The sequence below is a fragment of the Clostridium sp. CM037 genome, from assembly GCF_055081095.1.
In genome coordinates, this window is sequence record NZ_CM143650.1 from 525,515 (window position 1) to 640,857 (window position 115,343).

Annotated in this window: 117 protein-coding genes and 4 pseudogenes (2 of these 121 running past the window's edge); 92 read left to right on the top strand and 29 right to left on the bottom strand. The window is 30.5% G+C overall.

Going from position 1 to position 115,343, the window contains the following annotated elements:
- The 8 genes from ACWJKP_RS02685 to ACWJKP_RS02720 form a co-directional block, all read left to right on the top strand.
- On the top strand, positions 1-818 hold the 3' portion of the coding sequence (locus tag ACWJKP_RS02685; RefSeq protein ID WP_462961225.1) for an ABC transporter ATP-binding protein. The gene continues 109 nt to the left of window position 1, outside the view; the window shows 818 of its 927 coding nt (coding positions 110-927); its start codon lies off the left edge, out of view; it ends in the stop codon at positions 816-818.
- Positions 811-1,539, top strand: coding sequence for a hypothetical protein (locus ACWJKP_RS02690; protein ID WP_462961396.1), 729 nt, complete (start codon positions 811-813; stop codon positions 1,537-1,539). Before ACWJKP_RS02685 ends, ACWJKP_RS02690 begins: the two co-directional genes overlap by 8 nt.
- Positions 1,540-1,724: 185 nt before the next feature.
- On the top strand, positions 1,725-2,306 hold the full coding sequence (locus ACWJKP_RS02695; RefSeq protein WP_165414422.1) for a reverse transcriptase domain-containing protein: 582 nt from the start codon (positions 1,725-1,727) through the stop codon (positions 2,304-2,306).
- 46 nt (positions 2,307-2,352) lie between these two features.
- Positions 2,353-3,420, top strand: a complete 1,068-nt coding sequence (locus tag ACWJKP_RS02700; protein ID WP_318038338.1) for a sensor histidine kinase — start codon at positions 2,353-2,355, stop codon at positions 3,418-3,420.
- Positions 3,421-3,505: 85 nt separating this feature from the next.
- Positions 3,506-3,817, top strand: a complete 312-nt coding sequence (locus ACWJKP_RS02705) for a hypothetical protein (RefSeq protein ID WP_165414424.1) — start codon at positions 3,506-3,508, stop codon at positions 3,815-3,817.
- A gap of 484 nt (positions 3,818-4,301) precedes the next feature.
- Positions 4,302-5,645 carry an MATE family efflux transporter gene (locus ACWJKP_RS02710; RefSeq protein ID WP_165414425.1) on the top strand — a complete coding sequence of 448 codons (1,344 nt, stop codon included), beginning with the start codon at positions 4,302-4,304 and terminating at the stop codon, positions 5,643-5,645.
- The gene (locus ACWJKP_RS02715) at positions 5,629-6,081 is read left to right on the top strand and encodes a MarR family winged helix-turn-helix transcriptional regulator (RefSeq protein WP_462961397.1); all 453 of its coding nucleotides are present in this window, start codon (positions 5,629-5,631) and stop codon (positions 6,079-6,081) included. The genes ACWJKP_RS02710 and ACWJKP_RS02715 overlap by 17 nt, the downstream gene beginning before the upstream one ends.
- 68 nt (positions 6,082-6,149) lie before the next feature.
- Positions 6,150-6,335 carry a cysteine-rich CWC family protein gene (locus tag ACWJKP_RS02720; protein ID WP_165414427.1) on the top strand — a complete coding sequence of 62 codons (186 nt, stop codon included), beginning with the start codon at positions 6,150-6,152 and terminating at the stop codon, positions 6,333-6,335.
- Positions 6,336-6,559: 224 nt separating this feature from the next.
- On the opposite strand, the gene ACWJKP_RS02725 is transcribed toward ACWJKP_RS02720, so the two are convergent.
- The gene (locus tag ACWJKP_RS02725; protein WP_165414428.1) at positions 6,560-7,234 is read right to left on the bottom strand and encodes a DUF1129 domain-containing protein; all 675 of its coding nucleotides are present in this window, start codon (positions 7,232-7,234) and stop codon (positions 6,560-6,562) included.
- Positions 7,235-7,568: 334 nt separating this feature from the next.
- Here ACWJKP_RS02725 and ACWJKP_RS02730 point away from each other — a divergent pair, with 334 nt between their 5' ends.
- From ACWJKP_RS02730 to ACWJKP_RS02740, 3 genes are all read left to right on the top strand, one after another.
- Positions 7,569-7,748, top strand: a complete 180-nt coding sequence (locus ACWJKP_RS02730; protein WP_165414429.1) for a hypothetical protein — start codon at positions 7,569-7,571, stop codon at positions 7,746-7,748.
- A gap of 287 nt (positions 7,749-8,035) precedes the next feature.
- The gene (locus tag ACWJKP_RS02735; protein WP_165414430.1) at positions 8,036-8,569 is read left to right on the top strand and encodes a GNAT family N-acetyltransferase; all 534 of its coding nucleotides are present in this window, start codon (positions 8,036-8,038) and stop codon (positions 8,567-8,569) included.
- Positions 8,570-8,762: 193 nt separating this feature from the next.
- On the top strand, positions 8,763-8,948 hold the full coding sequence (locus tag ACWJKP_RS02740; RefSeq protein WP_165414431.1) for a cysteine-rich CWC family protein: 186 nt from the start codon (positions 8,763-8,765) through the stop codon (positions 8,946-8,948).
- 210 nt (positions 8,949-9,158) lie between these two features.
- Here ACWJKP_RS02740 and lepB read toward each other — a convergent pair whose 3' ends face one another.
- The 4 genes from lepB to ACWJKP_RS02760 form a co-directional block, all read right to left on the bottom strand.
- Positions 9,159-9,698, bottom strand: a complete 540-nt coding sequence (gene lepB, locus ACWJKP_RS02745) for a signal peptidase I (protein WP_165414432.1) — start codon at positions 9,696-9,698, stop codon at positions 9,159-9,161.
- 22 nt (positions 9,699-9,720) lie between these two features.
- On the bottom strand, positions 9,721-9,960 hold the full coding sequence (locus ACWJKP_RS02750; protein ID WP_165414433.1) for a hypothetical protein: 240 nt from the start codon (positions 9,958-9,960) through the stop codon (positions 9,721-9,723).
- Positions 9,944-10,495: an RNA polymerase sigma factor gene (locus ACWJKP_RS02755; protein ID WP_165414434.1), complete on the bottom strand. Its 552-nt coding sequence runs from the start codon at positions 10,493-10,495 to the stop codon at positions 9,944-9,946. Before ACWJKP_RS02755 ends, ACWJKP_RS02750 begins: the two co-directional genes overlap by 17 nt.
- 161 nt (positions 10,496-10,656) lie before the next feature.
- The gene (locus ACWJKP_RS02760; RefSeq protein ID WP_165414435.1) at positions 10,657-12,885 is read right to left on the bottom strand and encodes a HelD family protein; all 2,229 of its coding nucleotides are present in this window, start codon (positions 12,883-12,885) and stop codon (positions 10,657-10,659) included.
- 635 nt (positions 12,886-13,520) lie between these two features.
- On the opposite strand from ACWJKP_RS02760, the gene ACWJKP_RS02765 reads away from it, so the two are divergent.
- The 8 genes from ACWJKP_RS02765 (at position 13,521) to ACWJKP_RS02800 (ending at position 19,094) form a co-directional block, all read left to right on the top strand.
- Positions 13,521-14,240: a lantibiotic protection ABC transporter ATP-binding protein gene (locus tag ACWJKP_RS02765; protein ID WP_165414436.1), complete on the top strand. Its 720-nt coding sequence runs from the start codon at positions 13,521-13,523 to the stop codon at positions 14,238-14,240.
- Positions 14,233-14,979 carry a lantibiotic immunity ABC transporter MutE/EpiE family permease subunit gene (locus ACWJKP_RS02770; protein WP_165414437.1) on the top strand — a complete coding sequence of 249 codons (747 nt, stop codon included), beginning with the start codon at positions 14,233-14,235 and terminating at the stop codon, positions 14,977-14,979. Before ACWJKP_RS02765 ends, ACWJKP_RS02770 begins: the two co-directional genes overlap by 8 nt.
- Positions 14,973-15,758, top strand: coding sequence for a lantibiotic immunity ABC transporter MutG family permease subunit (locus ACWJKP_RS02775; protein WP_462961399.1), 786 nt, complete (start codon positions 14,973-14,975; stop codon positions 15,756-15,758). Before ACWJKP_RS02770 ends, ACWJKP_RS02775 begins: the two co-directional genes overlap by 7 nt.
- Positions 15,751-15,897 (top strand): hypothetical protein, encoded by a 147-nt coding sequence (locus tag ACWJKP_RS02780; RefSeq protein WP_165414439.1) that lies wholly within the window; start codon positions 15,751-15,753, stop codon positions 15,895-15,897. Before ACWJKP_RS02775 ends, ACWJKP_RS02780 begins: the two co-directional genes overlap by 8 nt.
- Before the next feature lie 112 nt (positions 15,898-16,009).
- Positions 16,010-16,711, top strand: a complete 702-nt coding sequence (locus tag ACWJKP_RS02785) for a response regulator transcription factor (protein WP_462961400.1) — start codon at positions 16,010-16,012, stop codon at positions 16,709-16,711.
- The gene (locus tag ACWJKP_RS02790) at positions 16,701-18,128 is read left to right on the top strand and encodes a HAMP domain-containing sensor histidine kinase (protein WP_165413795.1); all 1,428 of its coding nucleotides are present in this window, start codon (positions 16,701-16,703) and stop codon (positions 18,126-18,128) included. Before ACWJKP_RS02785 ends, ACWJKP_RS02790 begins: the two co-directional genes overlap by 11 nt.
- Positions 18,129-18,369: 241 nt before the next feature.
- Positions 18,370-18,681, top strand: a complete 312-nt coding sequence (locus ACWJKP_RS02795) for a PadR family transcriptional regulator (RefSeq protein ID WP_165413794.1) — start codon at positions 18,370-18,372, stop codon at positions 18,679-18,681.
- Between the two features lie 71 nt (positions 18,682-18,752).
- Entirely contained in the window at positions 18,753-19,094 is a 342-nt protein-coding gene (locus ACWJKP_RS02800; RefSeq protein ID WP_263492502.1) for a DUF2812 domain-containing protein, read from the top strand.
- Here ACWJKP_RS02800 and ACWJKP_RS02805 read toward each other — a convergent pair.
- Positions 19,072-19,443, bottom strand: a pseudogene (locus ACWJKP_RS02805) (pyridoxamine 5'-phosphate oxidase family protein); the annotation flags it as partial. The gene ACWJKP_RS02800 and the pseudogene ACWJKP_RS02805 sit on opposite strands and share 23 nt — an antisense overlap.
- Positions 19,444-19,668: 225 nt before the next feature.
- Here ACWJKP_RS02805 and ACWJKP_RS02810 point away from each other — a divergent pair.
- Positions 19,669-20,172: an RrF2 family transcriptional regulator gene (locus ACWJKP_RS02810; RefSeq protein WP_165413791.1), complete on the top strand. Its 504-nt coding sequence runs from the start codon at positions 19,669-19,671 to the stop codon at positions 20,170-20,172.
- Positions 20,141-20,473 (top strand): hypothetical protein, encoded by a 333-nt coding sequence (locus ACWJKP_RS02815; protein ID WP_165413768.1) that lies wholly within the window; start codon positions 20,141-20,143, stop codon positions 20,471-20,473. The genes ACWJKP_RS02810 and ACWJKP_RS02815 overlap by 32 nt, the downstream gene beginning before the upstream one ends.
- Positions 20,474-20,581: 108 nt before the next feature.
- Here the strand turns inward: ACWJKP_RS02815 and ACWJKP_RS02820 are convergent, their stop codons facing one another.
- From ACWJKP_RS02820 to ACWJKP_RS02830, 3 genes are all read right to left on the bottom strand, one after another.
- Complete coding sequence (locus ACWJKP_RS02820; RefSeq protein ID WP_165413790.1) at positions 20,582-21,403, bottom strand: FtsX-like permease family protein; 822 nt, start codon at positions 21,401-21,403, stop codon at positions 20,582-20,584.
- Positions 21,404-21,561: 158 nt separating this feature from the next.
- Positions 21,562-21,957, bottom strand: coding sequence for a hypothetical protein (locus tag ACWJKP_RS02825; protein WP_462961401.1), 396 nt, complete (start codon positions 21,955-21,957; stop codon positions 21,562-21,564).
- Positions 21,958-21,961: 4 nt separating this feature from the next.
- Positions 21,962-22,159, bottom strand: a complete 198-nt coding sequence (locus ACWJKP_RS02830; RefSeq protein ID WP_165413788.1) for a helix-turn-helix transcriptional regulator — start codon at positions 22,157-22,159, stop codon at positions 21,962-21,964.
- Positions 22,160-22,495: 336 nt separating this feature from the next.
- On the opposite strand from ACWJKP_RS02830, the gene ACWJKP_RS02835 reads away from it, so the two are divergent.
- Complete coding sequence (locus ACWJKP_RS02835) at positions 22,496-22,765, top strand: DUF1294 domain-containing protein (protein WP_462961403.1); 270 nt, start codon at positions 22,496-22,498, stop codon at positions 22,763-22,765.
- A gap of 699 nt (positions 22,766-23,464) precedes the next feature.
- Here the strand turns inward: ACWJKP_RS02835 and ACWJKP_RS02840 are convergent.
- Positions 23,465-24,295, bottom strand: coding sequence for a nitrilase-related carbon-nitrogen hydrolase (locus ACWJKP_RS02840; RefSeq protein WP_165413786.1), 831 nt, complete (start codon positions 24,293-24,295; stop codon positions 23,465-23,467).
- 146 nt (positions 24,296-24,441) lie between these two features.
- On the opposite strand from ACWJKP_RS02840, the gene ACWJKP_RS02845 reads away from it, so the two are divergent.
- The 17 genes from ACWJKP_RS02845 (at position 24,442) to ACWJKP_RS02925 (ending at position 45,233) form a co-directional block, all read left to right on the top strand.
- On the top strand, positions 24,442-25,278 hold the full coding sequence (locus tag ACWJKP_RS02845) for a YihY/virulence factor BrkB family protein (protein WP_165413785.1): 837 nt from the start codon (positions 24,442-24,444) through the stop codon (positions 25,276-25,278).
- A gap of 307 nt (positions 25,279-25,585) precedes the next feature.
- Entirely contained in the window at positions 25,586-27,457 is a 1,872-nt protein-coding gene (locus ACWJKP_RS02850) for a polysaccharide biosynthesis protein (protein ID WP_165413784.1), read from the top strand.
- Between the two features lie 40 nt (positions 27,458-27,497).
- Entirely contained in the window at positions 27,498-28,082 is a 585-nt protein-coding gene (locus tag ACWJKP_RS02855) for a sugar transferase (protein ID WP_165413783.1), read from the top strand.
- Positions 28,083-28,323: 241 nt separating this feature from the next.
- A complete protein-coding gene (locus ACWJKP_RS02860) occupies positions 28,324-29,256 on the top strand; it encodes an NAD-dependent epimerase/dehydratase family protein (protein ID WP_165413782.1) in 933 nt (310 codons plus the stop codon).
- 41 nt (positions 29,257-29,297) lie between these two features.
- Positions 29,298-30,542 carry a glycosyltransferase family 4 protein gene (locus ACWJKP_RS02865; RefSeq protein WP_165413781.1) on the top strand — a complete coding sequence of 415 codons (1,245 nt, stop codon included), beginning with the start codon at positions 29,298-29,300 and terminating at the stop codon, positions 30,540-30,542.
- The gene (locus ACWJKP_RS02870) at positions 30,535-31,551 is read left to right on the top strand and encodes a polysaccharide biosynthesis protein (protein ID WP_165413780.1); all 1,017 of its coding nucleotides are present in this window, start codon (positions 30,535-30,537) and stop codon (positions 31,549-31,551) included. The genes ACWJKP_RS02865 and ACWJKP_RS02870 overlap by 8 nt, the downstream gene beginning before the upstream one ends.
- 82 nt (positions 31,552-31,633) lie before the next feature.
- Positions 31,634-32,743, top strand: coding sequence for a polysaccharide biosynthesis C-terminal domain-containing protein (locus ACWJKP_RS02875; protein WP_165413779.1), 1,110 nt, complete (start codon positions 31,634-31,636; stop codon positions 32,741-32,743).
- A gap of 5 nt (positions 32,744-32,748) precedes the next feature.
- Positions 32,749-33,873, top strand: a complete 1,125-nt coding sequence (gene wecB, locus ACWJKP_RS02880; RefSeq protein ID WP_165413778.1) for a non-hydrolyzing UDP-N-acetylglucosamine 2-epimerase — start codon at positions 32,749-32,751, stop codon at positions 33,871-33,873.
- A gap of 2 nt (positions 33,874-33,875) precedes the next feature.
- Positions 33,876-35,018: a glycosyltransferase family 4 protein gene (locus ACWJKP_RS02885; RefSeq protein ID WP_165413777.1), complete on the top strand. Its 1,143-nt coding sequence runs from the start codon at positions 33,876-33,878 to the stop codon at positions 35,016-35,018.
- Between the two features lie 16 nt (positions 35,019-35,034).
- Complete coding sequence (locus ACWJKP_RS02890) at positions 35,035-36,450, top strand: O-antigen ligase family protein (RefSeq protein WP_165413776.1); 1,416 nt, start codon at positions 35,035-35,037, stop codon at positions 36,448-36,450.
- Between the two features lie 75 nt (positions 36,451-36,525).
- Positions 36,526-37,605 carry a CDP-glycerol glycerophosphotransferase family protein gene (locus ACWJKP_RS02895; protein WP_165413775.1) on the top strand — a complete coding sequence of 360 codons (1,080 nt, stop codon included), beginning with the start codon at positions 36,526-36,528 and terminating at the stop codon, positions 37,603-37,605.
- A gap of 12 nt (positions 37,606-37,617) precedes the next feature.
- On the top strand, positions 37,618-38,328 hold the full coding sequence (gene ispD / locus ACWJKP_RS02900) for a 2-C-methyl-D-erythritol 4-phosphate cytidylyltransferase (RefSeq protein WP_165413774.1): 711 nt from the start codon (positions 37,618-37,620) through the stop codon (positions 38,326-38,328).
- A complete protein-coding gene (locus tag ACWJKP_RS02905; RefSeq protein WP_165413773.1) occupies positions 38,328-39,377 on the top strand; it encodes an alcohol dehydrogenase catalytic domain-containing protein in 1,050 nt (349 codons plus the stop codon). The genes ispD and ACWJKP_RS02905 overlap by 1 nt, the downstream gene beginning before the upstream one ends.
- A gap of 35 nt (positions 39,378-39,412) precedes the next feature.
- Entirely contained in the window at positions 39,413-40,774 is a 1,362-nt protein-coding gene (locus ACWJKP_RS02910) for an oligosaccharide flippase family protein (protein WP_165413772.1), read from the top strand.
- A gap of 109 nt (positions 40,775-40,883) precedes the next feature.
- Complete coding sequence (locus ACWJKP_RS02915) at positions 40,884-41,975, top strand: glycosyltransferase (protein ID WP_165413771.1); 1,092 nt, start codon at positions 40,884-40,886, stop codon at positions 41,973-41,975.
- Position 41,976: 1 nt separating this feature from the next.
- Positions 41,977-43,881 carry a hypothetical protein gene (locus ACWJKP_RS02920; RefSeq protein ID WP_165413770.1) on the top strand — a complete coding sequence of 635 codons (1,905 nt, stop codon included), beginning with the start codon at positions 41,977-41,979 and terminating at the stop codon, positions 43,879-43,881.
- A 209-nt stretch (positions 43,882-44,090) separates the two neighbouring features.
- Positions 44,091-45,233: a Fic family protein gene (locus tag ACWJKP_RS02925; RefSeq protein ID WP_165413769.1), complete on the top strand. Its 1,143-nt coding sequence runs from the start codon at positions 44,091-44,093 to the stop codon at positions 45,231-45,233.
- 576 nt (positions 45,234-45,809) lie between these two features.
- Here ACWJKP_RS02925 and ACWJKP_RS02930 read toward each other — a convergent pair.
- A complete protein-coding gene (locus ACWJKP_RS02930; RefSeq protein WP_224578683.1) occupies positions 45,810-47,345 on the bottom strand; it encodes a transposase in 1,536 nt (511 codons plus the stop codon).
- Positions 47,346-47,615: 270 nt separating this feature from the next.
- On the opposite strand from ACWJKP_RS02930, the gene ACWJKP_RS02935 reads away from it, so the two are divergent.
- The 4 genes from ACWJKP_RS02935 (at position 47,616) to ACWJKP_RS02950 (ending at position 49,475) form a co-directional block, all read left to right on the top strand.
- Positions 47,616-48,071 (top strand): DUF3990 domain-containing protein, encoded by a 456-nt coding sequence (locus tag ACWJKP_RS02935; RefSeq protein ID WP_165413845.1) that lies wholly within the window; start codon positions 47,616-47,618, stop codon positions 48,069-48,071.
- Positions 48,064-48,510 carry a hypothetical protein gene (locus tag ACWJKP_RS02940; RefSeq protein WP_165413846.1) on the top strand — a complete coding sequence of 149 codons (447 nt, stop codon included), beginning with the start codon at positions 48,064-48,066 and terminating at the stop codon, positions 48,508-48,510. Before ACWJKP_RS02935 ends, ACWJKP_RS02940 begins: the two co-directional genes overlap by 8 nt.
- Positions 48,511-48,733: 223 nt before the next feature.
- A complete protein-coding gene (locus ACWJKP_RS02945) occupies positions 48,734-48,874 on the top strand; it encodes a sugar nucleotide-binding protein (RefSeq protein WP_165413847.1) in 141 nt (46 codons plus the stop codon).
- A gap of 100 nt (positions 48,875-48,974) precedes the next feature.
- Positions 48,975-49,475, top strand: coding sequence for a VanZ family protein (locus ACWJKP_RS02950; protein WP_165413848.1), 501 nt, complete (start codon positions 48,975-48,977; stop codon positions 49,473-49,475).
- Positions 49,476-49,613: 138 nt separating this feature from the next.
- On the opposite strand, the gene ACWJKP_RS02955 is transcribed toward ACWJKP_RS02950, so the two are convergent.
- The 5 genes from ACWJKP_RS02955 to ACWJKP_RS02975 all read right to left on the bottom strand — a co-directional run bounded on the left by ACWJKP_RS02955 (position 49,614) and on the right by ACWJKP_RS02975 (position 51,275).
- Positions 49,614-49,850, bottom strand: coding sequence for a DUF2922 domain-containing protein (locus ACWJKP_RS02955; protein ID WP_165413849.1), 237 nt, complete (start codon positions 49,848-49,850; stop codon positions 49,614-49,616).
- A 62-nt stretch (positions 49,851-49,912) separates the two neighbouring features.
- The gene (locus ACWJKP_RS02960; RefSeq protein ID WP_165413850.1) at positions 49,913-50,137 is read right to left on the bottom strand and encodes a DUF1659 domain-containing protein; all 225 of its coding nucleotides are present in this window, start codon (positions 50,135-50,137) and stop codon (positions 49,913-49,915) included.
- A 196-nt stretch (positions 50,138-50,333) separates the two neighbouring features.
- Positions 50,334-50,495: a YvrJ family protein gene (locus tag ACWJKP_RS02965; protein WP_165413851.1), complete on the bottom strand. Its 162-nt coding sequence runs from the start codon at positions 50,493-50,495 to the stop codon at positions 50,334-50,336.
- Positions 50,496-50,753: 258 nt separating this feature from the next.
- The gene (locus ACWJKP_RS02970; RefSeq protein WP_165413852.1) at positions 50,754-50,990 is read right to left on the bottom strand and encodes a DUF2922 domain-containing protein; all 237 of its coding nucleotides are present in this window, start codon (positions 50,988-50,990) and stop codon (positions 50,754-50,756) included.
- Between the two features lie 60 nt (positions 50,991-51,050).
- Entirely contained in the window at positions 51,051-51,275 is a 225-nt protein-coding gene (locus tag ACWJKP_RS02975; protein WP_165413853.1) for a DUF1659 domain-containing protein, read from the bottom strand.
- A gap of 209 nt (positions 51,276-51,484) precedes the next feature.
- Between ACWJKP_RS02975 and ACWJKP_RS02980 the strand changes: the two genes are divergently transcribed.
- Together ACWJKP_RS02980 and ACWJKP_RS02985 are read left to right on the top strand one after the other, a co-directional pair.
- On the top strand, positions 51,485-51,964 hold the full coding sequence (locus tag ACWJKP_RS02980; RefSeq protein WP_165413854.1) for a DUF3990 domain-containing protein: 480 nt from the start codon (positions 51,485-51,487) through the stop codon (positions 51,962-51,964).
- A complete protein-coding gene (locus ACWJKP_RS02985; RefSeq protein WP_165413855.1) occupies positions 51,961-52,401 on the top strand; it encodes a hypothetical protein in 441 nt (146 codons plus the stop codon). The genes ACWJKP_RS02980 and ACWJKP_RS02985 overlap by 4 nt, the downstream gene beginning before the upstream one ends.
- Before the next feature lie 72 nt (positions 52,402-52,473).
- On the opposite strand, the pseudogene ACWJKP_RS02990 reads toward ACWJKP_RS02985, so the two are convergent.
- The 3 genes and pseudogenes from ACWJKP_RS02990 to ACWJKP_RS03000 all read right to left on the bottom strand — a co-directional run.
- A pseudogene (locus tag ACWJKP_RS02990) lies at positions 52,474-52,605 on the bottom strand (IS3 family transposase); the annotation flags it as partial.
- A gap of 151 nt (positions 52,606-52,756) precedes the next feature.
- Positions 52,757-52,993, bottom strand: coding sequence for a DUF2922 domain-containing protein (locus tag ACWJKP_RS02995; RefSeq protein WP_165413856.1), 237 nt, complete (start codon positions 52,991-52,993; stop codon positions 52,757-52,759).
- 55 nt (positions 52,994-53,048) lie between these two features.
- The gene (locus tag ACWJKP_RS03000) at positions 53,049-53,273 is read right to left on the bottom strand and encodes a DUF1659 domain-containing protein (protein ID WP_165413853.1); all 225 of its coding nucleotides are present in this window, start codon (positions 53,271-53,273) and stop codon (positions 53,049-53,051) included.
- A 644-nt stretch (positions 53,274-53,917) separates the two neighbouring features.
- Here ACWJKP_RS03000 and ACWJKP_RS03005 point away from each other — a divergent pair.
- From ACWJKP_RS03005 to ACWJKP_RS03050, 10 genes are all read left to right on the top strand, one after another.
- The gene (locus tag ACWJKP_RS03005; RefSeq protein WP_165413857.1) at positions 53,918-54,586 is read left to right on the top strand and encodes a sugar transferase; all 669 of its coding nucleotides are present in this window, start codon (positions 53,918-53,920) and stop codon (positions 54,584-54,586) included.
- Positions 54,587-54,636: 50 nt separating this feature from the next.
- Positions 54,637-55,551, top strand: coding sequence for a glucose-1-phosphate thymidylyltransferase RfbA (gene rfbA / locus ACWJKP_RS03010; RefSeq protein ID WP_165413858.1), 915 nt, complete (start codon positions 54,637-54,639; stop codon positions 55,549-55,551).
- 4 nt (positions 55,552-55,555) lie between these two features.
- Positions 55,556-56,611, top strand: a complete 1,056-nt coding sequence (gene rfbB / locus ACWJKP_RS03015; protein WP_165413859.1) for a dTDP-glucose 4,6-dehydratase — start codon at positions 55,556-55,558, stop codon at positions 56,609-56,611.
- Positions 56,612-56,627: 16 nt separating this feature from the next.
- Positions 56,628-56,774: a dTDP-4-dehydrorhamnose 3,5-epimerase family protein gene (locus ACWJKP_RS03020; protein ID WP_165413874.1), complete on the top strand. Its 147-nt coding sequence runs from the start codon at positions 56,628-56,630 to the stop codon at positions 56,772-56,774.
- Positions 56,775-56,799: 25 nt separating this feature from the next.
- Positions 56,800-58,152, top strand: coding sequence for a UDP-glucose dehydrogenase family protein (locus ACWJKP_RS03025; RefSeq protein ID WP_165413860.1), 1,353 nt, complete (start codon positions 56,800-56,802; stop codon positions 58,150-58,152).
- 16 nt (positions 58,153-58,168) lie between these two features.
- Entirely contained in the window at positions 58,169-58,627 is a 459-nt protein-coding gene (gene pssD, locus ACWJKP_RS03030; protein ID WP_165413861.1) for a PssD/Cps14F family polysaccharide biosynthesis glycosyltransferase, read from the top strand.
- Positions 58,624-59,106: a PssE/Cps14G family polysaccharide biosynthesis glycosyltransferase gene (pssE, locus tag ACWJKP_RS03035; RefSeq protein WP_165413862.1), complete on the top strand. Its 483-nt coding sequence runs from the start codon at positions 58,624-58,626 to the stop codon at positions 59,104-59,106. The genes pssD and pssE overlap by 4 nt, the downstream gene beginning before the upstream one ends.
- Positions 59,107-59,384: 278 nt before the next feature.
- Positions 59,385-60,473, top strand: coding sequence for a glycosyltransferase family 1 protein (locus ACWJKP_RS03040; RefSeq protein ID WP_165413863.1), 1,089 nt, complete (start codon positions 59,385-59,387; stop codon positions 60,471-60,473).
- Positions 60,474-60,497: 24 nt separating this feature from the next.
- Positions 60,498-61,055: a serine O-acetyltransferase gene (locus tag ACWJKP_RS03045; protein ID WP_165413864.1), complete on the top strand. Its 558-nt coding sequence runs from the start codon at positions 60,498-60,500 to the stop codon at positions 61,053-61,055.
- 51 nt (positions 61,056-61,106) lie between these two features.
- Complete coding sequence (locus ACWJKP_RS03050; protein WP_165413865.1) at positions 61,107-62,018, top strand: glycosyltransferase family 2 protein; 912 nt, start codon at positions 61,107-61,109, stop codon at positions 62,016-62,018.
- A 72-nt stretch (positions 62,019-62,090) separates the two neighbouring features.
- Here the strand turns inward: ACWJKP_RS03050 and ACWJKP_RS03055 are convergent.
- Positions 62,091-62,324, bottom strand: a pseudogene (locus tag ACWJKP_RS03055) (transposase); the annotation flags it as partial.
- Between the two features lie 611 nt (positions 62,325-62,935).
- Here ACWJKP_RS03055 and ACWJKP_RS03060 point away from each other — a divergent pair.
- From ACWJKP_RS03060 to ACWJKP_RS03105, 10 genes and pseudogenes are all read left to right on the top strand, one after another.
- Entirely contained in the window at positions 62,936-64,219 is a 1,284-nt protein-coding gene (locus ACWJKP_RS03060) for a glycosyltransferase family 4 protein (RefSeq protein ID WP_165413866.1), read from the top strand.
- A 264-nt stretch (positions 64,220-64,483) separates the two neighbouring features.
- Complete coding sequence (locus tag ACWJKP_RS03065) at positions 64,484-65,845, top strand: hypothetical protein (RefSeq protein ID WP_165413867.1); 1,362 nt, start codon at positions 64,484-64,486, stop codon at positions 65,843-65,845.
- Between the two features lie 440 nt (positions 65,846-66,285).
- Positions 66,286-67,407: a polysaccharide pyruvyl transferase family protein gene (locus ACWJKP_RS03070; RefSeq protein WP_165413868.1), complete on the top strand. Its 1,122-nt coding sequence runs from the start codon at positions 66,286-66,288 to the stop codon at positions 67,405-67,407.
- 196 nt (positions 67,408-67,603) lie between these two features.
- Positions 67,604-69,115: a polysaccharide biosynthesis protein gene (locus ACWJKP_RS03075; RefSeq protein ID WP_224579058.1), complete on the top strand. Its 1,512-nt coding sequence runs from the start codon at positions 67,604-67,606 to the stop codon at positions 69,113-69,115.
- Entirely contained in the window at positions 69,115-69,204 is a 90-nt protein-coding gene (locus tag ACWJKP_RS03080) for a 4Fe-4S binding protein (RefSeq protein ID WP_165413869.1), read from the top strand. Before ACWJKP_RS03075 ends, ACWJKP_RS03080 begins: the two co-directional genes overlap by 1 nt.
- A gap of 230 nt (positions 69,205-69,434) precedes the next feature.
- Positions 69,435-69,779: a polysaccharide pyruvyl transferase family protein gene (locus tag ACWJKP_RS03085; RefSeq protein ID WP_165413870.1), complete on the top strand. Its 345-nt coding sequence runs from the start codon at positions 69,435-69,437 to the stop codon at positions 69,777-69,779.
- 854 nt (positions 69,780-70,633) lie between these two features.
- Complete coding sequence (locus ACWJKP_RS03090; RefSeq protein ID WP_165413871.1) at positions 70,634-71,896, top strand: Coenzyme F420 hydrogenase/dehydrogenase, beta subunit C-terminal domain; 1,263 nt, start codon at positions 70,634-70,636, stop codon at positions 71,894-71,896.
- Positions 71,897-72,436: 540 nt separating this feature from the next.
- Positions 72,437-73,351: a UTP--glucose-1-phosphate uridylyltransferase GalU gene (gene galU / locus ACWJKP_RS03095; protein WP_165413872.1), complete on the top strand. Its 915-nt coding sequence runs from the start codon at positions 72,437-72,439 to the stop codon at positions 73,349-73,351.
- A gap of 311 nt (positions 73,352-73,662) precedes the next feature.
- Positions 73,663-73,794: a VanZ family protein gene (locus ACWJKP_RS03100; RefSeq protein WP_224579055.1), complete on the top strand. Its 132-nt coding sequence runs from the start codon at positions 73,663-73,665 to the stop codon at positions 73,792-73,794.
- 272 nt (positions 73,795-74,066) lie between these two features.
- Positions 74,067-74,174 (top strand): annotated as a pseudogene (locus ACWJKP_RS03105) (UTP--glucose-1-phosphate uridylyltransferase); the annotation flags it as partial.
- 41 nt (positions 74,175-74,215) lie between these two features.
- On the opposite strand, the gene ACWJKP_RS03110 reads toward ACWJKP_RS03105, so the two are convergent.
- The 5 genes from ACWJKP_RS03110 to ACWJKP_RS03130 all read right to left on the bottom strand — a co-directional run bounded on the left by ACWJKP_RS03110 (position 74,216) and on the right by ACWJKP_RS03130 (position 79,536).
- Positions 74,216-74,353: a hypothetical protein gene (locus tag ACWJKP_RS03110; RefSeq protein ID WP_165413873.1), complete on the bottom strand. Its 138-nt coding sequence runs from the start codon at positions 74,351-74,353 to the stop codon at positions 74,216-74,218.
- 712 nt (positions 74,354-75,065) lie between these two features.
- Positions 75,066-76,271: an IS701 family transposase gene (locus ACWJKP_RS03115; protein WP_165414941.1), complete on the bottom strand. Its 1,206-nt coding sequence runs from the start codon at positions 76,269-76,271 to the stop codon at positions 75,066-75,068.
- Positions 76,272-76,382: 111 nt separating this feature from the next.
- On the bottom strand, positions 76,383-76,820 hold the full coding sequence (locus ACWJKP_RS03120) for a hypothetical protein (RefSeq protein WP_165415051.1): 438 nt from the start codon (positions 76,818-76,820) through the stop codon (positions 76,383-76,385).
- A gap of 181 nt (positions 76,821-77,001) precedes the next feature.
- A complete protein-coding gene (locus ACWJKP_RS03125) occupies positions 77,002-77,526 on the bottom strand; it encodes a hypothetical protein (RefSeq protein WP_165415050.1) in 525 nt (174 codons plus the stop codon).
- Between the two features lie 474 nt (positions 77,527-78,000).
- On the bottom strand, positions 78,001-79,536 hold the full coding sequence (locus ACWJKP_RS03130) for a transposase (RefSeq protein ID WP_224578683.1): 1,536 nt from the start codon (positions 79,534-79,536) through the stop codon (positions 78,001-78,003).
- A gap of 353 nt (positions 79,537-79,889) precedes the next feature.
- Between ACWJKP_RS03130 and ACWJKP_RS03135 the strand changes: the two genes are divergently transcribed.
- From ACWJKP_RS03135 to ACWJKP_RS03230, 20 genes are all read left to right on the top strand, one after another.
- Complete coding sequence (locus ACWJKP_RS03135) at positions 79,890-80,063, top strand: hypothetical protein (RefSeq protein ID WP_165415023.1); 174 nt, start codon at positions 79,890-79,892, stop codon at positions 80,061-80,063.
- A 183-nt stretch (positions 80,064-80,246) separates the two neighbouring features.
- On the top strand, positions 80,247-80,636 hold the full coding sequence (locus tag ACWJKP_RS03140; RefSeq protein ID WP_165415022.1) for an RNA polymerase sigma factor: 390 nt from the start codon (positions 80,247-80,249) through the stop codon (positions 80,634-80,636).
- 117 nt (positions 80,637-80,753) lie between these two features.
- A complete protein-coding gene (locus ACWJKP_RS03145; protein ID WP_165415021.1) occupies positions 80,754-81,923 on the top strand; it encodes a DnaD domain protein in 1,170 nt (389 codons plus the stop codon).
- 55 nt (positions 81,924-81,978) lie between these two features.
- Positions 81,979-82,365 carry a sigma factor gene (locus ACWJKP_RS03150; protein ID WP_165415020.1) on the top strand — a complete coding sequence of 129 codons (387 nt, stop codon included), beginning with the start codon at positions 81,979-81,981 and terminating at the stop codon, positions 82,363-82,365.
- A gap of 699 nt (positions 82,366-83,064) precedes the next feature.
- Entirely contained in the window at positions 83,065-84,870 is a 1,806-nt protein-coding gene (locus ACWJKP_RS03155) for a reverse transcriptase domain-containing protein (protein WP_462961405.1), read from the top strand.
- Positions 84,871-85,105: 235 nt separating this feature from the next.
- A complete protein-coding gene (locus ACWJKP_RS03160; RefSeq protein ID WP_165412473.1) occupies positions 85,106-85,252 on the top strand; it encodes a hypothetical protein in 147 nt (48 codons plus the stop codon).
- Positions 85,253-86,087: 835 nt separating this feature from the next.
- Positions 86,088-87,425 carry a hypothetical protein gene (locus ACWJKP_RS03165; RefSeq protein ID WP_462961406.1) on the top strand — a complete coding sequence of 446 codons (1,338 nt, stop codon included), beginning with the start codon at positions 86,088-86,090 and terminating at the stop codon, positions 87,423-87,425.
- Between the two features lie 658 nt (positions 87,426-88,083).
- Positions 88,084-88,755, top strand: coding sequence for a sugar transferase (locus ACWJKP_RS03170; RefSeq protein ID WP_165412475.1), 672 nt, complete (start codon positions 88,084-88,086; stop codon positions 88,753-88,755).
- Between the two features lie 36 nt (positions 88,756-88,791).
- A complete protein-coding gene (locus ACWJKP_RS03175; RefSeq protein ID WP_462961407.1) occupies positions 88,792-89,838 on the top strand; it encodes a mannose-1-phosphate guanylyltransferase in 1,047 nt (348 codons plus the stop codon).
- Between the two features lie 17 nt (positions 89,839-89,855).
- Entirely contained in the window at positions 89,856-90,908 is a 1,053-nt protein-coding gene (rfbB, locus tag ACWJKP_RS03180; protein ID WP_165412477.1) for a dTDP-glucose 4,6-dehydratase, read from the top strand.
- 83 nt (positions 90,909-90,991) lie between these two features.
- Entirely contained in the window at positions 90,992-91,825 is an 834-nt protein-coding gene (rfbD, locus tag ACWJKP_RS03185) for a dTDP-4-dehydrorhamnose reductase (RefSeq protein WP_165412478.1), read from the top strand.
- A gap of 48 nt (positions 91,826-91,873) precedes the next feature.
- Positions 91,874-93,085, top strand: coding sequence for an O-antigen polysaccharide polymerase Wzy (locus tag ACWJKP_RS03190; RefSeq protein ID WP_165412479.1), 1,212 nt, complete (start codon positions 91,874-91,876; stop codon positions 93,083-93,085).
- Positions 93,086-93,246: 161 nt separating this feature from the next.
- Positions 93,247-93,912 carry a sugar transferase gene (locus tag ACWJKP_RS03195; RefSeq protein WP_165412480.1) on the top strand — a complete coding sequence of 222 codons (666 nt, stop codon included), beginning with the start codon at positions 93,247-93,249 and terminating at the stop codon, positions 93,910-93,912.
- 48 nt (positions 93,913-93,960) lie between these two features.
- Positions 93,961-94,839 (top strand): glycosyltransferase family 2 protein, encoded by an 879-nt coding sequence (locus ACWJKP_RS03200; RefSeq protein WP_165412481.1) that lies wholly within the window; start codon positions 93,961-93,963, stop codon positions 94,837-94,839.
- A gap of 30 nt (positions 94,840-94,869) precedes the next feature.
- Positions 94,870-95,775, top strand: coding sequence for a glucose-1-phosphate thymidylyltransferase RfbA (rfbA, locus tag ACWJKP_RS03205; protein ID WP_165412482.1), 906 nt, complete (start codon positions 94,870-94,872; stop codon positions 95,773-95,775).
- 31 nt (positions 95,776-95,806) lie between these two features.
- Positions 95,807-96,370 (top strand): dTDP-4-dehydrorhamnose 3,5-epimerase, encoded by a 564-nt coding sequence (rfbC, locus tag ACWJKP_RS03210; RefSeq protein ID WP_165412483.1) that lies wholly within the window; start codon positions 95,807-95,809, stop codon positions 96,368-96,370.
- Positions 96,371-96,510: 140 nt separating this feature from the next.
- Positions 96,511-97,632, top strand: a complete 1,122-nt coding sequence (locus tag ACWJKP_RS03215) for a glycosyltransferase family 4 protein (RefSeq protein WP_165412484.1) — start codon at positions 96,511-96,513, stop codon at positions 97,630-97,632.
- Between the two features lie 14 nt (positions 97,633-97,646).
- Positions 97,647-98,528: a glycosyltransferase family 2 protein gene (locus ACWJKP_RS03220; protein ID WP_165412485.1), complete on the top strand. Its 882-nt coding sequence runs from the start codon at positions 97,647-97,649 to the stop codon at positions 98,526-98,528.
- Between the two features lie 93 nt (positions 98,529-98,621).
- On the top strand, positions 98,622-99,515 hold the full coding sequence (locus ACWJKP_RS03225) for a glycosyltransferase (protein ID WP_165412486.1): 894 nt from the start codon (positions 98,622-98,624) through the stop codon (positions 99,513-99,515).
- Between the two features lie 26 nt (positions 99,516-99,541).
- Positions 99,542-100,942, top strand: coding sequence for a lipopolysaccharide biosynthesis protein (locus ACWJKP_RS03230; RefSeq protein ID WP_165412487.1), 1,401 nt, complete (start codon positions 99,542-99,544; stop codon positions 100,940-100,942).
- Between the two features lie 84 nt (positions 100,943-101,026).
- Here ACWJKP_RS03230 and ACWJKP_RS03235 read toward each other — a convergent pair whose 3' ends face one another.
- Complete coding sequence (locus tag ACWJKP_RS03235; protein WP_165412488.1) at positions 101,027-102,490, bottom strand: N-acetylmuramoyl-L-alanine amidase; 1,464 nt, start codon at positions 102,488-102,490, stop codon at positions 101,027-101,029.
- Positions 102,491-102,775: 285 nt separating this feature from the next.
- The gene (locus ACWJKP_RS03240; RefSeq protein ID WP_165412489.1) at positions 102,776-104,170 is read right to left on the bottom strand and encodes a cohesin domain-containing protein; all 1,395 of its coding nucleotides are present in this window, start codon (positions 104,168-104,170) and stop codon (positions 102,776-102,778) included.
- Between the two features lie 311 nt (positions 104,171-104,481).
- Here ACWJKP_RS03240 and ACWJKP_RS03245 point away from each other — a divergent pair, with 311 nt between their 5' ends.
- The 6 genes from ACWJKP_RS03245 (at position 104,482) to ACWJKP_RS03270 (ending at position 112,141) form a co-directional block, all read left to right on the top strand.
- Complete coding sequence (locus ACWJKP_RS03245; RefSeq protein ID WP_165412490.1) at positions 104,482-105,615, top strand: acyltransferase family protein; 1,134 nt, start codon at positions 104,482-104,484, stop codon at positions 105,613-105,615.
- 467 nt (positions 105,616-106,082) lie between these two features.
- Entirely contained in the window at positions 106,083-107,684 is a 1,602-nt protein-coding gene (locus tag ACWJKP_RS03250) for a dockerin type I repeat-containing protein (protein WP_165412491.1), read from the top strand.
- A 48-nt stretch (positions 107,685-107,732) separates the two neighbouring features.
- Positions 107,733-108,740, top strand: coding sequence for a cohesin domain-containing protein (locus tag ACWJKP_RS03255; RefSeq protein ID WP_165412492.1), 1,008 nt, complete (start codon positions 107,733-107,735; stop codon positions 108,738-108,740).
- Positions 108,741-108,811: 71 nt separating this feature from the next.
- The gene (locus ACWJKP_RS03260; RefSeq protein ID WP_462961408.1) at positions 108,812-110,344 is read left to right on the top strand and encodes a S8 family serine peptidase; all 1,533 of its coding nucleotides are present in this window, start codon (positions 108,812-108,814) and stop codon (positions 110,342-110,344) included.
- A 271-nt stretch (positions 110,345-110,615) separates the two neighbouring features.
- Positions 110,616-111,611, top strand: a complete 996-nt coding sequence (locus tag ACWJKP_RS03265) for an LCP family protein (protein WP_462961409.1) — start codon at positions 110,616-110,618, stop codon at positions 111,609-111,611.
- A 113-nt stretch (positions 111,612-111,724) separates the two neighbouring features.
- Complete coding sequence (locus ACWJKP_RS03270; RefSeq protein ID WP_165412495.1) at positions 111,725-112,141, top strand: hypothetical protein; 417 nt, start codon at positions 111,725-111,727, stop codon at positions 112,139-112,141.
- Between the two features lie 99 nt (positions 112,142-112,240).
- On the opposite strand, the gene ACWJKP_RS03275 is transcribed toward ACWJKP_RS03270, so the two are convergent.
- Together ACWJKP_RS03275 and argB are read right to left on the bottom strand one after the other, a co-directional pair.
- On the bottom strand, positions 112,241-113,413 hold the full coding sequence (locus ACWJKP_RS03275) for an aspartate aminotransferase family protein (protein WP_165412496.1): 1,173 nt from the start codon (positions 113,411-113,413) through the stop codon (positions 112,241-112,243).
- 4 nt (positions 113,414-113,417) lie between these two features.
- Positions 113,418-114,287, bottom strand: a complete 870-nt coding sequence (argB, locus tag ACWJKP_RS03280; RefSeq protein ID WP_165412497.1) for an acetylglutamate kinase — start codon at positions 114,285-114,287, stop codon at positions 113,418-113,420.
- A 165-nt stretch (positions 114,288-114,452) separates the two neighbouring features.
- On the opposite strand from argB, the gene argC reads away from it, so the two are divergent.
- A protein-coding gene (gene argC, locus ACWJKP_RS03285; RefSeq protein WP_165412498.1) for an N-acetyl-gamma-glutamyl-phosphate reductase crosses the window boundary here: on the top strand, positions 114,453-115,343 show its 5' portion. 147 nt of this gene lie beyond the right edge of the window; 891 of the gene's 1,038 nt are visible here — the first part of the coding sequence; the start codon lies at positions 114,453-114,455; the stop codon falls past the right edge of the window.

Consider the following 115,343-nt stretch of genomic DNA (forward strand, 5'->3'; position numbering starts at 1 on the left):
GAACAAACGGTAGTGGAAAAACAACTACACTTCGTAGTATGATGGGATTCGTAAAGTCTGATAAGGGCAATGTTTCCATACTTGGCATGGATGCATGGAAAGACGCTTTTGAGATTAAGAAGTTTATAGGTTATGTTCCTGGTGAAATTGATTTTCCTGACGTTGGTACTGGGACTACATTTTTAAAACTCCAGGCAGAATTTCTTGGTATAAAAGATATGACATATACTAATGAACTTATAGATATGTTTAAACTTGATACAGATGCAGAACTTAGAAGAATGAGTAAGGGGATGAAGCAAAAAACTGCATTAGTTGCAGCATTTATGTCAAAACCAGATATTCTTTTGTTGGATGAACCATCTACTGGGCTTGATCCTCTTATGAGGGATATGCTCATTGAGCTTATTCTTGAACATAAGCGTTTAGGTAAGACAGTATTCATGAGCAGTCATATTTTTAAGGAACTGGAAGCCACATGTGATGCTGTTGCATTCATACATAATGGCCATTTTATAAATTTTGTAGAAAGGTCAATGCGTGATCCAGACATGGCTAAGATCTACAAGGTTGGATTTGAGGATACAAATGAATATGAGAAATTTGCAAACAGCAAAAAATTTAAGATACATCGTAAGAATGATAACTATAAACATCTAATGCTGTTTGTAGATGATGGCAACATAAATGAACTGTTTGCCGAACTTGCAAAATACAACATACGATATATCAAATATATCCCATATACATTGGAATTCTATTATACACAAATTATTGAAAAGGAAATAAAGATACAGGAGGGAAATAAAAATGTTTAGTTTACCATTATTTAAGCAGTCAATAAAATCAAATTGGGGAATTTGGCTTGTTATGACAGTTATTATGGATTTAATTCTTTTACAGCTTACGTCCATGGAAGGAATTGCTAGTTCAGGATTGGTTGATACAATGTTTTACGGCATGCTTGGTATAGTACTTCCTACTATTTATGTAATGGTTACAGCGAATAAACTTCTTGCAGCACAGGTTGACAAGGGTTCAATGGCATATATACTTTCAACACCGACAAAACGTTCAACTGTAGCATCTACACAAATAATATTTATGCTTCTTTCGCTGTCGGTAATGTTTTTATCTACAACACTTGTTCATACCATTACTAGTGTAGTTATTCAAGACAGTATTGCATTAAAAACAGTTATTGAACTAAATCTTGGTGCATTTGTATGTGTAGCTGCATTGGGCGGAATCTGTTTTATGTTTTCAGGAATATTTAATCTTTCCAAAAATGCTACAAGTTCAGGCGGATTAATTTGTATAATATTTATGATGTTTAATATGCTGAAAATGTTCTCAGACTCTGGTGTTAAAGGATTTGATAGCTTTAAATATTTTACAATAGTATCTTTATTTGATGTAGAGGGTATCACTTCGGGGGGGAATGCATGGATATGGAAAATATGTCTTCTTCTTTGTATAGCAGTAATTACTTATGCAGTCGGTTCGATTTCATTTCAAAAAAAAGATTTGCCCTTATAGAAACAATTAATATTAAAAAATGTATTAATATACGGCAACTCGGGGAGATCCTACCTGGTCTTTTCAAAATGAAAAGTATGCAGTACAAACTGAAGAAGTAAGGAACGCAAATGCCAGTAGGAAGTCGGATACTTTCATAGTACTGAAGTAACGGGTAATTCCGGAGGAAGGAAGGAAAGTAACATATGGAACTGCTTAAAAGAGAAACACTGCCCGGACTTAGAACTGGAATAACAGTGAGAACAAAACTTGTAAGTATAGCACAAGTAGCTCGCAGAGACAAAGATGCAAAATTTTGTTCATTGGCTTATTTAATGAATAAGAATACTTTAAAAGAATCATTCAATAGATTGAATAGCTCAGCTTCTGCGGGTATAGATAAAGAAACTAAAGAAACTTATAAGAAAAACCTAGATGAAAATTTGAATAACTTAGTAATCAAATTAAAGAAAGGTTCTTTTAAACCTCAACCAGTAAAACGTTTATACATAACCAAAGTAGGTAGTAATAAAATGAGACCACTTGGTATACCTATACTAGAAGATAAAATAGTACAAGGTGCTTTAGTTATTATTTTGCAGAGCATTTACGAAGAGGATTTTCTACCAATATCATTTGGTTTCAGACCAGAGAAAAGTTGTCATGATGCACTAAAGAACTTAAGTGATAATATAATGACAAAGAAAGTTAACTACGTAGTAGATGCTAATATAAGTGGATTTTTTGATCATGTTAACCATGAATGGATGATGAAATTTCTAAAGTGATAGTAAGATACTTGCCTTGATTAAAAGATTTTTAAAAGCAGGTACAATGGAAAAAGGTAACTTTAAAGAAACTATAGAAGGTGTTCCGCAGGGCGGCAGCTTGTCCCCACTTTTGGCAAACATATATCTGCATTATACTCTTGACCTGTGGTTTACAAAAGTTGTAGCTAAGTATTGTAAAGGCGAATGTTACATAACAAGATATGCAGATGATAGTGCGCCACGAAAGGTCTATCATGATAATTATATGTATATCTCTATTTTTGTACTAAAGAAAGAAGCGAAATTCAAATATAAACAAATTCAGTTAGATAATCTGGAGCAGTACACTAATAACTTAGAAAATCTATATATGGATATGCGTAAATTTAGACATGACTATATAAATATAATATCATCTATGGCAGCGTTTATTGAAGAAAAGGATATTAAAGGTTTAGAAGAACATTTTAATAAAAATATTTATCCTTTAAATAACAAAATGAATAAAAATAATTATAAACTTGGTCTGTTAAAAAACATAAAACTACCTCAAATTAAAGGTTTAATATCAGGAAAAGTAATTCGGGCTCAAGAATTAGGGATAGATATAATAATTGATATAGTAGAACCTATAACAATTATTAAGATGGATATAATAGATTTGAGTAGATGCTTAGGAATAATTTTGGCTAATGCTATTGAATCAGCCTTAGAAAGTGAAAAGAAAGTAATTGATGTTGCATTAATAAACAAAATCAATTCTGTAATCCTAGTTGTAGCAAATACCTTTAAAGGCGATATCCCTGCTTTATCTAAACTATTTAAAGAGGGATTCTCTACCAAAGGCGAAAATAGGGGACTCGGACTAAGTAATTGTAAAGATATGATAGGTAAATATAAAAATATTTCATTAGATACATCTATATCTGATGTACAATTCATTCAAGAAATTACTGTAAGTAATAAAAAGGTTGGTTCCTATTCATTAGGAATGAAACAACGTTTAGGTACAGCTCAATCAGTATTACCATATCCACCATTATTAATATTAGATGAGCCTACTAATGGACTTGACCCCAACATTGATTTTAATGGATTCTATGCTATTCATTACTACATTATTACTTATTAAGCAAAGAAAATTAATCATACCATCAAAGAATAGTAAATCCTTTAGGATTGTAATGATTCTTATGGGTGCAATAGTAGGAAGTTTAATGATTTATAAAAGGCAAAAGTCCATTGATATGTTACTTGGATTAGGCTTATTTATTGAATCGTACCTTATTTCAAAATTAAAACAAGGTATTTATGAGAATGGATTTTGGGCATATGGCAATGCTTGTATGGCATGGAGTCAATTGAAAAAAGTAGAGATTTACAATAAAACGCATGAAGTGCAAATTCTATATTACAATAATGTTGGCTCCAATGAGTTAGTTTTTAAAAAGAAAAGTCTTAGTACAATTTTGCATATTCTAAGAGAACATTTAGATGTTGAAATAATTAAGGTTATTAATAAGATATAAAGCTAAGGAGCATTATATTAGGTAAATTAATTATAAGTTAAGACATATCATTGGATATGGGTTTTAATATATTAAATGTATATTGATATTCTGAATGTAACATAAGTGTAATTGAGTTATTAAGATGTTTCAAAAATAACTGTATACATATTTATATTTGAAACGTCATAATAACAGGACCACTAACGGTGCATATATTCTAAGACATGGAAATGATAATATGTTTACAATTTCACCTACCCCTAAAATATGTTTTATAATGGTATGGTATAAATAAATTATTGGGTAGAAATAACTAGTTAATTTAGGAGTGATATTTAATTTACTAGACCTGATGATTTTAGGAGTAAGAAAAGTAGTAAGAAAGAAAAAATGAACATTATGATATATCAGGTTTATTAAAAATGACCACGTGACAAAAAAGAAAAGGCATGTTAAAATAATATTAGTCCGAAAACAGACTAATACTATTTGAGGTGAACACATGGAGCAAAAAGCAATTGAAAAACAGTTTTTTAAATTTGTAATCCCGTGCATGCTGACTATGTTGCTGAACGGTCTTTATACCATCGTAGACGGATTATTTGTCGGTCACGCAGTTGGTGATATAGGTCTTGCGGGGATTGGTCTTGTTTGGCCAATTACTGCTTTAGTGCTTGCATTGGGTATGGGAATTGGAGTAGGCGGCTCTGTCCTTATGTCCACTTACAGGGGGGCGAATGACAACCAAAGGGCTAATGAGGCAAGAGCGAATACTTTTTTTGCGTTACTTGCTGTAAGTGTAGTCGTTACTGCTTTTCTCGTAATTTTTAGTCCCACCCTTGTCAGAGCTATTGGAGCAACCGGAAAGATTTATGACGCCGCGATTTCATATATCCGTATCATTGCCATCGGTGGCAGTATGCAAATCATAGCTTCCGGTTTAATACCACTTATACGAAACAGCCACAAAACCGTGCAGGCAATGATTATTATGGGAGGTGGCTTAATTGTAAATATCGTATTGGACGCCTGCTTTACCATGGTGATCCCTATGGGACTTGCGGGAGCTGCCCTTGCAACGGTTTTGGCTCAAGCAATTACAGTTGTTTGCAGTATCATTTGCTTATGGAAGCAAAAAGAAAACAAAATCGAGCGTTCTCAATTTAAATTGAACAAAAATATGATTGGACGAATGATGCAAATAGGCATTTCCCCCTTTGGATTATCACTCATGCCATCGCTCATTACCATATTTAATAACTGGCAGTGCCTCGCCTATGGCGGAGATTTAGCAGTTTCAGCGTATGCGGTTATCAACTACTTAATTGCTTCAGTCCTTTTGTTATTAGAGGGGATCGGCGAAGGCATGCAACCACTAATCAGCTATTGCAATGGATCGAAAAACTACAAAGCTATGAAAAAGATACGCAACAAAGGGTTTTTAGCGGTTGTCACATTCAGTGGTTTGTTTCTCTTGTTTTCAATCCCAGCACGAACACTGCTACCGCAATTTTTTGCCACATCGGAAGAAACTGCAAGAATCATTGATTCGGCACTGCCAATCATCTGCGTTGCTTTTCCGATGATGGGCATTGGAAAGCTGTTTAGTTCCTATTTTTATGCCTGCGAAGAAACACTCTTCTCCACCTTGCTTGTTTACTTAGACCCTATTCTTTTCACACCATTGTGCGTTTTTACATTACCACATATTTGGGGGATTAAAGGGGTATGGATGGCACTTCCGGGGGCGCAGCTATTAACCATGATCCTATTGACTATTTTACTTATTGCCCATACAATGAAATTTAGAAGCAGGGAGGCGATTTTGTATGAGCAACGAAATTAAAGATCAGGTAAAAAGTTATTATGATTATTGGTTCGGGATCAGTGCATTCTATGAAAAATGGGCGAAGTCACACGGGCTTACATCAAATGCGCTTTTTGCGCTTTATACCATCCGTGAGTATCCAAATCAATGCACACAGCGGTTTATTTGCGAAAAGCTCCTGTTTCCCAAGCAAACAGTGAGTACCATTTTGGAAACCTTTGAGAAAAAAGGATATATCCGAAAAAAAGTCGCAGATGAGGATAAGCGAAACAAGTATATCCTGCTCACGGATGAAGGACGACAATATGCTGATGAGATTCTTTCGCACTTGTTTCATTTTGAGGAACGTGCATTACTAAAGATGGATTCTAATGAAAGAACAGCCATGATTAAAAACAGCCATGCTTTCTTAAAACAATTATTACAAGCGTTAGAAGACCGGCGATACAAATAATAAATTAGAAATTTATCAATGTAGATCGTATTAAAGAAGGTTTAAAAAAGGCTGAAGGAGTGATAATAGTGAGAGTAGAAGGATTAGAGAGAATATGTCCACTTTGTGGACAAGACAATAATTGTAAACATGGTCAAGGTGGATGTTGGTGTGATACAGTTAAAGTACCTAAGCATATTTTAGATTTGATTCCTAATGATAAAAAGGGTAAAGCTTGTATATGTAAATCTTGTTTAGAAAAACACCAGAAATAAATGAAATTAGTGATTATATTAAATATAGTTAATTTTAAATTTAGTTCACATTCTTCTTATACATCGGCGAAAGTAACCCATTATCAATTGTGTTACTTTCAATTTGGTGCTTAAATGATTTGATCGAAATGTTAAAATAGCAATACTAAAACAAATGCGAGTAATTCTAATATTGATCCCGAATTGTTGAAGGGCGTTATTAACTTTCCGGGATCCATAACACTTTAGATTTCATTATTTTTTTTTACCCCTTTATAAACCCAATAAACTGCTATTATACCTATAATATAGCGAATATTTATGGAGAAGACTATTATAGGGCTTAATTTCGATGATAATAATAAAAGTATTATCAAACCCATAGCACTACATCCAAATATAAAATTAGCAAGATTAGAATAATGTTTTTTTGAAAGTTCAAAAGCATTTTTACCTATATAATTTATCGATATAGAAAATATTGCAACTGCAATTAAACCGTTTAATAACATAGATAATGTGTAGTCATAAGTAACATTAAAATCAGGACTTCCTTTTGCCAACTTAGGCAAGTATAAGAAAATAAAATCTACAGTGAAAATCATACAAAATCCTTCAATTGTAAGTCCTAAATACTTTTTAATTGTTTTTAGAACATGGGTTTTAGGATTTACAGCAGATATTATATTATCAGCGAATTTTTTATAATCCTCACCCAACATGCTTTTTACAGTATTACCTTCCTCTTGCCAATCTAAAAACATTCTCAATATATCACTAATAATTTCTTCTTGTTCTTCGTCACTTAAACGACTTACCCTCAAATAACAAACTATATCTGTAAATATTCTATCGTTTTCTTCTGATAGACTCTTGTTCAACTTGAGGTTTTCTTTGATATCACTCTCTACATTACTCATATTTTTCCTCCTCATAATTTTTAAATATATTATATTTCACTTTGATGCTATTACACATCTACAAATGGTAAAATATACATGATTTATGGTGATTGTGGTATAATTAAATAAATTATTTGTGCCAAATTTGTAGGAACGAATGAAGTTTGAGAAACTGGGTTTCTTATTTGAAGGACGATTATTGATGTAAATTTATAAATTGTGTATAATTTGTTCTTAAAAATAAATGATTATGTCAACATAGCAAAATATGATAAATTAATATGTTTTATATAGTTCATAGCAGTATAAGAACTTCTTGAATCATAACATATAAATAAGAGGGGATGAGTTTATGGGGTTAATTACTTTAGATAAGGTTGAAAGGCTTGAAAAAAAATTAGATGATATTGAAAAACATTTAGTTAGATTAGAGGCAAAAATTTGCAATGCAAGTAAAGAAAATAATTCAATTAAAAGCATTGGGACGAACATAGTTGAAATGAAAAATCAAATATGGGAATTAAAAAAATAATACAGTATAATTCAAATTAGATTGTAATTGAATCAAGGTGAAAATTTAAGCTAATGTACAAGTGAAAGCTATGGATTTTAAAAAATTCATGGCTTTCGGGTTAGATCTACTAAAATTTTCTTAGTAATTGATATTTAAGTTTATAGGTGGTACATACAGAAGGTGGTAAAATTATGTAGAAACATAAGGGAGATAACAGCTGACTTGAAAATTGGAGCGTAATTGTATTTTATTACAGATTATTATTATGTTTTAATAAGATAGTATAAGCACGGGAGGGGTGTTAAATGAATAATTATTTCGAAAGTTATCAACTAATTTTATTATCTGAGGAATATTTAAGGGAATTATATAACTGGAATATTGCAGAAAAACATTTTGAACAATATACATGTAGACCATTAAAATTGCAAAAATCATATGGTGAATACGTTAATAAAATGATGGATTCAATTGATAATATAAAAGACAAAACCTATATATTAGTGAAAGAAGATAATAGTGTCCCTTTGGGGAAAATTGAATTATTTGATTATAATCCAAGAAACCATAGTGCCGAATTTGGATATTATTTACCTGAACATAATAGAAATAAAGGAATAGGGAGTATAATATTAGAACAGTTTATAAATATAGCATTTACAGATAATGATTATAATTTAAACAAATTATATGCTACTACATCCTCAAATAATATATCTTCTATAAAACTTTTGGAGAAGTATGGATTTAAAATAGATGGAAGGTTAAGAGAACATTATTGGATTAATGAAAGTAAGTATGATCAATGTGTTTATTCTATTTTAAAATCTGAATTGTAATATATTATGGTGAATTTATAACCTAAACAATAATATATTTAGCAATTGCATTAGATAGCTCTTCATATGTATTATATTTGTACAAGTAGTAGTGTAGACAGATATTTATTAAAGTATAGTATCATGTAAAATAATGTTATTATATTCATAATAGCATTTTTAAAATGTAAAAAAAGATGAAGGAGTGATAATAGTGAGAGTAGAAGGATTAGAGAGAATATGTCCACTTTGTGGACAAGACAATAATTGTCAACATGGTCAAGGTGGATGTTGGTGTGATACAGTTAAAGTCCCTAAGTACATTCTAGATTTGATTCCTAATGATAAAAAGGGTAAAGCTTGTGTATGTAAGTCTTGTTTAGAAAAACACCAGAAATAAATGAAATTAGTGAATATATTAAGCAGCGTTAATTTTAAATTTAGTTCACATTCTTCTAATAGATCTTCGAAAGTACCCCCATGTCGTTAGATGTTGGAGTTAATATATTAAGTGTATATTAATAAACTGAAAGTAACACATTATCAATTGTGTTACTTTCAGTTTGGTCAAAATGTTTGTATAGTAATACTAAAACAAATATCAGCAATTCTAATGATTAAGAGCATCATTTCCAATTACAAATTTTCCTAATCTCTTAAATGGATATATAATAAACTGTGCTTTTCCTTTTATATCATTACTATCTATATACGGATTTTCCCATCTTCGGGCATCAAATGAATTAGCTCTATTATCTCCAAAAAACAAATATTTATTTTCTGGAATTTTAAATTTTTTATCTAAATCTTCCATATATACTACATATGGTTCTTCAATTTTGCTTCCATTAATAAAAACTTGCCCCTTATTTTTTATAATAACTTCATCTCCTGGAAGGCCTATAAGTCTCTTTATTAATGGTATTTTTAATTCGTCAGATTCAAAAACTATTAAATCACCTCTTTTTAGGTTGTCTTTATTATAAACTCTTGTAACGGTAATTTTATCGCCTATCTTTATAGTCGGGTACATTGATTCCGAGGGAACTTTAATATTAAAAAATAGAAATTTATATATTAAAGTTGCCAAAATTATTGCTACAAGTATGGGGAATAGCCACTCTTTGATAAAATATTTTAAAAGTTTCAATTATTTAACTTCCTCGTGAAAATTAAAATGCGATAGTTGGACTGAAAATAGTCATAAAAATACATATTAAAATCCATACTTGAATCAACAATTTAAAAAACTTTTCTGAAACCCAAGAAAGACAAGATAAACACCAACAAGTGCGTTGATTTGAATCATAAAAAAGTTTTTGATATATTCTTTGTTTCGTTCCATCTGGAGGTTCAACTTCTACATCTATGAATTTAAACATTTCTTTTAAGCGTTTATCTTCTTTTATCATATAATTCATCTCCTGATATCTTGAAAAATTCTTTTTTAAAACTGTTTTTTGATCTTTGTAATATGCCATCAATAGACTTTGGAGTTTTGCATAAACAGGTTGCAATTTCATTTACACTATAATCATCCATATATTTGAGAATAAGAACATACTTATAAATAGACTTCAAATTATTTAAGGTTTCTAAAATTATTTTTCTCGTTTCCAAATTTATAATCATAAATTCAATATCTTGGTTGTCCTTTACATAATCGAGTTCTTCTGCGTAAGCAAAATCATCTTTTCTAATATTATTTCTATAATAATTTAATATTTTATTTTTTGCTATTCCACATAACCAAGTTTTATGGGAACTTGTACCTTTATAGTTAATGAGTCCTTTCATTGCACTGATAAAGGTCTCCTGAACTATGTCTTCGGTGGCTTCTTTGTTTGCTGCTAATCTTAAAAATACAAAAGAATAAACAGAATTAAAATTTGTTTCATATATTTTCTTGAAATTTTCTTTATTCATATTTAAAATATTTTTTATCATCTATTTCCACCTAACCATCTGTAGTACTAAAATATAATTGCTCTTAATTTACCATATTTTTAAAGGCTTTCATATCTTTAGTAACACAACAAGAAGAAATCCCCTGAAAAACATTAAAATATAATAAAAAATATTAAACTTGCTACAGAATAATTTATACATTAAATAAACTCACTTTTTTCTCCTGTATAATAAATAGCAAGCTGATGGAGCGCTCTTGTACAGGCCACATATAAAAGATTCCTATCAAACTCACTGTTATAATTGTCCTTTGAAACATTGAACACAAGCACTACATCAAATTCTAGACCTTTTGATATATAAGAAGGAATAGCAAGGGTACCCTTTATACTGTCAGTATTTTCTGTATTTAACAATTTAATGTTAGTTAAATTGGATAGCTTTTTTTGAACCAATAGGGTTTCTTTCTCCGTTTTGCAAATAACTGCAATAGACTCATAACCACGACTTTCATAGTTATGAATATCTTGGATTATAGCGTCATAAAGCAACTCTTCATTCTCCTTAAATATAATTTGCGGCTCCGATTCATGTCTCTCAAAGGAAACAAACTCCTGTTTGCTATTTAATATTTTCTGAGTAAATGAATTAATCTCCATGGAAGACCTAAAACTTTTATTCATAGAAAGCTTTATGCTCTTTTTCTTGTGTAGAATTTTCTCTATATCATCATATATAGATTTATCACCACGTTTTTCGAGAGTTTGGTTAAAGTCACCGAGTACTGTAAACTTAGCTCTAGGTAGCAGAAGATTAAAAACTTCATATTGAAGTGGATAATAATCTTGGGCTTCATCAATAACAACCTGCCGTATATCTGAAAACTCGCGACTGCCGTTAAGCCTTAGTTTGATATATAAAAGGGGAGCACAGTCTTCGTAATTAATATAGCCTTTATGGAGACTTTCTATGGTTTCTGATACCATTTGGTTAATGTTTTTTGGTAATTCTAACCCTTGCGAAAGTTTTAAAAGAAGTCCTGTTTTATTAAATAGTAATTTATACAAATCCACATAATCAACCTCAGTAAATTTATGAATATGCTTCATTAATACCTTAGCTTCTTTAATTGCCATTAATCTGCTAAAAGATTTTAGCTCTAATTCATGCCCTATGCCATTTAGAACAATTTTCTGGATTTTTTCAAGCCTTGATTTCCTTAAAGGATGGATCTTATTAAGCATTATACTTTCTATTCTTTTAAGTTTTTTTGATATTGGCATATCCATTTTACCGTTTAGGAAAAGATTATTTAGTTGCTGTTTTGTTTCAATAATTTTTCCATCATAATATAAGTCTTCAAAATGTGTTAATTTATGCTCATAATAATGTATTAATCTATCCAAAATAGTTACAAATGATTTCGAACCTTTAAATTTAGTGTTCTCCATTTTTATATTTAAATTTTGTTGATTATCATTAATAATCAAAGTTTCAAGTTGCTGCTTTCTACTTTCAAATATAAATCTATTATCTAAAAAATCAACTACAATATCGTCAAAAGTAGTTTCCTCTACGTTTTCCTCGCCTAGTTCTGGTAAAACTCCAGAAATATATTTACTGAAAACAGAACTAGGAGAAATTATAATAATATTATTGGAATATAGCTTTGATCCCATACCAACATAAAGCAAATATGCAATTCTATGTAGTGCTATAGATGTTTTACCGCTTCCAGCTACGCCTTGTACAATCAAAAGCTCATTTTCAGTATCTCTAATAATTACATCTTGTTCCTTTTGAATGGTTTCAACAATATTTTTCATATTTGAAGAAGAATTGTGACTTAACACTTCTTGTAGGATATCATCATTAATTGTTATGCTACTATCAAAAAAATACTTAAGCTCAGAATTCTCAATTTTATACTGCCTCTTCATAAAAATATCACCCGAAATTATTCCAAAGGGCGCATTATATGATCCTTTACCAAGTTCACACTGATAAAACATACTTGAAATAGGGGAGCGCCAATCGTATATTAAAATTGAACTTGTATCATTATCTATTAAATTATAAAGACCGATATAAATCTGATCTGTATCATTATAAGCATCTTCCTTAAAATCAAACCTTCCAAAATAAGGTGAGTTTAAAATCCGTGTATATTTTTTTATTCGTTCCACCGATTTTTCATAATTATAATTTTGACTATCAACTTCAGAGAGTTGTTGGAGCATTTCTGGAATCCTATCAAGATCATTTGAAGAGTGAACAGATTCTTGCCACATATCTCTTCTTGAAGCAATAAGGTCTCTTTTTCTAAAATTTATCTCATATTCGTCTTTACCTAATTCTTTTTTGAGGAAGTTAACTATACTTTCAAGATATACAAGTTCCTCTTGTTTATTTAGCTCATAATCATTCATTTTCTCACGCTCCCATATTTTTATAAAAATCATTGACATTTACATTCATTATGTGATATAATAAGATGAAACATATAGTGGGTTATTATGTTGTATAATCATATCCACATTTAATTATAGCTAAAAATCCTGTTTAAGTAAAGCTTATACGTGGTTTTTTTTTATTTTAGTACAGTTTTTAATATTAAACCTGTAAAAGAAATTAATAGTAACAATTTAATAACAGAGATATAGAGGGCAATTAGATGCCTTCTTTTTTTATTACAACTAATCAAAGTGAAAGTAAAACAATAGTAATTGAGTTCCTTTCACTTTGAGGGTATTTCACAATCCTCTAAGCATTGTAAATATATTCTATTCATACAGAAAAGGAGAAAAGTCATCTGAAGTTTCTCATAACCCAAAATGGATGATCGCTTCTCCAGTTTTTATCAGTCCAATTCCTCCACTTAATTTTCAGTAATTTAAAAATTGTATCATCATCATATCATCATATCCTATCCATGCATCATTCCTAAATAACATCTTTAAAGGCATTTATTTCAGATTATTCATAAATATGTTTGAAATCATCATAAAATCCTTAGAATTGTTTAGTACAATAAAACTATAGTAAATGAAAGGATGATGAATATATGGATTCTTATATTTTACAAACAGAAAAATTGTGCAAAAAATTTGGAAACCAACATGTAGTTAATAATATTTCACTAATGGTGCAAAGGAATTCTATCTATGGACTACTTGGCCCAAATGGTGCAGGGAAATCAACAACATTAAAAATGATAACAGGGCTTTTACGCCCAACCTCAGGTAATATAATATTTGATGGACATCCATGGAATAGAAAAGATTTAAAAGATATCGGAGCATTGATTGAATCTCCGGCACTCTATGGCAATCTTACTGCTGAGGAAAATCTCAAAGTACACACTAAATTATTAAATCTGCCTAATTCACAAGTACATAAGGTGCTTGAAACTGTGGATTTAAGGAATACGGGTAAGAAGAGAGCATCACAGTTTTCGATGGGTATGAAACAGCGTTTGGGAATTGCCATTGCACTTTTAACTCATCCGAAACTTCTAATTTTGGATGAACCCACCAATGGACTTGATCCTATTGGAATACAAGAACTTCGCGAATTGATCCGTTCTTTTCCGTCTCAGGGTATTACGGTAATTTTATCAAGCCATATGCTTTCAGAAGTAGAGCAAGTTGCTCAATACATTGGTATTATTAGTAATGGAATATTAGGTTATCAGGATGAAATTCATAAAGATGATGATTTAGAAAAACTATTTATGAAAATTGTGAAGGAAAGTAGAAAAGAGGAGGAAGAATGTAATGCTTAATTATTTGCAATCTGAAAACCTAAAATACAAGCGAACATTTTCTCGAAAGATCATTGTCATGGCTCCATCATTTTTTATATTGTATGCAATGGTTACTATGGCAAGTATGGAAGTTAAAAAAGAATATTTTATTATTACAGTTTTTAACTGGTGGCCACTTATATTTATACCACTAGGTTCTGCATTACTTTGTTCACTGTCAAATGCTAAAGAAAAAAAATCAGGAAATTATAGAGGACTGCGATCGCATAATGTAAAAGGTATAGGGTTGTGGCTTAGTAAAATAGCAATCATCGCTTTGTATACATTTATATCTTCAATAATGCTCATAGCCTTTGTATTTTTTGCTGGAGTTTTAAGCAAAGGTAATGCGGTTCCTTTTTTAAAAGTTTGTGAGGCAGGTATGGTAATTTGGATTACATCAGTTGGCTTGATACCAGTTTACTTGTTCCTTTCAACATGGCTGGGTACACCTGCTTCAATTGGAGGTGCCTTAATTGGACTTGCAGCAGGCGTTATGATGGCCCCTGAGCCATCATGGATATTGATGCCCTGGAGCTGGCCACTACGTTTAATGTGCCCTATTGCTCATGTACACCCAAATGGTACTATACTTACAGATGGCAATTTGTTAATGAATCAATCTGTAATTCCAATCGGTATTATTGTATCACTTGGATTTCTGATTATAACTTCGTGCCTTACATCACTTTGGTTTGCCAAAAGGGAAGTGTGCTAACTTTGAATATATTTAGATGTCTATCTGCTGAGTGGATGAAAACAAAACGGACTCAAATTAGACTTATTTTTATTGTCATAACCATAACTTATCCTATTTTTATGCTGTGGTATTGTTCCAATAATAAATTACAATATAAAATTTATGATGCTTTTTTTATGGTAATATCAATTTTTCTTCCCGTTCTAGTAAGTTTGAGTTCAGGACTTATTGGGGATGCGGAAGAAAGTGCAGGAAACTTTAGCATAATCCTAAGTTCAACTGTTTGTAGAACAACGAGCTATCTTAGCAAATTGCTTTTACTTGAGATTATGACAACTATTTCTATGCTTTTTTCTACTTTTATTCTTTTAATTGGGATGAAGTTTATTCTGCACATAGAGAACATTCAATATGGTCTATTTTTTCAAGGCTCATTGCTAACCATTATTGGCTGTATATTTTTGTATGTATTTTACCTATTCTTAAGTTTTGCTTTTGGAATGGGGGTTTCAATTTCCTTGGGTGGAGTAGGCTTTCTAATCGCTGCACTTATGGGCACAACTTCAATTGGTGATAAAGTATGGCTGTTCATTCCATGGACATGGTCTGCACGCCTTTCAAAAATTCCGGAATGCTTTATTCCTGAAATACCACTTTCCACAGGAGTAGTTACATCAGAATTTTCTACGTTGCTGTATGGAAGATACCTTCCATTTGTAATCCTAGTCACAATTATGCTACTAATTGCTAGCCTTGCTTGGTTTAGTAAGTGGGAAGGCCGAAAGTCCTATGAATAATAAATTTCAAGTATTGTTTTTGACCGCAATGTCAATGGATAAATACGTAATGTATGGAATAGGGCTTTCAGCTGTATGTATATCTAATAATAGAAGCAGATATGGAACATTTATATCTAATATTAATTCTTTTGTATAAAAAACTGTGGTAGAATTCTTAGAAGAATTAAAACACTCCATGTATTATATATTTTCATTAAAATAGATTTTATAAGTGAGAATTTAATTAAATAGAAATCAGGTGAATTACAGTGAAGCAAAAAAAAATAGTAGTAGTGGATGATAATGAGGATATTTGTAGAATGATAAAAGAGTATCTTGAAGCGCATAATTATTATTATGTTGAAACATATGAAGATGGAACTAAAGCTTTAGAAAATATTCTTAGGAATAAATTTGATTTAATCATACTTGATATAATGATGGATGGTATAGATGGCATAGAAATTTGTAGTATTATTAGGGAAAAAGTTAGTTGTCCTATATTGTTTTTAAGTGCAAAGAATTTAGAGGAAGATAAGGTAACCGCACTTTCAGCTGGTGGGGATGATTATATTACAAAACCATTTGGATTAAAAGAATTAATGGCAAGAATTGAATCTCATTTAAGACGTGAAGAAAGAATTACAAAAACCGATAATTATATTCTAAGTTCTAAGAATATAATTATCGATATCCTAGCAAAAGATATTTTTTGTATGGGTGTAAAATTGAACCTAACAAAGAAAGAATATGAGATAATTAAGCTTTTTATGTTATATAAAAATATCACGTTATCTAAAGAACAAATATTCAATAAAGTATGGGGCAGTGATTCAGAAAGTTATTTAGAAACTGTTACGGAAAGTATAAAAAATATAAGGAGAAAAATCAAGCAAAAGGATTCATGCAACTCATATATAAATACAGTTTATGGGTTTGGATACAAATGGGAGATAACCAATGAAAACTAATAGAACAATTAAAAGGGATTTTTATTTACTTGTTATTAAAATATTCTCATATACTTTAATATCAACAATTATTGCATATATGGTTCTTTTAATGTTTATATTAATACTTACTAACTTTACTAAAACAACAGACTACTATTCTAAATATTTAGATAGCATAGAACAAAAAATTGTAATTAATAAAGATTTAATATTACAAGGCCAATTAATAAATTTAAATTCATATGCGGGCAAGATTCAAGGTGAAGTTGTAGACCTTAATGGAAAGCATCTATTTGGAGATGTAAATATTATAAACAAAGATATTAATGTAGTAAAATGCATAGGTGCTGATACTGTTAAAAACAACTATATATATAGATGTGTACCATTAATACAAGATAACTATATAAAATATATCTACATTATAAAAGCTCCATTTGGATACCTGATTAATAATGTAAATGAAAATCCAGCAGCTGTAGTTGTATATATTACCCTTATTGGTTCTCCTTTAGTCTTTTTTGTTGTTTATTTATTTTTATTTACTAAAAAATTATACAAATCCATATCAAAAAATATTGAGATATTACTTGATTCAGCAACTAAAATATCAGAAGGAAATTTTTCGTTTGAAATTGATGGACTTAAAGGAAAAGAATTTAGAGCCATACAAGATTCATTCAATATAATGATAAATACGTTAAAACAGACTGTAGAGGGATTGTCAAAGTTAGAGAATGATAGAAAAATGATAACATCGTCAATTGTCCATGATATAAGAACTCCAATTACAGTGATAAAGGGCGAACTTGAATTAATAAATGAATTAAAAGGTAAAAAAGGATTTTATATCAATAACTACATAGAAATAATCAATAAAAATTGTAACAAAATGATATCTCTTACTGAGAATTTATCTTTAGTATATAAAGTGGAAAATTTGAATTTTCTACTTAGAATACAAAAAGTTGATTTAAATAATCTTCTGATGGAGAAAAAAGAGGAAATATCTCTTTTAGCAAGTAAGAAAAATTTAAATGTTCAATTTGAAGTGAATTTGAGTAAGAAATATTATTTATTGGATGAAGCGATGCTAAATCGTGTACTGGATAATATATTACATAATAGCCTTAGGTTTACGGATAACGGGAATATAAAACTTATTGTATTTGATGAAAATAACAATAAGAAAATTTATTTTAAGTGCGTTGATACAGGCAGGGGATTTAAAGAAAAAGATACAAAAAAATTGTTTAATGCATTTTATCAAAATGATTCGTATAAAAATCATTTTGGTCTAGGTCTTTATATTTCCAAAAAAATTATTTTGAATTATCAGGGAGAAATTTTAGCGTATAACAATGAAGATAATGGAGCAACAGTTGAATTTTTTATAATAGAAGATGTTTCAAAAAAACAAGTGGTGCACTTATAGAGTAATATATAAGTGCACCACTTGTTTCGTAATTAGTGTACTGAAAGGTGAATGTTATATATGAAAGGAAGTATTTAATGTTATCGAAAGCATCGCTACTTATTTTAGGATTAATTAATCGGAAAGAGATTAATGCATACGAATTAATAAAAGATGGTTTTTTAGTATTGACATATACAGTCAAACTGTATATCATATAACTATATAGTTAAACTTTATAAGAAAGGAGTTAGAGAATTAAATGAAAAAAAATAAAAATTTACCACTTACAGAAACAGTTTATTACATTCTTTTATCTCTACTTGAACCAGCACATGGATATTTAATTATGCAAAAAGCTGAAGAATTAAGCGGCGGGAAGGTAAGAATAGCGGCAGGGACTTTATACGGAGCCATTGAAAATTTGCTGAAATTAAAGTTTATTCAACCTGTTGAAAGTGATGACAACAGGCGTAAAGTTTATCTTATCACAGACGAAGGAAAGAAAGTATTACTTCTTGATTTTGAAAGAATGAAACATATGATTGAGATTACTCAGAAAAATTTGAAATAGAGAGGGGTGTCAATATGAAAAAAATTAGATGTTATGTCAGCCTTGATAAAGAAGAAAAATGGTTAAATGAAATGGCAAACAGAGGTTGGGAATTGGATGAAAAACATACAAAATATGAATTTCGTAAAACTTCACCTAACGATACTATTATAAAAATAGATTATCGCAATTTTAAGTCAAAGGACGATTTTCAAAATTATATTATCCTTTTTAAGGACTACGGGTGGGGACATATTGCTGGTACAAAAACATCTGGAAAACAATACTTCAAAAAAATAGATGAAAGAGCTGGTGATGATATTTTTTCTGATGTCTCTTCTAAAGCAGAGAGATACAAGAAATTGTCAAATATGTGGCTATCATTGGTAGTATGTTATATTCCAATATCAATAGCGTTTGCTTTGCTGATGTAACTGTTATCTCTAACACCCTAGTTAAAAAAGAGAACTTTTCTTTCATCATATCAAAATCTGAACCTGACTCAAGGTATTTTGCAGTACCTTCAATCGCGAAGCCTGTTCCTTGGTAATCTTTATAACCCAAAACGTCTTTACTACCTAAAGCCATCTTTACTTTATTATTTTGATTTACATTTTTTTCTGTTCGACGCATTGAAGCTGCGGGAATTAAAATTCTTTCATCAGATGTTACAATTAAATATGAGTTCCAAGTGTTAACTACATGTGGTTCATCTATTCCCCATGATACTATTGAAACTACACCTTCATTTTTTAGTACATCAAAAAACTTTTCTGTAAGCATTGTATATTTCCTCCTTAAAATTTTATTAAACAATACATGTGGCAATTGTAGACAACATTAATCGTCGATAGGTATTATCTATATATAATATACAATGAATTTTTTTGAAAGTCAATCTACATTAGGGATAAATATTATCTATAATTCAATCGTGTATATTGACTAATAAAAAATAATGAAGTATCATATGTGAAGATTATCTTGTTATTTAGGAGGTAGAGCGTATTGCAATTTTCAATAGGAGTAGAGTATGCATTGCATTGTTTATTATATATGGTAGATATTCCATCAGGAAAGACTGTTGGAATTAAAGATTTAGCGGCATTTCAAGGAGTTTCAGAAAGTTATTTATCAAAAGTATATACAAAATTAAGGAAAGCAGGGATTGTGAAGTCAATTCCAGGTGTTAATGGGGGATATGAGTTAGCACGTATTCCAGAAAGCATAACTTTTTGGAATATAGTTGAAGCAGTAGAAGGGACGGCCCCATTATTTCAGTGTGCAGAGATTAGGCAAAATGAGATATTGTTAGATAAAAATAATTTACCTGATACACATACAAAATGTCCTTGCATAATAAAAGTTGTAATGTTAGAAGCGGAAGACCAGATGAGACAATTTTTGAACAATAAGACTCTAGGGTGGCTACATGAACAAGTTAGTAATAAGATCCCTGAAGAGCATGGAAAAGCAACGATTGAATGGTTCAATAATAGTAAATCACGATAAATTTAAGATGCTTGAGAAATCGGAACAATGTATTACTATAAATAATCAATCAGCACAGCAGGCAAATTCAAATAATATAGCTCAATTTAGCAAGGCTAGGAATACAATTAATGCATTGAAGAAAAGTAATAGTATTTATAAAGAAAAGGAAAAAAAATTAAAAGCTATAGAGGATGGGAAAGTTGTAGATGAAATAAAAGTTATGGCGGATGCAATTGCAGAAATTGCAATGAATTGGTACAAAAGTTTAAGATTTAAGGGGAACATATCAGATAAAACAATGCATTCAAAGATACGATAAGCATAGTGAGTCTACAATGTTGCAGGCTCACTATGCTTATTGTATTTCATTTTGCTAAAGTAAGCACTGAGCTATTTTCTGAATCGCTTACCAATAATATGCCTTTTTTTAAACTATTAAGAATTTTTTTATAACCGAAATACTTCCTATAGTAGTTAGAATTATTCCAATAAGTATAAAGCTCCATGATATAGTTGTGAATATAAAAGACGGAGCTATAAAATTAATTAACAGTGTTGCGAAATAAGAATTTACCTGTATATATACAAAACTATATAAGAAATAAATTGCTATTACTGCGGATACTGCTCCTAAAAATCCAATTATCATTCCCTCAGAAATAAATTGCCATCTAATAAACCAATCTGTTGCACCAAGATATTGCATTAAATTAATTTCATTAAGTCTTGGATATATAGCAAGTTTTATTGTGAATTTAATTAAAAAAAATGTTGCTACCATAAGGATAAGGAAAAGTATCACTCCTATCCATTGAATTACTTTAATTTCCACCGAAATTTTCTTCGGAACGTTTTGACCACCGCTAATTTTATTTATACCTTGTAACCCATTAAGTTGAGAAATTATTTTAGGTATATCATCTGGTCCATTCACTTTAAGTATATATGATGCTAATAGGGGAGTATTATTTTCAAAAGTAATATGAGTTACAACATTTGCCTCTTTTATTTTTTTATGTATATTTTGCTGATCAGTAATCTTTATATCATCTTTTAAAGTCACCCGTACTTCGTATTGGGAATAAATACCAATCATCCCCATTTTAAGATTCAATATGAATAGCACAAATAGTCCTAAAATAAATAACGTTGACATTATTGTAGCAATGGAAGAAATGCTAGTAGTAGCATTTTTTCTAAGATTTTTTGAAGCATCTTTTAAAAATAAATGTAAGGTACTAATCTTCATAATTATAACTACTCCTTTCTTTATCACTTGTTAACATTCCATTTTAGGTGATTTTTACTTGCCTGTCAAAAAATACATAAGTTGTTTTTTATTCTTGTTGGTGTGAATAAGAGAAATGTTGGATCTACCCTTATTGGTTTCTTATTTAATTTCAATTATTAGTACTTAGATTTGCAAACTAAATAACTAACGAATTCAATTATTAATGCACTACCCATAATTACCATGATTGCTGAATGAGAATCCATTTTAATTTTTTGTGTCTTAATTAAAATTTCAAATATAACCATAAAAACAAACAGCTTATCAAAACTCATGCTTTTAGATTTATCACTAACAAATTTTTTTCTTTCATCTTCATATCGTTCATTTGTGTTGCCTTTTGTCTTCCATAATAGATAAATAAGATAAATAAAAGATAGGCCGCCTAATAAAAATCCTGACCAATAGCCATTCTTTTTTGTTACAAGGTCAAAAATACCCATTCCTATAAAAAGAACTGACCATACTCCAGCACCTATAATTAGTGAATCACCTTGCTTCTGATTTTTCATTATTTTATTCCTCCTCAAAAATAAATACTTCCTCAATTTTTTTATTAAACACTTTTGATATTTTATAAGCAAGCATAATGGACGGGTTATACTTACCCTTTTCTAAAGATATTATTGTCTGCCTTGAAGTTTCTAATAACTTTGCTAAATCCTCTTGTGTTAAATTGCTTCCTTCTCTTAAACTCTTTATAAGATTTTTCATTCAAACACCTCTTTCACGTAAAGGTAACTTTACAATTTATTATACATCAACGAATTTCAAATATAAAGTTACCTTTACAAATTTTTTAAATTTAACAAATTTTTGTATTTATAAATATAGTCAAAAAAAATGAAAGTAACGTAATGGCTATTATTTGTGAATGAAAAAACATTTTGACGTGAGTAAAAATGTACAGTACTATATAGATATATTTAACGACATTTCAGAAGGGAAGTCTCCCACTTCTATAAGTGGGAGTCCCTATACAGATATCCAGTAAAAAGGTGCTATAATAACGTTTTTTTACTAATAAACAATTAAAATGGAGGAAAAAACATGAAATTATTTTTATATTATATTTTGGCGATTAACTTATACGGTATTTTTGCCATGTATTCAGACAAGAGAAAGTCACAAAAGAGGAAATGGAGAACTCCAGAGAACACTCTTTTCACTATAGCTTCTGCTTTTGGGGCTTTGGGTATTTTTATAGGTATGCGTTTATTTAGGCATAAAACTAAGCATAACAAGTTTGTAATAGGGATACCATTGATACTTGTAGTTCAATTGTTTGTATTTTTCAAATACATTTATAAAATGATATAATTCTTATAATTTTGCCTTGAAATTTTAGTGCTTTGAGGGTATAATAAAGGGAAATTATAGGAATGAACAAGGACCTTAAGAAGGCAATATGATTATTCCAAGATTGTGGATAACTATTCTGTAAAATTACATAAATTAGTATAAAAACTGTATTTGTTAGTATAATACGGTTTAAAAAGCATATACTATAAAAAGTTATCCTCTTTTAGTGGATAACTTTGTTTAAATTGTGGATAGATTGTCAATTGTCTGGAAATAGTAAGCTTGAAATTTCTTCTGTTACGGATATTAAGTCTCTATTATAATGATAGAAAACATTCAAAGGCACTACTTAATTTACAGTCTGATATTCACATTTTTACAAAAAATTACATGGTTCTATAAGTTTCATAATTTTGTCTTGAAATTTTGCTATTTTGAGGTTATAATAGGTGACGTGCTACTTATATAATATAAAAAGTAGGCAATATCTTATAAAGAAACTTTGAATTTAAAAAGAAATTAAATAATGAATCAAATAAAACATTATGTTATAAGAGTTTGACAAGTAAAGTTCAAATTTGTGGATAACTAGTGTATAAAATTGAATAAATTTTCACGAGACTGTATTTATTATCAAAATATAGTTTATTTAGCGTGCTAATAGACAAAGTTATCCCCCTTTGGGGGATAACTTTGTCTGAATTGTGGATAAGATTTTTAATTGCTTGAAAACAATTCACAATACAAACTTTCTTTTCTATCTGATTTAAGTCTAAATTTTTCTCTAATCTGAGTTACGTTCTCCTCAGAGATATCCGCTATAACTAAACCTTCATCCATATATAAGTTGCTTATTACGTTGCCTAGTGGATCTACAATCATGGAGTCACCACTGTAGGTTAATCCATTTCCTTCACCTATTCGGTTTATACCTGCTATATAACACTGATTTTCTATGGCCCTTGCTTTGAGTAAGGTAATCCAGTGATCACGTCGATCTATAGGCCAATTAGCTGCAATGGTTATTAAGGTAGCAGTCTTAGATGCTATCTGAAATATTTCTGGAAAACGTAAATCGTAGCAGATGAAAGGGACGATAGTAAAGTTAAAAGCATTGAAGTAGTTGATTTTATTTCCACTTTGGTAAAATTCAGTTTCGCATCCAAAGGAAAAAGGATGAATTTTAGTGTAAGTCACAAGAGTCTTGTCTTGGGGCACGTCTCGATGCATTACTCGTGGCACGCCTCCATGTACTACCGGAGGCGCCACTACAGAGTATTTGTTTTTACTGTTTGTTCTTCCTTCTACATACCCAAAGCCTATAAAAATATTAAATTTAGAACTCATTTCCTTGAAAAATTCTACGGTTTCATTATTATCTTCTCCTATTAAAGAAGTGTTCACAGAAAAGCCTGTTAAAGTCATTTCAGGGAAAAAAATAATATCCACATTTTCAGTAGTTGCATGCTTTATAAATTGTATTGCGGTTTCTTTATTCTTAGTTTTATCTTCCCAAACAATATCCAATTGAGCTAGTGCTAATTTCATAGTATCGACTCCTTATTAATAATATCTTCATATAATACATATTATATCAGAGTAAGAATAAAATGCGGAAGCATTGAATTTCTCCTGCGTGTTTTGCAGTTGAACTGAAAACAGTATATAAATTGTAACGAAAAGGTGGTTACTTTATGTTAAATAATTTAAAACAACTTGTATGTAGAGTTATAGATGATGATATTACTGCATTGGCAGCTCAGCTGGCTTATGATTTATTGTTGTCTTTTTTTCCTTTTTTATTGCTACTAATTAGCATGTTAAGTTATAGTAATCTAGAAAGTAAAGATGTGCTGATATATCTACATCAAATAATGCCCAAGAGTGCTTTTGATTTAATTTACACTACAGTTATAGAGGTGCTGGATTCAAGAAATGTGAATTTACTATCCATAAGTATAATAGGTATAATGTGGTCAGGATCCAGTGGTTTTAGAGCTATAATAAAGGGATTAAATAAAGCCTATGATGAGGAAGAGACAAGACCTTTTTGGAAAACCTTAGCTATATCTATATTATTTATGCTAGGACTTGTAGTAGCTATTATTGTGGGAGTAGCCCTAGTAGTTTTTGGACAAATGATAGGTGGGGTTATTGCGACGCGTTTAAATTTATCTAGTAAGTTTATATTAGATTGGGATATTATAAGATACCTAGTATCTTTAGGTGGGATGTCAGTTACATTTGCAGCATTATATCATTATACTCCTTGTAGAAGATTAACATGGATAGAGGTAATACCTGGAGCTATTGTTAGTACTTTAGGATGGTTAATATCTTCATTAGGTTTTGCGTATTATGTTAATAATTTTAACAACTATTCTGGTCTGTATGGTGGAATAGGAGCAGTAATAGTGCTTATGCTTTGGCTTTATATAATTTCCATAATAATACTACTAGGGGGAGAGGTTAATGCTTTGTTAGCCTTCGAGCGAGAAGGCAAACAAAAACCTAGGTGTAAAAAGTATTAGCGACATTTCAGGTCCATAGGAGATAACTAGCTCCATGGGAGATAATTTGACTAGAGTTATTATGTGAAATTGGCTAGCATTTAATGATATAATGATATAATGGATAGCATATAAGATCTAAAAAATAGCTTTGCATTGTGAAATTTCAAGTTTCATAAAATATTAACACTTATTTAAAGGTATTATGGTATACTTAATACTGCAGTGAAACTGAAAAAAAGTGTATTAAATTGTAATTAATACATTTTTGATAACATTAGAAAAAACAATAATATTTTATTATATATAAAATAAAGAGGTGCATTATATGAAAACTCTAGGAAAATGGAAAAAACCAATATTGATACTAAGCGATGCAGTACTAATAAACTTAGCATATATATTAGCTATCTTTTTTAGATATAATTATAAAAATTTCAAGTTCTATTCAAGTGACTTTAAAGAAATAGCGTTAATTGTGACAGTTATCTACATAGCTTGCTTTTTTGTCTTTAAGCTTTATGAAAGCCTTTGGACTTATGCAAGTATAGATGAATTCATGATGGTTATAGGTGCGTGTCTTACTGGGAACATTGCTACTACAATTTTCATTAGAATTATTGGACATAATTATGCCTATGGGGTAAGCATAGTATCTTGCGCTTTTAGCATTATTTTTATAGTTGGACTTAGGATGTCCTTTAGAATCTTTGATAGATTCGGAAACATTGTAAATTGTAATGTTAGTAAAGGTGCTCGAAAGAGAGTAATGATAGTTGGTGCTGGAGCAGCTGCAGCTATGGTTATAAAAGAAATGAAGAGCAGTAACCAAAGTAAATATGTACCGGTAGCTGTAATTGATGATGAAGATTACAAAAAAGGAAACACTATTATGGGAGTGAAGGTTCTTGGAAGTAGAGAAGGCATACCTACTATAGCAAAAGATAAGGATATAGAAACCATACTTATAGCTATTCCTACCATAAAAGATGAAGATAAAAAACAAATACTCGAAATATGCAAAAAAACAAGCTGCAAGATAGAAATTATTCCAGGAATGTATGACATAATAGACGGGAAAGTTTCCTTAAGTCAAATTAGAAAAGTAGAGATTGAGGACTTACTGGGTCGTAAAGCAGTAGATCTTGATATGGAAGGCATTGCAAGTTTTATTCGCGATAAAACCATACTAGTAACAGGCGGCGGTGGATCTATTGGTTCTGAATTATGTCGTCAAATTATAAAATTTGAACCTAAGAAATTAATTATTTTTGATATATATGAAAATAATGCTTATGATCTTCAAATGGAACTTCAGTATAAATATCCGAAATTAGATTTAATAGTATTAATAGGATCTGTTAGGGATAAACAAAGACTTGAGAATGTATTTGAAAAGTATTTACCCAATATAGTTTTCCATGCAGCTGCACATAAGCATGTTCCACTAATGGAAGAAAGTCCTATGGAAGCTATAAAAAACAATGTGTTTGGAACATTTAATATGGCAGAGTGCGCGAATAAATTTAATGTAGAAAAATTCGTGATGATATCCACAGATAAAGCGGTAAACCCAACCAATGTCATGGGTGCTACTAAGAGAATGTGTGAAATGATTATACAATCTATGGACAAAATAAGTAAAACACACTTTGTGGCAGTTAGATTTGGGAATGTATTAGGAAGTAACGGGTCCGTTATACCCCTATTTAAAAACCAAATAGCTCATGGTGGTCCAGTTACACTTACTAATAAATATATAACTAGGTTCTTTATGACAATACCCGAAGCAGCACAATTGGTACTTCAATCGGGAGCATACGCAAAAGGCGGAGAAGTTTTTGTGCTTGATATGGGGCAACCTGTTAAGATATATGATTTAGCGTGGGATTTAATAAGGCTTTCAGGATTTGAGCCAAACAAAGACATTAAGATAGAAATTACGGGGCTTAGGCCGGGAGAAAAGCTTTATGAAGAACTATTAATGAGTGAAGAGGGACTTATTAATACTAAACATGAAAAGATTTTTATTGGTAAACCAACGTTTAGTGATTTGGATGTTATGAAAGATAGAATGGGAGAACTTAAGGCTATTATCGAGAAAGATGATGTAACATTATTAATCTCAAAAATAGAAGAAATAGTTCCGACATATAATAGAGGTACTGCAGAAAGTGAAGACACCACTGTAGAAGAGTAATCAAAAAATAGGGTAATTTTAAAAAAACAGGGGGCATAATATGGAGAGATTTCTGGATGTTATAATTAGTATACTTATAATAGTGTTGTTATCACCGCTATTTTTAATTATAGGAATAATTATAAAGCTTAATTCAAAAGGGCCAATATTTTTTACCCAGATGAGAATAGGCAAAAATAATGAATTATTCAAATTGTACAAGTTTAGGACAATGAAAATTGGAACTCCTAATGTAGCAACTGATAAACTTGATAATTCAAAAAGTTATATAACGTGCATTGGTAAAATCCTAAGAAAAACTAGTATTGATGAACTTCCACAATTAATTAATACACTTATTGGGGATATGACTTTTGTGGGACCAAGACCTGCTTTATATAATCAGCTTGAGCTTAAGGAAATGAGAACAAAGGCAGGAGTTCATAAACTACTTCCAGGAGTTACTGGATGGGCTCAAATTAATGGACGAGATGAGAATGATGATTCTGAAAAAACAGCACATGACGTATATTATTTAAACAATAAATCATTATCACTTAATGTGAAAATATTATTTAAAACGGTATCCAAAGTTTTAAAAGCAGAGGGTGTCCGCGATGATGGGCAAAAAAAAAGTAGAGCTTAAGACTTAACGACATTCCAGAAGGAAAGTCTACCACTTCTATAAGGGGTAGAACCTACTATAAGTAGGAGTTGCTTGCCCTAACAAATAGAAAACTTCAGTGGAAGTATAACTCTCCTTCTGAAGTCGTTAATGCAGCTCCGCAGGAGATGATTTAACAGTTTAAATTAGGGCTATTTTAAATTAGCGATAATGGTAAGCTGAGACATATGAAGCTTTCTGCTAAGAAGGAGATGATGTTGAGATGAAAAAAATACTTATAACAGGATCTAATAGCTATATTGGTACATCCATTGAGAAATACCTAGAGAAATACTCTGATGAATATTCTACAGACACATTGGATATGAAGGACGATTCATGGAAAGAAAAAGATTTTACGCAGTATGATGTAATCTTTCACGTTGCAGGTATAGCGCACGTCTCATCAGACCCTAAAATGGAAGAGTTATATTATAAAGTCAATCGTGATCTTACCGTAGAGACTGCTAAGAAAGCAAAGAAAGCTGGCGTTAAGCAGTTTATTTTTATGAGTAGCATTATTGTTTATGGTGATAGTAGCAATGTTAACGGGGAAAGAATCATAGATAAAAACACTGATCTAATTTCCAGTAATTTTTATGGAGACAGTAAAATCCAAGCAGAAAAAGGAATAAAACCTTTAGAGAGTGATGATTTTAAAATTGTTATTCTTAGACCACCTATGATTTATGGGAAAGGGTCTAAAGGGAATTACCCGAAATTAGCAAAACTTGCTCAGAAACTGCCTGTTTTCCCTGATATTGACAATAAGCGAAGTATGCTTCATATAGATAATTTATGTGAGTTTATTAGGTTGATGATTGTAAATGAAGAGAGCGGAATATTCTTTCCACAAAATAGTGAGTACGTTAAGACTTCAGAGATGGTGAAGCTTATTGCAGAATCTCATGGCACGCGAATTAGGTTAACTAAAGTATTCAACCCCTTATTACGTCTTATGGGTTTAAAAATCCAAACATTTAGTAAGGTATTTGGCAGTTTGGTTTATGAGAAGAGCATGTCTGATTATAAAGAGAATTATAGAATTAGAGATTTGAAATCATCGATTATTGTAACAGAAACAGTTACCACAACAGAGGCAGTTGGGGTAACAGAAACGGTTACCACAACAGAATCGGTTGATACAAAAAAATAAGTTGTGGAAAAATAGAAATACTAAAGAAGGGGGATAATGAGATGAAAAAACACATTTTAGTTATAGCGCAATATTTTTACCCTGAACAATTTCGTATAAATGATATTTGCACAGAATGGGTTAAAAGGGGATATAAAGTAACAGTTATAACTGGAATACCTAATTATCCCAAAGGTGAATATTATGAGGGGTATGGACTGTTTAAGAAGCGAAAAGAAATGTATAATGGTATTGAGATAATTAGGATACCACTAATACCCAGAGGAAAGAGCTCAGTAATGCTTGCGTTAAACTATTTGTCCTTTGTTGTATCCGGATTCTTTTGGAAGATGTTCACAAAAATAAAAGCTGATTATGTATTTATATTTGAAGTATCACCCATGACACAAGCTTTACCTGGTGTATGGTATGCTAAAAAAAGAAAGATACCATGTTACTTGTATGTTCAAGATCTTTGGCCTGAAAATGTTGAAATAATTACAGGTATAACTAACAAATATATTATTGGGGCTATAGGTAAGATGGTTGACCATATATATTCCGGCTGTACTCATATTTTCACCACATCAAATAGTTTTGTGAAGTCAATACACAATCGTGGCGTTGCACTAGATAAGATAGAGTACTGGCCACAATATGCAGAAGATTTTTATGTGCCACTTGAGAAAGCAAGCATTGAAGAAATTCCAAATGATGATGCATTTAATATAACTTTTGCTGGTAATATTGGCAATGCACAAGGGCTAGATATATTGCCAAAAGCTGCAACACTTATAAAAGAGAAAAATATAAATAAAAAAATCCGGTTTAACATTATTGGAGATGGCAGATATAAAGAAGAATTAATGCAGCTTGTACGTAAAGGTGAGTTGGACGACATGTTTAATTTCATTCCAAAACAACCTGGACCCCGGATTCCACGATTTATGGCAGCAAGTGACGCCGCTTTCCTGTGCTTAACAGGTGGTCCACTGTTTTCAATGACTATTCCGGCTAAACTACAGTCATATATGGCTTGTGGTATACCGATTATCGCGTCAGCCAATGGTGAGACTGATAAAATAATAAAAGAATCAAATTCAGGTGTTTGTGGCCTTGCTTCCGATGCGCAGATACTCTCAGATATGATAATAGAGTTATCTAATGAATCACAAGAGCAATTAACAAAGCTCGGGATAAATGCAAGAAATTACTATGATAATAATTTTAACAAGCAAGAATTGTTAAATAGGATAGATAAATATTTTATAAAAAATTTATTATTGGAGGAGATATATCATGTTTAAAGGTAAAACATTATTAATTACAGGGGGAACAGGTTCTTTTGGGAACGCTGTAATGAAAAGATTTCTTGATACAGATATAGCAGAAATTCGTATATTCTCAAGGGACGAAAAGAAACAAGATGATATGAGAAAATTATATAAAAATGATAAAATTAAATTCTACATAGGTGATGTACGGGACATAGCCTCTGTAAAAAATGCTATGCATGGAGTAGATTATATATTCCACGCAGCTGCTTTAAAGCAAGTTCCATCTTGTGAGTTTTTCCCTCTTGAAGCGGTAAAAACTAATGTAATAGGAACAGATAATGTGCTTACAGCAGCAATTGAGTATGGAGTAAAAAAAGTAATATGTCTTTCCACTGACAAAGCAGCATATCCAATAAATGCTATGGGTATTTCAAAAGCTATGATGGAAAAAGTATTTGTGGCTAAAGCTAGAACAGTATCTCCGGATAGGACACTTATTTGTGGTACTAGATATGGAAATGTTATGGCATCAAGAGGATCAGTAATTCCGCTATTTATTGAACAGATAAAGAATGGAGAATGTTTAACTGTAACAGATCCTAATATGACTAGGTTCCTTATGAGCCTCGATGAGGCTGTGGAACTTGTAATATTTGCATTCGAAAATGCCAAGGCAGGCGACATAATGGTTCAAAAGTCTGATTCATCAACAATACGAGATTTAGCACAAGCAGTGAGTGAATTATTCAATTCGAAAAATGAAGTTAAAATTATAGGTACTCGTCATGGAGAAAAGCTATACGAAACACTTCTTACAAAAGAAGAGTTTGTAGTTGCTCAGGACATGGGGGGATTTTTCAGAGTTCCAGCAGATAAAAGAGATCTTAACTACGATAAATATTTTGTTGAAGGCGATATAAAACTATCCACAGAACAAGAATATAACTCTCAAAACACTGGAATTCTTAATGTAAAGCAGATAAAAGAAAAGTTACTTAAACTTGATTATATACAAGAAGAATTAAAAACCAATTCTTAAATTAGTGAAGTCCACAATATTAGGTATTAATACTTAGTATTGTGGAATTGTTTAAATAAAACAGACGAAATGTGAGGTAAATATGAAAATACTTGTTACTGGCGCAAAAGGATTTGTAGGAAAAAACATTATAGCAGAACTTAAAAACAAAGGTTATACAGATATATTTGAATATGATTTAGGAACTGAAGAATCACTTCTTGAAAAATACACTAAAGAATGTGAATTTGTTTTTCATCTTGCTGGAGTTAATCGTCCAAAAGATGAAAGTGAATTTATGGAAGGTAATTTTGGTTTTACATCATTGCTTCTTGATCTTCTTAAAAAAAATAATAATAAAGCACCGGTGCTTATAACATCTTCTGTGCAAGCAGAAAAAGAAAATCCTTATGGCATCAGCAAAAAGGCAGGCGAAGATTTATTATTTGCTTACAATAAAGAAACTGGGGCAAAGGTACTGGTTTATAGATTGCCAAATTTATTTGGTAAATGGAGTAGACCTAATTATAATACTGTAGTAGCTACCTTCTGTTATAATATTGCAAGAGGCATAGAAATACAGATATCAAATTCAGATGCTGATTTAGATTTATGTTATATAGATGATGTATTAGATGAATTTATTAGAGCATTAGAAAACATGGAAATCAAAAAAGACGAATATTGTTATGTACCTATTGTGCATAATATTAAACTAGGGGACCTTGCACAAAAGATAAGAAGTTTTAAGGAAAGCAGATCTGACTTAAGTGTGCCAAATATGGGTGATGAACTTACTAAAAAGCTTTATAGTACTTACTTAAGCTTTTTACCAGAAGATAAATTTTCTTATGACTTAAAAATGAATAAAGATAACAGAGGATCTTTTACGGAATTTATTAGAACAGCTGAAAATGGACAAGTTTCTGTAAATGTATCCAAACCTGGAATAACAAAGGGTGATCATTGGCATCATACTAAAAACGAAAAGTTTATGGTGGTTAGTGGTGAAGGAGTTATTAGATTTAGAAAAATAGGAACAGATAAAATAATTGAATATAAAGTTAATGCAGATAAACTAGAAGTAGTAGATATTCCTACAGGATACACTCACTCTATTGTAAATATTGGTGAGAACGATTTAGTGACAATAATGTGGGTTAATGAATGCTTTGATCCAAAAAAACCAGACACATTTCACTTGGAGGTATAGAACTTATGAAAAAACTTAAGGTAATGACAATACTAGGAACAAGACCTGAAATAATAAGACTATCAGAAGTTATAAAAGCTTGTGACAGATATTTTGATCATATTCTTGTACATACAGGTCAAAATTGGGATTATACACTTAATGATGTTTTCTTTAAAGAGCTAGAGCTTAGAGAACCAAATTACTTTTTAGGAGTTGTAGGAAGTGATCTTGGAGAAACTATGGGTAACATAATAGCTGAGAGTTATAAAATATTAGTTAAGGAAAAACCAGATGCATTAGTAATACTTGGGGATACAAACAGTTGCCTTAGTGTTATTGCTGCTAAAAGATTAAAAATCCCTGTATTCCATATGGAAGCAGGAAACAGATGTTTTGATCAAAATGTACCTGAAGAAATAAATAGAAAAATAGTTGATGTTACAAGTGATGTTAATATGGCATATACAGAGCATGCGAGAAGATATTTGTTATCAGAAGGAATGAGAAAGGAATATACTTTTGTTACTGGATCACCACTTCCAGAAGTTTTCCATAGATATATGGACAAAATTGATGAAAGTCCCGTGCTCGGAACATTAGGCCTCAAAAAAGGTAAATATATTTTGGTAAGTGCTCATCGAGAAGAAAACATAGATAATGAAGAAAACTTTAAGAGTATAACAGATGCGTTAAATGCAATAGCAGAAACTTATGATATGCCAGTTATATATTCAACACACCCAAGAAGCTGGAAAAGAATTGAAGAAAAAGGAATAGTATTTCATAAAAATATAAAACAATTAAAGCCATTCGGTTTTTATGATTACAATAAACTTCAAAAAGATTCATTCTGCGTTTTATCTGATAGTGGATCACTTGCGGAGGAAACGAACATTATGGAATTTCCAGGAGTATCAATAAGAACAAGTACTGAAAGACCAGAAGCAATTGACAAAGGTTCAGTAATACTTGGTGGAATAACTTCTGATAGCATAACTCAAGCTATAGAAATGATAACTATGCAAAAATCATTAGGAGAAAGAACTGTGAAAGCTCATGATTATACAGATATAAATGTTGGTATAAAGGTTGTTAATATTATTCAAGGGTATACAAGCGCCATAAACAAGTTTATATGGAGGAAGTAATAATGAGTCCAGAAAAAAAGAAGAAAATTTTAATGATAGGACCATTTCCAGACCCTATAACAGGTATGTCTGTGTCTAATCAAATGCTTTTAGCTGGCTTATTAGAAAATGGCCATGAAGTTGAATTTATAGATAGTAATGCAGAAAGAACTTTTACAAGTTTAAAGGCACAAGGTAAATTTAGTATTAAAAAAATATTAAATAGTGTTAGGCCAATAGCTATTGGATGCTACAAGATATTATTTCAGAAATTTGATGTAGTGTATATTACGCCTGCACAAAGTTATTTGGGATTTTTGAAGTATACTCCATTTATAAACGTGGCTAATTTCAAAAAAACCAAATGTTATATTGAGTTTCATGGTGGATTTGTCCGCGTTATGTATGACTCAGTAGATGCAAAAAAGCAAAAAGCATTAACATCTTATTTTAATAAAACAGATGGTGTTATAGTTCTAGGTGAGTCATTAAGATCAATGTTCGATGGAATACTTGAAAAAAATAAAGTTTTTGTTTGTGAGAATGGCGTTCAGGACGAATATATGCTGACAGAGAAAGAATTTGCGCAAAAATTACAAAAAAATCAACAACTGAATAATAATTGTAAAATGGAAGAATTAAAAATATTATATTTAAGTAACCTAATGCAGAGCAAAGGTATTTTAGATTTACTGAAGGCTTGCATAAAACTTAAAAAAGAAAATTTCAAATTTCATTTAAATTTAGCAGGTAACATAGAAGCAGAAATAGTTAATACTGTTAATGAAATGAGTAAAGAACTTGGGGGGCACGTTACATATCATGGGGTTGTTAAAGGTGATAAAAAATCAGCTCTACTTAAAGATAATCATGTATTCTGTCTTCCTACATATTATCCAAATGAAGGTCAACCAATTTCCATTTTAGAAGCAATGGGGAATGGGCTCGCTATTATCACCACAACTCAAGGTGGGATAATAGATATATTTAAGGATGGAGAAAATGGAGCAGAATGCAATAAAAAAGATCCAGATTCAATATGTGAAGCTATGAAGAAATGTAATGAAAACTATATTAAATATTCTAAGAAAAATTATTATGAATGTTTAGCTGAGTATAATAGAAAAGCATTTGTAGGTAGAATAGAAAATATTATCTTAAAGTAATAAAGGAGAAGAAAGTATGAGCTTTTTTTTATCATTTAACAAACGTTTTTGGGTTATCGAACTTGTCTGCCTATTAATAGTAGGAACTATAGTATTATTTCCCATGGGGCCTGTGAGCATTGCCTTATCAGAAATAATCGCAATAGGATTTTTTCTTTACTTGTTTATTTATCGTGGGTTATATAAGCGTAATTATATTTTCCCTGTATTATCAAAAAAAGTATTTAGGATATTGTTTGGATTTGGTATATATTTCATTATACTATTTGGTGCGCGAACTATACTACATTTACCATTCAAGGATACAATATGGCCAATAAGATCATTAATACTTGGCTCATCTATATTTTTTCTAATTGATGAATACAAACCAAAAGTAAACCAGCTTTTAAGTGGAATAATAGTTCTTTATTCTGCATTAAATATAAGAGAGTTAATCGATTGTTTTAGATTTTCAGATATTCGAAAATTGAAGTTTTTAGATAATATCAATATATATATGTATATATGTATCATGTTTATTTCTTTTACAGTATGGGCAATAAAAGAAAGCAAGGAAAAAAGATTACCATCATGGATTGCACCAATTGCATATACAAATATGGGAATAAGTATGGTTTTTGCATTCCTTTCCGGGGGTCGCTCAGGATGGGTAATGATGGGGGGCGTACTTACAGTATCCTTTTTATTAGTATTTGGATTTAAATGGTGTTCACTTAAAAAAGTTATATTATTTACTATGGCATGTATTGTTGTTACAATAATTGCTACATCACTAAATTTTATGAAATCGAAAAGTAATGTATATAGATCATTTTCTGTTATTGTTACTAGAATTCCAGGCCTTGCACAACCAAAACCTGAAGATGCAGAAGAGGATAGTGTAGCAACTACTGAAGCTAGTGATAAAATACGTGGGATATTCTGGGCAAAAGCATGGACTTCAATAAAAAAGAATCCTGTTTTGGGAGCTGGTACATTTGCAGTAGCATATAAGGAAATACCCACTAAAACTCAAGTACAAACACCAACTGCGGAGCAACCACCTATAAAAGAGAAAACATCTACGGAAAAGATAGAACCGAAAAAAGAATTAACACCTATGCAGGAGCAAATAGCCAATGCAAACAAAGCACCACGACCTGCCCATAATTTCATACTTGAAACTTGGATGGGATGGGGACTAGTAGGGTTAATATTATACCTTGCAGGTTTATTTTCTGCTTGTTTTTATGTAGTAATTAAATTAAAAAATATTCCAATGCAATTCAGAATTTGTTGCGTTCTTCCTATTGTGTCAGCAGCATTTATAAGTTTGATACAATCATTTATACTTTTAAATTTCCAAGCGACATATATTATGTGGTTTTGCCTTGGAATTGCATCAGTGGCAGATCACCACTACAAAGAAAGCAAAACTGGTAACATTTAAATACAGAACCTATGGGGAATAGCTTCGCAGAAGATAAATAGCTTCGTAGGTGATAATTAAGGTGGGAGAAAAACTTTGAAAAAGAGAATATTATTAACATCTCAAACTGAAGATAATATAAAAGCTTTACTCAATTATTATGAAAAAAACATAAAACAAAATAGATCTGACATTGTAGTGGAATATAGCAGTTTTTATAAGTATAAAAATATTAAAATCTTACACTATATTATAAGAGCAAGTCAGATGCTTAAAAATTATTCTGCTGTTGTTTCTGATTATACAACTAGCGTTTTTTCAAAAACTAAAAATGGTGTTTTTATGAGTCACGGGTATGGCACTAAAAATACTCCAGGAAATAGTGAGCTTGATATTAAAAAAACAATGGATATCTATAAGGGTATTAGAACTAAAATAAAAAATGTTGTAACACTATCTGAAAGAGATAGCACGTATTTTTTAAGATCTACAGAACTTGATAAGTGTCCTCTTCCAAACTATATGCCACTTGGATTACCAAGAAATGATATGTTGTTTGATAAAGAATACATCTCTGGATGTAGGGAAAAGTTCGATTCAAAACATAATACTTTCGGAAAGAAAATTCTATTATTTTGTCCAACTTGGAGAGGTTACGAAATAGAAAAAGCTTTCCCATTTACTGAAGAGGACTGGATAAAGTTTGATGAGTTTATGGGACAGCAGAATTGGAAAATGATTTATCGTCCTCACTATTTAGAGAGGCTAATAGATGATAAAGTATTTGATAATATGAGTAACATTTTAACAATGGATTTTGATGAAGAAATGTCCACTCAAAGTATCCTGGCAGTGTCTGACATGCTACTTACTGATTATAGCTCAATTTATGTGGATTACTTAGTACTTGATAGACCAATTTGTTTTATGCCATACGATATAGATCAGTATGAAGAAAAACGAGGACTTGCTATAGATTTTACTAGCTATATAGATACTCCTGGTCCTAAATTAAAATGCATTGATAATTTAATGAGTTACATAAAAGATACGAGCAAAAAGGATGAATATATAGCTATTAGAGAAGCTGCTCAAAAGAACTTCTATCATTACTTGGATGGAAATAGCTGCAAAAGAGTGTGGAGTTTAATATTAGATCTTGTAGATAAAAAATAGGAGGTAGATATTATGAATATTGCTATTATACTTGCCGGTGGAAAAGGTACTAGAATGGGTATAGTTGATCAACCTAAGCAGTTTATTGATATATATGGTAAACCAATAGTTGTGCATACAATCGAAGCATTTGATATACATGAACAAATAGATGCAATAGCTGTTGTTTGCCTTAAGGAATGGCATGAGGATATAAAGATATGGACTAGAAAGTTCGAACTTAATAAAGTGAAATGGATAGTGGATGGTGGAGAAACAAGGCAGGAATCCGTTTTAGCAGGGCTTAAGGCAATTGAAGAAGATGTAACATCTGATGATATTGTAGTTATTCATGATGCTGCAAGGCCACTAATTTCTCATAGAATAATAGGTGATAATATTGAAGGGGCTAAAGAATACGGCGCCGTAGACACTGTTATCCCTGCCACTGATACTATAATTCAAAGTAGTGACGACAGTACTATATCGTCTATTCCAGTGAGAAAAGAGTTATATCTAGGTCAAACTCCTCAAAGTTTTAAATACTCAACTATAATGGATGCTCATAAAAGTGCGGCGAAATCGAAACTTCAAGACTCTACTGATGACTGTAGGGTAGTATTAAATTATGGGGAAAAAGTTCATCTAGTAAATGGAGATAAACTCAATTTTAAGATTACTACAATGGAAGATTTACTTTTATTAAAGTCCATAATTAAAATGAGTAAACTGGAGAGAATATAATGTTAACGCGAGGATTTAAAATAGTTCAATCTAAGAGATTTGAAATTTATATAGAGGATTTAGAAGTGTGTACAGGACATGTAGTGGTAAAGATTGAAACAGCAGCTATATGTAAAGCTGATTTAAGGTATTACCTTGGCAGCCGTGATGAGCGAACACTTAACTTAAAATATCCAATAAATTTGATTCATGAAGCTGTAGGTACTGTAGTGAAAGATCCTACAAACTCCTTTAATAAGGGAGATAAAGTTGCACTAGTTCCAAATATAATGATTCCAAAAGATAAACAAGATGATTTTGATATTGCTTTATCTAGTGATAAAAGATTAGGAGAAAACTACTGCCCTAAAGCATTATTTGCCTCAAGTAGTTACAATGGATTTTCTAAGGATTATATTGCATATCCCGCAGGAAATCTTGTAAAGATAGAGGATAATATTGATTCGAATATTGCTGTGTTCTCAGAACTAATTTCTGTGGCAAATACAGCAATTCGTAGAATAGTATTAAAACCGGATGACGTTATAGCTGTTTGGGGTGATGGCATCCTTGGGTATATAATATGTAGCGTATTAAAGCAGATACACAATGGTCCCATTATAGTGATAGGCCATAACAAAGAAAAATTAGATAAATTTGTTGGTGTACAAACTTACCTTTCAAATGATTCAAATATTAAGAAAAGCAAAATTAATGTTGCATTTGAATGTATAGGTGGCGCTGCGTCTGAGAGTGGAGTTGATGAGATTATTAACTCAATACTTCCAGGATCCAAAATGGTATTAACAGGTGTATCAGAAAATCCCATAAAAATTAATACCCGAAAGATATTAGAAAAAGGATTGGCGTTTTATGGAATTACAAGAAGCAATGTAGAAGATTTTAAATTTGCAGCAGAGTTACTTAAAAAACCTGACTTTAGATCGGATATTTCAAAATTGATTTTAGAGGTAGCACCTATCTATGGAATTAAAGATTATTATAGAGTATTCGAAGCAGAATCAGAAAATAGGGCACTTGGAAAACACATTATGAATTTTAAATTTTAAAGCAATATAAATCAAATGAAATTAGAGGAAATTAAATGAATATAAAAAAATCATTAAGAGTAATATTTGTAGAGTGCTTTGGGATATTGATTGGTATATTGAATGGATTACTGATACCAAAGGTTCTTGATATACAATCCTATGGTTATCTAAAAACATTTACGTTATATATCACATATGCAGGAATGCTCCATTTTGGATTCTCAGATGGAATGTATTTAATATTGGGTGGTAAAGATATAACAGACATAAAAAAAGAAAAAATAAAAGGCTATTTCTATGTTATGCTAAAGATTGTAATAGCCGCAGTAGCTATTTTATTTATAGTTTCAATATTTTTTATAAAAGATATGGCGTTTAGGTACTTTGTATTTTATATATTACCGTTTCAGATTGTGTTATTTGTTTCTCTATTATATAGAGCGACAGGTGAGTTCAACAAATATGTAGTAATAAGAATAGTGCAAAATATAGTGAATTTAGCATCTATTCTTGCAGTTATATTAATTATAAAATCGCCAATTTTATATATGCAGATTCAAGTTGTTGGAAATATGGTTTTAGCAATAGTTACTGGAACGTTAATTATTATATCAACAAAAAAATCAGAAAAAATAAAGCGCTCAGAAATAAAATCCATAACAAGTATGGGTTTTACTATAATGATAGCAAACGTTATAAGTCTTCTATTTGTTACTTTGGATAGATGGTTTGTTAAAATAAAATTTACAGACAATGATTTCGCATTTTATTCTTTTGCGGTATCAATGCTAAGTTTATTTATAGTATTAATAAATGCAATAACAGTTCTATTTTATCCTTATTTAGCAAGAAATAAGGATGACGCAAAAGTCGTCTCAAATGTTAAAAAATACATTATATTAATATGTAGTTTTGCACCTGCTGGTTATTTTGTGCTGGAGTTTATAGTAAAGAACTTCCTAAAAGAATATATACCATCCTTAGAAGTGCTAGGAATATTAATAATAGGGATACCATTTATTACTTTAACAAATGTTTTATATGCAAATCTTTATAAAGTAGGAAAAAGGGGCAAGGAGTATTTAATTGTAGCCTCTAAAATGGTAGCATTAGCATTTATATTAAATGCATTTGCGACATATGTATTAAAGGATCCCGTAATGATTGCATATGCTACACTTGTTACTTTAGTTGTATGGTATGTATATTCTTCATTTGACTTTAAGGGACTTGGAATACACAAAAATGAGATAATACATTTTATAGTATATTTGTGTTGTTATCAAATTGTTAGGATAATTCCTATTCCATCATTAATCAAAGCGTTTATGTTTATTATCAGTATGATGATTACAGAATACATTTTATTTAATGCTGATATTAAAGACATATTTTTAATGATAAAGCATAAATGAATAGAATAAAACAACCGAAATGTATAACAATACATTTCGGTAGTTTTTGTTTGTTTAAAAATTACTTGGATATAATTTAAATATAAGTATTAATAAGGAGAGTGCGACAATGAATGGTAAAAAAATAGATATATCAAAAAATATCTCGATTTTGATACCGGCTTTTAATCCGGATACTAAACTAATAACTTTAGTAGACAATCTTACAAAGGCAGGTTTTACAAATATTAGCATAGTGGATGATGGAAGTAGTGAGGAGTATAAACCAATTTTTAATGAATTAGGGCTTAAAAAACAATGTAACATATTGGTTCATGCAAAAAATATGGGAAAAGGTAGAGCGCTTAAAACAGGTTTTAATTATTTTCTTAACAATTGTGAAGATTGCGTTGGCATTGTTACCGCGGACGCTGATGGTCAGCACGGCATTGAAGATATTATAAAAGTTTCACAGAGGTTAATAGATAATCCAGAAAAATTAATATTAGGGTCTAGAAACTTTTCAAAATCAAATATTCCTTTCAGAAGCAGGTTTGGAAACATAATGACTAGAAGGATGTTTGGTCTAATAGCTGGAATAAAAGTAAGTGATACGCAAACAGGGTTAAGAGCTATTTCATCGGATTTTGCGTTGGATTTAATGAGTGTTAATGGAGAAAGATTTGAGTATGAAACCAACATGCTACTTGAATGCAAGAGCAAAAATATTGCTATTGATGAAGTATGTATTGATACTATTTACATAGAAGAAAATAAATCGTCCCATTTTAATCCAATAAAAGATTCAATAAAAATTTACGGAGTTTTCTTTAAATTTATGTCATCATCATTTTTATCTTTTGTTTTGGACATTGGCTTATTTACGATGTTTACAAAACTATTTTATAATATAACACCAGAATATTTCATTTTATTATCGACTATTGTTTCCAGAATTATGTCTTCGTTATTTAATTATAATGTAAATAAAAATGCAGTATTTAAACATAAAACTTATGATAAATTGGTGTTAGTTAGATATTATGTGTTATGTTTAACACTTATGTTAGTGTCAGGACTAAGTGTATCGGCTACTTGGTTTGTTTTCAAACGTTCTGAGGTTGCTATAAAAGTTATAATAGACGGTATCTTGTCACTTATAAGTTATAAAATTCAAAAAGAATGGGTTTTTAAGAAAATGAACATTTCAGAGGAGTTGTAATATGTATTTAATACTCATCTTTGCGTTATTATGCTCTGGAGCTGCTATGATTTCCTTAAAATTTAATAAAAAAATTGAAGAAACTCTCTCAATGTGGATTTTTATAATAATAATTATTTTATATTTATTTGCAATGCTAGGATTATTAAAAATCGGTGTATACACCGTAGTTGCAATTGGATTAATTAGTATCATTTTTTGTTGTTATAATATTTATAGAAATAGGCAAATTTTCATAGAAAATGTTTTAACACCGGGGTTTGTAATATTCACGATATTCTTCGTAATTGCATGGTGGGCACAAAGAGGAAGAATGCTAACATCTTGGGATGAATTTTCACATTGGGGAACTGTAGTTAAAAACATGTATATATTTGATGCTCTTGGTAATCATCCAGAGGCGACCACCACATTTAGGGGGTATCCTCCTGCAACCGCATTATTTGAATACTTCTGGGTAAAACTATCTGGAGAGTTTACAGAGGGTAACTTATATAGGGCTATGAACATATTATATTTTTCATTAATGATGCCTATATTTATTAATGTAAAACACAAAAACTTTAGCAAGATAGTTATTCGGTTTGTTTTCATGTTAATACTCCCTTTAGCATTCTTCCAGGATTTTTATACTAATATAATGGTGGATGCAATCCTCGGAGTTATGTTTGCAAATGTACTCATAACCCATTATGGGAATAAACTAAGTACTTTTAAAATTCTTAATATAAGTTTGACCTTATTTATATTAACCCTCACAAAAGCTCCGGGATTTGGACTTGCGATTATAGCTATTTTAGTAATTGCTGTAGATCTCTTGTTTGCAAAAAGAGAGGAGTTAAAGTTATACATTAATCAGGGTACGAAGATTAATACTTTAAAAAGAATAGTTCTAATTTTATGTCCTGTATTTGCTGCCAAAATATCAAAAAAATCATGGGCTATGTATCTTAAAATCACAAAAACGAATGTAGCCTGGAATACAAGCGAAGTTGGTCTACAAAATCTTAAAGATTTATTTACTGGAAATGCATTGCATTACCAATTTGTAACAATAAATAATTTTTTCAAAGCAATTACAGAGGTTTTTTTAACAAACTATATACTTAAATTATCATTAATGGGTTGGGTAGTAATACTTATAGCAATTTCTACTATACTAATAACCTTTGTTTGTAATGAAGAGGAAAAAGGTCGGTATTCATTAGGAGTTATAACAGTATTCATGGGAGGTATTATATACACTGCCTCATTACTAATTTTATATGTGTTTACATATTCAGAGTATGAAGCTACTAATTTAGCATCCTATGCAAGGTATACAAGTACCTATCTTTTAGCTGTCTTGATTTTTCTAGTTGTAATCATATGTTTAAAAGAAAAAGATTACGATTCTAAATTTAAGCAATCATGTACTATTTTCATGTTATTGTTTTTATTGTTAATTACAAATGTAACTCCAGTTATAAGTAATACTATATTGGCCCCTTACAATATAAAAAATACAATAGAAGAACGTAGACCTTATGCGCCTATAACAAAGATAAAAGGGGTATTAAACCCTAAAACTGATAAATTGTATTTTATTTCTGTTGCAACTAATGGTTTTGATTATTGGGTTAGCAGATATAATATAACACCTATAAAAACTAATTTGGGCGTAGGCAGTTGGAGTCTTGGCATGCCATATTATAAAGGTGATATTTGGACTAAAGACATAAGTGCAAAAGAGTGGGCAGAAAAACTGAAAAATGAGTATAGCTACGTGTATATATTTAAAACTAATGATGGGTTTAACAAAACCTATGGAGAAATTTTTGAAGGTGGGAGTAAATCCATTAAAAAGGATACTTTATATTATGTAAAAAAGAATAATGACAGTGTTGTTCTTAAAAAAGTAGAGTAGAATTAGAGCAACTAGGGTATATGTTAATATAAATATATACCCTAGTTGCCCTTTTTTAGTTGTGAACGTACTTACAACTAAAAAAATATAATCACTATGTTAAAAAGGAAATAAAACAAATTAGTATATTTTTTCGTTTTAAATGGTATACTTTATAGTAATAGAAACGATAATATTAGTAAAATAGTTTTAAATAAGGAGAGTTAACAATGGAAAAACCATATGTACCATTCACACTACCTAATGAAGAATTAATTGATAAGGAAAGATTATTTAATAAAGTAATAAAAGCAAATAAAGAAATTGCTATTTATAATGAAAAATTGAAAAATTCAAAAATAAGACCTGCTCTTTTAATGGATTTATTCTCATTAAAAGAAGCTTTAGAATCTTCTAAAATTGAAGGTACTCAAGCGACTATGGATGATATGTTAGAGTATAGATCAGATGAAAAAAATGTTACGGATGATATTAAAGAAGTAATAAATTATCATGTTGCACTACAAGAAGGAGTATATGGTCTAGAAAGATTACCTATAAGTAGTAGATTAATAAAAAATTTGCACAGGACATTACTTGGTGGTGGTGTGAGAGGCGGAGGTAAAACTCCAGGAGAATTTAGAACTGTTCAAAATTATATAGGGACACAAGGGTGCACGCTAGAAAATGCTTCATATATTCCACCAGAACCACAGCTTGTAGACAGTTACATGAGTAACTTAGAAAAATTTATAAATGAAGATGATGAAACTAACGATTTAATTAAAATAGCATTAATTCATTCACAGTTTGAGACAATTCACCCTTTTTTAGACGGTAATGGTAGAATAGGAAGGATACTAATTCCTTTATATTTATACAATAAGGGATTCATAAGTAGTGCTAATTTATTTGTTAGTGAAAGTTTAGAAAAAGACAAGTTTAAATATTATGATCTTTTAAATGCAACTAGGGTTATTGTGATAGGTAAAGAAGACGATGAAGAGCAATATAAAAAAGATATTGCAGTAGCAAGAAAAATTTATTCTGACTGGATAGACTTCTTTTTATCTGCATGTATAAATGAATCAAACAAATTAATGGCTAAAATAGAAAAAATAAATGAATTATATAGTATAGCTATAAATAAAAGCATAGAAATAATTGATAGTAGCAAAATGAGAGAGGTTATAGATGTTATATTTGAATTCCCTATTTTCACAAAAAGTAAAATAAGTAGTAATGTAAAGATTCCTACAACAACTTTGGATGGTTATTTAAGAAAACTAGTGGAGGCAAAAATAATTTATTCAGATAAAAGACCAAGAAATAGAAAATATTATTTTTACGATTTAATTAATATTTTAAGATAATTAATGTACTACAACAGTGTTTTAATACGAATTTATATCAACTGTTGTAAATATAGTAGTTGGTGTAACGTCGAAAATTAGAAAGGTAGATAAATAATATTCTTAAAATGTGAATTAAGGGAAGCCATTTTTGGCTTCCCTTAAAAATTGTCATATTATCAACACTATTATTAAACGTAGGCCAATAATAAAGGTGAGATTAAATTCAAAGCATATATTCCACAAGTTGCTAGAAAATATAAGTGAACTCCATATTAATAATCTACTATTCTTTAGATTTTCTTCTATTAATTATTTAAATGGTTATAATTAATAGAATAGGAATTATAAAAATGATATAATAAAAAAGAAGCTAGTAAATAATCATATGTAGTATGTAATTAAAATTAAAATAAAGAAATTAACATGGAGTGTACTCGAAAAACAATAATTAACAATTCCCATATTTGAGGAATAAAAGTATTTATTTGGATGAAATGCTATACTTGAATTAATAGTAGGCATGATAAAAAGGCTTTTTTATACACTATTTTAAAAAAGCCGTAGGCTGGTTATTGAGTTAAAACTGATTATAAATTAGGCAGCTATTTTCTTGAAAACCGGGAAGATATCAGCAATTGTTACCTCTTTTTCATTAGCCCAAGCATCTATAAAACAGCAAAATGCACCAAGAAATACTCTTGTTATTCTGCGACCAACGGAATAGATAATCGCTTTTTCAGCATGGAAGTCGTTGTTTATTCTATCCCAACACCTTTCAGTAGTTGAACGTCGTTTATAAAGAGATTTCCATTGCTTTGAACCTCTTAGTATAGGAGTAAAATATCTTGGATTATCTAATGTTTTAGTGTAATAAATTTTCTTGCTTTTAATAGGACATTTTTCACAGTGGTCACATTGAACTGGGAATAACCATTTATGCCTAAATTCCTTACGGACGATTCCCCAATTACGAAGCTGATGTCCACAAATTTTCCCATGAGGAATGCCCTTATCGTCAAGTTCAACAAAATCACTGCCTGATGAAGGTTTTAAAGAACGTGAATTTAAATCAATAATAGGATTTATTCCATAATGCATGCATAAAAGATAAAATGCATTAGCATCATAGGCAGAATCTAAGGCTACGGAATAGAATTTAATTTCAGGGTATAAATCTACAATCTCTTTAAGTGCATAAACACCGGTAACAGAATCATGCCGTGCTGCACTAACAAATTTAATATGGATAGGTAGGCTGTAAAAACTATCACAGGCAGTGAACCCGTGATAAGTTTGACCATAGTAATAGTGTTCATTAAAGCTATCCCAACCCCAGCTAGCACTGGGATCGGTAAACTTTCGATAACAAGCACAATGCTCTCCTGGTTTAAGTTTGCAATCACAAACTTTTTTACCATAAGGCGAAGCCTGTGTAGGCATACAAGTTCCATCACCAGCAATATTTAGTTTAGAAGGGTCACCCAAAATGCCCATTGATAAGGAAGGAATAACAAATAATTCCTTAAGTATGTTGTTCATTTTGGATTCTATTCTGTCAGAAAGCTTAGAATTATCATATTTTAAGATTCTTTTAACTAAACGTTCGACTACACCAGATTTGGAGTTATTCATCTTTTGGTTTTTCTTTTGTTTTTTACTTGGTTTACGTTTCAATTTACGCAGTTTGGATTTATATAGGATTTTATCCTTATGAATCAGCCTATCCATAAAATCATAAAAAGTACCTATGCCAGGTATTTGATCAGCAACTATGCCTTCGGCTTTAAAAGGCGAGTAGCAAGCAGGGATAAAGCCTGACAGAATTGCATAAAACGGTTCTGAACGTAATGTCTTTATCCAAGATGATATGCTGGTTTCTTTACAATAAGCCATAATAATAAGTGATCTGAGTAAAGCTACCGCATCTTTGGGCGGAGCCCCTTGATTGGATTTAGAATAAGCACTTTGTATTAGAGGGACAATTCCGGTTAGGTCGGCAGACCAGATTTTTGTTATTATTGAACTACGCTCAAACAAAGTAATTTCTTGATTATTTTGAATAAAGAATTTTTCTAGAAATGTTTCAACAAAATTTTGATATTGAGTATGTGAGGCCTTAACAGTTAACATAAAAATCACTCCTTATAAATGAAAAATGGTAATAATATACAAAATTCATTTTGCGAAATTTTTACTGCTGTCAAGTCTTATTTAAAACTATTTAATTAAAAAAAATCGATAATACTAGGGATAGCTTAGACTATCTATGCTACCCGAAAGATATAAAACCCGAAGAAATTCTGGGGTGAAGTTGATATATGAATAAAAATGAACCTAGAATTAGCAATGGCTTGAGAGTTTCCGAGAGTACTATAACATGTAAAGAGGGGTGAGTATTTTATGTTGTATCATGCATCAGGAGAAGTTGTTGAATTCCCGGAGATAAGAAAAAGTAGATATACAAAAGATTTTTCGTGGGGGTTTTATTGCACTAATAATTTTGAACAAGCTAAAAAGTGGACTAAAAGAAATAGAGAAGATGCTACAGTTAATTATTATACTTACACAGAAAATAAAGAGTTGAAAATATTAAAATTTGAAAATATGACTGATGAATGGTTAGATTTTATTGCAACTTGTAGAAATGGATTAGTACATGAGTATGATATAGTAGAAGGGCCAATGGCAGATGATACTGTTTGGAATTATGTAAATGATTTTTTAACTGGAGAAATTAATAGAAATATTTTTTGGGAGTTAGCAAAATTTAAACATCCCACTCATCAAATAAGTTTTCATACATTAAAAGCATTAGACTGTCTTAAATTTGAGAGGAGTGAAATTATAAATGAATGATACTCAAAAAAATAATTTATTTTATCTTTGTTCACTCATAGAATTTATAGGAAGAAAGACGAAAAACAGAAGATCAATTATTGTAGAAATACTTGGAAAAAAGGAGTTAAATAGACAGCTAGGACTTGCTGATGTTAATCATTGTTTATCATTTGAGCAAGTATCAGATGAGATAATAGAGTATTTTAATATCCAAGAAGGTGATTTTGATTCAGTAGGGTTATGTAAATATAATGTACCAAGTTTTCAAGCAATAGGCAAAGAATATCAAAGATTAATAATAGATGTATGTTTAGAACAAGAGAATACAGTAGATGTTCTATACGCAGTATTTCAATCATTTATTAGTGATGAGATTTCAGATTTTAATTCATCAGTATATTATAGTGCTCCAGAATATTTAAAGTATTCTTATTTAGAAGGAAAACTATTAGCATAAAGTTAGGCTGCAGCAATATATACTTATAAAGGTGATAGTGGAAAAGATAAAAGCTATGTATATAAATTACCAGAGTTAGAAAATGATATATTAATAGATAACTTTAAAACTATTGATGTAGAAAAAATAGAACTTGAAAAAATTAGTGATGATAACCCACTGAAATTAGTTTTTAAAATGGGCGCAATAAAAGGGATAATTTAAAAAATTATCCCTTTTATTTTTGTTTTGCGAATTAACCGATGAATTTAAAAGGTCAGCAAAAAGACCAGAATATTCAGTGCTTAGAAATTATATGATGGAGCTAACTACTGGGGATATAACTAGGACTTGGCAAGAAGCAATTGGTGAATATTTAAAATAAAGTAATCAGTGATAACAAATAATTCACCACACTAGCTATTAAATATTAAAATTAGAAATATGATATAATATATTTTATTGGAAGATTGGATGGTGATATATTGAAAAAACTAAGTATTGTATTATGCTTATTATGGATGGGATTAATATTTTATAATTCTTCTAAACCTAGTTCATTATCAAATTTGCGAAGTTATGAGATTGTTCAATCTATAAGAAACAATAAGAATGCTTTAGAGGGTAAAAATAATTTAACTAAGGCGAAACCCAGTGTGTTACCCAAAAGTTCAAGAGATAAAAAAATAAATATACTTATTAGAAAAAATGCACATGCAATTGAGTATGGTATATTAGCAGTGTTTGTTGCAAATTTTTTATTTTTATTTGGACTTAAAGAATGGGATGCCTTATTTTGTATAATGTTTACGTGTTTATTTTATGCAGTAACGGATGAATACCATCAAATGTTTGTTTTAGGTAGGGGCTCATCAGTAAGCGATGTTCTAATAGACTTCGGAGGTGCTTTAATAGGCTTGGGATTTTTTTATCTAGCATATTATAAGATATATGCTAGATATTCGATTAATAAAAACTCTCACTGAAGTTTTTTTTATAGTATGGAACTCTAACCTATGGACAATAGCTTCATATTAAAACATGCAAAAAAGCACCTATAGATCAAGCACTTTTTTCAAAGTGTCTGTTCTATAGATACCAGTTTAGTGCGAGAAACTATCTTTCTAAGCTACTTCAATTTCATTAGTATCAGTAGTAACTACTTTAGCATCTTTCTTGCCCGTTAAGCTACCACTCGCTGATGCAAAAATGTTCTTTGCAATAACTAGATCCATAAGAGCATTTACCTCAGCTTCTTTTATAGTTGGCACTCCCTCTTCGTCAGCTTTAATGTCATCTACGGTTAAAGTGAAATATTTACCTTCTATAGATGTTAAAAATCTCATAACTAATTTATGCATATGTCTTTTCCCCCTTTTAATTTTATTTTATTTAATTTAACTCTAAATTTTGAGTTGAAAAACTATTCCATAACTAAGCTAAATTGGTCTTGTCTGTCTAGTGTAAATAATGGATAAGTTTTAATATTAGATATAGCTTTTCCTATTGCAAAAATGTCCTCATCCACTGCAGTAACTTTTAAATTACCTAGTGTTTTTGTTGCGAATTTGTCGTTGCCATCAATATCAACCCCCACTTTCATAGTGAGTTTTAGTGCGCTTGCTACCTTTGTAGATACAACTGCCATGTTGATCACTCCTTCCTTTTATTTTGCTTTCACTAAATATATATGCTGCTCTGAAATTTTGTGCGGAGTTTTGAAAAATTTATATTACAATATAGCAATCTATTATATGACACCACAATATCTTAAAGTTTGTTATGAACAGGGAGAAATTTTAGAGTAGGAGAAATAAAAAAATAAGAATACCAATCTGGTACCCTTATTTTTCGTATTTTCCTATAACGGTGGATATAACTATAGTTAAATCAGATATAGATTTATTGAGATCCTCAATTTTCTTCTCAAACCTAACCAATAAATATATGCTCACACCTATAGGGAAGCCAACTGTATTAACCAGTTTAACTAATGTATCATACATGGTACATTACCTCCCTCACCGCTATAGATAATATATATGCTTTTTCTAATTGTTTTCTATAGGTTTCTTAAATATATTTTTAAGCTTTTATAACGCTTTATTTTTAATCCTCACACGATGATAAAAATTCTGATGACTATGGCAGGCTAATATCTATATAACTATGATTTACATGAAAAAAGATTCCACCAAGTTAATCCTTAGTGGAATCTTTTTCACCTCAGGTGATGATTTATAGCACCTCAAGTAATAATTTTACTATGCTACTTCAATTTCATTAGTATCAGTAGTAACTAATTTAGCATCTTTCTTGCCTGTTAAGCTGCCACTCGCTGATGCAAAAATGTTCTTTGCAATAACTAGATCCATAAGAGCATTTACCTCAGCTTCTTTTATAGTTGGCACTCCCTCTTCGTCAGTTTTAATATCATCTACGGTTAAAGTAAAATATTTACCTTCTATTGATGTTAAAAATCTCATAACTAATTTATGCATATGTCTTTTCCTCCTTTTAATTATTTAATTTAATTTAACTCTAAATTTTAAGTTGAAAAACTATTCCATAACTAAGCTAAATTGGTCTTGTCTGTCTAGTGTAAATAATGGATAAGTTTTAATGTTAGATATAGCTTTTCCTATTGCAAAAATGTCCTCGTCCTCTGCAGTAACTTTTAAATTACCTAGTGTTTTTGTTGCGAATTTGTCATTACCATCGATGTCGACCCCTACTTTCATAGTGAGTTTTAGTGCGCTTGATACCTTTGTAGATACGACTGCCATGTTGATCACTCCTTCCTTTTATTTTGCTTTCACTAAATATATATGCTGCTCCGAAATTTTGTGCGGAGTTTTGAAAAATTTATATATATACATAAGGGCTTCGGGTTTTTTGCATCTTATATGAGCACACAGACTAACTTTTAATTTTTATGATATAATTAGTACATAGAATATATTTAAATTGTAGAACAAATTTAAGGAGAATATTTATGAATAAAATTATAAATAACACATTAACAATTTATCATGGTAGTGATGAAGTTATTACAAATCCTGAAATTAGGATTGGAAGGTATACAAAGGATTTTTATTGGGGATTTTATTGCACAATATTGCCAGAACAAGCAGAGCGATGGGCTCTACGTGATATACGTAAAAGTGTAGTTAGTATATATAATTGTACTATTAGTGAACAGTTGAATGTTAAGCAGTTTGAAGAAATGAATGATGAGTGGTTAGATTTTATAGTTATGTGTAGAAATGGTGGAAGTCATGGGTATGATTTAGTAGAGGGACCTATGGCAGATGATACTATTTATAATTATCTACAGGATTTTGTTGAAGGTAAAATATCTAGAAATGCATTTTGGGAATTAGCAAAGTTTAGATATCCGACACATCAAATAAGTTTTCATACAGCAAGAGCATTAGCGTGTTTAACCTATGAAAGGAGCTATAATTTAAGATGAAATCAAAAATAAGTAATAATCTTTACTATACATGTAGCTTGATAGAATTCATTGGGCGTGAAACTAAAAATAAACGTTATGATATAGTAAATCTTCTAGGTGAAGAAGCTATTAGACATATATTGGAATATGCGGATGTATTTCATTCTGAACAAATAGCGGCTGTAGCTGATAGGTTTATAGAAGAATACAAAATAGAAAAAGGTCATTTTGATAATGTTAATGATTGCAAGTATAATATACCAGATTATTGGAGTATTGGTGCGGTATATCAAAGACTTATAGAAAATGTATATAGCACAGATTTAGTTATAACATTAATAGAGGTGTATAACTCTTGGATAAATAGTTATATAGATGATTACAATATGGCAATCTATTATATGACACCACAATATCTTAAAGTTTGTTATGAACAGGGAGAAATTTTAGAGTAGAAGAAATAAAAAAATAAGAATACCAATCTAAACTGTTACCTATGTCAAGGACACTCTAAAAAAAAGGTGCTATCAAGCTAAGAGATGGTTTCTGTATTGTACAGGAGCCATCTTTTTCAAGTCCCACTGGTATCTATAATTATTATAATATGTGATATACCTATCTATCATTTTCTTAACATTTTCAAGCGTAGTACAGGACTCTTTCTTAACGCTTTATTTTTAATCCTCACATAATGATAATAAATCTGCTGACTATCGCAGGCTAATATCTATATAACTATGATTTACATGAAAAAAGATTCCACCAAGTTAATCCTTAGTGGAATCTTTTTCACCTCAGGTGATAATTTTACTATGCTACTTCAATTTCATTAGTATCAGTAGTAACTACTTTAGCATCTTTCTTGCCTGTTAAGCTACCACTCGCTGATGCAAAAATGTTCTTTGCAATAACTATATCCATAAGAGCATTTACCTCAGCTTCTGTTATAGTTGGCACTCCCTTTTCATCAGCTTTAATATCATCTACGGTTAAAGTAAAATATTTACCTTCTATTGATGTTAAAAATCTCATAACTAATTTATGCATATGTCTTTTCCTCCTTTTAATTATTTAATTTAACTCTAAATTTTAAGTTGAAAAACTATTCCATAACTAAGCTAAATTGGTCTTGTCTGTCTAGTGTAAATAATGGATAAGTTTTAATGTTAGATATAGCTTTTCCTATTGCAAAAATGTCCTCGTCTTCTGCGGTAACTTTTAAATTACCTAGTGTTTTTGTTGCGAATTTGTCATTACCATCGATGTCGACCCCTACTTTCATAGTGAGTTTTAGTGCGCTTGATACCTTTGTAGATACAACTGCCATGTTGATCACTCCTTCCTTTTATTTTGCTTTCACTAAATATATATGCTGCTCCGAAATTTTGTGCGAAGTTTTGAAAAATAATATATAAGAGCTAAGAAAGAACAAGGCAACAACGTTTTAGGATGAATATATATGAAAGCTAATAAGAATGCTAGGATTTTATCAAAAGTCTTAGAATTCTTGTTTTATTGTGAAAATAATGGGGAAAACAGTGTGAATTTTATGGTACAATCAATTATGTGGTTAAATTAGATTTAAATGTATAAAATTGTATATTAATAGCGGATTTAATCATATAAAAGAAATGCTAATAAATTAACCGTTTTTTTACAAGATATAAAGTGAAAGGATTATAAAATAACATATTCAGTCGATAGATGTAATATGGGAAACCATTGATATATAACACTTTAAAGGTGATTGTATTTTTCAAAAACTGTAAAATAAGTAATGATTTGATGTATTTCGGAGTATGCGAACAGTAAATCAATGAAGTGGCGAGTTTAAAATTTGACACAAAACTTACAAAGTTATACAATAAGACACGGACATTTTGTAGAAATTGGAAGAATTCTAATTGGCAATTTGCGTGTTATTTGGGGAGATAGAAATTTTGGGAAAATAAAATGGGGGTGGGAACATAAATGCAAGAATTAGAAAGAAATTCAAAAGTTACACAGGCGGAGATTGTCCGCGAGTATGACAAAAACATAGGATATTTTATAATTAAAAGAATAATTGATATTATAGGTGCTTTATGTGGGGTAATACTTCTAAGCCTGGTGATGATTATTGTTGGCATTTGGATAAAACTCGATTCAAAGGGACCTATTTTTTTTGCTCAGGATAGAGTTGGACAAGATGGTACGCAATTTAAAATGTATAAGTTTAGATCTATGTGCATGGATGCAGAATGTCTTTTGGAGAAGCTCAAATCAAAAAATGAAATGTCAGGACCTATGTTTAAGATGAAAGAAGATCCAAGAGTAACTAAAATAGGAAGCTTTATAAGAAAGACAAGTATAGATGAGTTACCTCAGCTATTTAATATATTAAAGGGAGACATGTCACTTGTTGGACCAAGACCAAGCCTGCCAAAAGAAGTAACACAGTTTACATCTTTCCAAAAACTAAGGTTAATTGCAAAGCCAGGGTTAACCTGCTATTGGCAGGTTAGGGGTAGAAGTGATATTAGCTTTAAAGAGTGGATGGAAATGGATGTTGAGTATATAGAAGAGAGAAATACATGGATAGATATAAGTCTTATCTTCAAAACGGTGGGAGTGCTGTTTGGGGATGAGGGGGCAAGGTAATTAAAAAATTAGTAATTAAAAATAAAGATTAAGTAAGGGGGATGAACAATATGAAAGGTATTATTTTAGCTGGCGGATCAGGAACAAGACTGTATCCTGTAACTAAATCAGTATCAAAACAGATATTGCCTGTATATGATAAACCGATGATATACTATCCATTATCAGTTTTAATGCTTGCGGGGATTAAGGATATATTAATAATATCAACTCCAAGAGATACTGCAGGTTTTGAAGAGCTATTAGGTGATGGAAGTCAAATAGGGATTAATATACAATATGCAATTCAAAAAGAGCCAAGAGGACTTGCAGAAGCGTTTATAATAGGAGAAGAGTTTATAGGAACTGATAAAGTAGCTTTAGTACTTGGGGATAATATATTCTATGGATATGGTTTTTCAGAAAGACTTAAAAAAGCTGTTGAAAGAGAAGAAGCTACTATATTTGGATACCACGTAAGTAACCCAAAGGAATTTGGAGTAGTTGAATTCGATGAAAACAATAATGTTATATCTATAGAAGAAAAACCACAGAAGCCAAAGTCGAATTATGCTGTGCCAGGGCTGTATTTCTACGACAATGATGTAGTGGAAATAGCTAAGGGCGTTAAGCCATCAGGCAGAGGAGAAATTGAAATAACAGCAGTGAACAATGAATATTTAAAAAGAGGAAAATTAAAGGTGGAATTATTCGGAAGAGGAATGGCTTGGCTGGACACAGGAACACATAGGGCGTTACTTGATGCGGCAAATTTTGTTGAAGCTATTCAAACAAGACAAGGTCTATATGTAGCATGTATTGAAGAAATCGCTTATAGAAAAGGATATATTAATGCAGAACAATTGAAGGAATTAGCTGAGCCACTTATGAAAACTGAATATGGACAATATTTATATAATATAATTGATTCAGAAAAAGATAGTATGTCATCGAAACAAGTTGCAGCAACATTGGAAGGGGAATAAAGAGATGAAGACTTATTTAGTTACTGGTGGAGCTGGATTTATCGGTTCAAATTTTGTAATATATATGTTAAATAAATACTCAAATATAAAAATAATAAATTTAGATAAACTTACATACGCGGGAAACCTAGAAAGTTTAAAAAGTATTGAAACCAACCCAAATTATATATTTATTCAAGGAGATATATGTGATAAGGACATAGTGAATGGTTTATTTGAAAAATATGATATAGATTATGTAGTGCATTTTGCAGCAGAGTCTCATGTTGATAGAAGTATAAAAGAACCAGAACTATTTGCTATGACTAATATAATAGGTACAGTAAATCTTTTAAATGCAGCTAAGAACGCATGGGAGACAAAAGAAGGCTGGATACAAGGAAAAAAATATCTTCAAGTATCTACAGATGAAGTATATGGATCACTAGGAGATACAGGATATTTTATGGAAACAACACCATTAGATCCTCATAGCCCATATTCATCAAGTAAAACAGGTGCTGATTTAATGGTCAAAGCATACTCAGATACATTTAAAATGCCAATTAATATAACTAGATGTTCAAATAACTATGGTTCACACCAATTTCCAGAGAAACTAATACCACTTTTAATTAACAATTGTTTAAATCATAAAGATTTACCAGTGTACGGTGAAGGATTAAACGTGAGAGATTGGTTATACGTTGAAGATCATTGCAAAGCAATAGATATGGTTATTAATAATGGAAGACTTGGAGAAGTTTATAACGTTGGTGGACATAATGAGAGAACAAATATGCAGATAGTTAAAACAGTTATAAAATATATAAATGAAAATGTAGATAGTGAAGTAACTGAGAACTTAATAAAACATGTAGAGGATAGAAAAGGTCATGACATGCGGTATGGAATAGATCCAACTAAAATAAAAGAAGAATTAGGATGGTATCCTGAAACTACATTTGAAGTTGGAATAGAGAAAACTATAAAATGGTATTTGAATAATACTTCATGGATGAATAATATTACATCTGGAGATTATCAGAAGTATTATAATGATATGTATTTAAAAAAATAGTAGGTAATGTACCCAGATTTATCACCCGGAATTTGAAGGAGCTATTGCTTGGAATGATTTAGACATTAATATAAAATGGCCACTAGATGGCATAGATGAGGTATTACTTTCTGATAAAGATAAATTAGCGAAAACACTAAAGGAATGTAAAATAAAGATTTAAAGTAAGTGTGAAAGAGGAGATAAACATGAAAATTGTAGTAGCAGGAACAGGATATGTTGGATTAGTTACAGGTGTGTGTTTATCACATTTAGGCTTAAATGTAACATGCGTTGATACAAATAAAGAGAAGATAGAATTAATGAAGCAAGGCACATCTCCAATATATGAACCCGGATTAGAGGAACTACTTAAAAAAAATTATGAAGAAGGCCGATTGAATTTTACAACTGATTATAAATCAGCATATAAAGATGCAGATGTAATCTTTATAGGAGTAGGTACTCCGGAAAGAGAAGATGGTTCCGCTAACTTGGATTATGTATATATTGTTGCAGAGCAAATAGCTCAAAATGTAGGGCAGGATTGTTTGGTTGTTGTTAAGTCTACAGTTCCAATAGGAACTAATGATAAAATAGAAGAATTTTTAAAGGAACATTTGAAAAATGATATTCACATAGAAGTGGCGTCTAATCCAGAATTCTTAGCTCAAGGGACAGCAGTTAAGGATACCATGTATGCTAATAGAATAGTAATAGGTGTTGAATCAGATGAGGCTAGGGATACTTTGAAAGAAGTGTATAAGAGATTTAATCAACCTATAGTTGTAACTAATAGAAGAAGTGCAGAGATGATAAAGTATGCATCAAATGACTTCCTAGCATTAAAGATATCATTTATAAATGAAATAGCAAATTTCTGCGAAATTGTTGGTGCAGATATAGAGGATGTAACAAAAGGGATGTCTTATGATCCAAGAATAGGGGATAAATTCTTAAATGCAGGACTTGGGTATGGAGGATCTTGTTTTCCAAAGGACACAAAGGCACTTCATTGGTTAGCTAATGATAATGAATATGAGTTAAAAACTATAAAGGCAACAATAGAGGTAAATGAAAATCAAAAATATAAGTTATTTAGAAAAGCTAAACAAAGATTTGGAAGCTTAAAAGGAATGAAAGTGGCAGTTTTAGGGCTAACATTTAAACCTGGAACAGATGATTTGAGGGAAGCACCATCTATACCTAATATAAGAAGACTATTGGAAGAAGGCGCAGAAATTGTGGCATATGATCCAGCAGGAGAAGAAAACTTTAAAAAACTATTTCCAACTGAAATCACATATGTAAAAACTCCACAAGATACCTTGAAAGAGGCAGATGTAGCATTTATATTTACAGAATGGAATGAAATTAAATCTTTAGACTTAAACAAATATGAAGAATTAATGAATACTCCAGTTATATTTGATGGAAGAAATTGTTACAAAATATCAGATGTAGAAAAAGGACAAATAGAGTATCATTCAATAGGGAGAAAAGAAATATTAAATTTGAATAATACTGCATTAGAAGAGGTTGCAGCTGGTTATAGAAGTTAGGGAGTTGAATCTAAATATGAAAAAAATATGTTTTGCTGCATCTTCAGGTGGTCATTTTGAACAATTGATGATGCTTAAGCCACTTATGGAAAAATGCGAAAGCTTTATACTAACGGAAGAAACCCAATATGCCACTTCAAAAGATGAAATAGAACAATACTATTTAAAACAAATTAATCGTAAAGAATTTAATATGATATTTAAGTTTATTGTAAACACAATATTATCTCTAATAATATTCATTAAAAAGAGACCAGATGTAGTGGTATCAACTGGTGTATTAGCCACTATACCAATGTGTATGATAGCAAAAATGTTTGGGAAAAAGCTTATATATATAGAGTCATTTGCAAAGATAAACTCACCTACATTAACAGGAAAACTACTTTATAAATATGCAGATCAGTTTTATATACAGTGGGAAGAGTTAAGAGCGTTTTATCCAAATGCTATATATAAGGGGGGTATATATTGATATTTATAACATTGGGTTCGCAGAAGTTTCAATTCAATAGATTATTAATAGAAGTAGATATATTAGTAGAGCAAGGCGATATAACTGAAGAAGTATTTGCACAAATAGGATATAGTGATTACAAACCCAAAAATTATAAATTTAAGGAGTTTCTAGATAGGGATGAATTTCCGGACTATATGGAAAAGAGTGATATAGTGATAACGCATGGAGGTACAGGCGCAATTATAGGTGCGGTAAAGAAAAATAAGAAAGTGATAGCTGTACCAAGGTTAAAAGAATATGACGAACATGTTGATAATCATCAAGAAGAAATTATAAGTGAATTTGTTGAAATGAATTATATAATTGGGATATCTGATATAAAAGAATTAGAGTGCACACTTAATAAAATAAATAAATGTAAGTTTAACAGTTATAAATCTAATACTAAGAACATATTAGAATCAATTGAAGGTTTTATTAAAAGCGAATGTTAATATTGATAAGGGTAAAAATTACAGTTTTATAAATTCATTAAAAATACTATATAGAAAAATGACATATTATCTTCCTAATAACCTAGTAACTCATTAGATTAGTTTAGAGCAGAAAAGAAAATTTTAAATTTAAAACATCCGAAAACTTATTGAGGAAAAGAAATTGATTTTAACGAATGGTCTAATAGATTTAAGCTTATATGAATAGTACTTTAATATAAAAATGTATTAATAAGCTGGTATGGTTTATTATTGTATTTGAGGAGCGGTAGATAAAAATGAATCAAATAAGAGTGTTAGTTGTTACCACGACATACTTAGGGTATGATGGAATTACGAGCGTAATTATGAATTATTATCGTAATATTGATAGGTCAAAAGTTCAATTTGATTTTGCGTTAGGGCATGGAGCCGAAGAGTGGGTGAAGGAAGAAATTGAAAAACTAGGAGGCGAAATCTATGAGCTTCCTTCAAGAAAAAAGAAAACTTTTAGATATATTAAAGAATTAAAAAGACTAATTGATAAAAATAATTACAAAATTGTCCACGCACATGGAAATAGTGGAACCTTATACTTTGATATACACGCTGCTAAGTGTGCTAAAGTACCAGTAAGAATAGCGCATTGCCATAACAGTACTTGTAACAATAAAGTAATTCATTATTTATTAAAATTATTTTTAAATAATGAAACCACAATTGCTTTGGCATGTTCTAAGTTAGCTGGAGATTGGCTTTACAATAAGCCATACACAATACTTAATAACGGTATACAAATTGAAAAATTCATATTTAATAATTCTATTAGAGAGGAGTATAGGAAAAAACTTGGGATTACAGACAATTTTGTATTAGGACATATAGGACATTTTTCATATCAAAAAAACCATGAGTTTTTATTGGATATTTTTTTTGAAGTACATAAAATGAATCCAAAGGCTAAATTAATGCTTGTTGGAGATGGAAACTTGCGTGCGGATATTAATAAGAAAATTAATGACTTGGGAATAGATAAGGATGTATTGATATTAGGGAAAAGGAAGGATGTTTCACAACTTATACATGCAATGGATGTATTCGTATTTCCATCTAGATTTGAGGGGTTGCCAGTTGTGTTAGTTGAAGTGCAAGCTTCAGGGCTGCATTGTATTGTAGCAGATACTGTGACACAGGAAGCTCAAATTACAGGGAAGGTGGAATATATTTCACTAGATAAAACTCCATTATATTGGGCGGAACAAATAATAAAATATAAAGACACTTATAAAAGAGATAATGCGTGTGAAGTATTTTTAGAATCAGAGTACAACATAGAAAATGAGGCTAAAAGATTGCAGGAGATTTATTTGTTAAATTCGGGTAGGTAATTGTTTTAAAATGGGGGGCGACTAATGTCTAAAATTATAGAAGATATACAAGCATGTTCAAAGGGATCTAAAGTTAAATTTATTAAAACAATCTTTCTTAATAGTAATTTCCATTGTGTTTTACTATATCGAATTTCCCATTTTTTATATAAAATCCATATCCCGATTATTCCTCCAATAATCAAATTTATTAATAAGGTTATTTATAGTGTAGATATTGATTATCGGGCAGATTTAGCAGGTGGGTTTGTATTAATACATGGAATAGGAGTAGTTATAGGTGCAGCTGTTAAAACATTAGGTCCTGTTAAGGTATACCAAGGTGTTACTCTGGGAGGAAATAATTTCAAGGAAAGAATTATAAATGGTGAACTAATAGTACAGCCATTAATTTATGGGAATGTCATACTATATGCCAATGCATGTGTTTTCGGACCAGTAATTGTGGGAAAAAACACTATAATCGGGGCTGGAACAATAATTAAAAAAGATGTTCCACCTAATATGAAAGTATTTAGTAAACAAGAGATTTTGACTATTTCTTTAGATAAAGAAATGCGTGGTATGAAAAATACAGATTGATTTATCAGAAGAAAAATAATCACAATATAAAAATTAAGGTGAGTGAGTTTGATGAATAGTATTACGATTTTATTATCGACGTATAATGGTGAGGAATTTCTTGAAGAGCAATTAAATAGCATCGCTAATCAGACTTTTGCAGGTAAAATTAAATTATTGGTACGAGATGATGGCTCATCAGATTCAACATTGAGTATTTTAAAAAAATGGAAGTGCAAATTATCCTTAACAATAATTAAAGGTGCAAATAAGGGGGTTGTAAAAAGTTTTTCAGAATTAATTTCAATTGCTCCTGAATCTGATTATTATGCATTTTGTGATCAAGATGATATATGGAATAAAGATAAAATTGAAAGTGCAGTTAATTCTTTAGAAAAGCAAAAATCACAATTATGCCCTTTGCTTTATTTCTCAAATGCTCTAGTAGTAGATGAAAATTTAAAATCTTTAAATTATAATGTACATACTAAAGTTCCCGGTGTTTGCTTATCAAAAGTAATGGTATGCAATCCATCATTAGGGTGTACTATGGTGTTTAATAGACCAGCATTGGATGCGATTAGAGAAGCTAATATAACTAAGTCACCTATGCACGATAAAACAATGTTAATTATTTGTATTTTAACAGGGAATGTTGTTTATGATCATACATCTAGAATGTTGTACCGACAGCATAGAAATAATGTTATGGGGCGCCAAAATGGTTTTACAAAACGAATGAAACAAGCATTTAGATTATGGGTTAAAGCTGATGGTTGCTCGATGGCTGGATATGCTGAAGAAATTTTGAAGAATATGTATGGATTAATTGAGCAAGATGATAGAAAAATATTAGAGGATTTTGCAAATTATAAAAAAGATTGGAGATGTAGATTTAAGCTCATTTTTAGCTCTTCAACTGTTACCGAAAAGCGTAATATAAATCGTTCGTTTAAAATTCGTGTTTTGCTAGGTTTGGCATAACATATAGACAAGCTAAATAGAGTCAACCATAAATTTTTAAAAGTAGTTATTTTTTATAGTACAACAAAAAGACTATTTCAAAATACGTACAATGGCGAATTTAGAAAATCTTGACTGGTAAGCTTCTTGGTAGTATTTGAGCAAAACAGGGGTTATAGGCTCTCCATTTCTTTTGCTTCTTATAGATACTAAAGCAACTGAATAGGGTGCTTTTCTACCAAAACGAGTTACACGGTTAGACATTTTAACTCTGTCGCCTTTGGATTTTCCAGATTCATTGACCGCTGGATTAACACCAAAGAAGGCGACAAGTTGATTAGGCTATAATAATTTATTAATATCACCGATCTCAGTAGATATGGCTAAAGCTGTGATATATTCAATAGCTCCATATAGTGATATACAAGTTGTTATAGATATTGAAAGGCTTTCTAAACTGGATTCCGATGGGACAAAGGATTGAAGTGAAAGAAAATACTGAATCAACATAAATCTAATAACTGTACTATTTAAATATTTATAATAAATATCTCCTTTTATTAAAATTGAGGTAGAGTAGAGAGTCCACTTCTATCAAGTGACACGGGTAATTTCAAGACAGGAAACGCAACCAGCTAAAACACAAAATACTTACTGATGGGATGATACGATATTTTATGAGTAGGTAAAAAAATACCTCTCAGGAGGAAAACATCTATCTTCTCTATTCATGAGATATTATAGCATTGTAAAATAGCAATGTTAGGTTTCCAAATGGAATCTAAGGAATAAAAAATCAAAAGCAAAGGTAAGCATGAAAATAAGGAATGAATAAAAATAAAATTAACGTTAACAAAGATAAGTAAAGAATTTATTCGTTATATTTATGAGTGTTTTCTTATTAAACTTATAACTAGATTATACAAGGGGAGATAAAGGTGGATAAAGGTGAATACATAATTGCAATTTCACACTCGAATTATTTAATTAAACCAACTGGCACAGAAAAGGCTATGCGAGAAATAGCTGATGTGCTGATAGAGAAAGATATTCACATGCTACAAATATTTTCTTTTTTTAATAAACTAACAAGGAGGGTAAAAAGAAAACAATATATTGGTGTTAATTTTGATGAAAAATTTATGGGGATTTATTGTCTTGATGACCTACCTAATATTTTGTATAAACTAAATTTAGAACAAGGTATGAGGCCGATTGGAGTGCATATACACCATTTATTAAATTATATTTTAGAGGATTTAGGGGTTATGCTTAATAAACTTAATTTACCAAGTACGATTTTTATACATGATTATTATACAATATGTAAGAGTGTAAATTTAATAGATAGCACCGGTGAATTTTGTGGCTTTAACTTTCCTAGTTATGAAAAATGTGAGTATTGTAAAAAATATTGTGTTTCAAAAGAGCATATTTCCTCACTGAAGAAGTTTTTGAACAAAATTTGGAATCATACTGCTTCAATTGTTATTCCATCCCAATATGTATATGCCAACTGGATAGCGTTATATCCAGAATATATAGATAAAGCACTAGTAAGGAGTCATATGCTATATCAAGGCGAATACGAGCACAAAAGACAATGCAATGATTCCCAAAAGATTAGGGTTGCATTTATTGGAGGGCAGCTTATTAATAAGGGATATACACAGTGGAAGCATTTTGTTAAAGAATTAGGAACCCTTACTGAGGATTATAGCTTTTATTATTTAGGTACAGGTGACGAAAAGTTAGAAAATGTAACTAATGTAAGAATTTCAACCGTTGAAAATGGTAGTAATGCAATGGTAGATGCACTTAGGTACTATGAGATTGATTATGTAGTGCTATGGTCAATTTGTGCTGAGACATATAGCTATGTGTATTTTGAAGCATCGATGGCAGGGACATGTATAATTACTAATCCTAACAGTGGTAATATTGCGACGATGATAACGGAAAAAGGTAACGGGGTTATTTTTAATTCAATTGATAATGTAATAGCGTCTTTTGTAGAAATTAATAAGATAAAGCAGCACTTGATTAATTTCAAGTTAGGAAATAAATTTAAACCCTTATATTCTTCAAAGAATCCTAGTTTAAAGGGTTTAGTATTTGAACACGAAAATTCGTTTAAAGTAGCTTTTGGAAATAAGAACCCTGCGAAAAAGCATTTTGCTACGTACATTTATATAAAAAAGAATCCGAAAGTGCAGACGTAACAAAGGAATGTGAATAAAGGTTAGGATGTTTTTATAATATTTAATATGGCGGAAGAGATAACTTGAAGATAGGTATAACAGATAAAATTGACACATGTTTTTTTATCTTGTTGATAATAAAACTAAAAAAATATCCTATACATTTTATATTATTAGTCAGTGCTATGTGAAAAAAGTAAAAAAAATTAGACAAGAGTAGAGATTGGTAAACAGAAGTATTTTAAATGAATATTAAAGAAATTTTTAGAAGGCGGTAATAGAAGTATGGGTTCTGTAGAAAATAGTTTAATTAAAAACAGTAGGTATTATAATCACAAAAACAGTATAATAATGTTTTTAGTTGTAACTCCTTTTGTAGCTTTATCCTGGATAGCTATATATACTTCACAAAACTATATGGGATTGCTTGTGTTCCTTACATTGTTAGCTATCGTGGTAGTATGTACTAGGGACATTTACAGTTTGATATTCTGTATTTTATTTATAGCCATCAACAATCAGTTGTGGCTTATTGAGTTTAAAATAGCATCAATTTCTCTTTCGATAAAAATAATTAGTTATTTATGTATATTTTTGTGTATTCTTGGGTTGCTATTTGAAAAAAAAATCAGTAAAAATACTAAGGAAATGATTGTCCCATTAAAAGTGTACATAATATGGTTTTTATATATTTGTATAGTAAACTTTATAAAGACAGAAATTAACATGCAACTCATTATATATATATTTTGTTTTTTCTTAATGAGTATCATATTTCAAATTTTAGTGCAATCGGATTTAAAATATGCTAAAACACTTATTTTTGTTTACTTTATATCAATAGGAACATTGGTAGCGATTGGATATATTGAACTTATTGTGGGAAAAACATTTTTTATGTCACAATGGGCACAAGGTGAAAGATATAGGTACGAAATTATGCGGATAGGAAGTACTGTTGCAGATAGTAATTTTATGTGTGCTCTTTTGTTACCAGCTTTTGTATTATTTAAGACTAGGGCTTTCACAAAGGTAATAAATAAGCACATTCTTAAGTTTTCTGAGATATTGATTTTTATTCAAATTATTTTAACCTTGTCACGAACTGGCTTGGTAATACTTGCTATTGTTACAGTTTTAATTATTTTATATAAATACAAATATGTACTATTAATAAGTATACCTATACTGATTGGTTCTGCCGCTTATATTAATAGCTCATTTTCAATTTTATATAATGCTGATACCGGAAGTAATTATGCCAGAGAAGCTATTAATGTGTTGGCGCATAATGTATGGATGAAAAATTTTCTTTTTGGGATAGGCTTTGGGCAGTTTAAAGTTATTTCTGAGAGCTATACAACGAGTAGTGTAGTTAGTTCTTTAAGTACGATGAATACATACAATTTGTTATTGACATCTAGTGGATTGATAGGTTTATTATTTTATGCAGTCTATATTATTTATTCTATAAGGGATAGTGTCTTTAATTTCTTTAAAGATAAGGAATCAGCATATATTGTTATTGCAGTATTAGCATGGTCAATGATGATTTATACTTTAGATTGCTTTTATATAGTGTTTTTATGGATTATACCTGCTATTATTTTATCAATTAATAGAATAAACAATTATAACGCTAAATAAGAGTATATTTAAAACTTAATAATGATTTTAAGAACGTATAATAATTCTATAATTAAATTTCTTTTTAAACGATATATATTAAAAAGAAAGTGAGTGCTAGAAATCCAACTGTTGGCATAGAGACATAATAAGTATATCGGAAACATTGCAGCAATGGTTCTTGAATGCAATAAGGGGGTAGTATTAGATAGCGAACAGGCGCTTATAGAATTAATTTGTGACGAAAAAGATTAAGAAAAATGGTAAACGAATTTAAAAGCAGTAAGAATTATGGCCCATTAAATCTTATATAAAATACAGAACTGTTGCAGTTAATTACAAAGGAAAAAGTCAATAATGATTTCAAAATTCAGATTAGAAAAGTAATTTATTTTCATCGTTAAAAGGACATAAGAAAACTTGTTTTCAAATTCACACCAAATTATTAGGAGGTTAAAAAGATGGTTAAGATCGGTATAATAACATATCATTGTGCTTACAATTATGGTGCTGTTCTGCAAGCGTATGCATTGCAGACAAAACTGAATATATTGGGGTATGAGTCAGAAATTATAAATTTTAGATCGAGTTCAATCGTTGATAATTACAAAGAAAGTAAAATCTCAGGAGGAAAGAGGGCTAAGGTATATAAAATTATAAAGCGAAAACAATTGGTGCACGCACAAAGTGTTCGTCGCAAAAGATATGAAGCTTTTGATAGTTTCATTAATAAAGTTTTAAATCTTTCGCCTAGCACGTATTTGACCACTGTTGAATTAGAGAATGACACATTGGATTATAACGTATATATTTGTGGTAGTGATCAGATATGGAATTATAGCTTTAATGGAAATGAAAATGCATATTTTCTATCTTTCGTTAAAGGGAATTCAAAAAAGATTGCTTATGCTCCAAGCTTTGGAATTGAAAAATTACTGGAAGAGGACTGTCATAAAATCAAACCGCTTTTATCTAGTTTTACTGCTATATCATCAAGGGAAGAAAAAGGCATAAAGATATTAAATGAACAGCTTCAATTGGATGCTACGCACGTTCTGGATCCAACGCTATTACTTGAACCAGAGAAATGGGAAAGCTTTGCATCAAAATACAAAAATGACTTAAAACAAAAGTATATATTTGTGTATATAATAGGAAGTCCAGAAATAGCACTTAAGAGAATATCTGAATTTGCGAAAAAAGAAGATTTACATATTAAATATGTTGGAATCGGATCATTATTGCAACCTAACGGGTCATCAATTATTGATAAAAGCGATATCGGACCAGAGGAATTCATAGAGTTATTGATGGGCGCTGAATATGTATGCACAAATTCTTTTCACGGAATGGCGTTATCAATTTCATTAAATAAGAAGTTTGCAATCATGTTTAATGATACATTGAATACTAGGATGGAAAGTCTATTAAAAATGTGTAGGCTTGAAGAGCAGAAGTATGACACGCAAAACACGCTACAAAAAGAGCATTTTGAAAAGATTGATTTTGAATTTGCTAATAATGTGATTGAACAAGAAAGAAAAAAGTCTATTAAATTTTTAATAGAAGCTATTAAAGAATAGAATTAGGATCATTTATAGTCTTATCTGAATTAGTTTTGTTATTGCTTAATCGGCGAGAAATCAAAGGTGCAATGTTTAATATTCTAGTAAGATGTGGTATACATTATAAACGATATACATAAACAGGGAATTATCGCTCGCCATCATAGGGAATCGACCCTGATGTGGAGTAAAATAAAAATGATTGTAGGGATAAATGATGAATCGTACAAAAAAGTTTTTCTATAATTCAATATCAACCGCTTTTTATCAAGTAGTGCTAATGATAGCAGGTTTTATCACCCCCTTTATAATGCTTAGGTTCTATGGATCAGAGATTAATGGATTAGTGTCATCAATAAATCAGTTTATTGTTTATTTTAACTTGGTGGAAGCTGGGCTTTCAGGAGCAGCTATATATGCGTTATATAAACCTTTAGCAGATGGTGACAATAAAGCTATAAACGGAGTAGTATCAGCAGCAAAGAAGTTCTATACACAATCGGGTTATATATTCATATCATTGACGATTGGTTTAGCTGTAATATATCCAATGTTTGTGAATTCGAATGCTGTAACGCCGCTCAATGTTGGGCTTTTGGTTTTAATTTTGGGGGTAAATGGTTCTTTAGAGTTCTTTACTCTTGCAAAATATAGGGTGTTATTATCGGCAGATCAAAGAACTTATGTTGTATCCTTGGCTTCGATAGTTCATATTATCTTTAATACACTTATTATTGTTGTGTTAGCAAATCAAAGAGTTGACATAGTAGTTTTGCGCTTTGCGGCATTGTTTTCAATATTTTTAAGATCTTTTATTTTGATGTTTTATGTAAAAGCAAAATATAAATTTATAAACTATAAGGAAGAACCAAACTTTGCTGCTTTAAATAAGAGATGGGATGCCTTGTATTTACAGATTTTAGGAGCAATGCAAATTGGAGCTCCGGTTATAATACTAACAATAGTCACCAAGAATTTGAAATTAGTAAGTGTTTACACGATTTTCAATATGGTTATAGCTGGGTTAAATGGAATATTAAACATTTTTATAAGCGGGTTATCCGCATCATTTGGTGATGTTATCGCTAGAGGCGAAGAAAGAACTTTGCAGAAGGTTTATGGAGAATTTGAATTTTGTTACTATAGCCTGATAACTGTAATTTATTCAACTGCATTCATAACCATTATGCCTTTTATTAGAATTTATACTAGTGGAGTAACTGATAGTAATTATGATTTGCCATTGATTGGATTTTTGTTCGTTTTAAATGGGCTTTTATATAATATCAAAACACCACAGGGTATGCTTGTCATTTCAGCAGGGATGTTCAAAGAGACGAAGTTACAGACGACAATACAGGGTGCAATTGCTGTAATCATAGGCATTATTTTAGTTCCGTTCTTAGGTATAGCAGGAGTGCTAATAGGATCAATTCTATCAAATATCTATAGAGATGTTGATTTGCTATTCTTTATTCCAAGAAATGTTACAAAACTACCAATAAGAGAAACTGCGTATAGAATTATTAGAATTTTTGTGTGTACAGTAGTTATATGGTTACCATTTTTATTTATCAAACTTAATCCGTTTAGTTATATCTCGTGGTTTGCGACTGCTACTGTGATAGCCATATATGCTTGTTTAGTGGTTGCGTTAACCGGGTTTATATTTGAACGCGACGGTCTTATGAGTATATCCAAGAGAATAAAGGGGATGATTGGGTAATGATAGCAGTATTTGATAAAAAGCAAGATTGTTTTGGATGTACAGCGTGTAAAAGCATCTGTCCAACACAAGCTATAAAAATGAAGTGAAGCTAGTAGTGTTGGACTAATAGAGAATATTTTAAAAATAAAGACTGTATTAGTATGTGACCCAGTGTTTTTACTTTCTAAAAAGCGAATGGCATCATTTTGCTAAAGATGTAAAACCTTTCAGAGAAAAATATATCCTGTATTATTCATTGCAATTTAATCAGAATCTATATGACTAAACAATAAAACTAGCCAGTGAATTTGATTTAATGAGATATGGTATCCAGCCAATGAATCAATCGATGGGAAAAGGCATATCTAATTTAAGGGATATTGGACCTTATGAATTTGTTTCTTTAGTTGAAAATGCAGAATATGTATGCACAAATTCTTTTCATGCATTGGCATTTTCAATTATATTAGAAAAGCCTGTTCTTCATTATCACCATAAAGATTTGGGTGTTAGGACTGTCGATTTACTCACCTTAATGGGTGTGAATGAACTAGATGTTGATGGTGCTATTGTAACTAAATTTTTAAATTATAAAAGACTAGAAACACTGATTGATAATTCAAAGAAATTTTTATCTTCAAATATAAGTAGCAAGGGTGGCAGTGAGTTCGAGTATTATTAAAGCTCCACCTTTACTTTATACAATTTGCTATTTTTGGATCTAATTGTTATTGTTTTAATTTAAAAAAAATTATTACATTTGTATATATCTTAGTATACTTTTATTTAACAACCTTTTCTTATCGTCAAATAGCTTTTATTACATACCGATATCAGTTAGTAGTTTTACATTTTTAATTCTTTGCTGTTGCTGTGTTGTAACATTTGGTAGTGTTAGGCACAAAAAAACTTTAAGTATAGAAAATATCATATAGCAACTACATCTATATTCTTATGGAGGCTATATACAGGAGTACTACTTTTATTTAAAAGTAGTAATGTTTCACCGATTTATTTTATACTTGTCCTGTCCTATTTTCAGTTGTTCCACCACATCAGTATATGTATGAAAAATAGGAGGTCTTTATGGAATTAGTTACAGTCAAAAAATTGCGGATGTATAAAGACCGTGAGGGATTTGAATAGCCTTCTATTATTAAAAAAATTTGTGTGGGTTATGGACTTTGTGAAAGAATGTGTCCATTAAAGCAAACTAAATTTGAAGAAAGAAATTAGTAGAAGTTATAAAAGAATTGAATTAGGAAATTGTCGGCTGTAATGAAGTGCATATGATTCTGGAGCAGTATTCTCAATAAATTAATTCAGTGTTTATTTTATGTTAATAGAAGTTGATCTTTCGTGTTTATCTTTAATATATAGAAATGAATTTTTCTGGATAATATATTTAACTAGGGTTTAAATATAATTAGTATTAAAAAAGATTTAAGTAAAGTATTAAGCGAATTACTTAAACAATCTAAAGAGTTTTTAACAAAAACCTTAGATTATATAAATTTAAATGATAGGAGATATTATATGATGGAAAGATCTATTAAGATATTAACAGATAAAAATTTATGCTATCAGTGTGGAACATGTTATAGTATATGTCCTACATCTGCTATAACGATGGAAAGGATGGAATCTAAGGGGTACATATATCCTGTAGTAAATAAAGAAAAATGTATAAATTGTGGTCAATGTTTAAAAGTATGTCCTATTAATAATATAGATTATAAAGAAGAGCATTTACCTAAGAATGATGAATTTATAGGTATATATAATTCTACTGATAGGGAAAGATTTGATTACACCGCATCAGGTGGGGTAGTTACTGAAATAATAAGCTATTTATTTAAAGAGAAAAGGATAAATAAGGCAATTGTAACTGGAATGAGTAAGACTAACCCTACAAATAGTCAGGTGTATATTATTAAAGATGACAAAAGTTTAAAGGACGTAAGTGGATCTGTTTATCAGCCTGTATCAGTAAATGAAGTGCTAAAAGAAATAAATAAAGATGATAGAGTTGCATTTGTGGGTTTACCGTGTCATATAAGAGGGTTAGAACTATTTCTAAAGTATAGAAAAAATCTTGTGAATAGTTTTGTAATAAAGATAGGATTAATTTGCACTATAGGAAGAGGAAAACACGGCACAAGTTTAACTATTAAAAAATCATTGAAAATTAAAAAAACTGAAAATATTAGAAAGATTATATATAGGGTTGGCACTCCACCAGGCGATTTTCAAGTATATTTTAATAACAATACTAAAAAAGAAATCCCATGTATAGAACTGCTTAAAAACACAGACTTTATTTTTATGCCAAAAGGATGTTTGTTCTGCACAGATTTATTTAATGATAAAGCAGATATAACTGTAGGAGATCCTTGGGGAATGAATAAAGGAAAGAAAGCAATGGCTATAGTTAGAAATAACAAAGTGACAAATATATTAGATGATATGATTACATCTGGAGGATTAGTGTATGAAGAAAGTATAACCGCAGAACAATGTGCAAATACTCAGAGCCATTCTGTAAGTTATAAAATACATAATTATGCAGGGAGAATTTCAGCATATAAGGCTATTGGGGTAACAATACCTAATATAAAAAATTACAAGGTTGAAAAAAGTTCCTTAAAAGAGAGCATAGGATATAAATTATTATTAGCAAATAGCTTGGTTTTTAATACAAAGATTGGATTAAGATTAGCAACAGTGATACCAAGTAAAGTGCTTTATAAATATAGAAATAAGGTATTGGGTATGAATACAGCAAAGAGAAGGGGATAGTGTGACTAAAAAAATTATAAAAGATGGGTTACTTCTTTTGATTGCTAAATTAGTTAGTATAGGAAGTGGTACAGTATAATGTATTAGAATTATTCAGTGGCATTAATCTTATTTATCAAGGAATAATTGCTGATATATTATATTTTATACTAGTAATTATATTTTTTAAGAAACAATACATGTATATAGTTAAATCGTTAAAAATAGGGCGAAAATATACGGATAATATTAAATAGTAAATTAGTAATTTGGTTGCAGTAACCAGGATGATCTCTTCGTTCCACATTAACGCTTGGGAGATCAGAAAATTAGCAACATAGGTTGTCCGATTCACTTGCAATCTCTGTAAGGGATCGGACTCTTGGGTTAATATAAAATTTATGGCAAAGCTAGGTGAAGATGAGACATCTGATGTGTATTTAGAGGAGAAGAAGTTGGGATGATAACTACCGAAATTTATAGAAGCAGCAAGCTCGTCGGCAGGCCTCCTCAGTAGGGCGGCGGGGACTTGGTTAAAAATGTAAAAAGGGGATGTTTTATATGAGAGTTAAAAAGGCTATTATACCGGCAGCGGGGCTAGGAACAAGATTTTTACCTGCAACAAAGGCACTGCCTAAAGAAATGTTACCTATAGTTGATAAGCCTACAATGCAATATATTATAGAGGAAGCTGTTGCTGCAGGTATAGAAGAAATATTAATTATTACAGGAAGAAATAAAAAATCTATTGAAGATCATTTTGATAAATCAGTAGAACTAGAGCTAGAACTAGAAAATAAACATAAAGATAACCTTCTTAAACAGGTTAGAGATATATCAAACATGGTAAATATACACTTTATAAGACAAAAGGAACCTAAAGGACTTGGACATGCTATAAATTGTGCAAGAGCATTTGTAGGTAATGAACCTTTCGCTGTTATGTTAGGTGATGATATAGTTGATGCTAAGACTCCATGTTTAAAGCAACTTATAGATTGTTTTGAAGATAAGCAAACAACAATCTTAGGTGTTCAAGAAGTCGCTAGAGGAAATGTTGATAAATATGGAATAGTTGATGGAATTCAAGTTAGTGATAGAGTATACAAGGTAAATAACCTTGTTGAAAAACCACAAGTAGATGTAGCACCTTCAAATGTAGCCATACTTGGTAGATACATAATAACTCCTGAGATATTTGATATATTAGATAACACGAAACCTGGTAAAGGTGGGGAAATTCAGTTAACGGATGCTCTAAAGATGTTAATATCGCAGCAAGATATGTATGCATACATATTTGAAGGACGTAGATATGACGTAGGTGATAAATTAGGGTTTCTTGAGGCAACGGTAGAGTTTGCTTTAAAAAGAGATGGGTTAAAAGTTCCATTCATGAAGTATCTTCAAACTTTAAAAAATAATGATAACTTTAGTGATTTATACGAAGAAATAGCTTGTAGTAATGAAAAGTAGTTAGTGAGAGAAATTGGGTCACTTCATGACCTGCTACGGCAACTGATATGTGCAGGAATGATTAGTGGGTTGATAAGGAGTAACAAAATGCATTGAATTTTATCTTTGATAGATGTTATTCTTTGGGTGGCGCTTATTTTTAAGTTGTCATGCCAGCCAGGACAGTAGTCAGGTAAGCTGAGCTCTGGAATAACAAAGATTGATATAAAAGCAATAAAGAAGGCTAATCCTAATACTAAATTAATAATAAAATTTGATTACTTAGTAGGGGAAATGCCCACTTCTTTGTTTATTTAGTTCTTGGCACACTAATGATAAATGCATTAAGAAGAAATAGTGTAGAAGGAATACAGAGTGTAGTATTTGCATTACTTATTTGTATCCTTTATGCCATAGGTGATGAAGTGCACCAAGTTTTTGTGCCTGGCAGGGGAGATCATTAAGGATGTCATTATTGATAGTGCTGGGGCTGCTATGGGACTAGGAATGTATCTAATAAAAAATAAAATGAATACTCGCTAAGCTATAATTTTTATAATATGCCCTATTGAGTAGGCATTGATGTGCTACCATTAAAGTAGACAGATTAAAAAATAAAAATCTGTCTACTTTAATGGTAGTATTTTTGTGTCTAGAAGGACTATATGTGTAGTGGAAAAAAAGTCATGAAGACAAAGGGATAAAGAACTTTCAATAGAACAAAAGTATAACGGCAGAAAAAACACAAGTAAAGGTAGCACCATCAAATGTAGCTATACTTGGTAGAGATATAATAACTCCAGAGATATTTGATATATTAGATAATACGAGGCATGGTAAAGGTATTTAAGTGGTTAAGATTTTTACTAAGACAAAAGGCCTAAGTTAATTATTTTTACCTTTATACTCGTTATGGTTAATATCTGGCATTACAGGAGTATCCTTACCTGCTACATGCATTAAGCTACCTAATAAAATATACATAATAGTTAATATAATTGAAATAATTATAAATTTAAGCATAAAGACTATATCCCTCCCTATTAATAATAATTAATATGTTTTTTTCATTTAGAATTAGAATTATATAGATTATATGTTTTAATGTTAGCAAATATTCTACTATATATATTCTTCTTTCAAAATTATATCCAAATAAGGTGTTAATAAACAAAAGATACTCAAAGGTAAAGAAGTTTGGTTGAAAAGTTGACAAATTTTTTTAAAAAAAACAAAAAAACTTGGGGTAGCCATGGGAGGGAACCACAAAATATATAGAGGTGTATATTTTGTGGTTTTTTCGGTGTGGAGCGTGGGTTTCACGACATTAACAGAATTCACATTGAAGATAGGTAAAGGGTATTTACTTTTAACATAGACATGTTATAAGAGATTTATGAATTGGTGAGAGGATATCACCAAATAAACATTTAGATTTTACACCTGAGGATATAAAAACGTTTCTTGAGAAACTTAGGAAATTAGTCATTTATGGTAAATATATAATTTCAAAAAATGAAAAAATAAAAGAGAACATGGATTTCGTAGAAGATTATAAAATTAATACAAAAAAAGAAAAAGAAATTCTATTAAGTCTCCAATATAATGTCGTTAAATCCATAGGAGATAACTTGAAGTGATCTCCTATGGATAGTAAATACCTAAAAACTAATAATAGCTATAAATGAGCGAATTAGTTAGAAATTTATTCCATTTAAAATTAATACCAACTATTCTAAGCTATCTTTAATGTTTTAAAAATAGCTTCAAGAGGAATTCCTAAGTCAGCTTGATTAAAAATCCAAGATACTCGTTCCTTTTTAGATTGGTTCCTTGCACTTTTAATTCCAGCGTTGAAATTCAACGTACCATTGCTTATCTCTAATTCACAGTATACGTAGGTAATCATTAGTAACAAGAAGTATCTGTTAATACTACGATCACTTCTTACTTGATAATGATTTAAACCAAGATGTTTTTTAGTTTCTCTGAAAAAAGTTTCAATTGGCCATCTATGTTTATAGTGATTTAGAAGTTCTTCAGTTGTAATAGTGGTATCTAGACTTATGAATGCTCTTAAACAACCAGGCTTGAAAAGAGCTTCTTTAGGCCAACAAAGGGCTATCAAAGAATCCTTTGCGTCATTAAGCTTGCCTCTATATGTGTAGACATAATATTCATTATTGCCAACTTTGACTAGGTCGACATCATCCTTAGTTAATATCTCGCACATATGATTAAGCTTAATTCCAAGTTTTTCACGACCTTTTGGATATACTACTCTATTTGTTCTTAGACCACCAATATAGGCGTAGCCTGCCTCTTTAGAAACAGCGAACAATTTTTTATTACTATACCAACTATCACATAAAACATAGCCTTTATTTACTGGTTGTGGTAAGGAGTTTATAAACTCAATTGCCATTTGGATTTTACTCATATTTTCTTTGTTGTATATCGCCATAGTATATGGCAGCACAAGAGTATCGCACAATAACATAACTGTAACTAATTGATGACCATAAACTGTTTTACCTTTTAAATGAGAATGGTGGAATCCACATTTTTCAGTAGGTTTCTTAGCCTTTGACGAGGGCACAGTCTTCTCTGAAATTGTGTCATCTATTACAATATAAATAGGACTGCCAGTTGTTTTAGACATCTCCCATATTCTCATAATAACACGTTTTTTTAGGGCTTTTTCAACGAAGTTTTCGTCCCATGGACTCTCCGATAAAAACTTTCCAATATTAGTCCGATGCCTAACCGGCATAAAGTCTGAGACGTCAGTTACTTTTCCACAGTAGCCTTTTGTCACCATAGAATTTATAAATAATATTAGATGATGAATTTGAGGCGTTGTGAGATAAAGAGTTATTTTTAATTCAATTAAAAATTTGTATATTGCCGATGATTTTGTTACAATTGAGTTGTTAAACATTTATGTTTTCTCCTTAGTTATGTTTTGTGTCGTGACTTAATTATAACAGGAGAATGCATAGATGTTTTTCTTTTTTAACATATGGAAATTAATGGGATCATTTTCGCTCATTTATAGATAATAGCTTAAATGTATAACATCCTCAAAGTCCTTTCCATATAGAAAAACAAAAGTTTTAGGGACATATATGAACACTAATTTTCTATCATCTTTTATTTCGGGTGTAACAACTACGGACCACTTTGAAGCATCACCATGTTCTGAAACATTTGTATTAACTCCGCTATCAGCATAAGGTGTAAAATGGGTAGCACTTTTAGGAACCCAAAAGAATACACGGTAATGGGGCCAGTGATCCTTTCCTATAATATAATCATAATGTGGTGTTCCTCGTTTCTCATTTGACGTTTTATTATCTAGTGTTATATTTGTAGCAATAACATTTTGGATATTAGTTAGAGGTAGAAAACTATAAAATAATAATGTTATCAACGACAACATCACAATTAGTAATGAATTTTTTTTAGAGGCCAATAATAACATCTCCATAATTTCTCATATTTATCCTTAGTATTCTACAAAAGTCATTCTTATATACAGAGGTTCAACATAAATAACAGCACAGTTCATTTTGTCTTCACTGAATATATATGCAGCTACTATATTTTGTGTGGAGTTTTGGGTTATGTATTCAGAATATAAAAAAAGCTCTCCAGATAGGAGAGCTTTTCTATATGATAAATTTATTTATAAAATCATCAACTACAAGAATAGTATCAAATTTATTAATATTTTTAATATTTATTTTAACTTTTTCATTGTTGAAAATTAAAGTTTTGTTTGTTTCAGAGTTTGTTTCTTCTTTAATTAAATAGCTTGTTATATAGTCGCTGTTTTTAAAATAGCTATGTAGGTATATGCTTTCTTCATATAAATCTATAATAATAATTCCATGATTAATCACATCAATGTGTTTTTTTACTTCTCCATCAATAATAGTATATTTTTGTAAAGGAGTTAAACTACCATCGGGGGTATAGCCCTTATATAAGAAATAACTATTTTTTACCTCGCTGCTAAATCCATCAGAGATTAGTAAGTTTAATCTACTGTCAAGTTTTTTCAAATAATTATTGCTAAGTAAATATGATTCAATGTTTTCGCAATTTTTAAGTTGTTTGTTAACTTTAGAAGTAAAAAGAAGTTTTTTAAAAAAATCAAATTTTGCATATTTATATACAGATCGTTCACTCACATTAATTCGCCCCTATCATTCATATTATGCAAAAGTATAAATAAAGTTTTGCTTTAAAATTGCATAAAATCCTATATTTCTTTATATATCAACTTATTTCTCATATAAAGATATATTTTTTAAGTATTATTTTATAATAATTATTATATAATTTACATAATTTTATGTCAATCAAATTTCAGACCTTGCGGGAGATAATTCAAATTCAAGCTCTTTCCTCTGGAATAAATACAAAATTAAGTAAAATGTTGCAAAAAATGCTTGACGAATACATGTTCGCAGTATAACATTGATATTAGGGTAACAGAGTGTACTCGAAAAACAATAATTAACAATTCCCATATTTGAGGAATAAAAGTATTTATTTGGATGAAATGCTATACTTGAATTAATAGTAGGCATGATAAAAAGGCTTTTTTATACACTATTTTAAAAAAGCCGTAGGCTGGTTATTGAGTTAAAACTGATTATAAATTAGGCAGCTATTTTCTTGAAAACCGGGAAGATATCAGCAATTGTTACCTCTTTTTCATTAGCCCAAGCATCTATAAAACAGCAAAATGCACCAAGAAATACTCTTGTTATTCTGCGACCAACGGAATAGATAATCGCTTTTTCAGCATGGAAGTCGTTGTTTATTCTATCCCAACACCTTTCAGTAGTTGAACGTCGTTTATAAAGAGATTTCCATTGCTTTGAACCTCTTAGTATAGGAGTAAAATATCTTGGATTATCTAATGTTTTAGTGTAATAAATTTTCTTGCTTTTAATAGGACATTTTTCACAGTGGTCACATTGAACTGGGAATAACCATTTATGCCTAAATTCCTTACGGACGATTCCCCAATTACGAAGCTGATGTCCACAAATTTTCCCATGAGGAATGCCCTTATCGTCAAGTTCAACAAAATCACTGCCTGATGAAGGTTTTAAAGAACGTGAATTTAAATCAATAATAGGATTTATTCCATAATGCATGCATAAAAGATAAAATGCATTAGCATCATAGGCAGAATCTAAGGCTACGGAATAGAATTTAATTTCAGGGTATAAATCTACAATCTCTTTAAGTGCATAAACACCGGTAACAGAATCATGCCGTGCTGCACTAACAAATTTAATATGGATAGGTAGGCTGTAAAAACTATCACAGGCAGTGAACCCGTGATAAGTTTGACCATAGTAATAGTGTTCATTAAAGCTATCCCAACCCCAGCTAGCACTGGGATCGGTAAACTTTCGATAACAAGCACAATGCTCTCCTGGTTTAAGTTTGCAATCACAAACTTTTTTACCATAAGGCGAAGCCTGTGTAGGCATACAAGTTCCATCACCAGCAATATTTAGTTTAGAAGGGTCACCCAAAATGCCCATTGATAAGGAAGGAATAACAAATAATTCCTTAAGTATGTTGTTCATTTTGGATTCTATTCTGTCAGAAAGCTTAGAATTATCATATTTTAAGATTCTTTTAACTAAACGTTCGACTACACCAGATTTGGAGTTATTCATCTTTTGGTTTTTCTTTTGTTTTTTACTTGGTTTACGTTTCAATTTACGCAGTTTGGATTTATATAGGATTTTATCCTTATGAATCAGCCTATCCATAAAATCATAAAAAGTACCTATGCCAGGTATTTGATCAGCAACTATGCCTTCGGCTTTAAAAGGCGAGTAGCAAGCAGGGATAAAGCCTGACAGAATTGCATAAAACGGTTCTGAACGTAATGTCTTTATCCAAGATGATATGCTGGTTTCTTTACAATAAGCCATAATAATAAGTGATCTGAGTAAAGCTACCGCATCTTTGGGCGGAGCCCCTTGATTGGATTTAGAATAAGCACTTTGTATTAGAGGGACAATTCCGGTTAGGTCGGCAGACCAGATTTTTGTTATTATTGAACTACGCTCAAACAAAGTAATTTCTTGATTATTTTGAATAAAGAATTTTTCTAGAAATGTTTCAACAAAATTTTGATATTGAGTATGTGAGGCCTTAACAGTTAACATAAAAATCACTCCTTATAAATGAAAAATGGTAATAATATACAAAATTCATTTTGCGAAATTTTTACTGCTGTCAAGTCTTATTTAAAACTATTTAATTAAAAAAAATCGATAATACTAGGGATAGCTTAGACTATCTATGCTACCCGAAAGATATAAAACTCGAAGAAATTCTGGGGTGAAGTTGATATATGAATAAAAATGAACCTAGAATTAGCAATGGCTTGAGAGTTTCCGAGAGTACTAGGTAACAACATGGGGGGGGATTAAAATGCAAGTGTTTAAGAAAGTAACGAATTTAATGATATGAAAAAAATGAGTATTAAAACTATCAATAATCACGAGGGGGATATATTATGACCGAGCAAGTTAGATGTCCGATTTGTAGGAGAAGATTATTTGATATAGAGGGAAATGCAACAGGAGTAATAGATATAAAGTGCATTCAGTGTAAACAAGTTGCACAGGTGAGATTAGACAAGCCAAATTACAATAACCTAAAAAAACTAGATTCATGTGTTTCGAGCTAAAAGGAGTCTAAAAGAACTACCTAAGAGCCGAACAATTGCTTTTAACAAAGCTTTTGTACGGCTCTTATTTTTTTTATCCAAAGTGCCGGATGATTGCTAATAAAAGCAGTTATCCGGTTGTTTTTTTTGCTCTTTTACGAGATTGTATCTGAATTTTAAAAAGATTAAAGGAGAGATGTAATAATGGTCATTAAGTATGAATTTGTAACAGGAGAAATAGCAGAGATTGAGTTATCAAAGGATATTGCTGAGATTGCAATAGAAATTGGAAGAGAAACTTATAACAATGAACGAAGAGAAACCCGTAGGCACAATTCATTAGAGAAGAAGAAGGAACAAGGGTTTCAATTTGAAGATAAGAGTGTAGCTGTTGATATCATTGTTGAAAAAAAAGAAACAGGTAAAGCATTACATAATGCTTTGGAAAAACTGTTACCACAGCAGAAGGTATTGATACAAAAGGTATTTTTTCAAGGTATATCAATTATTCAAATCGCGCGTGCTGAAGGAGTGGATGAAGCATCTATAAGAACCCGTCTTAAAAAGATTTATAAAAAACTTAAAAATATTTAATATTAGGGGACTCGGATTTGCAATTCTCGTGGCTATTATATATAGGGCTTAATTAAAAGCCGTTAATAGTGCAGCTTCGCAGGTGATGATTTAATTAATATTAAGGAGGATTAACTAATGGCTAAATACAGACAGATTTATACAGAATTTTGGAGTGATAGCTTTGTGTTTGAACTTACACCAGAGGAAAAATACTTTTATTTATATCTTATCTCAAATACCAAAACAACGCAGTGCGGTATTTATGAAATATCAAAAAAATTTATAGCTACAGAAACTGGGTACAACAGAGATACTGTAGACAAGCTAATTAAAAGATTCTGTGAGTATAACAAAATCTTATACTGTGATGATACGAAAGAGATTATGGTGTTAAATTGGATGAAATACAACGTACCTAACAATATAAACGCTATTAAATGTGTTCATCACGAGTTATCCAGGGTTAAAAATAAAGAATTTCTTAAAATTTTATTTAAAAAATGTGATGTAGCTCAATTAGATGTAGCGAAAATTTTCGAGAACCTCATTATAGAGGAATCTTTTGATATTAATTTTACTGATGATAGAACCTGCGTAGATTGTTACTTAGAAAAAGTGGACAAGCATCCTATAAACTTTACTTTAGAAAGCAGTTCTGATGTAATTCCCATGGAAAATATAGATGACCAAGATAATAATGATTTTCTGAAAAAGGAAGAAATTCAGGAGCCAAGTGAATTCATAATTAATAAGGTCATTAGTAGGGGCTTACAAGGCCATTATAAGGGGCTACCAAGTAATAGAATAAGAAGTAATAAAGAAGAATTAATAAATAAAGAACAAGAATTAAGGAATAAAGAAGAAGAAGCATTAACTAAGAAAGAAGCATTAACTAAGAAAGAAGCAATAGTCATAAAATATAGAAATAATTCTGCTGCTGATGGTGAGGGCTTAAAAAGTGTACTTAAGGTATTTGAAGAAAATGTACATGCTATCACGCCTTTAGTGTATGAAAAAATATTAGATTTTGCAAAGCAGGTAAGTAGTAAAGTTATCATTATGGCTATTGATGAGGCTGTAGAATATAATGCTAAAACTATAAAGTACATCACTAAAGTACTCAATAGCTGGATAAGTAAAGGCATAAAAACTGCGGAGCAGGTAAAATCCTATCAAAAACAGTGGGCGAGTAAAAAGAGTGGCAGCTCAAGTCCTAATGTGAAAAATGGTGGATTCTGCGACTATGATCAAAGAACATATGATTTCGATCTTCTAGAAAAACAGCTATTAGGACAAGCATACTGATCAGTTATCTTTTAATATTCTCTATATAAAAAATTTAAAAGGCGGTGTTTTTATTATGGAAAAACTAGTTGAAAAGGCTAAAACTAAAGAGAGTGGAGCTACAGAAGCGATAATAGAAAAATTCAAATACCTCATATTCAAGGAAGCTTCAAGGTATCACATTCCAGGTTATGAACTAGAAGATTTAGTGCAGCATGGTTACCTTTCTGTTATAAAAGCCATAGACATGTATAAGCTAGGTAGCAACAGCTTTAACGGCTACTGCATAAATTCTATAAGAATGAACTTCAAAGCCCTTCTAAAAGGGCAGATAAAGCATTTTAGAGAAATTCCAAACAATGAAATGCTAGATTTTGATACTGCAGGACATTATGAATTTACATTAGAGGATGAAGTAATCGCCTATGGTGCGACCTTTTTAGTTAGCGAAAGCGCTGCGTAGTTGTGGTGATAAGCTTTCTAGGCTAGTAGAATAGTTGTCTAGGCAATGGTTACTATTAGTTAACTGATATTTCTGAGTCCAGCATAGGAGCCAATATATCCTATGGATACTGAGACTTACTAATACTCCTGCCAGCATTGCAGTAATGTAATGTTGCGAAGCATAGGTGAAGACGGAGACGCTGACTGTAAAGTTACACTTCGGGTACTGTTGCATATGAATATAATTTCCTTATAATTAAACTTCGTAACGATTAATGCCAATCCCTAGTTCAGATGGGAGGTTGAATTAATTCTTCTACTTCAATGTATTTCGTATGGTGCATATGGAGGATAGCCTTATGGTGGTTATAGATTAGGTGCGAAACCTAACCAGGTAAGAACTGAGAAGAACGGAGTATAGAGGAGTTCTAAGTGCAATATTTAAGGAGGAAGTATCGGTAAAGGTGATTGACCTAACGGATAAGGCTGAATAAGTCGAGGCTGTAATGTTCGAGGACTAGTTGCACCGAAAGGGTAAGCTAAGAAAGAATATGAATAGGTTAACAGAGGGGCCGTAGTACCGTTTGGATATCATATCAAGAAATATGGTAAAGGAAAGGGCCTTAGACGTTTTAGTATATAAAATTATTTTTGTAAATTCTAATTCGCCAAATTAGATGAAAGAGACTATTCGTACAGAAAGGAGGTGAAGCCTCCTATGAGTACAAACAATATTTATTATGTAGATATGAAAAAAAGGTTTGAAAATTTCCAAAACAATAAGATAGATATGCGTAAATTACATGAATTAGTTTGCTCGGAAGAGAATGTAATGTTAGCAGTGAAACAATTGGGAAAAAGCAGAGGCCGTATGACTAAGGGACCTGATGGTTCAAACTATGGAACTTTAACGGAGCGATGTTTTAGCGAATTATCGGCAATAGTTAAAGATAGATTATATACCAAGGAAATGGATTATGTAAAACGTGTATATATTCCCAAGGGTAATGGAAAGAAAAGACCAATCGGAATTTGTAGTGTGTGGGATAAACTAGTTGAGAAGTGTATACAGTTAGTTTTAGAGCCTTATTGCGAAACTAAATTTGTTCCTAGTTCATTTGGATTTAGAGAACAAGTATCTACTCATAATGCGATAGCTAAAGTTAAAAACCAGTGTACAACAATGCCTTATATATTATCAGTTGATATGGAAGACTATTTTGGAACATTGGATGCTGATGTAATGTATAGGGAGTTATGGAGTATTGGTATTAAAGATAAAGTAATATTGAATTATATATATCGCTTCATTAAAAAAGGATACTTTGAAAAAGGGTGTAAGATTTATGACCCAAAAGGATGTCCGCAAGGCAGTATTTTAGGTCCTTTACTATCTAATATATATTTGCATAGATTTGATGTTTGGTTGAGAGACCAAGGAGATGATTGGCATAAAAAGGATGATAGTAGTCTTGTTAATACAAGCAATAAGCGTAGAAATATAAGAAGGACTAATTTAAAAATTGGTATTCATGTTCGATATGCTGATGATATTCTTATTTTATGCGAAAGTAAGGACCATGCTGAAAAGTTTAAGTATAGTGTGAGTAAACACTTAACTAAAAACTTAAAACTGAAGATTAATGAAGCCAAAACAAAAATATATGATTTGAATAAGGAAAAAATGAAATATCTAGGATATAACTTTAGTTTAAGGAAAGTAAAAAATAAATATAATAAAGCTAGAAATAGGGAATGTATAAATGATATTCCAGAAAATAAAGCTGATATAATTGTTGATGAGTGTAGAAAGAAATTGAATGCAATTAAGAAATCACCCAAATATGAAAATATAATGAATTGGAATATTTACGTAATAGGTTTGCATAATTATTTTAGAGGAATGAACAGATTTAATTTAGATTTTGGAAAATTAGGTTGGCGAATTTACAAGAGATTTTATAATACAATGGAGGGTAAAACTACGTATACAACTAATCAAGAAATTAAAAATAACTTTATGAATGGAAAATATAGTAGTTGGGGTAAAACTGGATACTATATGCATGAAAAGAGTAAAACACCAATAGTAAAATTAGATTGGGCTAGTTGGGATAGTACAGTAACTCATGCAGGTAGAGGTAAAGTGAATAGACCTAATCCTTATGATTATGGAGAGAAGATAAATCATAAACCTGGTGTTTCGCTAGTAGACATAAAATATCTAGTGGAAAGTGCGAAATGTTCTAAAGAAAGCAGTAAATACTGTGAGTTTAGAATAAGCAAATATAGTAGTTGCAGTGGTAAAAGTTATTTGTCGGGTAATTTTGTGCCTGTTGAAGAATATCATTGTCATCATAAAACACCGCGTAGTAAAAACGGGAAGGATACGTTTGATAACTTGTGCGTGTTAAGTGTAGAAGAACATAGAGTGCTACATGGTAAAACACCAGAAAAACTATTAACGATGACTAATAAAAAATTCCATAGAAGAGTTAAAGATTTGATTGATTTAGTAGCTTAGAAATAAGCAATGTAAATATGTTTAAATTTCATAGAAACGTTGGAAAGCTGTATGCGATGAAAGTCGCCCGTACAGTTTGGGAGAGGGGAAAAAGCCGAGGTATAAATATCGGAGCTTTACCTATTCTCATATGAAGTGAGAAAATTATATGCAGCTCTCGAAACGCTTGAGCCACTAGAGCGAAAAATGCTAGAGAGATATTATATTTTGGGAGATTCAATAGGAGAAATAGCCTGTGATAGTGATAAGAGCTACCATCAATTTGCAAGAACTAAGAAAAAAGCATTACAAAAACTCAAAGCACTTATGTAGCTCTAGAGGAGATGATTTAACTGGCACGAAAGATGCTAAGATAGTTACTACTGATACCAGGATAGTTTAAGTAGCCTAGAAAAATAGACTTAGTGGGTAAATACTTATCTGCTGGATCTATTTTTCTAAGCAAACAAAGAGAATGTATGAAATGTTGATGAAGAAATTAAAAATATTACTTGTAAAATTGAAAAATCTAGGTTAAGCTGGGGACCTTAAAATTTCTCTAACTTCTCTAGCTACTAAATCAATCCATATACTATATTTTGCATCCCCTCTAGTAGGGTGATACGATACCCAATTTTTTGATATCATTCTATCCTTTTGCCTGTGATATGCAAACAAACTTTTAGCATGGGAAGGCTTCTTCCATTGCGATGTAATATCATCAAACCCATTTATTACACAATATTCGCTAAGTAATTTTCCGCCCTGTTTTATAGAAATTTTTTTTAAAATAGCCCATTAAATAACATTTTATAATCCCCCCATTTGTACTCCATTTGAAATATGATAAAACAAACCTATTTAGAGTGGGTGGGTTACACGTTCTAGGAGCCCAAATACAGAATGTACTCCCTCGTTTACCCTAAATAATTATAATGTACCTATTCTATAGAGATGGTATCAATACCTCCTAATATAAAAAAATAGCGGGCTTTATTTTCCGATAGATTTCGACAGAAATTAAAAAACCTACCTAAACCAAATAGGTAAGGTAGGTTGTCCAACATGATGAGGAACAAATGAAAAACAGATTAGGTAATAGAAGTGATAACACTGGAGTGTTTGTCGATATTTGCAATGCGAAAATTAAAGGATTACGACAAGTACTAGGGAAATAGATTAAATTGATATATTAATAAGGGGTAATTTTATATAACAAATTTAGGGGGACATGATTAGTGAAGCGGAGAACTAGAACTGAAATGAGAAAAAAAAGGAAAATGAGAACGAGAATAGTAGTAATAACGGCATTAACAGCGGTGGTAGGGTTAAGTACTAGTGCGTGGGCAATTGCAAGTAAAGCGAAAGAGCCAGTTAAAAGCGAGGTTCCTCTTTCAAGCCAAAAGAAAGTAAGGGAAGTAACGCTTACAGCATCAGTTGCTAATCCAACGAGTACAAAGGCAACAATTAGTAAGAAACAGTTGATATCTAAAGAGAAAATCGATGAACTAGTAATTGAAAAGGCTAAAAAGGAAAAATTAGCAAAGCAAGCGGAGGTGCTAGCAAAGCAAGCAGAGGAGCAAGAAGAGGTTGCTAGACTGGAAAAAATATCAGTAGATAAAGCGGAAAAAGGAGAAGCAGATAAAGCAAAAGCTAGAAAATTGGCGCAAGTATCTGCAAATAAAGCTAAACAAGAAGAAATTGATAGGATAGCCGCTGAGAGAGCAGATGCGCCTAAACAGGCTAGAATAGCAGAAAATTACAAAATAGCGAAAGCATCATTTGACAAAGCAGAAGAAGTAAAGGCTGCTAATTTAGCTAAAACAGAGTTAGACAAGCTTGCTAAGGTAGAGGCAGATAGAATAGCTAAAGTTAAAACTGATAGCATAGCCAAAGTAGAAACCGATAGGATAGCCAAAGTAAAGACAGATGAAATAGCTAAAAAAGCAGAAGGTAATATAACTAAAGGAGATAGTACAACTAAAGAAAAAGCGGATAAGATTGCTAAAATAGAGGCGGATAGAATAGCTAAAATAGAAGTAGACAGATTAAATAAAATAGAAGCAGACAGGTTGGCTAAAAAAGAAGCAGCAAGACTTGCTAAAATAGAAGCGGATAGAATTGCGGCAGAGAAAGGAACAAATCAAACAGCGCTTGAAGCTAGGATTGCAAACTATTTAAACTCTTCAACTAATGTCACTAATGTACTAAACAGGGCAGTGGCATTACATGGTGGAAATACTTCAAATAATTGCGTTTATTTCTCAAGCGAGGTAATGAGAAGAATGGGAGTACATGTTCCATTAGGAACATGTAACACAAGACAGTATTTAAGTTACCTAAATGCAAATGGATGGGAGTCTAATTGGAATATTAAAAAGCTTACACCAGGAAGTATTTGTTTTACAACTAATGATGGCGGAGGATATCCAACACATACATTTGTATTTATGGGATGGGCTAATAGTAATTATACTTTGGCATATGTTGCAGACAACCAGGGTAGCGAGGTTCATGTACGAGATATGCGTGCAACTTATTCCACAGATAAGTTTGCCTACTTTATGCATAATTAATGAAATAATTTGAATAAATAAAAGAGGAAAGAATAATTATTCTTTCCTCTTTTATTTGATTTTTAACTGAAAATTATAAATCTATATAAGAGTTCTAAGTAACAATCCACAGAAGTCCTGGCATGATTTTTCTTTATAATAAGTGTTCTCAAAATTTTTCTACATCTAATACAGTTGCCACGCATAGGATGATTTAATGGCTCTTATACAAGAGCCATTATAGTATTTAGTGCAAAAGGTAAGAAAAAAGGATATAATAAGGGGGTGATATAGGTCGGTTATAATGTAAAAGGGGTTAGTGCAACTTAGTAATAAAAAATGATGTAAATACCATTTAATTTGGTATATAATAAAAAAAGGGAACATTTTGTAAATATTATGATATACTAAATTATGCATTCGAATAAATTAAAATGTATTAAATTGTATTAAAATGTATATTGAGAAAATTAGTTAATCACACAAAAGAAGTTAGAAAAAATAAGCATATTCCACTACATATAAGCAAAAAAATCAAAAGAAATGTCATATTGAGTCGATAAATTCAAAATGATAGAACTTTGTAGAAATTAGTAAATAGAAATTTTGGATATTGTTATAAATTGATGATGCGGTATAGTATAGAATTTTGTATACTATAATAGGGGGGGAAATACAAATGGAAGAATTGGAAACAAATTTGAGAGAGACGCAGGTAAAGATTGCTAATGAATATGAGAAAAATGCAGGATATTTTATAATAAAAAGAATAACTGATGTTATAGGTGCTTTATGTGGAATTTTATTACTGAGTCCAGTGATGATTGTTGTTGCTATTTGGATTAAGTTAGATTCAAAGGGGCCTGTTTTTTTTGGACATAAAAGATTAGGTATGAATGGCGAATTTATAAAAGTTTATAAATTTAGAACTATGCTACCCAATGCTGAAGAATTACTTAAGAAATTAACACCAGAACAAGAAATAGAATTTGAGAAAAGTTTTAAACTTGAAAATGACCCAAGAATAACTAAACTTGGGCAATTCCTAAGGAAATCAAGCTTAGATGAGTTACCTCAATTATTAAATATTTTAAAAGGTAATATGTCTATCGTTGGACCTAGACCTATAGTAGAAAGAGAAATTGATAACTATGGAATATATGGGGACAAACTATTAAGTGTAAAGCCCGGTCTTACAGGTAATTGGCAAGCAAGTGGTAGAAGTGATACAACATATGACGAAAGAGTACAACTCGATATGAATTATATAGATTATAGGAGTGTCTGGATGGATTTGAAGATCATTTTTAAGACATTTGGAGTTGTGGTTAGTAAACAAGGGGCCAGATAAAGATAAAAAATATTAGACTAAGAAGGGGATAAAGAAATGTTATGTGCACTTATAATGGCTGGGGGTAAAGGAACAAGATTTTGGCCGTTATCCACAGAGGAAAAGCCGAAACAATTCTTAAAACTCTTAGGTGAAGATACAATGCTTCAAATGACCGTTAATAGGTTAGAAAAACTTGTTCCAATAGAAAGAGTATTTATAGTAACGGGTAAATGCTATGTAGACCTTGTAAAGGAACAATTACCAAAATTACCTTTGAGTAATATAATCATAGAGCCTGTAGGAAAAAATACAGCTCCATGTATAGCGTTATCAGCCTTTCATATAAATAAAATATATGAAGATGCAACTATAGCAGTTCTTCCATCTGATCATTTGATAAAGGATGAAGATAAATTCTTAGAGATGTTAAGTGCAGGGGATGAATTTGTTTCAAAAAATGAGCAATCAATAGTAACTATAGGTTTGAGACCAGATAGACCAGAAACAGGTTATGGATACATAAATTTTGGTGATATAAATTGCACAATAAATAGCTATGAAGTTAGAAGTGTTAATAGATTTGTAGAAAAACCTAATTTAGAAAAAGCTAAAGAGTATTTAGAAGATGGGCATTTTCTTTGGAATGGTGGAATGTTCATATGGAAAGCTGCTAATATACTTAGGCTTATAAGTCTTCATTTAGAAAATACTTTTGATGTGCTTAGTGAAATTGCGGCTACTAGTGAAGAAAATTATGAAAGAGTTTTAGAAGAAAAGTACAATGAAGTAGATAGTGTATCTGTAGATTATGCAATCATGGAGAAAGCCGATGAGATATATGTTATTCCAGGGGAATTTGGATGGGATGATGTAGGGAGTTGGAGCGCTATTGAAAGGTATCAACGTAAAGACGAGTTTAATAATGTGTGTTTAGGCAATGTGAAGAATATTGAGGCTAATAATAATATAGTGGTTAGTAGTAATAAACCCATCGTATTAGTTGGAATTGATAATATATTTGTAGTTGAAAGTGATGATATGATATTTATAGGAAAAAGAGAAGAAATGGAAACTATTAGAGAATTAAAAATGAAGATTTAGTAAGGAGAATAAATAATATGAAAACTTATTTAGTAACAGGCGGAGCAGGATTTATAGGAGCAAATTTTGTACATTACATGTTAAATAAATATTCAGATATAAAAATTATAAATTTAGACAAATTAACTTATGCAGGAAATCTAGAGAATTTAAAAGACATAGAAAAAAATAAAAACTATACTTTTGTTCAAGGAGATATATGTGACAAAGGGTTAGTAGAAAAATTATTTGCAGAAAATGATATTGATTATGTTGTAAATTTTGCAGCAGAATCACATGTAGATAGAAGTATAAGAGAGCCAGAGATATTTGTTAAGACTAATGTTTTAGGTACAGTTAATCTTTTAAATGTAGCTAAAAATGCTTGGGAAGTACAAGGTGGCTTTAAAGAAGGCAAAAAGTTCCTGCAAGTATCTACAGATGAAGTATATGGATCACTAGGTGAAACAGGATTTTTCCTTGAAACTACACCATTAGACCCACATAGCCCTTATTCTTCAAGTAAAACAGGTTCAGATTTAATGGTCAAAGCGTACTTTGATACATATAAAATGCCCGTAAATACAACTAGATGTTCAAACAATTATGGACCATACCAATTCCCAGAAAAATTAATACCATTGTTAATAAACAATTGTTTAAGTCATAAAAATCTACCAGTGTACGGTGATGGAATGAATATAAGAGATTGGTTATACGTTGAAGATCATTGCAAAGCTATAGATATGGTTATAAACGGTGGCAGGATAGGCGAAGTTTATAATGTAGGTGGACATAACGAAAGAACTAATATGCAAATAGTTAAAACTGTTATAAGTTATTTAAATGAAAATGTAGATAGTGAAATAACAGAAAAACTAATAAGTTATGTTGAAGATAGAAAAGGTCATGACATGCGATATGGAATAGATCCAACTAAGATAAAAGATGAACTTGGTTGGTATCCAGAAACTACATTTGAAGTAGGAATAAAGAAGACAATAAAATGGAATTTAGACAATAAACAGTGGATGGATAATATTACTACAGGTGAGTATCAAAATTATTACAACAATATGTATGAGAAATAATTAATAAATATAATACTCTTAGGGATTGTACTCTGAGAGTTTTATTTATAAAAAATAACGAGATATAAAGAGGAGAATGAATTATGAAGATATTAATTACAGGAGCTAATGGTCAGCTAGGTCGCGAACTCGCTAATCAATACAAAGAGAAAAAAGGCATTGATTTAATACTTACTGATGTATCAGATTTGGATATAGCAAATATAAACGAAGTATATAGTTTTGTAAATGAAAATAAACCAGATGTAATTATTAACTGTGCTGCACTTACGGCTGTTGATAAGTGTGAGACTGAAATAGATATGGCATATAAGATAAATACAATAGGACCTAAAAACTTAGCAACAGCTGCAAATAAAATTGGAGCAGAAATTGTTCAAGTATCAACAGACTATGTTTTTGCTGGTGATATTAACAAATCACTAACAGAGTTTGATTGTGTAAATCCACAAACTATTTATGGCAAGACTAAGCTTGAGGGAGAAATATTAGTCAAGAATCTTAACCCTAAGCACTATATAGTTAGAACTGCATGGCTTTACGGAGACGGAAATAATTTTGTAAAGACTATGATTAATTTAAGTAAAACTAATAAGACACTAAAAGTAGTTAATGACCAAAAAGGAACACCTACAAGTACAGTTGATTTAGCTAGAGTTATAATAAAACTAGTAGAAGATAAGAATTATGGACTTTTCCATTGTACATGTAAAGGTGAATGCACATGGTATGAATTCACTAAAGAAATATTTAGAATTAAAGGTATTGCTACAGAAGTTTTGCCTTGCACAACTGATGAATTTCCAAGACCAGCAAAAAGACCTGAATATTCAGTGCTCAGGAATTATATGCTTGAATTAACTACTGGTGATATAACTAGGACTTGGAAGGAAGCAATTAAGGAATATTTAAAATAAATTAGTAACTAAAATAAAAGTGCATAATGCAAGTAAGGGAAGGTAAACATGATTATAATATTTTTAATATCTATCATATTTTTGATTTTCATAGCTAAAATAAAGAAAATCCCCATTGTTTCTGTATACTGGTTTTATATTTTATTTTCTTTTTTATATAATGGAGTAACGTATTTTAATATAGTACATAATAAAGAATTTTACTTTTCATTGGATAATAATATAAATTTGCTAAATAACCAATTATTAATAGCGGCATTGTGTAATGTAGTTTTCGCATTAGTCTTTTTTGAATTTTATAAACAAATTGAATATAAAGATGAAAATAAAAACGTAATTAATACGAAGAAAAAAAATATATTTATCGCCATTTACATAATTGTTTTTTTTATCGCGTTATATTTTACAAGGAAATACGGATGGAATCAGGTATCACATAATTTCATAAAAGAAAATGCCACTGCGTATAGTCTTACCGCATATTTGAAGTATGTTTTTATATCAATGTATCTATTCTATTTGTATAAATACGGAGTTAATAAAACATTAGTACTATTGCTTGTTTTGCAAGTGGTTATTATGTATTTTGATGGTGCTAGGACTACATTTTTCTCTATAGCAGTTAGTACTATTTGTATTTATAATCTGAAATTTAGTGAAAAAAGATTAAAAACTTTATTAATAGGAATAATATCTCTTTTTCTAATAGTTTCCGCAAGGTCCATAATTATGAAAGGAACATTTAAGGAGAATTTTGCTGGTTCTATTAACATAGAAGCTCAAGTAGGATCTTATATGGTAAGACAATCTTTACATATTGAGGATTCGAATCCAAGTTATACATATGGAAAAACTTATATCGTAGACCCTGTTATATATTTCATAGACCCTATTACTAGACCTTTCTTGAAAAAACCATTAAGAAGCTATCTATATTTTGATAAGTGGCAAAAAGATAATTCTATATATCTTTCCGAAGCTTATGCTCCAATGGGTGGATTTTATTATATTGCAGAAGCAGTAACAACATTTCCTTACGTAGGCGCAGAAATTATAACATTTATTTATGCAATGTTGTGCGTCTATATGGAAAACAATAAAAACAAACGAAGAGGACAATATATTTTATATTTAGCATTAGCTCCATTATTTATAAAATCTACCTTCAGTAATTTTTTTACTATAAGTTGTGTAATGATTATATTATTTTATGTTTGGAATTTTATTGATAACAAATTCATACAAAAAAACGCTTTTTAATAATATTTTTTTAAAGTATTTTATAAAAATGTATAAAAATGTTTGAAATTTGATTTTAAAAATGATAAAATATGGTTGATTGTTAATAGTTAGTACATAATTGGTATGTAATAGTTTAAAGACAGCTAAAGTTTTTAAATTAGTTAAGGGGTGGGAAGTAAATGGAAGAATTAAACATAGACAATATTGAAATATCTTCAAATAATATAATAACAGAAAGACCAATATATAAAGGCCTAAAAAGGTGCTTTGATTTTATTAGTTCATTAATTGCTATTATAGTATTTTCACCATTGTTTTTAGTCCTTGGAATTGTAGTTAAGCTAGATTCACCAGGACCAGTGTTTTTTGGACACATAAGACTGGGAGAAAATGGAAAGAAGATAAAAGTGTACAAGTTTAGGACTATGGTAATTAATGCAGAAGAAATATTAAAAAATATGTCGGCGGATATGAAACAAGAATTTGAGGAAAATTTCAAGTTTGATAATGACACTAGAATAACAAAATTGGGTAGATTCTTAAGAAAGTCAAGCTTAGACGAGCTTCCACAGCTTTTAAATATTTTAATTGGAAATATGTCTGTAGTTGGGCCTAGACCTATTGTAGAAAAAGAAATCAGAAAATATGGAATTTATGGAGAAAAGCTATTAACAATTAAGCCAGGATTAACTGGGAATTGGCAAGCAGGTGGTAGAAGTGATACTACCTACGAAGAAAGAGTCCAGTTAGATATGGGATACATAGATGAAAGAAGTTTTTTGATGGATATAAAAATTATTTTAAAAACTGTTTTTGTAGTATTTAAAAAAGAAGGGGCAATATAAAGTTTTATTGTCTCATTAAAATATCAAAAGATAAATGAGGGACAGCGTATGGATTTGTCAATAGTTATAGTAAGTTATAATACGGTAGATTTATTAAGGGATTGTTTAAGTTCCGTAATTCAGAATACTGAAAACATAGAATATGAAATATGGGTAGTAGACAACCAATCAAAAGATGGCAGCTCGGACATGGTAGAAAGTGAATTTCCACAAGTAAAGCTCATACGTAACAGCATTAATGGCGGCTTTTCACAGGCTAATAATTTAGCCATAAGACAATGCAGGTCGAGCAAGTATGTTTTAATTTTAAATCCTGATACTATTGTACCAAAAGGTACATTAGTTGAATGCGTTGATTTTATGGAAAAGGATAAAGAGATTGGATGCCTTGGATGTAAAGTAGTAAAAGTTAATGGCACTTTAGATAAAGCATGCAAAAGAGGATTCCCGTCTCCATGGAACTCTTTATGCTATCTTATGAAGATAGACAAGCTATTTCCAAATAATAAAAGATTTGGAGGATATAATGCTACATTTATACATGAGGATGAAGAAAGCGAAATTGATTCTTTAGTTGGAGCGTTTATGATGCTACGCAGGGAAGCCATTGAGCAGGTTGGGCTTCTTGATGAAACCTTTTTTATGTATGGAGAGGACATTGATTGGTGTTATAGAATAAAACAAGCAGGGTGGAAAAACTATTATCATCCTAAGGTAAGAATAGTTCATTATAAAGGTGAAAGCAGTAAGAAGCAAAGCACAAGAATGATAGGTGAATTTCACAAATCAATGTTTATATTCTATAATAAACATTATAAAAATAAATACAATGCAATCGTCAATTTACTAACATATTTGGGTATCTACTCAAAATGGGGATTAAGTTTAACAATGAATGCTACTAAAAAGGAAAAAAAGGTTTTCTAGGATTATAATTAAAATTTAGGAGGAACAAAGATGAAAGGAATAATATTAGCTGGAGGATCTGGAACTAGGCTTTATCCTATAACTAAAGCTGTGTCTAAACAGATATTACCTATATATGACAAACCAATGATATATTACCCATTATCAGTGTTAATGCTAACAGGAATTAAGGATATATTAATTATATCAACACCAAGAGATACAAGTACTTTTGAAATTTTACTTGGGGATGGAAGTCAATTAGGACTTAATATACAATATGCAGTGCAAGAAGAACCAAAAGGACTTGCTGATGCATTTATAATTGGAGAAGAATTTATAGGTGATGATAGAGTTGCATTAGTACTTGGCGATAATATTTTTCATGGATATGGATTTAGTGAAAGATTAGAAAAAGCTGCATCAAGAGAAGTAGGTGCAACTATATTCGGATACCATGTTAGTAATCCAATAGAATTTGGTGTAGTAGAATTCGATGAAGATAACAATGTAGTATCTATAGAAGAGAAACCTAAAAATCCAAAATCAAATTATGCAGTTCCAGGACTGTATTTTTATGATAATGATGTAGTGGTAATAGCGAAAAATGTTAAACCATCTGCTAGAGGCGAAATAGAAATTACTGCGGTAAATAATGAATATCTAAGACGTGGCAAACTAAAGGTTGAGCTATTTGGACGTGGAATGGCATGGCTTGATACTGGAACTCATAGAGGACTACTTGAAGCTTCTAATTTTGTTGAGGCTATTCAAACAAGGCAAGGGCTGTATGTTGCTTGTTTAGAAGAAATTGCTTATAGAAAAGGATTTATAGATAGACAGCAATTGATAAAGCTCGCAGAACCGTTATTTAAAGTGGAATATGGAAAATATCTATTAAATATAGCTGATGAATATAAGGACGTGTATAAAGAAGCAGCAGCTTCAATAGAATAAAAAATTAATAAGAAAGTATAGGTGAATATTTATGGGACAATTTACATTTGCGAAAACAGGAATAGAAGATCTATATGTTATAGAGCCAAAAGTATTTGGTGATAACAGAGGATACTTTATGGAAACTTATAATTATGAGGAGTTTAAAGCAGCAGGACTTGACATGGTATTTGTACAAGACAATCAATCTATGTCTACAAAAGGAGTGCTAAGAGGGTTACACTTCCAAACTAAACATACTCAAGGAAAACTTGTTAGAGTAATAAAAGGTGAAGTTTTTGATGTAGCTGTGGATTTAAGAAAAGGATCAGAGACTTTTGGTAAATGGTATGGAGTACTACTAACTGAAGAAAACAAAAAGCAATTTTATGTGCCAGAGGGTTTTGCACATGGATTTTTAGTTACGTCTGATGAAGCAGAATTTGTATATAAATGTACTGATTTTTATCATCCGGAATTTGATTGTGGCTTGTTATGGAACGATCCAGATATTAACATAGAATGGCCGATAGATGGAACTTTCGAAGTGCTTTTATCAGAAAAGGATAAAATTCAGAAGAAATTTAGTGAATTAGATATAGCATTTACATACTAAAGTATAAACAATTAAAATTATTACTAGGTGTTTGGGTTACACATGTACAAACCAAATACCTAGTAATAATAATTTCTTTATGAAAAAGGATTTTTACGATATATATATATTAAAGATAATCAGCGGAATGAGAGGGAAATATGAGAAAAACTTACTTTAATGCTACTATACTAGACGAAAGACCAACAGGATTGGGTGTTTATTGTAATAATATTATTGCTAATATGGATGATAATATTATTGATAACTACATATTTACTGATAAGATAAAAAAAATTGATAATAAAAAAATAAGTAGTAAAAGTATTTTTATAAAATGTAAAACGAAAAAAAATATAATTTCAGTTTTTTTAAGAAACATAAACTTAAAAAGAGTTATAAATAAAGAAAGTAAAAAGGATGAAATATTATTTTATTCACCAACACAACATGGATTGGTGAATAAAAACATAAAACAAATAATAACTATACATGATTTAATGCCCTTATTATATCCAGAAGGTAGAAAACATCAGTATTTTTACTATAAACATATTTTACCTAATGTTATAAAATGTAGTGATAAAATTATTACTGTTTCTAATAATACTAAAAAGGACATAATAAAGCATTATGATGTATGTCCTGAAAAAATAGAGGTAATTTATAACGGGTATGATAAACCAGAGTACGTTAATAAAGAAGAAAGTATTAATTACATATGTAATAAGTATAAAATTAAAAAATTCTTGCTAATGATGGGTATAAATTATTCTTATAAAAATTTGAGTAGTGTGATATTAGCTTATAAGGAAATAAAAAATGATATATCTGATAAGCTTATTATCGTTGGGAATAAGAACATTGGGTACGGCAGAGAACTAATAGAATTGGTTAAACAAAATAACCTTTCCGAAGATGTTATATTCTTAGGATATATAGATGAGGCAGATAAACATAAAATCTATCAGGCCGCTGAGTTATTTATTTATCCTTCATTATATGAAGGTTTTGGATTGCCTATATTAGAAGCAATGGCCAATAATACCATGGTAATGTGTTCTAATTCATCATCTTTGCCTGAGGTTGCAGGAGATGCAGCTTTGTATTTTAATCCTAAGAATATTGAGGAAATAAAATTGGGCATTATTAACATGATAGGATTAGATAGCAAAGAGAAAGAAATCTATATTAATAAAGGTATAGAGAATACTAAAAGGTTTGATTGGTTTAAGGCGGCAAAAAAGGTAAGCGATGTTATAGTTAATATAAAAAATAAGTGATTTGTGAGGTCGATATGAGTAAGTCTGTTTATATTATTTTAGTTAATTTTAATGGTGCTAAAGATACTATTGAATGTATTAAAAGTTTGAATAATATTAATTATGAAAATTTTAAGATAGTAGTGGTTGATAATAAATCTTATGATGAGGATAGATTGAAGTTAAAAGAAGCTGATGTAAAGTTTCATTTAATTGAGTCTAATGAAAATCTTGGTTTTGCAGGTGGGAATAATCTAGGTATAAAATATGCTATTGATAATAATGCTGATTTTGTACTGCTATTAAATAATGATACACTGGTTCATAAAGATTTTTTAAATGAACTAATAAAGTACACTGAAATAAATGTAGGTGTAATTGGACCCAAAATACTATATTATCCAGATGTATCTAAAATTTGGTTTGCTGGAGGAATGATAAACTGGTTTAAATTTATAGGACAACATTTTGGAGAAAAACAAGAAGATAATGGACAGTTTAATAATTTAAAAGAAGTCGATTTTGTTACAGGTTGCTGTATGTTAATAGATTCTAATGTTTTTAAAAAAGTAGGTTTGTTACCTGAAGGTTATTTTATGTATTTTGAGGATGTTGATTTTTGTGTAAAAGTTAAAGATGCGGGTTATAAATTAATATACAACCCTAATTCTGAGATTTATCATAAAGTGAGTATATCAAGTGGAGGAGAGGAATCCCCATTCATATTAAAATATAGCAATAGAAATAGATTGAAATTCATGAAAAAATATAAACATAAAGTATCTTTCACAATGTATATGTTATCAATAACATATTTTTATTTTACGAGAATTATTAAGATAATAAAATACATGGTTAGATATAAAAAGAATAAAGAAAAAATAATGGCGTTAATTTCAGTACTTAAGAAAAATTAATAATAGATGGAATAGTTCAATTATCCAATTAACTATAAATCCACTAATACATAGATGAATTAAAGCGAGTTTAATCAAAAGGAGCAATAAAAAATGCTGAAGGAAACAGTATGTTGTTTAATAGTTACTTATAACATAGGGAGTGATTTTTATAAGTGTTATGACGCTATTAAGGGACAAGTAGACGAAGTTGTAATTATTGATAATGGTTCGAAGCAAGATACTATTCAAGTTTTGAAGAATATCGAAAAAGATGAAGATGTACATATAATTTATAATGCTACCAACTTGGGTATTAGTGTTGCACTAAATCTAGGGGTAAAATATGCGAAAAATAAAGGTTATGAATGGGTATTAACAATGGATAATGATAGCGAAGCTACAGAAGATATGGTTAATGCAATGCTAAATGTATATGATAATTTAAATGAAAGTGAGCAAGAAAAAGTTGTGAGTCTATTTCCTTGTTATGTAGAAAAAGGGTTTAATATTGAAGACGCATTAAATAAAAAATCAGAGCTTCATAATCCTAAATTTAATTATATAAAAGAAGAAATTACATCAGGAAACCTTGTTAAAACATTTGTGTTTGATAAAATAGGATACTTTAATGAAAGGCTTTTTATTGATTATGTAGATCATGAGTTTTGTTTGAAACTACTAAAAAATGAATATAAATTAGTACAAGTAGAGGGTGCTATTTTATTACATAGCCTAGGAAGTTCAGTTAAAAGAAAGACTTTGTTTGGAGAAATATCTTATACTAACCATTCAGCTTTAAGGCGCTATTATATAACTAGAAATAGACTTTATATTTGGAATAAATATAAGGATATCGATAAAGAATTTATAAAAATGGATAAGTCTGCTTCGGTAAAGGAATTTGTGAAAATACTTATATATGAAGAAGATAAGATAGAAAAAATAAAAATGATGATTAAGGGAATAAGAGATTACAAAAGGGATGTATTTGGTAAGCTAAAATAAATAGTACATAAGTGAGTGGGGAAGATATGAATAAAAAGATTAAAGATTTTTCATATGCATTAAGTGCAAATGCTTTAAATTTTATTATGGGAATTGTAACAGGATTTTTAATACCAAAGTTCCTTGGTATTGACGATTATGGATACCTAAAGTTGTTTACTTTTTATACAACCTATGTTGGATTGATGCATTTAGGGTTTTTAGATGGAATTTATGTTAAATATGGTTCATATGATTACGAGCAATTACCCAAAGAAAAGTTTAGGGGATATTTTAGATTTTTATGTTTAGAACAAGTAGTTGAAGCAATAGTTCTTTCCTTATTATTTTTTGGAATCAACAAGGATGGCCCAAGGGGCACTGTAATGATATTTGTAATAGTAAATATGGTTATTTTAAATCTAACAACATTATTTGCTTTTGTTCACCAGTTTACTAAAAGATTTAAGTTATTCTCAATAAATATGATTTTAACAAAGTTATTGTATGTAATAGGCTGTTTAGGTCTGTTTGCTTTTAGCATTTATCAGTACGTACCTTATATTATATTGCAGACAGTTGTTAATGTAGTGATATTAATTATATACATTGTCTATAATAAGGAAATTGTATTTGGAATATCTGATAGTTTAAAGGGTAGTATTAAAGAACATATGGCGTTAATTAAAATGGGATCGTTTGTAATGATTGGTAATTTTATGACTATTATGATTTTGGGAATAGATAGACTGTTTGTAGACAGGTTATTTACAATTAAGGATTTTGCTATGTATTCATTTGCATATTCTTTGGTATCCTTGTTCTATATTTTACTAAACTCATTAACACAGGTTATATATCCGTATTTAACTAGAACAAGTACAGAGAAGTTAAAAGATGTTTATGAGAAAATTAAAATATTAATAACAATTGTTATGGGAAGTACATTGTCAGCTTATTTCGTTATTAAAATAATTGTACTGAAGTTCTTACCTGAGTATATAGACTGTTTAAACATTTTATTATTTTTAGTACCTACTATAGTTCTAAGTGCACAGATTTCTATCTTAGTAGCTAATTATTACAAAGTTTTAAAGGAAACTAAAGATTATACTAAAAACAGTATAGTAGCTTTAATATTAGGTATAGCAACAAATATAATAGGATATGCGATAAATAAAAGCGTTGAATCTATTGCAATTGCAACTTTGATATCATTTATAATATGGGTGCTATATTCAGATAATTATTTTAAAAAGAAATTAAATGTAAATGTATTAAAGGCTCAAGTTCTTGAAATTTATGTTATAGGCATATTTATAATTTCAGGGTACTATTTCAATTGGTACATGGGGTTAATAATTTATTTGCTATTGTTAGCAAGCGTTGTTTTATTGAAATATAGAAAAGAGTGTAAAAATATAATCCTTTTTGTTAAAAATGAATAATTGTGAAAAGGCATATTATAAACTATTGAATTAACATATAAGAATGAAATACCACCGTTAAATATAATTTAACGGTGGTATTTTTTATTTATTTGAAGTTAATCCCCTTACAATTGCGTTTGAGAGATCTTCTGAATTATATTTATTCATATCAATTGGTGAGTCAACGAAACTGCATTCAATCAATATTGCAGGTGCTGTTGTATGTTTTAATACATAAAATGATTCCTTATACTTAATGCCTCTATTGGTATAACCTAATGATACAATATTATTTAATACACTTTGAGCTAATGACTTACTTGCATCAGAACGGTAGAATACCTCTGTGCCATGAGCTTTTTTATCGAAAGCATTAAAATGAATGGATGCAAAAATTCCAACTTCATTGGAATTAGATATCCGAGTACGTTGATCCAATGAATCAGTAGTGTCTGAAGGATTGGTGGGAGTACAATCTACGACAATGTATCCAAGGTTTTGAAGTTTGGATATTACTTTATTACCTACTTCTACTATTAAATCATCTTCTTGTCTTATTCCAGGGGAACCACCGTCAGCTTTATTATTATGACCCTTATCTATTGTAATTTTCATATTCTTTTTCAAAGAATTTACGTTTGCTGGATCAATTTTAATTAAGCTAATTTTAATTGCTTCTATTCTAAGAGATTTGGAAACAATACCTGCAATGGCGCCATCATAAACTGGGGACTGCCATCCGCTACCTTGAACATGGGCTTGGTATTGACCATGATAATTTGACGTATTTCCTTCAAGCATAATACGAATACCTTCTATTCTCAAGTTTTCGTTTGGCCTGCCAGCTATTTGTCCATCATATGTCCAATTACTCCAGCCAACATTTTGCATGTATACTTGGTATTTAATAGTTAGGTCACTTGGGGCATTCTGTAAATCTATATTTATACCAGTCATTTTAAGTGCTTGTCCAACTGTACCAGAAACTTCGCCATCACCAATAAAAGATTGGAAACCACTATTTTCCATTTTGCTCTGGTACATTATTGAGGGATTTGGAGATACTATTTTTATTCTTAGAGCTTCGACTCTTGATGAAGTTCCAGTTGTTCCCGCTATTTGGCCATCCTGCACCCAAGCTTGCCATCCAATATTTTCAACATGAGCCTGATAAAGCACATGGTATCCAGCAGGAAGGCCTTCAAGCGATATCCTGATAGCTTCCATTTTTAAACCTTTACCTTCTGTACCAGCTAATGAATTATCATATGTCCAGTCTTGCCAACCAATTTTTTCAATATGGGTTTGATACTTAATATGAGCGCTCGCAGGTGCATTTTCTAAAGAAATCTTAATTGCTTCTATACGGGCGGATTTCCCTTCAGTTCCGGATAAGGCACCATTACTTACGTAGTCCTGCCAACCAATATCTTGAACATGAGATTGATATTTAACATTAATAACATCATTAGTAGCACCATATGCGTTATTATTAATAGACATCACAAGAAAAATTATGGACATAACAAAAAAAAGTTTGAGAAACTTGTTGGTCGATTTATTCAAATTATCATCTCCTAAGTTAGTTATTGAAATTTAGGTATAAAATATTACATAAAAGCTCAATATTTAACAATATATCTACAATTTATATTATATTTTATTTGTAAACTTAATACAATGATATATACAAATTTTATTAATGGCACATGTATCGTAATCTCGCTATTATTCTGTTGTTTTCAAAATACTATATATTGAATTACTCGCAGTAAGATAAAAATAGGGCAAAAAAAAACATATCTAAAGACTATTAAAATTATATTTAATGGTCTTTAGACATGTTAAGTTTTATTTCTTTACTAACCTAACTCTTACAGCTTCAATTCTTAATGCCTTCCCAGAAGTACCTGATATTTGACCTCCATTAACCCAGTCTTGCCACCCTTCATTTTGTACATGGGATTGGTACTCGATTCTATATTTATCTGCATCAGTTCCTTCTAACATTATTTGTAGTGCTTCTATCCTTAAAGCTTTTCCTTCTGTTCCGGCGAGGGATCCATCATATACCCAGTCTTGCCAACCTATAGTTTGAACGTGAGTTTTATATTTTATTTTTAGACCTGCTGGTGCATTTTCTAATTTTATTCTAAAGGCTTCAACTCTTAAAGATTGCAATTCAGTGCCTGCTAATTCTCCATCTTCAACCCAGGATTGCCAACCTATCGTCTCTACATGGCCTTGATAAGAGACTGAGGGTGCTTTTACAATTCTAACTCTTATAGCTTCAATTCTCTGTGATTTTCCAGAAGTACCCGATATTTGACCGCTATTAACCCATGCTTGCCATCCCTCATTTTGTACATGGGATTGATACTCAATTTTATATCTATCAGAATCAGTACCCTCGAGCTCCATTTGAATTGCTTCTATACTTAAAGATTTTCCTTCTGTTCCTGATAGTGAACCATCATACACCCAGTCCTGCCAGCCTATCTTTTCTACGTGAGTTTTATATTTTATTTTTAGTCCTGCTGGTGCATTTTCTAATTTTATTTTAAGTGCTTCTACTCTTAAAGCTTTTCCCTCTGTGCCTGCTAATTCTCCATCTTTGACCCATGACTGCCAGCCTATGGTCTGTACATGGCCTTGATAAGAAACTGAAAGAGGGTTTACTGTTGGCGCAGTTGAGTTAATATTAAAGTTTAAATCTTGATATGTATTCACAGAAATCTTTCCACCAGTACTATCTGCTAATTTAACACACATGTTCATGCCGTTTGTTCCTAACTGTGAAAAATCATTAGTAGTTTTTAAATTAACTGTTCCTGTTTTAAGAGCCTTAGCTTTTATAACAAATAATTGCCCAGTTCCATTAAATCCGGCTACATTACCTTGTAAAGACAATCCCATACTTACAACTCCAGTAGTATCTGGGATTTTTGGATTTATTACAGTATTGTATGACTTACCTGAATTTTTAAGCGTGTCGCCTTCGGTAATGTCTAATATTTGAAACATTGTTTTATCGTATTTGAAATCTACAGATGCTCCATAAAGATCATTTACATTTTCGCAATTAACGTAAATATTAAAAGCTTGTCCAACTATTATGGAACTGTTATCTAGTGAATATGAGATTTTGCTTGCAGTTGCAGCAGCGACCTTTATGCTGCCAGAGATAAGCATGCTAATTAAAATTAAAAATGAAATTAGTATAGAAGTTGTTTGTTTAAGTTTCAAAAATGTTCCCCCCTAAAAATATTATGTATTATGAAAAGCCTTTATAAATGAAGAAGATTTAACAATACATTAGAGTATCGTTAAAATTATGCATAACTTTATACAATTCCACTATGTTATAAACAATATTATTGTATTTTCTACAGATTGTATAATAATTGTTATTGTACTATAAATATGTTATAAAATCAAAAAAAGGAGATAAGGACCATGGAGATTAATACTAATCAAATTGAGTAGCATAAAACGACATATTATATGCAATTATTAATTGAAAAGAAAATTTTGTGGCGATTTAAAGGGAAATTTGTATGATACGTAGAATTATAGAACGAGGTGAAAATGTGAAAACAAAAAATGTTGATTATATGGATATAGCAAAAGCAATAGGAATTATATTTGTGATTCTTGGTCATACAGATTTTAAATATTCAAACATAATCTATTTATTTCATATGCCCCTATTTTTCTTTATATCAGGTTATTTTTTTGAAAATTATTATTTTATAAATCCAATGAAAGTGTTTGTAAAAAAGGTGCGTTCGCTTTATTTTCCATATGTTAAATATTGTGTAATATTTTTAGCGTTCCATAATATATTTTTTTATATGAATATATACAGTAATGATAGTAACCATGTGGGAATAGTTCTGGCAAATAAATATTCAATAAGTCAATTCATAAAAGAGATACTTCATATATTATGGTTTAGCTCTAGCGAACAACTATTGGGGACATTTTGGTTCTTGTATGTATTGTTTGGCGTTGAAATATTGTTTTGTTCTATAGGGTTTCTAGTAAAGAAATTGACAAATAAATATTTAGAGGAAATTATGGGTGGGATAACTTTAGTGCTTTTTATCCTTGCAGGTATTCTAACAAACCTTAAGATTAGTTTACCAAAGAATTTAAATTTGATTCTTATTTCTATGTTCGTTTTTTATATAGGATATGTCTACAGAAAGTATGAAGAAAAAATCAAAATGAATATAACGACATTTGTCATATTCAGTATATTGATTATTGTATGTTCTTCATATTCAAGTGTAGATATGGTATCGGGTTATTATTCTAATTTCGTATTATTTATACCAGTTGCCTTATTAGGAATTTATTTGGTCATTTATATATCTAAACTAATTAGTATCAAATTTATAGATACAAAAATTAAAAAGTACTTTATATATGTTGGCAAAAACACCTTAACTATAATGGCATTGCATTTTTTGAGCTTTAAAATTGTTAATTTAGCTGTTGTATGTATATATAGTCTACCATATTATGATATTGCAAACTTTCCTGTAGTTAGAGTAACTGGTGCTTGGTGGCTGTGTCTAATATATTGTCCTGTAGGCGTTAACGCACCACTATTAATTAGCTTTATTACTAATAAAATAAAGAGTCACTACAAGTTAATAAGGGCAGAAAGAGTAACGACTCAATAGGAATATAAATCAAAGTAACTAAAATTTAAATAACACCATACAAGAGGGCCTTTAAGGGTCCTTTTTTAGTATGAAAAATCAATGAGGGTTGCTTGCCATCCCTCATTTTGCACATAACCTATGGTCTGAACATGGCATTGAAAAGAAACCGAAGAATATTTAACCATAAATTAGAGTATCGTTAAAATTATGCATAACTTTATACAATCCCACTAAGTTATAAACAATATTATTATATTTCGACAGATTGTAAAATAATTGTTATTGTGCTATAAATATGTTATAAAATCAAAAAAAGGGGATGAGGACCAGGGGGATTAATAAATTTAAAGATAGGGGCTTGTGTATGTTAAATTTTTTATATTTAACTAAAGTGTTCCATAGTAAAGAACGACAATAAAAGGGTACATAATTTAAGAAATGTCTATTTAAAATAAACGCAAAAATTTATATGGATGGTGATATTAATGGAAGTAAAAAAAATCAATGAAAAACTTAAATTCGTTTTTAGAGTGGTCCCAGCAATACTTTGCATAAGTTTAATATATTGCAATTTACCCAATTTCACAAAACGTGTTTTTGCAGGTAATGGAGATACGAAAATTGATTTAAATAACGATGGTAATGAAGAGACAGTAAAGTTTAATAATGGTGCACTTAATATTTTTTCAATTGACGGAAAAGTTATCTTTCAAAAAAATGAAGATAAGAATGTTTACAGAACTATAGCTTTTATTAAGGATAAAAAAAATAAAGATACAAAGATATTAATTCAAAATAAAACAAGGGATACGTCTGGTACGCTATCATATTCCATATATAAAATGGATGGTAGTGAAATGAAAGAGATTATACATAAGGAAGAGATTTATAAAGGCGTTGTAACTGTAAAAGATAATGGAGAAGTTTTAGAGGAAACACCTATGTATGTTGAAAATGATTCTAATGCAGTTCCATCTTTTACTGTTAAAAATCATTTCAGTTTAGAGGATAATAAACTTATTCTGTTAAAAACAGAAAAGCTTAGTTATACTCTTGGTGATAGTACTTTAAATTCCTCAGAGTATATTAATAATCCATCACATGATGAAATAGAAAAAATCATTGAAAATGTAGCTTATGAAAAGGGAATACCAGCAGCAATATTTAAAGCAATTGCTCACCAGGAGTCAACTTGGAGACAGTTTTCTAATGGTAAACCATTGATAGGATATGATGGTATAGGAATCGGAATAATGCAGGTTTCAGATTATGTTAAAGTAAACCTTACTCCTACTGATATAGCCTATATTAACAGACTTAAATATGATATAGAGTTTAATATAAGGGAAGGCGCTGAAATTTTACTTACCAAATGGGCATTACAAGATTCATCCCCAACATGGAAGATACCAAAGGTTGGGAATGGATCACCAAATTATTTGGAGAATTGGTATTATGCAATATGGGCATATAATGGTTTTAGTGAAAGAAATAATCCTGCATCTAACCATGCTAAAGCTTATCAAACAGTGGTTATAGGACATGCTAATAATATATTTAAAGTGGCCATGACTGATTTATATGCATACAATCCTAGTCTATTCACTGCAGGAGTTTTACCAAGAACAGATATAGCAGAAATAAGTGGTAAACATGCTGGAGATTTTAAAATTAAGGATAAAGATTATAAATATATAGTTACCAACGATTATTTAGCTATAAGAGATGGAAATATGAAAGTAATTGGTAATTATAATAAAAATGATGTTGTAACCATAATTGGTAATCCCATAATTAAAGATAGTTATGTAAGATATCAGGTTGAAGGTAATAATAAAAGTGGCTATGTGGCAGGAAATTGGATAAAACCCGTCGGCGATACAAATGGAGACGGACAAGTCGATATTTACGATTTTGTACAACAATCTAAAAGCATTAATGGACAGGGAACAGTTATTAATGATACTAACAGAATATCCATTGAGAATTCCGATGTGAATATGGATGGGGTTGTGAATATAATGGATATTGCACTTGCGGCTAAAAATTATAATTTTTATTTATACAGAAACAATATAAAAAATTAAGGAATTAGTCTATTGTAAAAATGGTAGAGAGGAAAGGTAATAGTTATTATGAAAAAAATAATACTATGTTTTTTATGCTTTATATTATTTACATATGGAGGAACTGCCAAAGCAGCAATCTTGCCATCTCTAAGCGTGGATGTAAAAGGGAATATAGAAATAGGACAAGCCATCCAGATAATAATAAATATAGATAATATAGACAGTCTATATGCTGGAGCCGCTAGATTAAAGTATGATCCTAAGATTTTTAAAATTATTTCTTTTGAAAAAGGTGCCCTTATTATTAATAAGGGCACAAATACGTTTGATGTGGGAGACAAAATAGATAATACAAGCGGGATAGCAAGCTTTGGAGGATTTTCATGTGTAGGTCAAACCAATGGGTTTTCGGGGTCAGGAACTTTTATAAAAATAAATGCAGAGGTTTTGAAGAAAGATAGCTTTCATTTAAAAAGTCAACAATTTTTAGCTAGTCCAAATGATACTTATAATCTGAAAATACAGCTTTATGATAAAAATATTAAAGAAGTTGCTTATGAATTTAAGGGGTATGAACTTAAAGTTAGTAGTGATGGTAAAGCTGAAGAAATTAAGCCGGGGAGTACTGTGATAAAACCGGATACAAATAGTATGAAAAAGGCTAAGACTGAGGCCACAGTTAATAAGGAAAACATTGTAGTAGCCCCGGATATAGATAGTAACGTAAAAGCTAGTACTGATGCTCTGGTTGTTAAGGAAAGTGAAACTAAGCAGGAAAGTAATGTGGTAAATCCCAATGTAAATAGTAATGCTAATTCTTCCGTTAATAATGAAAGTGAAATAAAAGAAGACGTTTCATCAAACGTTTTAAAAAATAATAAGGCTATTAATAAGGAGACGGTGGAAATTAATAAAAGTGAACCTGCTTTTTCTGTTAAGGATGAAAGTGGAAATGAAACTATAAAAAACTCTGGTTGGAAAAGGGGCATGATTACTGGTAGTGCAATTGCATTGGTCTTTGCAGTTGTAGGTGGAACGTACTTTTATAGAAAAAAACATCAGAAGCAAAGTTAATAATTATAGATAAATGCCGTTAAAATGAAATGGTAAGGAGAAGACATATAATTATTAATTTGGGGGTGCTTATGAAAAAAAAGAATATAAACGGGTTAATTATGATTATATTTATGATTAATATATATGGATATAGGGTACAAGCTACTCCTAATAATTCTTTGGAAGTTAATTTCCAAAATGATAAATCAGGTAAAAAAGCAAAAATAATGGCCAATTATAAAAAGAATAAGGCAAAGAAAAACTTTAAGGAAGGCGAAATTCTAGTAAAAATCAGAAGAGATATTAGCGATTTAACTATTCAGGATGTAGAGGAAAAGAATAGTATTAAATCTGAAAATCAAATAAATAAGCAACTAGATCTAGTTAAATTTGATAACGAAAAAATTTCTATGGATGAAGTACTATTAAATTTAAATAACGATTTAAATATTGAATATGCGGAACCAAATTATATTAGCAAGTTATCTAATTCACCTGAGAATGAACCGTATTTTAGTAGCTTGTGGGGACTTGAAAATACTACAACTCAAGGATTAGATATCAATGTTGCGACTGCTTGGAAGAGCAGTACCGGTGATCCAAATTTAGTGGTTGGGGTAATTGATTCTGGGATAGATTATTATCATGAAGATTTAAAAGAGAATATATGGATTAATAATAAAGAGATACCTAATAATGGAATAGATGATGATAAAAATGGTTATGTGGATGACCATAATGGATGGAATTTTTCATATGACAATAATGATTCTTATGATGATAACAGCCATGGTACTCATGTTAGTGGAACAATTGCAGCATCATCTAATGGAATCGGCACAGTAGGAGTTGCACCAACTGTTAAAATAATGGCCTTGAAAGTGGCTGATTTTCAAGGCTTTTTATATACTAGTGACGTAATCAATGCTATTCAATATGGTTTAAGTAATGGTGTAAAATTATTTAATTGTTCATTCGGTAGTAAAGATTTTTCGCAGGCGGAGTATGAGGTGATAAAAAGCTCAAATGCTTTATTTATGTGTGCTGCGGGAAATGGTAATATTAATGAAGTAGGGTTGGATAATGACGGCTTAGTTAAAAACTATCCATCAAGTTTCGATTTGCCTAACATAATTTCAGTATCATCAATAGATAAAAATGGATATTTATCTACTTTTTCAAATTATGGTGCGGTATCTGTGGATATTGCAGCACCAGGAGGTAGTATTTATAGCACAGTGCCGGGTGGATATGGTTATAAAAGTGGAACATCTATGGCAACTCCTCATGTTACTGGAGTAGTAGCACTTGTTTTAAGCGAAGATATGAATTTATCTCCAATTGAAGTAAAAAATCGTATTTTAGAAAGTACTCATAAATTACCCGAATTAGAAAATAAAATTGTTACAGGAGCGATTGTAGATGCTTTTGGAGCCATGAAGCTAACTAGACAAACAGATGTGGATGATAATGGAATAACAGACATTATTGATTTAGCACTAGTAGGTCAAGCCTATTATTCACGTATAGGGGACCATGAGTATAAAAGCATATTAGACATCAATAATGATAGTATAATAGATGTTTATGACTTAGTTTCCATATCAAAAGTCATTCAATAAAGTAATTTGTAATTAGTATAAAAATATCATGCGGATATGGGGAAAATATAGTAAAATAGTAAATATTATAGTATAATTACGTTGTGGATATTTTATAACTACAAATTAATTGCAGGATAAAATGATTTTGCATAGCGTAGATAAATATTGCATGCGACAAGAAAAGGGGATATAATAATCAGAGTACTATATATGGAAAATTAGAGAATAGAAAAATATAAAAAATTAGTATTTTCAGAATGATATGCAACATATGATGGAAGGGGAAAATATGAGTAAAAAGAAAAAATCAACAAAGATTATTTTAAGTTTATTTATTATTGGTGTATTAATTTTTGGGGGAGCTTTTGGTTACACTTTTTATGAACTTGGTAAAATTAACACTGTAAAAATATCAAAAACCGATGAGGATCTAGGTATTAAGACTGATGCAGCGCCACAAGCAGAAAAGGATAACGGAATAACAAACATTGCTTTCTTCGGTTTAGATAGAAGAACCGAGAAAGAACCAGCTCGTTCGGATTCTATAATGGTACTTTCTGTTGATACAAAAAACAAGAAAATAAAAATGTCCTCTATTATGAGAGATACATATGTAGCAGTAAAAGGACATGATGAAACAAAGATTAACCATGCATATGCTTACGGTGGACCACAGCTTGCCATAAGAACCCTTAATGAGAATTTTGATTTAAATATTAGAAATTATGTTTCCGTTGATTTTTTTAATCTTGAAAAGATAATAGATAGTATTAACGGAGTAACTATAGATGTTGCTCAAGATGAAGTTAATTTAATGAATGATTATATGAATGAAACTGCTAGAATTGAAGGAAAATCAATTAGTAGAATTACAAGTTCAGGACCGCAGACTTTAAATGGACTTCAAGCTGTTGCATACTCACGAATACGTTATACTTCTGGAGGAGATTTTAAGAGAACTGAAAGACAAAGAACTGTATTAACAGGTATGCTCACAAAGATTCAGTCACTAGGTGCAACTGAGTTCCCATCTGTTGTTTCTAAGCTTTTACCTCTTACTGAGACAAGCATGAGTAGTATGGATGTAATGGCCCTTGGGACAAAAGTGATTGCGTCTAAGACAACTGCTTTAGAGCAGGAGAGATTTCCAGTGGATGGCTACTGTGAGGGAAAAACAATAGGCGGAGTTTGGTATTTGAAGGCTGATCTTAAGGCTACCACAGATCAAATTCATAAATTTATTTACGAAGACGCAAAACCTGTGTCTAAAACACCACTCTTTTAGAGTGAGTTAAATTTTAGTTAGCAAAAGATAAGGAAAACTACTGAAATATATTTCGGTAGTTTTCTTCGTAATATAAGATAAAACAATAAAAGCAAATGATTAGGAGGCTGGGTATGGTTGAAATGTTAAAAGTTATGGTTTCAATAGTTAATGAATTACATGATCTAATTGAAAATTTTTCTTCGGGTTTTAATACGCAACTTGATGATAAGCAGCTTCATTTTATCGTCATAGCCATAATTGGTATGCTTATTTATTTTGTAGTTAATATGGCATTTAAGGCTATGGCGAAATATAGCATTTCTATTTTATCTTTTATATATACATTTACTGTACTTTTGGTTATTGTTTTTGCTATCGAACTGGAGCAGAAGCTTACCAATCGCGGCCAAATGGAATTTGCTGATATAGTGGCAGGAGTGTGGGGATTCATAGCAGTTTTTGCTGTTTATATTATAATATATAATTTGATTTCTTTTATTAGAAAGAGTATAAAAAAAATACATACTGGGAAACATATAGAAAGATAATGTATCCCCCTAAGATAATTATCTTTTCAAAGCTATAACATAAAGATGCCACTCAAATAGTGAGTGGCATCTTTTGTCATATAAAAAAATCTTAATTTATTAAATTGTAATTTCAGATATTACTAATTCAAGGATATCTAAAGCATCATCAAGTTCTGCTTTTGTTATATTAAGTGGAGGAAGTAATCTTATTACGTTATCTCCAGCTGAAATAACAAGAAGGCCTTTGTCAAAGCACAATTTACAAAACTCCTTTGCGCCGGTTTTTAGTTTTATACCAATTAATAGACCCATACCGCGTATTTCATCTATTATCTCATATTTTGCTTTGATATTTAATAACCTATCCTTTAAATAAAAACTCTTCTCGTCAATTTCATCTATAATTCCACCATCTACGAGTTCTTTTAAAACTGCGAGAGCAACTGCACATCCAAGAGGATTTCCACCAAAAGTGCTTCCATGGTCACCGGGTACAAAAGCAGTAGAAGCTTTTACATTGGTAATAGTTGCACCTATTGGGAATCCGCCGCCAAGAGCTTTTGCGATGCAGATTACATCAGGGATAACAGAGAATTTCTTATAGGCAAATAGACTTCCGAGGCGTCCCACTCCACATTGAACTTCATCAAAAATTAGTAGAGCATTGTATTTGTCACAAAGAGTTCTTGCTTCTTCTAAAAACTCTTTGTTTGCTGAAACAACTCCGCCTTCTCCTTGAATTGGTTCTATTATTATGCCACATACTTTTCCATCGAAATTCTTTTTTAAATCGTAAGTATCATTAAAATTTATTTTACGTACACCGTCCATCAAAGGTCTAAAATCCTCTTGATATTTCTCCTGACCTGTGACAGAAAGAGCACCTATAGTTCTACCATGAAAAGAATTACCCATATATAAAAGTACATTTTTATCTTTTGTACCTGTTAATTTCCCGTATTTTCTTGATATCTTTAATGCAGTTTCCACAGCCTCAGTACCACTGTTACAAAAGAATACCTTGCTATGATCACAGTTATCTATTAACTTTGTTGCAAGCAGCGCGAGGGGAGTATTCCAATAGTAATTTGATATATGAATAAGTTTACTGCTTTGCTCAGTTATAGCGTTTATTATAGCAGGATGGCTATGCCCAAGGCAATTTACTGCAACTCCTGAGAGAAAATCTATATATTCACGTCCATTTGTATCATAGATCTTGCATCCAAGCCCTTTTTCAAAAGTAACGTCATATCTTCCGTAAGTGTCCATTATACAATTTTCTATCATTTATTTACTCCTTCGCTGTTATAATTTTAGTTCCACAATTCTTGATTACATTTAGTAATAAACTGTGTTTTTTTCTTCCATCTACCAGATGAACATTTTTAGTGCCTTTATTAATAGCAGTAACGCAGCATTCCAGTTTTGGAATCATACCGCCAAAGACAATACCCTTATCTATAAAATCTTTAGTTTCAGCTACTGTGATTGATGATAAAAGTGTTGATGGGTCTTTTATATCTGTATATACACCATCTATATCTGTCATTATTAATAACTTTTCAGCTTTTAGCACACCACTTATAAAGGCCGCAGCATAATCTGCATTTACATTGTAACTATGTCCGTCCTCTCCTATGCCTACAGGAGAAATAACTGGGATATAGTTATTTTTAATTAAAGTTTGTAATAGCTGCGAATTAATATTAACAACTTCTCCAACGTAACCTATATCAAACTTTTGGTTACCTTTATAAACAAACTTCTTTTTAGCCTCTATTAGATTACTATCTTTACCGCTTATACCTATGGCATTTAGTCCTCTTGTACTTAATATAGAAGATAGTCTTTTGTTAATATTTCCTGATAGGACCATCTCTACAACTTCCATAGTAACGCTGTTTGTAACCCTTAATCCTTTTATAAATTTATGCTCTCCACCGGTTTTTTCAATCCACTTATTAATTTCAGCACCACCACCATGCACTATAATCACTTTAATACCGACCCTTGTCATAAGCACTACATCTTCTACAAAGGCCAACTCAGCGGCTTTGTTACTCATTATGCTTCCGCCATATTTTATAACGAAGGTCTTTCCCTCATACTTATTAATTTGTAAAAACTCTTTTATATTTAAGTGATTATCGGTTATATCCATTCTGGCCTCCAACTTTAATATGTAATTTCCATTAAATTTTATGAACTTTGCAACTTTTGAATAATTATACACCAATTTGAATAAGCATTCAATAAAATATTGATTTTTTTATAAGGTTATTGTATAATCACTTTTAACATTAAATTTAATTAAGAGGTGGTTATTATGATAAAGGCTGGAATAATGGGGGCCACTGGCTATGCGGGTGAACAATTAACATGGCTTTTGTACAAGCATCCAGAGGTTAATGTAGAATTTTATTCTTATCATAATTATGCAGAAATGGGCTATAGTGACATCTATAATAACTTCTATAGTTATATAGATGACATTTGCGTTGATATGGAAACCGCTATAAGTAAATTATCAAATATAAATGTTCTTTTCATTGCGTTGCCACAGGGCAAGGCCTTTAAAATAACTGAAAAAGCATTATCGCTTGGGGTAAAAGTGATAGATTTAGGGGCTGATTTCAGACTGAAATTTAAGGAAGTATATGAGCAGTGGTATGGCGTTAAACATGAAAGTGAAGGCCTTTTAGCAAGCGCTGTTTATGGCTTAACCGAATCAAACAGAGAAGCTATAAAAGAGTGCAACTTGTTAGCTAATCCAGGGTGTTTTCCAACGGCTACTATATTAGCGCTAACTCCGCTTTTGAAAAACAATCTAATAGATCTAAAATCCATAATAGTTGATGCTAAATCTGGAGTATCTGGAGCGGGTAGATCTGCGAATATTAGCTCACTTTTTACAGAATGTAATGAGTCAATTAAAGCTTATGCAGTTGCTAGTCATAGACATACTCCAGAAATTGAACAAGAGCTAAGTAAGGCTGCATGCGATGATTTAATGATATGTTTTACTCCGCATTTAGTACCAATGAATCGTGGAATTTTATCAACCTGTTATGGGTCACTTTTGAAAGACGTAACTACAGGTGAGCTTATAGATTTATATAGAGATTTCTACAAGGAAGATTATTTTGTAAAGATTATTAATGGATTACCTGAAACAAGATGGGTAAGAGGCTCGGATTTATGTCATATTGGAATCAAA

Bases quoted from the DNA above. Each gene is read 5' to 3' on its own strand.
- ACWJKP_RS02690 (WP_462961396.1), top strand. From the start codon at position 811: ATGTTTAGTTTACCATTATTTAAGCAGTCAATAAAATCAAATTGGGGA.
- ACWJKP_RS02695 (WP_165414422.1), top strand. From the start codon at position 1,725: ATGGAACTGCTTAAAAGAGAAACACTGCCCGGACTTAGAACTGGAATA.
- ACWJKP_RS02700 (WP_318038338.1), top strand. From the start codon at position 2,353: ATGGAAAAAGGTAACTTTAAAGAAACTATAGAAGGTGTTCCGCAGGGC.
- ACWJKP_RS02705 (WP_165414424.1), top strand. From the start codon at position 3,506: ATGATTTATAAAAGGCAAAAGTCCATTGATATGTTACTTGGATTAGGC.
- ACWJKP_RS02710 (WP_165414425.1), top strand. From the start codon at position 4,302: ATGGAGCAAAAAGCAATTGAAAAACAGTTTTTTAAATTTGTAATCCCG.
- ACWJKP_RS02715 (WP_462961397.1), top strand. From the start codon at position 5,629: ATGAGCAACGAAATTAAAGATCAGGTAAAAAGTTATTATGATTATTGG.
- ACWJKP_RS02725 (WP_165414428.1), bottom strand. From the start codon at position 7,234: ATGAGTAATGTAGAGAGTGATATCAAAGAAAACCTCAAGTTGAACAAG.
- ACWJKP_RS02730 (WP_165414429.1), top strand. From the start codon at position 7,569: ATGGGGTTAATTACTTTAGATAAGGTTGAAAGGCTTGAAAAAAAATTA.
- ACWJKP_RS02735 (WP_165414430.1), top strand. From the start codon at position 8,036: ATGAATAATTATTTCGAAAGTTATCAACTAATTTTATTATCTGAGGAA.
- ACWJKP_RS02750 (WP_165414433.1), bottom strand. From the start codon at position 9,960: ATGATAAAAGAAGATAAACGCTTAAAAGAAATGTTTAAATTCATAGAT.
- ACWJKP_RS02755 (WP_165414434.1), bottom strand. From the start codon at position 10,495: ATGATAAAAAATATTTTAAATATGAATAAAGAAAATTTCAAGAAAATA.
- ACWJKP_RS02760 (WP_165414435.1), bottom strand. From the start codon at position 12,885: ATGAATGATTATGAGCTAAATAAACAAGAGGAACTTGTATATCTTGAA.
- ACWJKP_RS02765 (WP_165414436.1), top strand. From the start codon at position 13,521: ATGGATTCTTATATTTTACAAACAGAAAAATTGTGCAAAAAATTTGGA.
- ACWJKP_RS02770 (WP_165414437.1), top strand. From the start codon at position 14,233: ATGCTTAATTATTTGCAATCTGAAAACCTAAAATACAAGCGAACATTT.
- ACWJKP_RS02780 (WP_165414439.1), top strand. From the start codon at position 15,751: ATGAATAATAAATTTCAAGTATTGTTTTTGACCGCAATGTCAATGGAT.
- ACWJKP_RS02790 (WP_165413795.1), top strand. From the start codon at position 16,701: ATGAAAACTAATAGAACAATTAAAAGGGATTTTTATTTACTTGTTATT.
- ACWJKP_RS02795 (WP_165413794.1), top strand. From the start codon at position 18,370: ATGAAAAAAAATAAAAATTTACCACTTACAGAAACAGTTTATTACATT.
- ACWJKP_RS02800 (WP_263492502.1), top strand. From the start codon at position 18,753: ATGGCAAACAGAGGTTGGGAATTGGATGAAAAACATACAAAATATGAA.
- ACWJKP_RS02820 (WP_165413790.1), bottom strand. From the start codon at position 21,403: ATGAAGATTAGTACCTTACATTTATTTTTAAAAGATGCTTCAAAAAAT.
- ACWJKP_RS02825 (WP_462961401.1), bottom strand. From the start codon at position 21,957: ATGAAAAATCAGAAGCAAGGTGATTCACTAATTATAGGTGCTGGAGTA.
- ACWJKP_RS02830 (WP_165413788.1), bottom strand. From the start codon at position 22,159: ATGAAAAATCTTATAAAGAGTTTAAGAGAAGGAAGCAATTTAACACAA.
- ACWJKP_RS02835 (WP_462961403.1), top strand. From the start codon at position 22,496: ATGAAATTATTTTTATATTATATTTTGGCGATTAACTTATACGGTATT.
- ACWJKP_RS02840 (WP_165413786.1), bottom strand. From the start codon at position 24,295: ATGAAATTAGCACTAGCTCAATTGGATATTGTTTGGGAAGATAAAACT.
- ACWJKP_RS02845 (WP_165413785.1), top strand. From the start codon at position 24,442: ATGTTAAATAATTTAAAACAACTTGTATGTAGAGTTATAGATGATGAT.
- ACWJKP_RS02850 (WP_165413784.1), top strand. From the start codon at position 25,586: ATGAAAACTCTAGGAAAATGGAAAAAACCAATATTGATACTAAGCGAT.
- ACWJKP_RS02855 (WP_165413783.1), top strand. From the start codon at position 27,498: ATGGAGAGATTTCTGGATGTTATAATTAGTATACTTATAATAGTGTTG.
- ACWJKP_RS02860 (WP_165413782.1), top strand. From the start codon at position 28,324: ATGAAAAAAATACTTATAACAGGATCTAATAGCTATATTGGTACATCC.
- ACWJKP_RS02865 (WP_165413781.1), top strand. From the start codon at position 29,298: ATGAAAAAACACATTTTAGTTATAGCGCAATATTTTTACCCTGAACAA.
- ACWJKP_RS02870 (WP_165413780.1), top strand. From the start codon at position 30,535: ATGTTTAAAGGTAAAACATTATTAATTACAGGGGGAACAGGTTCTTTT.
- ACWJKP_RS02875 (WP_165413779.1), top strand. From the start codon at position 31,634: ATGAAAATACTTGTTACTGGCGCAAAAGGATTTGTAGGAAAAAACATT.
- wecB (WP_165413778.1), top strand. From the start codon at position 32,749: ATGAAAAAACTTAAGGTAATGACAATACTAGGAACAAGACCTGAAATA.
- ACWJKP_RS02885 (WP_165413777.1), top strand. From the start codon at position 33,876: ATGAGTCCAGAAAAAAAGAAGAAAATTTTAATGATAGGACCATTTCCA.
- ACWJKP_RS02890 (WP_165413776.1), top strand. From the start codon at position 35,035: ATGAGCTTTTTTTTATCATTTAACAAACGTTTTTGGGTTATCGAACTT.
- ispD (WP_165413774.1), top strand. From the start codon at position 37,618: ATGAATATTGCTATTATACTTGCCGGTGGAAAAGGTACTAGAATGGGT.
- ACWJKP_RS02905 (WP_165413773.1), top strand. From the start codon at position 38,328: ATGTTAACGCGAGGATTTAAAATAGTTCAATCTAAGAGATTTGAAATT.
- ACWJKP_RS02910 (WP_165413772.1), top strand. From the start codon at position 39,413: ATGAATATAAAAAAATCATTAAGAGTAATATTTGTAGAGTGCTTTGGG.
- ACWJKP_RS02915 (WP_165413771.1), top strand. From the start codon at position 40,884: ATGAATGGTAAAAAAATAGATATATCAAAAAATATCTCGATTTTGATA.
- ACWJKP_RS02920 (WP_165413770.1), top strand. From the start codon at position 41,977: ATGTATTTAATACTCATCTTTGCGTTATTATGCTCTGGAGCTGCTATG.
- ACWJKP_RS02925 (WP_165413769.1), top strand. From the start codon at position 44,091: ATGGAAAAACCATATGTACCATTCACACTACCTAATGAAGAATTAATT.
- ACWJKP_RS02930 (WP_224578683.1), bottom strand. From the start codon at position 47,345: ATGTTAACTGTTAAGGCCTCACATACTCAATATCAAAATTTTGTTGAA.
- ACWJKP_RS02935 (WP_165413845.1), top strand. From the start codon at position 47,616: ATGTTGTATCATGCATCAGGAGAAGTTGTTGAATTCCCGGAGATAAGA.
- ACWJKP_RS02940 (WP_165413846.1), top strand. From the start codon at position 48,064: ATGAATGATACTCAAAAAAATAATTTATTTTATCTTTGTTCACTCATA.
- ACWJKP_RS02955 (WP_165413849.1), bottom strand. From the start codon at position 49,850: ATGCATAAATTAGTTATGAGATTTTTAACATCTATAGAAGGTAAATAT.
- ACWJKP_RS02960 (WP_165413850.1), bottom strand. From the start codon at position 50,137: ATGGCAGTTGTATCTACAAAGGTAGCAAGCGCACTAAAACTCACTATG.
- ACWJKP_RS02965 (WP_165413851.1), bottom strand. From the start codon at position 50,495: ATGTATGATACATTAGTTAAACTGGTTAATACAGTTGGCTTCCCTATA.
- ACWJKP_RS02970 (WP_165413852.1), bottom strand. From the start codon at position 50,990: ATGCATAAATTAGTTATGAGATTTTTAACATCAATAGAAGGTAAATAT.
- ACWJKP_RS02975 (WP_165413853.1), bottom strand. From the start codon at position 51,275: ATGGCAGTCGTATCTACAAAGGTATCAAGCGCACTAAAACTCACTATG.
- ACWJKP_RS02980 (WP_165413854.1), top strand. From the start codon at position 51,485: ATGAATAAAATTATAAATAACACATTAACAATTTATCATGGTAGTGAT.
- ACWJKP_RS02985 (WP_165413855.1), top strand. From the start codon at position 51,961: ATGAAATCAAAAATAAGTAATAATCTTTACTATACATGTAGCTTGATA.
- ACWJKP_RS02995 (WP_165413856.1), bottom strand. From the start codon at position 52,993: ATGCATAAATTAGTTATGAGATTTTTAACATCAATAGAAGGTAAATAT.
- ACWJKP_RS03000 (WP_165413853.1), bottom strand. From the start codon at position 53,273: ATGGCAGTTGTATCTACAAAGGTATCAAGCGCACTAAAACTCACTATG.
- ACWJKP_RS03005 (WP_165413857.1), top strand. From the start codon at position 53,918: ATGCAAGAATTAGAAAGAAATTCAAAAGTTACACAGGCGGAGATTGTC.
- rfbA (WP_165413858.1), top strand. From the start codon at position 54,637: ATGAAAGGTATTATTTTAGCTGGCGGATCAGGAACAAGACTGTATCCT.
- rfbB (WP_165413859.1), top strand. From the start codon at position 55,556: ATGAAGACTTATTTAGTTACTGGTGGAGCTGGATTTATCGGTTCAAAT.
- ACWJKP_RS03025 (WP_165413860.1), top strand. From the start codon at position 56,800: ATGAAAATTGTAGTAGCAGGAACAGGATATGTTGGATTAGTTACAGGT.
- pssD (WP_165413861.1), top strand. From the start codon at position 58,169: ATGAAAAAAATATGTTTTGCTGCATCTTCAGGTGGTCATTTTGAACAA.
- ACWJKP_RS03040 (WP_165413863.1), top strand. From the start codon at position 59,385: ATGAATCAAATAAGAGTGTTAGTTGTTACCACGACATACTTAGGGTAT.
- ACWJKP_RS03045 (WP_165413864.1), top strand. From the start codon at position 60,498: ATGTCTAAAATTATAGAAGATATACAAGCATGTTCAAAGGGATCTAAA.
- ACWJKP_RS03050 (WP_165413865.1), top strand. From the start codon at position 61,107: ATGAATAGTATTACGATTTTATTATCGACGTATAATGGTGAGGAATTT.
- ACWJKP_RS03065 (WP_165413867.1), top strand. From the start codon at position 64,484: ATGGGTTCTGTAGAAAATAGTTTAATTAAAAACAGTAGGTATTATAAT.
- ACWJKP_RS03070 (WP_165413868.1), top strand. From the start codon at position 66,286: ATGGTTAAGATCGGTATAATAACATATCATTGTGCTTACAATTATGGT.
- ACWJKP_RS03075 (WP_224579058.1), top strand. From the start codon at position 67,604: ATGATGAATCGTACAAAAAAGTTTTTCTATAATTCAATATCAACCGCT.
- ACWJKP_RS03080 (WP_165413869.1), top strand. From the start codon at position 69,115: ATGATAGCAGTATTTGATAAAAAGCAAGATTGTTTTGGATGTACAGCG.
- ACWJKP_RS03085 (WP_165413870.1), top strand. From the start codon at position 69,435: ATGAATCAATCGATGGGAAAAGGCATATCTAATTTAAGGGATATTGGA.
- ACWJKP_RS03090 (WP_165413871.1), top strand. From the start codon at position 70,634: ATGATGGAAAGATCTATTAAGATATTAACAGATAAAAATTTATGCTAT.
- galU (WP_165413872.1), top strand. From the start codon at position 72,437: ATGAGAGTTAAAAAGGCTATTATACCGGCAGCGGGGCTAGGAACAAGA.
- ACWJKP_RS03100 (WP_224579055.1), top strand. From the start codon at position 73,663: ATGATAAATGCATTAAGAAGAAATAGTGTAGAAGGAATACAGAGTGTA.
- ACWJKP_RS03110 (WP_165413873.1), bottom strand. From the start codon at position 74,353: ATGCTTAAATTTATAATTATTTCAATTATATTAACTATTATGTATATT.
- ACWJKP_RS03115 (WP_165414941.1), bottom strand. From the start codon at position 76,271: ATGTTTAACAACTCAATTGTAACAAAATCATCGGCAATATACAAATTT.
- ACWJKP_RS03120 (WP_165415051.1), bottom strand. From the start codon at position 76,820: ATGGAGATGTTATTATTGGCCTCTAAAAAAAATTCATTACTAATTGTG.
- ACWJKP_RS03130 (WP_224578683.1), bottom strand. From the start codon at position 79,536: ATGTTAACTGTTAAGGCCTCACATACTCAATATCAAAATTTTGTTGAA.
- ACWJKP_RS03135 (WP_165415023.1), top strand. From the start codon at position 79,890: ATGACCGAGCAAGTTAGATGTCCGATTTGTAGGAGAAGATTATTTGAT.
- ACWJKP_RS03140 (WP_165415022.1), top strand. From the start codon at position 80,247: ATGGTCATTAAGTATGAATTTGTAACAGGAGAAATAGCAGAGATTGAG.
- ACWJKP_RS03145 (WP_165415021.1), top strand. From the start codon at position 80,754: ATGGCTAAATACAGACAGATTTATACAGAATTTTGGAGTGATAGCTTT.
- ACWJKP_RS03150 (WP_165415020.1), top strand. From the start codon at position 81,979: ATGGAAAAACTAGTTGAAAAGGCTAAAACTAAAGAGAGTGGAGCTACA.
- ACWJKP_RS03155 (WP_462961405.1), top strand. From the start codon at position 83,065: ATGAGTACAAACAATATTTATTATGTAGATATGAAAAAAAGGTTTGAA.
- ACWJKP_RS03170 (WP_165412475.1), top strand. From the start codon at position 88,084: ATGGAAGAATTGGAAACAAATTTGAGAGAGACGCAGGTAAAGATTGCT.
- ACWJKP_RS03175 (WP_462961407.1), top strand. From the start codon at position 88,792: ATGTTATGTGCACTTATAATGGCTGGGGGTAAAGGAACAAGATTTTGG.
- rfbB (WP_165412477.1), top strand. From the start codon at position 89,856: ATGAAAACTTATTTAGTAACAGGCGGAGCAGGATTTATAGGAGCAAAT.
- rfbD (WP_165412478.1), top strand. From the start codon at position 90,992: ATGAAGATATTAATTACAGGAGCTAATGGTCAGCTAGGTCGCGAACTC.
- ACWJKP_RS03190 (WP_165412479.1), top strand. From the start codon at position 91,874: ATGATTATAATATTTTTAATATCTATCATATTTTTGATTTTCATAGCT.
- ACWJKP_RS03195 (WP_165412480.1), top strand. From the start codon at position 93,247: ATGGAAGAATTAAACATAGACAATATTGAAATATCTTCAAATAATATA.
- ACWJKP_RS03200 (WP_165412481.1), top strand. From the start codon at position 93,961: ATGGATTTGTCAATAGTTATAGTAAGTTATAATACGGTAGATTTATTA.
- rfbA (WP_165412482.1), top strand. From the start codon at position 94,870: ATGAAAGGAATAATATTAGCTGGAGGATCTGGAACTAGGCTTTATCCT.
- rfbC (WP_165412483.1), top strand. From the start codon at position 95,807: ATGGGACAATTTACATTTGCGAAAACAGGAATAGAAGATCTATATGTT.
- ACWJKP_RS03215 (WP_165412484.1), top strand. From the start codon at position 96,511: ATGAGAAAAACTTACTTTAATGCTACTATACTAGACGAAAGACCAACA.
- ACWJKP_RS03220 (WP_165412485.1), top strand. From the start codon at position 97,647: ATGAGTAAGTCTGTTTATATTATTTTAGTTAATTTTAATGGTGCTAAA.
- ACWJKP_RS03225 (WP_165412486.1), top strand. From the start codon at position 98,622: ATGCTGAAGGAAACAGTATGTTGTTTAATAGTTACTTATAACATAGGG.
- ACWJKP_RS03230 (WP_165412487.1), top strand. From the start codon at position 99,542: ATGAATAAAAAGATTAAAGATTTTTCATATGCATTAAGTGCAAATGCT.
- ACWJKP_RS03245 (WP_165412490.1), top strand. From the start codon at position 104,482: ATGATACGTAGAATTATAGAACGAGGTGAAAATGTGAAAACAAAAAAT.
- ACWJKP_RS03250 (WP_165412491.1), top strand. From the start codon at position 106,083: ATGGAAGTAAAAAAAATCAATGAAAAACTTAAATTCGTTTTTAGAGTG.
- ACWJKP_RS03255 (WP_165412492.1), top strand. From the start codon at position 107,733: ATGAAAAAAATAATACTATGTTTTTTATGCTTTATATTATTTACATAT.
- ACWJKP_RS03260 (WP_462961408.1), top strand. From the start codon at position 108,812: ATGAAAAAAAAGAATATAAACGGGTTAATTATGATTATATTTATGATT.
- ACWJKP_RS03265 (WP_462961409.1), top strand. From the start codon at position 110,616: ATGAGTAAAAAGAAAAAATCAACAAAGATTATTTTAAGTTTATTTATT.
- ACWJKP_RS03270 (WP_165412495.1), top strand. From the start codon at position 111,725: ATGGTTGAAATGTTAAAAGTTATGGTTTCAATAGTTAATGAATTACAT.
- ACWJKP_RS03275 (WP_165412496.1), bottom strand. From the start codon at position 113,413: ATGATAGAAAATTGTATAATGGACACTTACGGAAGATATGACGTTACT.
- argB (WP_165412497.1), bottom strand. From the start codon at position 114,287: ATGGATATAACCGATAATCACTTAAATATAAAAGAGTTTTTACAAATT.